Origin of the sequence: Flavobacterium sp. FlaQc-30 (assembly GCF_044005885.1) — a bacterium.
Classification (GTDB): Bacteria; Bacteroidota; Bacteroidia; order Flavobacteriales; family Flavobacteriaceae; genus Flavobacterium.
The window spans coordinates 230,686-346,028 of the sequence record NZ_JBIPCO010000005.1; the positions used below are offsets into that span (position 1 = coordinate 230,686).

The 115,343-nt window shown below is 32.4% G+C and carries 109 protein-coding genes (1 of these 109 running past the window's edge); 59 read left to right on the forward strand and 50 right to left on the reverse strand.

Annotated features, from left to right (window positions below):
- On the reverse strand, window positions 1-95 hold the start of the coding sequence (locus ACHRV0_RS13225) for a DUF3817 domain-containing protein (RefSeq protein ID WP_089055674.1). 193 nt of this gene lie to the left of the window's left edge; only the first 95 of its 288 coding nucleotides appear in the window; the start codon lies at window positions 93-95; its stop codon lies off the left edge, out of view.
- A 103-nt stretch (window positions 96-198) separates the two neighbouring features.
- Here ACHRV0_RS13225 and ACHRV0_RS13230 point away from each other — a divergent pair, with 103 nt between their 5' ends.
- From ACHRV0_RS13230 to ACHRV0_RS13245, 4 genes are all read left to right on the forward strand, one after another.
- Window positions 199-732, forward strand: coding sequence for a DUF6155 family protein (locus ACHRV0_RS13230; protein ID WP_129022471.1), 534 nt, complete (start codon window positions 199-201; stop codon window positions 730-732).
- 109 nt (window positions 733-841) lie between these two features.
- A complete protein-coding gene (locus ACHRV0_RS13235) occupies window positions 842-2,380 on the forward strand; it encodes a DEAD/DEAH box helicase (protein ID WP_089055676.1) in 1,539 nt (512 codons plus the stop codon).
- A 205-nt stretch (window positions 2,381-2,585) separates the two neighbouring features.
- The gene (locus tag ACHRV0_RS13240; RefSeq protein WP_129022470.1) at window positions 2,586-3,920 is read left to right on the forward strand and encodes a DEAD/DEAH box helicase; all 1,335 of its coding nucleotides are present in this window, start codon (window positions 2,586-2,588) and stop codon (window positions 3,918-3,920) included.
- 84 nt (window positions 3,921-4,004) lie between these two features.
- Window positions 4,005-5,264, forward strand: coding sequence for an NAD(P)/FAD-dependent oxidoreductase (locus ACHRV0_RS13245; RefSeq protein ID WP_370432061.1), 1,260 nt, complete (start codon window positions 4,005-4,007; stop codon window positions 5,262-5,264).
- A gap of 99 nt (window positions 5,265-5,363) precedes the next feature.
- On the opposite strand, the gene ACHRV0_RS13250 is transcribed toward ACHRV0_RS13245, so the two are convergent.
- Complete coding sequence (locus ACHRV0_RS13250) at window positions 5,364-6,593, reverse strand: multidrug effflux MFS transporter (RefSeq protein ID WP_395441157.1); 1,230 nt, start codon at window positions 6,591-6,593, stop codon at window positions 5,364-5,366.
- Window positions 6,594-6,710: 117 nt separating this feature from the next.
- Here ACHRV0_RS13250 and ACHRV0_RS13255 point away from each other — a divergent pair, with 117 nt between their 5' ends.
- The 3 genes from ACHRV0_RS13255 (at window position 6,711) to ACHRV0_RS13265 (ending at window position 10,028) form a co-directional block, all read left to right on the forward strand.
- A complete protein-coding gene (locus tag ACHRV0_RS13255; protein ID WP_089055679.1) occupies window positions 6,711-7,133 on the forward strand; it encodes a hypothetical protein in 423 nt (140 codons plus the stop codon).
- A gap of 382 nt (window positions 7,134-7,515) precedes the next feature.
- Complete coding sequence (locus tag ACHRV0_RS13260; protein ID WP_089057816.1) at window positions 7,516-9,429, forward strand: DUF294 nucleotidyltransferase-like domain-containing protein; 1,914 nt, start codon at window positions 7,516-7,518, stop codon at window positions 9,427-9,429.
- Between the two features lie 2 nt (window positions 9,430-9,431).
- Complete coding sequence (locus ACHRV0_RS13265; RefSeq protein WP_089055690.1) at window positions 9,432-10,028, forward strand: 3'-5' exonuclease; 597 nt, start codon at window positions 9,432-9,434, stop codon at window positions 10,026-10,028.
- Between the two features lie 70 nt (window positions 10,029-10,098).
- Here the strand turns inward: ACHRV0_RS13265 and ACHRV0_RS13270 are convergent, their stop codons facing one another.
- Window positions 10,099-11,268, reverse strand: a complete 1,170-nt coding sequence (locus ACHRV0_RS13270; protein WP_395441158.1) for a proline dehydrogenase family protein — start codon at window positions 11,266-11,268, stop codon at window positions 10,099-10,101.
- Between the two features lie 270 nt (window positions 11,269-11,538).
- Here ACHRV0_RS13270 and aroB point away from each other — a divergent pair, with 270 nt between their 5' ends.
- The 5 genes from aroB (at window position 11,539) to recQ (ending at window position 18,060) form a co-directional block, all read left to right on the forward strand.
- The gene (gene aroB / locus ACHRV0_RS13275; RefSeq protein ID WP_129025955.1) at window positions 11,539-12,606 is read left to right on the forward strand and encodes a 3-dehydroquinate synthase; all 1,068 of its coding nucleotides are present in this window, start codon (window positions 11,539-11,541) and stop codon (window positions 12,604-12,606) included.
- 298 nt (window positions 12,607-12,904) lie between these two features.
- Complete coding sequence (locus ACHRV0_RS13280) at window positions 12,905-14,308, forward strand: arginine decarboxylase (RefSeq protein WP_395441159.1); 1,404 nt, start codon at window positions 12,905-12,907, stop codon at window positions 14,306-14,308.
- A 112-nt stretch (window positions 14,309-14,420) separates the two neighbouring features.
- Window positions 14,421-15,389 carry a deoxyhypusine synthase family protein gene (locus ACHRV0_RS13285; RefSeq protein ID WP_089055694.1) on the forward strand — a complete coding sequence of 323 codons (969 nt, stop codon included), beginning with the start codon at window positions 14,421-14,423 and terminating at the stop codon, window positions 15,387-15,389.
- 9 nt (window positions 15,390-15,398) lie between these two features.
- Complete coding sequence (locus ACHRV0_RS13290; protein ID WP_089055695.1) at window positions 15,399-15,806, forward strand: DNA primase; 408 nt, start codon at window positions 15,399-15,401, stop codon at window positions 15,804-15,806.
- Window positions 15,807-15,942: 136 nt separating this feature from the next.
- Window positions 15,943-18,060: a DNA helicase RecQ gene (gene recQ, locus ACHRV0_RS13295; RefSeq protein ID WP_395441160.1), complete on the forward strand. Its 2,118-nt coding sequence runs from the start codon at window positions 15,943-15,945 to the stop codon at window positions 18,058-18,060.
- A 95-nt stretch (window positions 18,061-18,155) separates the two neighbouring features.
- Here recQ and ACHRV0_RS13300 read toward each other — a convergent pair whose 3' ends face one another.
- The 4 genes from ACHRV0_RS13300 to ACHRV0_RS13315 form a co-directional block, all read right to left on the reverse strand.
- Window positions 18,156-18,671: a DinB family protein gene (locus ACHRV0_RS13300; protein WP_395441161.1), complete on the reverse strand. Its 516-nt coding sequence runs from the start codon at window positions 18,669-18,671 to the stop codon at window positions 18,156-18,158.
- A 30-nt stretch (window positions 18,672-18,701) separates the two neighbouring features.
- Complete coding sequence (locus tag ACHRV0_RS13305; protein ID WP_395441162.1) at window positions 18,702-21,287, reverse strand: phosphoenolpyruvate carboxylase; 2,586 nt, start codon at window positions 21,285-21,287, stop codon at window positions 18,702-18,704.
- A 93-nt stretch (window positions 21,288-21,380) separates the two neighbouring features.
- Window positions 21,381-21,860 carry an Lrp/AsnC family transcriptional regulator gene (locus ACHRV0_RS13310; RefSeq protein WP_007805990.1) on the reverse strand — a complete coding sequence of 160 codons (480 nt, stop codon included), beginning with the start codon at window positions 21,858-21,860 and terminating at the stop codon, window positions 21,381-21,383.
- A gap of 77 nt (window positions 21,861-21,937) precedes the next feature.
- Window positions 21,938-23,092: a M14 metallopeptidase family protein gene (locus ACHRV0_RS13315; RefSeq protein WP_395441163.1), complete on the reverse strand. Its 1,155-nt coding sequence runs from the start codon at window positions 23,090-23,092 to the stop codon at window positions 21,938-21,940.
- Window positions 23,093-23,404: 312 nt separating this feature from the next.
- Between ACHRV0_RS13315 and ACHRV0_RS13320 the strand changes: the two genes are divergently transcribed.
- The gene (locus tag ACHRV0_RS13320; RefSeq protein WP_395441164.1) at window positions 23,405-23,878 is read left to right on the forward strand and encodes a helix-turn-helix domain-containing protein; all 474 of its coding nucleotides are present in this window, start codon (window positions 23,405-23,407) and stop codon (window positions 23,876-23,878) included.
- Window positions 23,879-23,962: 84 nt separating this feature from the next.
- Here the strand turns inward: ACHRV0_RS13320 and ACHRV0_RS13325 are convergent, their stop codons facing one another.
- Window positions 23,963-24,514 carry a 1-acyl-sn-glycerol-3-phosphate acyltransferase gene (locus tag ACHRV0_RS13325; protein ID WP_089055701.1) on the reverse strand — a complete coding sequence of 184 codons (552 nt, stop codon included), beginning with the start codon at window positions 24,512-24,514 and terminating at the stop codon, window positions 23,963-23,965.
- A 66-nt stretch (window positions 24,515-24,580) separates the two neighbouring features.
- Here ACHRV0_RS13325 and ACHRV0_RS13330 point away from each other — a divergent pair, with 66 nt between their 5' ends.
- The 6 genes from ACHRV0_RS13330 to ACHRV0_RS13355 all read left to right on the forward strand — a co-directional run bounded on the left by ACHRV0_RS13330 (window position 24,581) and on the right by ACHRV0_RS13355 (window position 29,348).
- A complete protein-coding gene (locus ACHRV0_RS13330) occupies window positions 24,581-25,246 on the forward strand; it encodes a spermidine synthase (RefSeq protein WP_395441165.1) in 666 nt (221 codons plus the stop codon).
- Window positions 25,247-25,258: 12 nt separating this feature from the next.
- The gene (locus tag ACHRV0_RS13335) at window positions 25,259-25,936 is read left to right on the forward strand and encodes a peptidoglycan DD-metalloendopeptidase family protein (protein ID WP_395441166.1); all 678 of its coding nucleotides are present in this window, start codon (window positions 25,259-25,261) and stop codon (window positions 25,934-25,936) included.
- A 6-nt stretch (window positions 25,937-25,942) separates the two neighbouring features.
- Window positions 25,943-26,419, forward strand: a complete 477-nt coding sequence (locus ACHRV0_RS13340) for a hypothetical protein (RefSeq protein ID WP_129025479.1) — start codon at window positions 25,943-25,945, stop codon at window positions 26,417-26,419.
- A 21-nt stretch (window positions 26,420-26,440) separates the two neighbouring features.
- Window positions 26,441-26,953, forward strand: coding sequence for a hypothetical protein (locus tag ACHRV0_RS13345; protein WP_395441167.1), 513 nt, complete (start codon window positions 26,441-26,443; stop codon window positions 26,951-26,953).
- Window positions 26,954-27,005: 52 nt separating this feature from the next.
- A complete protein-coding gene (locus tag ACHRV0_RS13350; RefSeq protein ID WP_089055705.1) occupies window positions 27,006-27,476 on the forward strand; it encodes a nuclear transport factor 2 family protein in 471 nt (156 codons plus the stop codon).
- Between the two features lie 129 nt (window positions 27,477-27,605).
- A complete protein-coding gene (locus tag ACHRV0_RS13355; protein ID WP_395441168.1) occupies window positions 27,606-29,348 on the forward strand; it encodes an APC family permease in 1,743 nt (580 codons plus the stop codon).
- A 111-nt stretch (window positions 29,349-29,459) separates the two neighbouring features.
- On the opposite strand, the gene ACHRV0_RS13360 is transcribed toward ACHRV0_RS13355, so the two are convergent.
- A complete protein-coding gene (locus ACHRV0_RS13360; protein WP_129056121.1) occupies window positions 29,460-30,947 on the reverse strand; it encodes an aminotransferase class V-fold PLP-dependent enzyme in 1,488 nt (495 codons plus the stop codon).
- Between the two features lie 182 nt (window positions 30,948-31,129).
- Here ACHRV0_RS13360 and msrA point away from each other — a divergent pair, with 182 nt between their 5' ends.
- Entirely contained in the window at window positions 31,130-31,663 is a 534-nt protein-coding gene (gene msrA, locus ACHRV0_RS13365) for a peptide-methionine (S)-S-oxide reductase MsrA (protein WP_395441169.1), read from the forward strand.
- Between the two features lie 127 nt (window positions 31,664-31,790).
- Window positions 31,791-33,359, forward strand: a complete 1,569-nt coding sequence (locus ACHRV0_RS13370) for a YdiU family protein (protein WP_395441170.1) — start codon at window positions 31,791-31,793, stop codon at window positions 33,357-33,359.
- 99 nt (window positions 33,360-33,458) lie between these two features.
- On the opposite strand, the gene ACHRV0_RS13375 is transcribed toward ACHRV0_RS13370, so the two are convergent.
- Window positions 33,459-34,427 (reverse strand): YpdA family putative bacillithiol disulfide reductase, encoded by a 969-nt coding sequence (locus tag ACHRV0_RS13375; protein WP_395441171.1) that lies wholly within the window; start codon window positions 34,425-34,427, stop codon window positions 33,459-33,461.
- Between the two features lie 3 nt (window positions 34,428-34,430).
- Window positions 34,431-34,907 carry a CYTH domain-containing protein gene (locus ACHRV0_RS13380; RefSeq protein WP_395441172.1) on the reverse strand — a complete coding sequence of 159 codons (477 nt, stop codon included), beginning with the start codon at window positions 34,905-34,907 and terminating at the stop codon, window positions 34,431-34,433.
- 194 nt (window positions 34,908-35,101) lie between these two features.
- Here ACHRV0_RS13380 and ACHRV0_RS13385 point away from each other — a divergent pair, with 194 nt between their 5' ends.
- Together ACHRV0_RS13385 and ACHRV0_RS13390 are read left to right on the forward strand one after the other, a co-directional pair.
- Window positions 35,102-36,013, forward strand: coding sequence for an OmpA family protein (locus ACHRV0_RS13385; RefSeq protein ID WP_395441173.1), 912 nt, complete (start codon window positions 35,102-35,104; stop codon window positions 36,011-36,013).
- Between the two features lie 19 nt (window positions 36,014-36,032).
- Window positions 36,033-36,584, forward strand: coding sequence for a hypothetical protein (locus ACHRV0_RS13390; RefSeq protein ID WP_395441174.1), 552 nt, complete (start codon window positions 36,033-36,035; stop codon window positions 36,582-36,584).
- A 77-nt stretch (window positions 36,585-36,661) separates the two neighbouring features.
- Here the strand turns inward: ACHRV0_RS13390 and ACHRV0_RS13395 are convergent, their stop codons facing one another.
- The 7 genes from ACHRV0_RS13395 to ACHRV0_RS13425 all read right to left on the reverse strand — a co-directional run bounded on the left by ACHRV0_RS13395 (window position 36,662) and on the right by ACHRV0_RS13425 (window position 43,840).
- Window positions 36,662-37,699 (reverse strand): o-succinylbenzoate synthase, encoded by a 1,038-nt coding sequence (locus tag ACHRV0_RS13395; RefSeq protein ID WP_395441175.1) that lies wholly within the window; start codon window positions 37,697-37,699, stop codon window positions 36,662-36,664.
- Between the two features lie 93 nt (window positions 37,700-37,792).
- The gene (locus tag ACHRV0_RS13400) at window positions 37,793-38,995 is read right to left on the reverse strand and encodes a tetratricopeptide repeat protein (RefSeq protein WP_395441176.1); all 1,203 of its coding nucleotides are present in this window, start codon (window positions 38,993-38,995) and stop codon (window positions 37,793-37,795) included.
- Between the two features lie 40 nt (window positions 38,996-39,035).
- Window positions 39,036-39,545, reverse strand: coding sequence for a DUF2199 domain-containing protein (locus tag ACHRV0_RS13405; protein ID WP_395441177.1), 510 nt, complete (start codon window positions 39,543-39,545; stop codon window positions 39,036-39,038).
- A gap of 16 nt (window positions 39,546-39,561) precedes the next feature.
- Window positions 39,562-40,239 (reverse strand): metal-dependent hydrolase, encoded by a 678-nt coding sequence (locus ACHRV0_RS13410; RefSeq protein WP_129056144.1) that lies wholly within the window; start codon window positions 40,237-40,239, stop codon window positions 39,562-39,564.
- A 30-nt stretch (window positions 40,240-40,269) separates the two neighbouring features.
- Complete coding sequence (menA, locus tag ACHRV0_RS13415) at window positions 40,270-41,232, reverse strand: 1,4-dihydroxy-2-naphthoate octaprenyltransferase (RefSeq protein WP_395441178.1); 963 nt, start codon at window positions 41,230-41,232, stop codon at window positions 40,270-40,272.
- 171 nt (window positions 41,233-41,403) lie between these two features.
- Window positions 41,404-42,237: a 1,4-dihydroxy-2-naphthoyl-CoA synthase gene (locus ACHRV0_RS13420; RefSeq protein WP_017498510.1), complete on the reverse strand. Its 834-nt coding sequence runs from the start codon at window positions 42,235-42,237 to the stop codon at window positions 41,404-41,406.
- 745 nt (window positions 42,238-42,982) lie between these two features.
- Window positions 42,983-43,840 carry a S1 RNA-binding domain-containing protein gene (locus tag ACHRV0_RS13425; RefSeq protein ID WP_089055719.1) on the reverse strand — a complete coding sequence of 286 codons (858 nt, stop codon included), beginning with the start codon at window positions 43,838-43,840 and terminating at the stop codon, window positions 42,983-42,985.
- 142 nt (window positions 43,841-43,982) lie between these two features.
- Here ACHRV0_RS13425 and ACHRV0_RS13430 point away from each other — a divergent pair, with 142 nt between their 5' ends.
- Window positions 43,983-45,332 (forward strand): M20/M25/M40 family metallo-hydrolase, encoded by a 1,350-nt coding sequence (locus ACHRV0_RS13430; protein ID WP_129026202.1) that lies wholly within the window; start codon window positions 43,983-43,985, stop codon window positions 45,330-45,332.
- Between the two features lie 47 nt (window positions 45,333-45,379).
- Here ACHRV0_RS13430 and ACHRV0_RS13435 read toward each other — a convergent pair whose 3' ends face one another.
- Together ACHRV0_RS13435 and menD are read right to left on the reverse strand one after the other, a co-directional pair.
- Window positions 45,380-45,721, reverse strand: coding sequence for a DUF2853 family protein (locus ACHRV0_RS13435; protein WP_129026204.1), 342 nt, complete (start codon window positions 45,719-45,721; stop codon window positions 45,380-45,382).
- 87 nt (window positions 45,722-45,808) lie between these two features.
- Window positions 45,809-47,470: a 2-succinyl-5-enolpyruvyl-6-hydroxy-3-cyclohexene-1-carboxylic-acid synthase gene (gene menD, locus ACHRV0_RS13440; RefSeq protein ID WP_395441276.1), complete on the reverse strand. Its 1,662-nt coding sequence runs from the start codon at window positions 47,468-47,470 to the stop codon at window positions 45,809-45,811.
- Window positions 47,471-47,644: 174 nt separating this feature from the next.
- Between menD and ACHRV0_RS13445 the strand changes: the two genes are divergently transcribed.
- The 3 genes from ACHRV0_RS13445 to pip all read left to right on the forward strand — a co-directional run bounded on the left by ACHRV0_RS13445 (window position 47,645) and on the right by pip (window position 50,332).
- Complete coding sequence (locus ACHRV0_RS13445) at window positions 47,645-48,820, forward strand: thioredoxin family protein (RefSeq protein WP_395441179.1); 1,176 nt, start codon at window positions 47,645-47,647, stop codon at window positions 48,818-48,820.
- A gap of 95 nt (window positions 48,821-48,915) precedes the next feature.
- Window positions 48,916-49,413 carry a GNAT family N-acetyltransferase gene (locus ACHRV0_RS13450; RefSeq protein WP_395441180.1) on the forward strand — a complete coding sequence of 166 codons (498 nt, stop codon included), beginning with the start codon at window positions 48,916-48,918 and terminating at the stop codon, window positions 49,411-49,413.
- 7 nt (window positions 49,414-49,420) lie between these two features.
- Window positions 49,421-50,332, forward strand: coding sequence for a prolyl aminopeptidase (pip, locus tag ACHRV0_RS13455; protein ID WP_395441181.1), 912 nt, complete (start codon window positions 49,421-49,423; stop codon window positions 50,330-50,332).
- Window positions 50,333-50,446: 114 nt separating this feature from the next.
- On the opposite strand, the gene ACHRV0_RS13460 is transcribed toward pip, so the two are convergent.
- Window positions 50,447-51,025 (reverse strand): glutathione peroxidase, encoded by a 579-nt coding sequence (locus tag ACHRV0_RS13460; RefSeq protein WP_395441182.1) that lies wholly within the window; start codon window positions 51,023-51,025, stop codon window positions 50,447-50,449.
- Between the two features lie 352 nt (window positions 51,026-51,377).
- Window positions 51,378-51,512, reverse strand: coding sequence for a hypothetical protein (locus ACHRV0_RS13465; protein WP_395441183.1), 135 nt, complete (start codon window positions 51,510-51,512; stop codon window positions 51,378-51,380).
- A gap of 350 nt (window positions 51,513-51,862) precedes the next feature.
- On the opposite strand from ACHRV0_RS13465, the gene ACHRV0_RS13470 reads away from it, so the two are divergent.
- From ACHRV0_RS13470 to ACHRV0_RS13495, 6 genes are all read left to right on the forward strand, one after another.
- On the forward strand, window positions 51,863-52,393 hold the full coding sequence (locus ACHRV0_RS13470; protein WP_395441184.1) for an RNA polymerase sigma factor: 531 nt from the start codon (window positions 51,863-51,865) through the stop codon (window positions 52,391-52,393).
- Window positions 52,393-53,181 carry an anti-sigma factor domain-containing protein gene (locus tag ACHRV0_RS13475; RefSeq protein ID WP_395412321.1) on the forward strand — a complete coding sequence of 263 codons (789 nt, stop codon included), beginning with the start codon at window positions 52,393-52,395 and terminating at the stop codon, window positions 53,179-53,181. The genes ACHRV0_RS13470 and ACHRV0_RS13475 overlap by 1 nt, the downstream gene beginning before the upstream one ends.
- Before the next feature lie 91 nt (window positions 53,182-53,272).
- Window positions 53,273-53,653 (forward strand): DoxX family protein, encoded by a 381-nt coding sequence (locus ACHRV0_RS13480; protein ID WP_395441185.1) that lies wholly within the window; start codon window positions 53,273-53,275, stop codon window positions 53,651-53,653.
- Window positions 53,654-53,913: 260 nt separating this feature from the next.
- Window positions 53,914-54,246, forward strand: a complete 333-nt coding sequence (locus ACHRV0_RS13485; RefSeq protein ID WP_395441186.1) for an ArsR/SmtB family transcription factor — start codon at window positions 53,914-53,916, stop codon at window positions 54,244-54,246.
- A 20-nt stretch (window positions 54,247-54,266) separates the two neighbouring features.
- Window positions 54,267-54,740, forward strand: coding sequence for a DUF6428 family protein (locus ACHRV0_RS13490; protein ID WP_129026314.1), 474 nt, complete (start codon window positions 54,267-54,269; stop codon window positions 54,738-54,740).
- A 12-nt stretch (window positions 54,741-54,752) separates the two neighbouring features.
- Window positions 54,753-55,373, forward strand: a complete 621-nt coding sequence (locus tag ACHRV0_RS13495; protein ID WP_395441187.1) for a low molecular weight phosphatase family protein — start codon at window positions 54,753-54,755, stop codon at window positions 55,371-55,373.
- Between the two features lie 64 nt (window positions 55,374-55,437).
- Here the strand turns inward: ACHRV0_RS13495 and ccsA are convergent, their stop codons facing one another.
- The gene (gene ccsA, locus ACHRV0_RS13500) at window positions 55,438-58,656 is read right to left on the reverse strand and encodes a cytochrome c biogenesis protein CcsA (RefSeq protein ID WP_395441188.1); all 3,219 of its coding nucleotides are present in this window, start codon (window positions 58,654-58,656) and stop codon (window positions 55,438-55,440) included.
- A 307-nt stretch (window positions 58,657-58,963) separates the two neighbouring features.
- Between ccsA and ACHRV0_RS13505 the strand changes: the two genes are divergently transcribed.
- From ACHRV0_RS13505 to ACHRV0_RS13565, 13 genes are all read left to right on the forward strand, one after another.
- On the forward strand, window positions 58,964-59,725 hold the full coding sequence (locus tag ACHRV0_RS13505) for a Rossmann-like and DUF2520 domain-containing protein (protein ID WP_395441189.1): 762 nt from the start codon (window positions 58,964-58,966) through the stop codon (window positions 59,723-59,725).
- A complete protein-coding gene (locus tag ACHRV0_RS13510) occupies window positions 59,709-60,236 on the forward strand; it encodes a KdsC family phosphatase (RefSeq protein ID WP_395441190.1) in 528 nt (175 codons plus the stop codon). Before ACHRV0_RS13505 ends, ACHRV0_RS13510 begins: the two co-directional genes overlap by 17 nt.
- 137 nt (window positions 60,237-60,373) lie before the next feature.
- A complete protein-coding gene (locus ACHRV0_RS13515) occupies window positions 60,374-61,300 on the forward strand; it encodes a geranylgeranylglycerol-phosphate geranylgeranyltransferase (protein ID WP_129024364.1) in 927 nt (308 codons plus the stop codon).
- A complete protein-coding gene (locus tag ACHRV0_RS13520) occupies window positions 61,293-61,877 on the forward strand; it encodes a Maf-like protein (protein ID WP_129024363.1) in 585 nt (194 codons plus the stop codon). The genes ACHRV0_RS13515 and ACHRV0_RS13520 overlap by 8 nt, the downstream gene beginning before the upstream one ends.
- 10 nt (window positions 61,878-61,887) lie before the next feature.
- Complete coding sequence (locus ACHRV0_RS13525; protein WP_129024362.1) at window positions 61,888-62,418, forward strand: mechanosensitive ion channel domain-containing protein; 531 nt, start codon at window positions 61,888-61,890, stop codon at window positions 62,416-62,418.
- Between the two features lie 110 nt (window positions 62,419-62,528).
- A complete protein-coding gene (locus tag ACHRV0_RS13530; protein ID WP_395441191.1) occupies window positions 62,529-63,629 on the forward strand; it encodes an AI-2E family transporter in 1,101 nt (366 codons plus the stop codon).
- Between the two features lie 87 nt (window positions 63,630-63,716).
- Window positions 63,717-65,549 carry a hypothetical protein gene (locus tag ACHRV0_RS13535; RefSeq protein WP_395441192.1) on the forward strand — a complete coding sequence of 611 codons (1,833 nt, stop codon included), beginning with the start codon at window positions 63,717-63,719 and terminating at the stop codon, window positions 65,547-65,549.
- Between the two features lie 189 nt (window positions 65,550-65,738).
- Window positions 65,739-66,266: a hypothetical protein gene (locus tag ACHRV0_RS13540; RefSeq protein WP_089055737.1), complete on the forward strand. Its 528-nt coding sequence runs from the start codon at window positions 65,739-65,741 to the stop codon at window positions 66,264-66,266.
- A gap of 162 nt (window positions 66,267-66,428) precedes the next feature.
- Complete coding sequence (locus ACHRV0_RS13545; RefSeq protein WP_395441193.1) at window positions 66,429-68,960, forward strand: PIG-L family deacetylase; 2,532 nt, start codon at window positions 66,429-66,431, stop codon at window positions 68,958-68,960.
- A 122-nt stretch (window positions 68,961-69,082) separates the two neighbouring features.
- Entirely contained in the window at window positions 69,083-70,810 is a 1,728-nt protein-coding gene (locus ACHRV0_RS13550) for a sodium:solute symporter (RefSeq protein ID WP_395441194.1), read from the forward strand.
- Between the two features lie 156 nt (window positions 70,811-70,966).
- Window positions 70,967-71,419, forward strand: a complete 453-nt coding sequence (locus ACHRV0_RS13555; protein WP_395441195.1) for a hypothetical protein — start codon at window positions 70,967-70,969, stop codon at window positions 71,417-71,419.
- A gap of 108 nt (window positions 71,420-71,527) precedes the next feature.
- Window positions 71,528-72,157 (forward strand): MCP four helix bundle domain-containing protein, encoded by a 630-nt coding sequence (locus ACHRV0_RS13560; RefSeq protein ID WP_089055741.1) that lies wholly within the window; start codon window positions 71,528-71,530, stop codon window positions 72,155-72,157.
- Window positions 72,158-72,362: 205 nt separating this feature from the next.
- Window positions 72,363-72,881, forward strand: coding sequence for a hypothetical protein (locus ACHRV0_RS13565; RefSeq protein WP_395441196.1), 519 nt, complete (start codon window positions 72,363-72,365; stop codon window positions 72,879-72,881).
- 100 nt (window positions 72,882-72,981) lie between these two features.
- On the opposite strand, the gene ACHRV0_RS13570 is transcribed toward ACHRV0_RS13565, so the two are convergent.
- Window positions 72,982-73,629 carry a DUF5661 family protein gene (locus ACHRV0_RS13570; protein WP_395441197.1) on the reverse strand — a complete coding sequence of 216 codons (648 nt, stop codon included), beginning with the start codon at window positions 73,627-73,629 and terminating at the stop codon, window positions 72,982-72,984.
- 84 nt (window positions 73,630-73,713) lie between these two features.
- Complete coding sequence (locus ACHRV0_RS13575; protein WP_089055742.1) at window positions 73,714-73,875, reverse strand: DUF1328 family protein; 162 nt, start codon at window positions 73,873-73,875, stop codon at window positions 73,714-73,716.
- Window positions 73,876-74,170: 295 nt separating this feature from the next.
- Between ACHRV0_RS13575 and ACHRV0_RS13580 the strand changes: the two genes are divergently transcribed.
- From ACHRV0_RS13580 to ACHRV0_RS13605, 6 genes are all read left to right on the forward strand, one after another.
- Complete coding sequence (locus ACHRV0_RS13580) at window positions 74,171-75,295, forward strand: hypothetical protein (protein WP_395441198.1); 1,125 nt, start codon at window positions 74,171-74,173, stop codon at window positions 75,293-75,295.
- 22 nt (window positions 75,296-75,317) lie between these two features.
- Entirely contained in the window at window positions 75,318-75,812 is a 495-nt protein-coding gene (locus ACHRV0_RS13585; RefSeq protein WP_395441199.1) for a DUF4280 domain-containing protein, read from the forward strand.
- On the forward strand, window positions 75,805-78,441 hold the full coding sequence (locus tag ACHRV0_RS13590) for a phospholipase effector Tle1 domain-containing protein (RefSeq protein ID WP_395441200.1): 2,637 nt from the start codon (window positions 75,805-75,807) through the stop codon (window positions 78,439-78,441). Before ACHRV0_RS13585 ends, ACHRV0_RS13590 begins: the two co-directional genes overlap by 8 nt.
- A 10-nt stretch (window positions 78,442-78,451) precedes the next feature.
- On the forward strand, window positions 78,452-79,492 hold the full coding sequence (locus ACHRV0_RS13595; RefSeq protein WP_395441201.1) for a DUF2931 family protein: 1,041 nt from the start codon (window positions 78,452-78,454) through the stop codon (window positions 79,490-79,492).
- A gap of 76 nt (window positions 79,493-79,568) precedes the next feature.
- Window positions 79,569-80,504: a DUF2931 family protein gene (locus ACHRV0_RS13600; protein ID WP_395441202.1), complete on the forward strand. Its 936-nt coding sequence runs from the start codon at window positions 79,569-79,571 to the stop codon at window positions 80,502-80,504.
- Window positions 80,505-80,580: 76 nt separating this feature from the next.
- Window positions 80,581-81,516, forward strand: coding sequence for a DUF2931 family protein (locus ACHRV0_RS13605; RefSeq protein WP_395441203.1), 936 nt, complete (start codon window positions 80,581-80,583; stop codon window positions 81,514-81,516).
- 58 nt (window positions 81,517-81,574) lie between these two features.
- Here ACHRV0_RS13605 and ACHRV0_RS13610 read toward each other — a convergent pair whose 3' ends face one another.
- The 5 genes from ACHRV0_RS13610 to ACHRV0_RS13630 all read right to left on the reverse strand — a co-directional run bounded on the left by ACHRV0_RS13610 (window position 81,575) and on the right by ACHRV0_RS13630 (window position 85,996).
- Entirely contained in the window at window positions 81,575-82,939 is a 1,365-nt protein-coding gene (locus tag ACHRV0_RS13610; protein ID WP_395441204.1) for an amidohydrolase, read from the reverse strand.
- 104 nt (window positions 82,940-83,043) lie between these two features.
- On the reverse strand, window positions 83,044-83,916 hold the full coding sequence (locus tag ACHRV0_RS13615) for an AraC family transcriptional regulator (protein WP_395441205.1): 873 nt from the start codon (window positions 83,914-83,916) through the stop codon (window positions 83,044-83,046).
- A gap of 167 nt (window positions 83,917-84,083) precedes the next feature.
- A complete protein-coding gene (locus ACHRV0_RS13620) occupies window positions 84,084-84,497 on the reverse strand; it encodes a cupin domain-containing protein (RefSeq protein ID WP_395441206.1) in 414 nt (137 codons plus the stop codon).
- 23 nt (window positions 84,498-84,520) lie between these two features.
- Complete coding sequence (locus ACHRV0_RS13625) at window positions 84,521-84,937, reverse strand: cupin domain-containing protein (protein WP_395441207.1); 417 nt, start codon at window positions 84,935-84,937, stop codon at window positions 84,521-84,523.
- Window positions 84,938-85,126: 189 nt separating this feature from the next.
- Entirely contained in the window at window positions 85,127-85,996 is an 870-nt protein-coding gene (locus ACHRV0_RS13630) for a helix-turn-helix domain-containing protein (protein ID WP_395441208.1), read from the reverse strand.
- 266 nt (window positions 85,997-86,262) lie between these two features.
- On the opposite strand from ACHRV0_RS13630, the gene ACHRV0_RS13635 reads away from it, so the two are divergent.
- From ACHRV0_RS13635 to ACHRV0_RS13645, 3 genes are read left to right on the forward strand one after another with little or no spacing between them, the layout of a single operon-like run.
- Window positions 86,263-86,646 carry a hypothetical protein gene (locus ACHRV0_RS13635; protein WP_089057752.1) on the forward strand — a complete coding sequence of 128 codons (384 nt, stop codon included), beginning with the start codon at window positions 86,263-86,265 and terminating at the stop codon, window positions 86,644-86,646.
- 20 nt (window positions 86,647-86,666) lie between these two features.
- Window positions 86,667-87,533 carry a chromate resistance protein ChrB domain-containing protein gene (locus ACHRV0_RS13640; RefSeq protein ID WP_395441209.1) on the forward strand — a complete coding sequence of 289 codons (867 nt, stop codon included), beginning with the start codon at window positions 86,667-86,669 and terminating at the stop codon, window positions 87,531-87,533.
- A 59-nt stretch (window positions 87,534-87,592) separates the two neighbouring features.
- Window positions 87,593-88,093 carry a hypothetical protein gene (locus tag ACHRV0_RS13645; protein WP_395441210.1) on the forward strand — a complete coding sequence of 167 codons (501 nt, stop codon included), beginning with the start codon at window positions 87,593-87,595 and terminating at the stop codon, window positions 88,091-88,093.
- Window positions 88,094-88,131: 38 nt separating this feature from the next.
- On the opposite strand, the gene ACHRV0_RS13650 is transcribed toward ACHRV0_RS13645, so the two are convergent.
- The gene (locus ACHRV0_RS13650) at window positions 88,132-88,602 is read right to left on the reverse strand and encodes a hypothetical protein (RefSeq protein ID WP_395441211.1); all 471 of its coding nucleotides are present in this window, start codon (window positions 88,600-88,602) and stop codon (window positions 88,132-88,134) included.
- An 11-nt stretch (window positions 88,603-88,613) separates the two neighbouring features.
- Window positions 88,614-89,105 carry a TlpA family protein disulfide reductase gene (locus tag ACHRV0_RS13655; protein WP_395441212.1) on the reverse strand — a complete coding sequence of 164 codons (492 nt, stop codon included), beginning with the start codon at window positions 89,103-89,105 and terminating at the stop codon, window positions 88,614-88,616.
- A 167-nt stretch (window positions 89,106-89,272) separates the two neighbouring features.
- Between ACHRV0_RS13655 and ACHRV0_RS13660 the strand changes: the two genes are divergently transcribed.
- A complete protein-coding gene (locus ACHRV0_RS13660) occupies window positions 89,273-89,575 on the forward strand; it encodes a helix-turn-helix transcriptional regulator (protein WP_012025367.1) in 303 nt (100 codons plus the stop codon).
- Window positions 89,576-89,581: 6 nt separating this feature from the next.
- Window positions 89,582-90,688 (forward strand): NADH:flavin oxidoreductase, encoded by a 1,107-nt coding sequence (locus ACHRV0_RS13665; RefSeq protein ID WP_395441213.1) that lies wholly within the window; start codon window positions 89,582-89,584, stop codon window positions 90,686-90,688.
- A gap of 204 nt (window positions 90,689-90,892) precedes the next feature.
- On the opposite strand, the gene ACHRV0_RS13670 is transcribed toward ACHRV0_RS13665, so the two are convergent.
- From ACHRV0_RS13670 to ACHRV0_RS13695, 6 genes are all read right to left on the reverse strand, one after another.
- Window positions 90,893-92,041 (reverse strand): acyltransferase family protein, encoded by a 1,149-nt coding sequence (locus tag ACHRV0_RS13670; protein WP_395441214.1) that lies wholly within the window; start codon window positions 92,039-92,041, stop codon window positions 90,893-90,895.
- A 195-nt stretch (window positions 92,042-92,236) separates the two neighbouring features.
- The gene (locus ACHRV0_RS13675) at window positions 92,237-92,884 is read right to left on the reverse strand and encodes a DUF1349 domain-containing protein (RefSeq protein WP_395441215.1); all 648 of its coding nucleotides are present in this window, start codon (window positions 92,882-92,884) and stop codon (window positions 92,237-92,239) included.
- A 158-nt stretch (window positions 92,885-93,042) separates the two neighbouring features.
- On the reverse strand, window positions 93,043-95,259 hold the full coding sequence (locus ACHRV0_RS13680) for a glycoside hydrolase family 3 C-terminal domain-containing protein (protein WP_395441216.1): 2,217 nt from the start codon (window positions 95,257-95,259) through the stop codon (window positions 93,043-93,045).
- A gap of 206 nt (window positions 95,260-95,465) precedes the next feature.
- Complete coding sequence (locus ACHRV0_RS13685) at window positions 95,466-97,109, reverse strand: DUF6377 domain-containing protein (protein ID WP_395441217.1); 1,644 nt, start codon at window positions 97,107-97,109, stop codon at window positions 95,466-95,468.
- Window positions 97,110-97,215: 106 nt separating this feature from the next.
- On the reverse strand, window positions 97,216-99,477 hold the full coding sequence (locus ACHRV0_RS13690) for an acyl-CoA dehydrogenase (protein WP_395441218.1): 2,262 nt from the start codon (window positions 99,475-99,477) through the stop codon (window positions 97,216-97,218).
- Between the two features lie 286 nt (window positions 99,478-99,763).
- Entirely contained in the window at window positions 99,764-100,681 is a 918-nt protein-coding gene (locus tag ACHRV0_RS13695) for an EamA family transporter (protein ID WP_129024341.1), read from the reverse strand.
- Window positions 100,682-100,781: 100 nt separating this feature from the next.
- Between ACHRV0_RS13695 and ACHRV0_RS13700 the strand changes: the two genes are divergently transcribed.
- On the forward strand, window positions 100,782-102,200 hold the full coding sequence (locus ACHRV0_RS13700) for a PLP-dependent aminotransferase family protein (RefSeq protein WP_129024340.1): 1,419 nt from the start codon (window positions 100,782-100,784) through the stop codon (window positions 102,198-102,200).
- Window positions 102,201-102,271: 71 nt separating this feature from the next.
- On the opposite strand, the gene ACHRV0_RS13705 is transcribed toward ACHRV0_RS13700, so the two are convergent.
- The 7 genes from ACHRV0_RS13705 to aspA form a co-directional block, all read right to left on the reverse strand.
- On the reverse strand, window positions 102,272-103,219 hold the full coding sequence (locus tag ACHRV0_RS13705) for a bestrophin family protein (protein WP_129024339.1): 948 nt from the start codon (window positions 103,217-103,219) through the stop codon (window positions 102,272-102,274).
- A gap of 183 nt (window positions 103,220-103,402) precedes the next feature.
- A complete protein-coding gene (locus ACHRV0_RS13710; protein WP_129024338.1) occupies window positions 103,403-104,125 on the reverse strand; it encodes a hypothetical protein in 723 nt (240 codons plus the stop codon).
- A 77-nt stretch (window positions 104,126-104,202) separates the two neighbouring features.
- Window positions 104,203-105,606, reverse strand: coding sequence for a HAMP domain-containing sensor histidine kinase (locus tag ACHRV0_RS13715; protein ID WP_129024337.1), 1,404 nt, complete (start codon window positions 105,604-105,606; stop codon window positions 104,203-104,205).
- A 1-nt stretch (window position 105,607) separates the two neighbouring features.
- Entirely contained in the window at window positions 105,608-106,282 is a 675-nt protein-coding gene (locus ACHRV0_RS13720; RefSeq protein ID WP_395441219.1) for a response regulator transcription factor, read from the reverse strand.
- 164 nt (window positions 106,283-106,446) lie between these two features.
- Window positions 106,447-107,067 (reverse strand): outer membrane beta-barrel protein, encoded by a 621-nt coding sequence (locus ACHRV0_RS13725; protein WP_395441220.1) that lies wholly within the window; start codon window positions 107,065-107,067, stop codon window positions 106,447-106,449.
- 129 nt (window positions 107,068-107,196) lie between these two features.
- The gene (locus tag ACHRV0_RS13730) at window positions 107,197-108,471 is read right to left on the reverse strand and encodes a BamA/TamA family outer membrane protein (protein WP_395441221.1); all 1,275 of its coding nucleotides are present in this window, start codon (window positions 108,469-108,471) and stop codon (window positions 107,197-107,199) included.
- A 154-nt stretch (window positions 108,472-108,625) separates the two neighbouring features.
- The gene (gene aspA, locus ACHRV0_RS13735) at window positions 108,626-110,035 is read right to left on the reverse strand and encodes an aspartate ammonia-lyase (RefSeq protein ID WP_395441222.1); all 1,410 of its coding nucleotides are present in this window, start codon (window positions 110,033-110,035) and stop codon (window positions 108,626-108,628) included.
- 158 nt (window positions 110,036-110,193) lie between these two features.
- On the opposite strand from aspA, the gene ACHRV0_RS13740 reads away from it, so the two are divergent.
- Window positions 110,194-110,772, forward strand: a complete 579-nt coding sequence (locus tag ACHRV0_RS13740) for a pentapeptide repeat-containing protein (RefSeq protein WP_395441277.1) — start codon at window positions 110,194-110,196, stop codon at window positions 110,770-110,772.
- Here the strand turns inward: ACHRV0_RS13740 and ACHRV0_RS13745 are convergent.
- The 5 genes from ACHRV0_RS13745 to ACHRV0_RS13765 all read right to left on the reverse strand — a co-directional run bounded on the left by ACHRV0_RS13745 (window position 110,769) and on the right by ACHRV0_RS13765 (window position 115,292).
- Window positions 110,769-112,184 carry an MFS transporter gene (locus ACHRV0_RS13745; RefSeq protein WP_395441223.1) on the reverse strand — a complete coding sequence of 472 codons (1,416 nt, stop codon included), beginning with the start codon at window positions 112,182-112,184 and terminating at the stop codon, window positions 110,769-110,771. The two genes, ACHRV0_RS13740 and ACHRV0_RS13745, sit on opposite strands and share 4 nt — an antisense overlap.
- 38 nt (window positions 112,185-112,222) lie before the next feature.
- Window positions 112,223-112,789, reverse strand: a complete 567-nt coding sequence (locus ACHRV0_RS13750; protein ID WP_395441224.1) for a TetR/AcrR family transcriptional regulator — start codon at window positions 112,787-112,789, stop codon at window positions 112,223-112,225.
- Between the two features lie 99 nt (window positions 112,790-112,888).
- Complete coding sequence (locus ACHRV0_RS13755) at window positions 112,889-113,386, reverse strand: GNAT family N-acetyltransferase (RefSeq protein WP_395441225.1); 498 nt, start codon at window positions 113,384-113,386, stop codon at window positions 112,889-112,891.
- 21 nt (window positions 113,387-113,407) lie between these two features.
- Window positions 113,408-114,448, reverse strand: coding sequence for a GMP reductase (locus ACHRV0_RS13760; protein ID WP_395441226.1), 1,041 nt, complete (start codon window positions 114,446-114,448; stop codon window positions 113,408-113,410).
- A 250-nt stretch (window positions 114,449-114,698) separates the two neighbouring features.
- On the reverse strand, window positions 114,699-115,292 hold the full coding sequence (locus ACHRV0_RS13765; RefSeq protein ID WP_089055797.1) for a tRNA-(ms[2]io[6]A)-hydroxylase: 594 nt from the start codon (window positions 115,290-115,292) through the stop codon (window positions 114,699-114,701).
- Between the last annotated feature and the right edge of the window lie 51 nt (window positions 115,293-115,343).

Here is a 115,343-nt window from a genome sequence, read left to right on the forward strand (position 1 = left end):
TCTGGGTTGTTAGTTTTAATAAAAAGCATATTAGCAAACAATACTAAATAAGAGATTCCCTCTAAAATCGCAGTAACTTTAAAAATCTTGAGCATATATCTGTTTTTTGAAATTATAGCAGCAAAATTAAGGATTCTGGTTGGTTTTTGAGTTATGTATCAATAAAGTAATTTACTTTTACAATCTTAAACTTTGATAATGAGCAAGCGTGATTTAAAAAAATATTTAACCGAATTGAGTAAAGAACAACTTGAGGAGCAGCTTATGGAGTTGTATGAAAAATTCAGTCCAGTAAAAGTGTATTATGATTTTGTTTTTAACCCAAAGGAAGACAAACTTTTACAAGAATCTAAGGTTAAGATTTCACAGGAATATTTTCCTGTAAAAAAAGCAGGTACAAAACGATATCCAAAAGCAAAAATGCGTCGTTCTGTAGCTCAGAAGATTATCAAACATTTTATTATGCTGGGAGTAGATCCATTTATTACAGCTGATGTAATGTTATATAATATAGAAATTGCTCAAACTTATTCTTCTCAAAACTTTGTAAAACAGGAATTGTTTTACAAAAGCATGTTAAATTCATTTGAACAAGCTGTTAACTTTATAGTTTCAAATGGAATTTTAGCAGATTTTAAAACAAGAATTGAGGGAATAAATGAAATGGTTTTAGAACAAAAATGGAGAAATAAGTACGATTTTGAAGCTATTTTAGACAAATTAAGCCTCTAAAATGCATTCCCATAAAAAATCTTATTTATAAAAAAACATTTATTTTAGGTTAAAATAAGATGAATAACTGTTTTTTCGGTGTATTTTTGCAAAAATCCAAAAACAAACAATGTCTCAAAACACTTTAGAAATAGAAAGAGAAGAGAAAAAAGAACTTTATGCATACCAAAAAGGCGATATCGATGCCATTTTTGAACGTTTAGATAATGCTCCTTCAAAACATCATTTACTATATCAATTGCCTACAGGCGGTGGAAAAACTGTGATTTTTTCTGAAATCGTTCGCCGCTATTTATCTAATAATGATAAAAAAGTAGTGGTACTAACACACCGTATTGAACTTTGTAAACAAACCTCAAAAATGTTGAAAGGGTTTGGCGTAAGTAATAAAATCATTAACAGTAAAGTAAAAGAACTGCCTGACCAAAACGATTTTTCATGTTTTGTGGCAATGGTCGAAACTTTAAAAAACCGTATCAATGATGAAAAACTGCATCTTGATAATATTGGTTTGGTTATTATTGACGAGGCACATTACAATTCATTTAGAAAATTATTAAACTCATTTAAAAATGCTTTTATTCTTGGAGTAACTGCAACACCTTTGAGTTCGAATATAAAATTACCAATGCATCAAAGTTATGATGAACTTATTGTAGGTGATACAATTGGCTCATTGATTGATCAAGGATTCTTGGCTAGAGCAACTACATATAGTTATGATGTTGGTTTAACTTCGCTTAAAGTTGGTATAAATGGTGATTATACTGTAAAATCATCTGATGATTTATATACTAATACTTTAATGCAGGAGAAATTACTCCATGCCTATACTGAACGCTCTTTAGGTAAAAAAACGTTGATTTTTAATAACGGTATTCATACTTCTTTATATGTATATGAAACTTTTAGAGAAGCAGGGTATGATATTAGACACTTAGACAATACAAGCAGTTCTGAAGAACGTAAAGATATTTTGCAGTGGTTCAAGAAAACTCCTGATGCGATTTTAACTTCGGTTGGAATTTTGACAACTGGATTTGATGAGCCTACAGTTGAAACCATTATTCTAAATAGAGCAACAAAATCATTAACTTTATATTATCAGATGATTGGTCGTGGTTCTCGTAAATTACCTGGTAAAGATGAATTTACGGTTATTGATTTAGGTAATAATGCAGCTCGTTTTGGATTATGGAGCGAACCAGTAAACTGGCAGCACATTTTTAAATCTCCAGAATTTTATCTTGAAAATCTAAGAGACGATACTGAGATCGAAATGTTTTTTAAATACACTATGCCTCCTGAGTTAAGAGCAAAATTCAGCAAAACTGCCGAAGTTACTTTTGATGTAGATGAAGAGCATAAACTGGCGATAAAACAAAATTTGCGTTCTAAAATTGTATTAGACAAATCGTTGGATCAACACGCTGCAATGTGTGTAGATAATACAGAAACACTGCAAGAAGCAAAATCATTATCTAAAGAATTAGATGACGATATTGAGTGCCGTATTAAACGTTATGCAAAATGTTTAAGCCAATGTAGTAAAAACTACCGCGAATGGCTTTTGGACGATTACAAGCAGAGATTAACCTTATTAGTAGGTAAAAAATATCGTGAAAAAATCATGAACGAACCAGATTGATAATTTGAGGTTCGATTTGTTTCAGGTTTCATGTTTCAAGTTATTGAAATCTAAACAAAATAATGATCTTAAAAGGAGAAATCACATTTCAGAGTAATTCATTCTATTGTGATTTCTCCTTTTCGAATTAATAAAACTTATTTTTAAGTTTTGAAAGTAACCTGAAACTTGAAACAAATAAAAACAAAACAAACAAAGATAAATCATGTCTAAACAATTCTCAACATTAGGTCTGTCAGCACCAATTTTAAAAGCTTTAGGCGAATTAAACATTGTTGAACCTACAGAAATCCAACAAAAAACAATTCCGCTTTTATTGACTGAAACCCATGATGTTGTAGGTTTAGCCAAAACAGGAACAGGAAAAACGGCTGCTTTCGGATTGCCTTTATTGCAATTAATTGACACTGAATTACCAGTTGTTCAAGCTGTTATTTTGGTGCCAACAAGAGAGCTTGGTCATCAAATTTTTAGAAATTTAGAAGATTTCTCAAAACATATTCCAAATATTTCAATTGCTGCAACTTGCGGCGGAATTCCAATAAAACCTCAAATTGAGCGTCTTACTGCGCCAACACATATTGTTGTGGCAACACCAGGACGTTTAATTGATTTGATTCAAAGAAAAGCAGTTGATTTAAAACAAACTCAATATTTGGTTTTAGATGAAGCCGATGAAATGGTTTCAATTCTAAAAGAAAGTTTAGATGAAATCATTGCCGAACTTCCTAAAAAGCATCGCACTTTATTGTTTTCAGCAACTTTGCCGGGAACAATTAAGCAATTGATTCAGAATTACTTAAACAAGAATGTAGTTCAGGTAAGTGCTAGTATGGAAGTAATTGGAAACCAAGGTATTGATCATGAGTATATTGTAGTGGATCCAATTGAAAAATTAGATGTTTTAATGCATTTTCTTAATTCAAAAGATGGTGAACGTGGTATTATCTTCTGTAAAACTAAAGCTGCCGTAAATAAATTAGCTAAAAATCTGGCTATAAATCGTTTTTCTTCTGGAGCAATTCACGGAAGTTTAACACAGGGAATTCGTGATAGAATTATGGAGCAGTTTCGTGAAGGACATATTAATATATTAGTAGCGACTGATTTAGCTGCGAGAGGAATTGACGTAAAGGAAATTTCTTATGTGGTAAATTACCATTTGCCAGATGCTTACGAAACGTATGTTCATAGAAGCGGAAGAACAGCAAGAGCAGGAGCAAAGGGACTTTCTTTAACTGTTTTACAGGAAGAAGAAGTTGCAGAAATTGCAGATTTCGAAAGAGAACTGGGATTAAAGTTTTCTGAGTTCAAAAAACCTTCGGCATTAAGTATTGAAGAAAATAATACGCTTTTGTGGGCAAAACAAATCTTCAAAACAAAACCAAATCATGATATTTCAAATGATTTAAAAACAAAAGTTAAAACAGTTTTCCATCATCTTACAAAGGAAGAATTGATAGAAAAATTATTAGCCAATTATGTCCTTCAGAACAAAATCGATGTAGTTGAAAAACCTGTTAAAAAATTCAAAAAGTAACAAGCATGACATTTATCATTGCATATTAAAGTTGTATATTTATAAGGTATTATTCTATAATCCTACTTAATAACAACATATAATATGAAGATAGTCATCATAGGAGGTGGTTTTGCAGGAATCAATCTAGCAAAGGAACTTGTAAACCACCCTCAAATACAGGTTACTCTTGTAGATAAAAACAATTATAACTTTTTTCCACCACTTATATATCAAGTTGCTACAGCTTTTTTAGAACCATCAAGCATTAGTTATCCTTTTAGAAAATTTTTTGCAGGAAAAAAAAACCTGCAGTTCCGTTTAGGTGAATTGCTTTCAGTAGTTCCTGCTGAAAATAAAATTATCCTTAATAACGGCGAATTGACCTACGATCATTTGGTTTTTGCAACTGGAGCTGAAACCAGTTATTTTGGAATGGAGAATGTAATGAAAAACGCTATTCCTATGAAAACCTTAAATGATGCCATCGAAATGCGTAATACACTGCTTAAAAACCTTGAAAAAGCAGCAATCACAAAAGATATTCGTAAACGTCGTAAATTATTAACTATTGTTGTTGCAGGTGGCGGGCCAACAGGAGTAGAGGTTTCAGGGATGTTTGCTGAAATGCGAAAAAACATTCTGCTAAAAGAATATCCTGAACTAGAAACATCTGCCAGCAATGTTTATTTAGTCGATGGGGGAGACGCTCTCCTTTCGCCAATGAGTAAAGCTTCGCAAAAAGATACTTTGGAGGCGCTTACAAATTTAGGAGTTGTTGTAAAATTGCACACAAGAGTAACGGATTATGTTGATGATACGGTCTTTTTTGAAAATGGAGAAAAGATTCAAACTAAAAACTTAATTTGGGCAGCTGGAGTTTCTGCTAAACTTTTTGACGGAATTCCACAAGAAAGCTACGGACGCGGCAGACGTATGGCGACAAATGAGTACAATAAAGTAAACGGTTTTGAAAATATTTATGCAATTGGTGACACCGCAATTTTAGCTGGAGATAAAAACTTTCCTGACGGACATCCGCAAGTTGCACAAGTTGCGATACAACAAGGGTTAAATCTAGCTAAAAATTTTAAAGCAATAGCACAGAATAAACCTTTAAAAGCATTTGCTTATGTAGACAAAGGATCGATGGCTATTATTGGAAAAAATAAAGCGGTAGTAGATTTACCAAGTCCTAAATGGCATTTTAAAGGATTTTTTGCCTGGGTAATTTGGTTATTTATTCACTTAATTTCCTTAATTACATACAGAAACAGATTGAATACTTTCTGGAATTGGATGGTTGCTTATTTCGCAAGAGATCAATCACTTAGAATGATTATTAGGCCTGATAAGAGATCTTAGAAATAATAAGATTCCAAAATTGGAACCAACATAAAAAAACAGAATCTTTTTAGATTCTGTTTTTTTTATAAGTAAACGAATTTTTTGGAATTTAAAAATCTAATGCCCAATTACTACATCATCATTTCCTGATAATTCTACTTTATGTTTAATAAAGCGTTTTCCAATATTTAGAACAATAAAAGCTGTTATTGTTGTTGTAGTCATAATAGCAACCATTGGCGCAATAGAATCTTTTACAAAAACACCAATCGCAAATGATGCAAAAGCACCAATTCCTAATTGAATTGCGCCCATTAATGCAGAAGCACTTCCAGTATTTTTTGCAAACGGAGCCAAAGTTAATCCAGCTGTATTTGGATTTGAAATTCCTAAACAAGCCAAGAATAAAAACAACATTCCAATAGTTTCATATAATCCCAAAAGATTATTTAAAGATAAAATTAGAAAAACAATGCTTACCACAGATTGCGAAATCAAAGCGCCGTAGATCATTTGCTCACTAGAAAATCGTTTCAATAGAATAGAATTTAATTGACTAGAACCAATAAAACTAACAGACATAAAGGCAAAAATCCAACCATAAGTTTTAGCATCAACATGATAAATATCCATAAAAATGATAGGAGAGGCCGCTACGTACGAAAATAATCCAGAAAAAGCGATTGCACCAGTAAAAGCATAAGTATAAAACTGAGGCTCTTTTAATACTTTCAGAAAATTGGTAATAATAGGTTTTGGTTTTAAAGATATTGACGGATCTGGTTTATAGGTGTTTGGCAGACCAATTTGCGAAGCTGCTAGAATAAAAATCCCCATAAACATTAAAATCAAAAATACGGTATGCCAGCCAAAATCCTCAGTAACATATCCGCCGACTGTTGGTGCTAACATTGGCGAAAGCCCAACGACAAGCATTAATAGCGAAAAAACTTTAGGAATATCTTTAACAGGAAATAAATCTCTAACCATTGCAACTGATGCAACTGTAGCAGCACAACTTCCAATGGCTTGAACAAAACGTAAAAATATAAATGAATCAATATCAGTAACATATATGCAGCCTAATGAAGCTAAAATATAGACTAATAAACCAATAAATAATGGTTTTTTTCGTCCAAATCTATCCAATAACGGCCCGTAAAGCAACTGCCCAGCTGAAATTCCGACAAAATAACTAGATAAACTCATAGAAACTTTTGCGACTGTTGTGTTCAAATCTTTTGCAATATCAGAGAAACCAGGTAAATACATATCGATTGAAAACGGACCAAGTGCGGTCAAAGAACCTAAAATAAGTATGAGTTTAATATATTTTTTTGTAGTCATTTTTTGAAATAAAAGGCGTTTAATTTTTTGCAAAGGTAAAGATTTCATATATTGTAATAGAATTAAACACATTTATATCTAAAACAAAGCATTATTAATCTTAAAAATTAAGTAATTATGAAGAAGTATATTTTGTTGTTATCGCTAGCTTTTACAGCTGTTTCATTTGCACAAACAATTACATCTAAAAAAGAAGATGTCAGTATTGAACAGTACGAATTATTAAAAAAAGTAAATCAGTATTATCCTGATATCACATTAAACAAGACAATTACAAATTTTTACGCTGACGGAAATATAATTGATTCTCAGCAAGAATTTGACGTAAGTTCGTCAAAATTTTCCAGCTATAAAATTGGCATTGAACCTGGAAATAAAAAATTATCATTTGAATATGTTTCTGATGAAACTGGAAAAGTTTACGGTGATGTTTCAATTTTTAAAGGAAATGCTTTAAGAACAACTTTTTCAGAAAAAAATAATGAAATAAACGTTTCTTTAAATGGTAAGTCGGTTTATCTGAAGAAATTAAAGCAATAGACAAATATTAGTAAAAAGCATCACAATTGTGGTGCTTTTTAGATTATCAGCCGTTCTTACGGCTGATTTATTACTTGTATACAATTTGAACTATAATTTATATTATGTAAAATAGAAAATTCAAGACGCGAGAATCTCATAAATACACTTCTGTATTGAAATTTTGTAAATATTCAAATCTCAGCGATCTTCTAGTGTATATTCCTTAAAGCCCATTATATAAAAAAGAATATTTTTGAAATGACAAAATGCATTTTAAAGCCTTGAATTTGCTAAATCTTAACATTTCTTTAAAATAATCACTTTCTAATCAAGATGCGTTCAAAGTGAAACTAAATTTTATTATTTTTACATTAGATACTTTAAAAAAAATATCAACTCTATGAATACAATTGCTGAGCATATTGCAGATTTTTTAAAAGAATACCCGCCGTTTGATAATTTGACTTTTCAAGAATTATCAGAAATAGCTACTAATATTCGTGTTATCAATTTAGAAAAACATGCTGTATTGTTTCAAAATAATGATTTATTGCACGACAGTTTTTATGTTGTTGCTTCTGGTGTCATTAATTTGACAACAATTGCCGATGCTGAGGAAACGATTATAAATAAATGTCATGAAGGCGATATTTTTGGTTTACGCCCGTTTTTTGCCAAAAACAACTACATGATGACTGCAAAAGCACGTGAAGAAAGTATAATTTATGCTATTCCAATCGCTGTTTTTAGACCATTTGTGGCTAATAATCCTGACGTTTTAAATTTTTTGTTGGAAAGTTTTGCAATAAATTCAAGGCACACTAAAGATAATGTACGTTCTAATGGAAAATTAGATGCTGACAACAGTTATATAGATCAGCAGTCAGAGATGCAATACATACAATCTCTAGCCTATAATAATTCGCCGTTAACAACTGAGGCACACCATATTGTAAAGGATGTTGCGATTTTAATGACGGAATCGATGGTAGATAATATTGTGGTTACGGAAAAGACAAAACCAATTGGTATCGTCACAAATGCCGATTTGTCTTCAAAAATAGCAACTGGTCGTTATCCAATATCTGAAACCATAGACAAAATTATGTCCTCACCTGTTGTTACCGTAATCGAGAACGTTTCTTTGGCCGAAGCGCAGTTGCTAATGCTGAAACACAATGTATCACATTTATGCGTAACAAAAGATGGTACAAGTAAATCTGCGGTAAAAGGAATTATTTCTGAGCACGATCTAATTGTCGCTCAAGCAAGTAACCCTGGTGTTTTAATTAAAGAAATTAAGCGTTCGCAGTTACCAAAAGATTTAAAACAGATACGTGATCGATTATCAGATTTAATTCAGAATTCAATTCAAAAAAACATACCAATTTCTCATATCAGCAATATTGCGAGTGAGATTAATTTGGCAATCATAAAACGTGCTGTCGAATTATCAATTTTAGACTTAGGCTCCCCTCCTGCACGATTTGCTTGGTTAAGTATAGGAAGTCAAGGTCGTAAAGAACAGCTTTTATTAACAGATCAAGACAGTATTTTGATCTTTGAAGATGTGGCTCCAGAAAAATACAGAGAAGTAAAAGATTATTTTTTAAGACTAGCAAAAAGAACTACTTCTATTCTTGAAAAAGTTGGTTACGAATATTGTCCAAACGGACATATGGGAAGTAATATGCTTTGGTGCAAATCATTGACAGACTGGACAAAACAATACAACAGCTGGATGAATACTCCAGGTGAAAATAGTAATGACTTAAGTTCTATTTTCTTTGATTATGAGATCGTTTTTGGCGAACCAAAGATCGAAGAAGTTATCGAAAATGTGATTTTTAAAAACGCTGTAAACAATACTTTGTTCTTCGACTTTTTAGGAAACGATGCCTTAAAGAGAAATTCTCCTTTAAGCTTTTTCAAAAAATTCATTGTAGAAGAAGACGGTCCGCATAAAACTAAATTTGATATTAAAACCCGTGCTTTAATGCCGTTGATTGATGGCGCGCGCTTGTTAATTTTGAATGCGAATATAAAAGGAATCAAAAATACCTATTTAAGATTCAAACAATTAGCAATTACCGATTCTAAAAATGCCGAAATATATTTAAGTTGTGCTGAAGCTTTTCTAACACTTTCAAAGTTTAGAACGGTCGAAGGTTTAAAGAATGATGATTCTGGACAATACATTAATCTAAGAGAAATGTCTAAAACAGACAAAGAAAAGTTAAAAAATGCTTTAACCCCAATGAAAGACCTTGAGGAACTTATTAAGAGTAAATTTCAACTTACACAATTCTCGTAAATATGCTAGACTGGCTTAAAAATATTAATAAAGAATATCCGGATTTTTGGAAGGATTATTTGACTAAATTAGAAACGAAACCGTCCAAGTTTGTGGTGTTGTCGACTGAAACATCTGGTTTAAATCCAAACAAAGACGTCATTCTGTCTTTGGGAGCATTTTCTGTTGTGGAAGACAGTATTTTAATTAAAGAAAATTTTGAAGCCGTTTTACTTCAATACAAGTTTTTGCAGGATAACGGACTCTCAAATGAGTTTATCATTGAAAGTAAAATGATGAAAATGCCTGAACCTGATGCGGTTGAAGCTTTTGTCAACTTTATTGGAAATGCAATTCTAGTAGGACATCATATCAATTTTGATATAGAAATGCTTAATGCAGCGCTTGAACGATTAAATTGCGGCAGATTGAAAAATGAAGCTTTAGATGTTGATGTTATGTATCGTAAATTAACAGATATTAACGACAAGCAGTTTTCGTTAAATGATCTATGTGAAATTTATAAAATCCCAAAAAGCGATCGAAACTCGTCAGCTGAAGATGCTTATAAAATCGGACTTTTATTTCTGAAATTGAAGTCTCGATTAGGAATTAAATAGTTTTAAAAAAAACAGTATAAAAAAGCCTCTTAAGTTTAAGAGGCTTTTTATTTTGCATTTATAAGGAAGATTATTTCCCTTTTCTACGTTTGCGTTCTGCTTTTATCATTGATAATTCACGGCTTGTTTGTCCTGCAACCGAAGTGTTTTCTTCAGCACGACGAATCAAATACGGCATAACATCTTTTACAGGTCCAAAAGGAAGATATTTAGCAACATTATAACCGTTTTCGGCTAAGTTGTAACTAATATTATCGCTCATTCCGTACAATTGTCCAAACCAAATTTTGTTGTCATTTTTTGCAATACCTCTTTGAGCCATCATTTCCATAAGCTTATAAGAACTTAATTCGTTATGAGTACCTGCAAAAATTGACATCGTTTCTAAATGATCTAACATATAATGTACAGCACTGTCGTAATTTACGTCTGTAGCTTCTTTAGAAACACAAATTGGCGAAACATAACCTTTTTCTTCTGCACGCTTGTTTTCTTTTTCCATGTAAGCACCGCGAACCAATTTCATTCCAATAAAAAAGCTTTCTTGTTTGGCAATTTCATGTAGTTTTTTTAAATAGTCCAAACGATCCCAACGGTACATTTGCAATGTGTTAAATACAATTGCTTTCTCTTTATTGTATTTGCGCATCATTTCGGTTACTAGATCATCAGCGGCATCTTGCATCCAGCTTTCTTCACCATCAATTAATAATGCAACATCTTTTTTATGTGCTTCGCTGCAAACTTGGTCAAAACGAGCTACTACTCTATCCCATTCAGTTTGCTCTGCAGGAGACAATGTTTGTTTTTCTCCTAGTTTTTCATATAATTCAAAACGTCCTAAACCAGTTGGTTTAAAAACGGCAAAAGGAATAGCTAAACGCTCTTTTGCAAATTCAATAGTTTTTAAGGTCATTTGTAAAGCAGCATCAAACTGCTCTTCCTCTTCTTTTCCTTCAACAGAGTAATCCAGTACAGATGAAACTCCTTTTGTAAACATTTTATCTACTACTGTAATACAATCGTCTTCGTTTACACCACCGCAAAAATGGTCAAAAACGGTAGCACGAATCAATCCTTCAACAGGAAGATGTGCTTTGATTGCAAAATTAGTAACAGCAGTTCCAATTCTTACTAAAGGCTCACTGTCAATCATTTTAAAAAGAAAATAAGCCCTATCAAGTTCCGTATCACTTTTTAGTGAAAATGCAACTTGTGTGTTATCGAATATTTTTTCCATTAAGTTTAGTTTTTATGCAAATATAAAGAGTGTTTTGAATATTATTTACTAAACAGGGGCAAATTTTTCGGTATCGTTAATAACATTCTTAGAAATATCAAATTATTTAGGTAAAAATTTACTTTTAGGGAAATATGTATTTATAAAAGTGTTCATTTTCTGCTTTTAGAACTGTCGTAAAGCTTGATTTTAAAACAAAATAGCATCAAAAATTGAATAATTATTGCTTAAAAATGCCTTATTTTGCGCTTTCAATTAACCTAAGAACTTATGAAGTCTATTCAAGCCAATAATTATCTGGTACATTTTAACCAAAATGCATACGAAGCCTTAAATAAACATTTAAAAGAGAATAAATATTCTAATCTTTTTATAATTGTTGATGACAAAACAAATGAATTTTGTCTGCCTAAGCTTTTGCCGGTAATTGAAACTGATCTTAATATCGAAATTATTGAGTTTGAGGCTGGAGAAGCTAACAAAAATATAGAAACTTGTATTCAAATCTGGAATGTACTTACAGAATTAGGTGCCGACAGAAAATCACTTGTAATTAATCTTGGCGGTGGTGTTGTTACAGATTTAGGTGGTTTTGTGGCTTCTACTTTTAAAAGAGGTGTAGATTTCATTAATATTCCAACTACGCTATTATCTATGGTTGATGCTTCAGTTGGAGGAAAAACAGGAGTAGATTTAGGAAATCTTAAAAACCAAATAGGTGTTATTAATGTACCTCAAATGGTTTTAATTGATACAGATTATCTTCAAACTTTACCGCAAAGTGAAATGCGTTCTGGTCTTGCCGAAATGTTAAAACACGGTTTAATATACGATGCAGCATATTGGAAACAATTTTTAGACTTAAAAGAGATTGATTACGACGCTTTAGATCAACTGATTTATCGTTCTGTAGAGATTAAAAACGAAATAGTAATTCAGGATCCAACAGAGAAAAACATACGTAAAGCATTGAATTTTGGTCATACTTTAGGTCATGCGATAGAAAGTTACTTTTTAGAAAGTGAAAACAAAACTACTTTATTGCACGGTGAAGCAATTGCGATTGGTATGATACTAGAAAGCTATATTTCGCTGCATAAAAACTTAATTTCTGAAGCTGAATACAACGAGATTAAAACTGCAATTAAGAGTATTTATGATGATGTAAAAGTGGAAGAAAATGACATAGATCCGATCCTTGAATTGCTTGTTCACGACAAAAAAAATGAATACGGTTTAATTCAATTTGCCTTGATTGAAGGAATCGGAAAAATAAAAATTAATCAATCCGTTGAAAATAAATTGATTCTAGAGGCGTTTCAAGATTATAAATCTTAAACTTTTTTTAATAAAAAGCATTGCTTTAGGTATATATTATTTTTTACATTTGCCACGATGAAAACAAACAATAAACAAAGACAATTCAGCTCTTACAGAAACCGTCTCAACAGTTCTTTACTAAGAATGTTGAACCGTTTTTATAATAGTAAAAGTCCGTTTTGTTTTGATGTTTTCCAATGTTCAAAAGCCGAACACGAAAAACTGCAAATTATATTTGCCAATATTAGAGTTTGAATTTTAGATTTAGCACAGTAACCTAAATTTAAAAATTACAACTTAAAATATTGAAAAATAAATGAATACAAAATATTCTGATCTAATAAATCAAACATACTACTTTCCACAAACGGAGTTTAAATTAAACAAAGACAATCTTCAATTTCACAACATCGATTTGATGAAATTGGTTGAACAATATGGTACGCCATTAAAGTTTACTTATCTGCCTCAGATTTCTGAAAACATCAATAAAGCAAAAGCTTGGTTCAGAAAATCAATGGAAAAAAATAAATACGAAGCAAAATATTACTATTGTTATTGTACAAAAAGCTCTCATTTTGAATATATTATGAATGAAGCTTTCAAAAACAATATTCATATCGAAACATCGTCTGCTTTTGATGTTAACATTGTTGAGAACTTATTAGAGAACGGAAAAATAAACAAAAGTACTTATGTAATTTGTAATGGTTTTAAAAGAGACGAGTATATTAGTAATATCGCTAGATTAATCAACAACGGACATAAAAACACTATTCCGATTATTGATAACTACGAAGAACTTGATTTGCTTCAAGGCGAAATCAAAGGGAAATTCAAAATTGGAATTCGTATCGCTGCCGAGGAAGAGCCTAAATTTGAGTTTTATACTTCTAGATTAGGAATTGGTTATAAAAATATCGTTTCATTCTACAAAAAACAGATTCAGGAAAATGATAAATTAGAGCTTAAAATGCTTCACTTTTTCATTAATACCGGAATTAATGATACGTCATATTACTGGAATGAGCTTGTAAAATGTATTAAAGTATACATTGCACTTAAAAAGGAATGCCCTACTCTAGATGGTTTGAACATTGGAGGTGGTTTCCCTATTAAAAACTCACTTGCATTCGAGTATGATTATCAATATATGATTGATGAAATTATCAATCAAATTAAAATTGCTTGTGATGAAGCCGAAGTTGATGTACCAAACATTTTCACTGAATTTGGTTCATTTACAGTAGGCGAAAGCGGCGGAGCTATCTATCAAATCTTGTATCAAAAACAACAAAATGATAGAGAAAAATGGAATATGATCGACTCATCATTCATTACAACTTTGCCAGATACTTGGGCTATAAACAAACGTTTTATTATGCTGGCAATTAACCGCTGGAATGATACTTACGAACGGGTTTTATTAGGTGGTTTGACTTGTGATAGTGACGATTATTACAATTCAGAGCAGAATATGAACGCGATTTATCTGCCTAAATACAACAAAGAAAAACCGCTTTATATTGGTTTCTTTAATACTGGTGCGTATCAAGAAACTATTGGAGGTTACGGAGGGTTACACCACTGTTTAATTCCACAGCCTAAACATATTTTAATTGATCGTGATGAAAATGGTATACTGGCTACAGAAGTTTTCTCTGAACAGCAGACTTCAGACGATGTATTGAAGATTTTAGGGTACAAGAAAAAATTGTAAAAAAAAAGAATGCAAATTAAAAGTTCATACTTAAAAAATTATTAATTTGCATAACAACGTAAGAAGGTTAAAAGCTTTTAATTCAAAAAAAAAAAATAAAAAACAAAAACAAATGAAAGGACCAATCAGTCAGTTTATTGAAAAACATTATTTACACTTTAATTCTGCTTCACTAGTAGATGCAGCCAAAGAGTACGAGCAACAATTAGCAAATGGATCTAAGATGTTGGTAAGTATGGCTGGAGCAATGAGTACTGCAGAAATTGGTAAAATTTTTGCTGAAATAATTAGACAAGATAAAGTACAAATTATTTCATGTACTGGAGCCAATCTAGAAGAGGATATTATGAATTTAGTAGCTCATTCGCATTACGAAAGAGTTCCTAATTACCGTGATTTGACACCAGAAGACGAATGGGCTTTGCTTGAAAAAGGCTTGAATCGTGTTACAGATACTTGTATTCCTGAGCATGAAGCTTTTAGACGTTTGCAAAAGCATATTTACAAAATCTGGAAAGACGCTGATGATAATGGAGAACGTTATTTTCCACATGAATTCATGTACAAAATGTTATTATCAGGCGTTCTTGAAGAATACTACGAAATTGATTTAAAAGACAGCTGGATGTATGCAGCTGCTGAGAAAAATCTTCCAATTATCGTTCCAGGATGGGAAGATAGTACAATGGGAAATATTTTCGCATCATATGTTATTAAAGGAGAATTAAAAGCCTCAACAATGAAATCAGGTATTGAGTACATGACTTTCCTAGCGGACTGGTACTCAAAAAACAGCCAAAACGGTATCGGATTTTTCCAAATTGGTGGTGGTATTGCAGGAGATTTCCCTATCTGCGTTGTACCAATGCTTTACCAAGATATGGAAATGCATGACGTTCCATTCTGGAGTTACTTCTGTCAAATATCAGATTCTACAACAAGTTATGGTTCATATTCTGGAGCAGTTCCAAATGAAAAAATTACTTGGGGTAAATTAGATATTAAAACTCCAAAATTTATTATTGAGTCGGATGCTACAATTGTTGCTCCATTAATTTTTGCATATTTATTAGATTTATAGGATATTTTTATGAAGAGAGTTATAGTAGACTACGCTAAACTTACCAATGAAATTTTAAACCTTTTAGTAGAAAAATTTCCCGATGGTTATGATGATTCGGATGTTATCCGTTTTAGAAACGCTAAAAACGAATTAGTAGAAGCTGTTGAAGTTCGTACTGAAGACACTATTTATTTAGTAAAAATTAGTACTAAGCTTGCAGATAGAATCGAAAATTACGACGAAGATGACGATATCGATCTTGATGTAGATACAATCGAGCCGGTAAAAGGAATTGATCTTGATAATGACGACGACGATGATGACGAAGATGATGATAATCAAGACAAACCTGATTCAGATGGCGGTGATGACGAGGATGATGAAGATAAAGATGATATAGCTGACGACGACGAAGACGAAGATGATGAAGATTAGTCATTTTCTTTTTAAATAAAATAAGGGAACTCTTTTAGGGTTCCTTTTTTTTTTACTACTCATAATAATCTTAAATATAAGAAAATTACTATATTTATTGTTTTGAACTATTCGCAAAACATAAATTATCTACCATATGACTTCAGAATTACTACACGCCAAATTAAAAGAGAATTTTGGTTTCGAAAAATTCAGACCAAACCAAGAAACTATTATTAAGACAATACTTTCTGGTCAGGACACATTGGCAATTATGCCGACTGGCGGCGGAAAATCGATTTGTTTTCAATTACCGGCTTTAGTTTTACCAGGAATTACAATCGTAGTTTCACCGTTGATTGCCTTAATGAAAGATCAAGTTGACAGTTTGAAAACCAACGGAATTTCGGCATGTTATATAAACAGCAGTCAATCAAGTGAAGAACAGCAGTTTTATATTGACAATCTAAGATCCAATACTTTTAAGCTGGTATATATTGCACCCGAAAGTTTATCTTACTTAGATTCAGTTTTCAATGAATTGACAATTAGTTTAATAGCGATTGATGAAGCGCACTGTATTTCTTCCTGGGGTCATGACTTTCGTCCTGCATATACAAATTTGGGTTATTTAAAAAGCCGCTTCCCCTCTACTCCAGTTTTAGCATTAACGGCAACGGCAGATAAAGCAACACGTACTGATATTACAAAACAGCTTAATCTTAAAAATCCAAAAACATTTGTTGCCTCTTTTGATAGAAAAAATTTAAGTTTAGAAGTACGTCCAGCCTTAGATCGTGTAAAACAAATTATTGATTTTGTCGAAAGAAAACCAAATGAATCTGGAATAATTTATTGTTTAAGTCGAAAAACTACTGAAGAGCTTGCCGAAAAACTTCAGAAAAATGGAATTACCGCAAAAGCATATCATGCTGGTTTAGATAATAAGCTTCGTGCTAAAACACAAGATGAATTTATAAATGACGATTGTTCGGTGGTTTGTGCCACAATTGCTTTCGGGATGGGAATCGATAAATCGAATGTTCGCTGGGTAATTCATTATAATCTTCCAAAAAATATTGAAGGTTATTATCAGGAAATTGGTCGCGCCGGTCGTGACGGACTTCCTGCCGAAACGGTTCTCTTTGAAAGTTATGCAGATGTAATACAACTTCAGAAATTTGCATCCGAAGGATTAAATTCTGATGTGCAGCTCGCAAAGTTAGAACGAATGAAACAATATGCAGATGCTGTAAGCTGCAGACGAAAAATTCTTCTTTCTTATTTTGGAGAATTAGTAACCGAAAATTGCGGCAATTGTGATATATGCAAAAATCCTCCAACCTTTTTTGACGGAACAGTTTTAGCTCAAAAAGCATTGTCAGCTATTACTCGTTTGCAAGAAAGCGAACCTTTGGCAGTAATTGTAGATTTTTTAAGAGGCTCGAGAAACGCGTATATCTACGAAAAAAATTTTCAAACGCTAAAAACGTACGGAATTGGCGCTGACATTTCTTGGTACGATTGGAATCAATATTTAATTCAGTTAATAAATCTTGGCTATTGCGAAATTGCATTTCACCAGCATAATAAGATTTTATTGACTCCCTTTGCAAAGAAAGTTTTATTTGAAGGTGAAAAGGTAAAACTAACAACCGTTGTCAAAAAAGTAATTGATAAAAATGAAATTAAAGAAGCAAAAGCAAAGCCAGTCAAAAATTCACTTTTTGAAACACTTAGAAAATTACGTTATGAAATAGCGCAAGAAGAAGAAGTTCCTGCTTACGTAATTTTTAGTGACGCCGCTTTAAGACAAATGGAAATTTTAAGACCAATGACTGATGATGATTTTCTTGCTGTTGATGGTGTTGGAAAAGTTAAGCTCGAAAAATATGGTTCAGATTTTATAAATGCAATAATTGAGTTTCATAAAAATAAATCTGTAAAAAAAGAAAAAAAAGAAAGCACCTACGCTAAAACTTTAGAGCTTTTTTTAAGCGGACTTTCGGTTGAAGAAATTGCTGAACGAAGAAGCGTAAGTAAAACAACAATAGTTTCGCATCTAGCAAAACTATATGTAGACGGTCAAGATTTCGATTTAAGCCAATTTGTTTCTGGCGACGAAATTGCAGCAATTGAAAAAGCTCAAATCGAATTAGAAAAACCAAGTACTTTAAAACCGTATTTTGATTATTTCGAAGAAAAAATGTCTTACGGTAAAATAAGATTTGGTTTGGCATTTATAGAAAGAAAACATAACAAGTCTATTTTATGATTTCTCCTTTCAGTCGAAATGACAAGATTGCGGTGAAAATTAAAAAATCCTGTGAAATACTTCACAGGATTTTTTAATTTCAAATCTTCAAGCTTTTATAAATACCTTTCTTCAAAAACTTTTTGATGATGTTTTTGATGCCCAATTATTACAAAACCTAAAGCACGAACAGAAATTTGATTGTTTGAAGCTGTTCCAATATTTTTAAGCTGTTCTTCAGATAAACTTTTGTAAAACAATAAAGTGGAATGTCTCAATGCAGACAATTCTGTCAATAAATCTTGAATACTTCTATTGTTTGAATTTGCGTTATTGGCATAATCATTTTCTTCAAAACTAGACAAAGGTGTTTTGTCATTTCTTGAAAACCTCAAAGCGCGATAAGCAAAAACACGTTCAGAATCTATAATGTGCTGAATAATATCTTTGATTGTCCATTTGCCTTCTGCATATCGGTAATCAAATTTATCGAGCGGAATATTTTGAACAAATCTTATAAATTCATGTAATGAAATCTCTAATTCTTCTATTAATTTTCCGTCACCAGCTTGTTTGATATACGTACCGAAATGTCCTGAATATTCATTTTCTGCTAATTGATTGCTGTACATTTTTATAAAAATTAAAGGTCTAAATTTAATTTATGCTGAGTTTCTGCTTGCGTTTGTATTTCCGAAAAGTGATCTGGTTACAATTTTTTCGTAAACTTTAATCAACTCTTCATTCTTAGCTGTATCTTTATTTAATTCATTAATTCTTAACAAAGCATATTGTTGTATTGTCAACAAAGGCAATACGATACGCTCTCTTATTTGAATTGATGCTATACCATCAGGATAATTTTCCATAAGGGTTTTATGACCAGCAATTTTCAATAACATACGTTTTGTTTCTGAAAATTCATCGTAAATAATCTGCCAAAACTCACCAAATTCTGGATCATTTCTCATATAAGCGGTCAATGGTAAAAATGATTTTGCCAACGACATCATACTATTTTCCAACAGCGTTTTAAAGAATAAAGAATTATGGTACAAATCGCTTACTTTATCCCATTGGTTAGTGTCTTCAAAATGTTTCAAAGCAGTACCAACTCCAAAGAATCCTGGTACGTTTTGTTTTAACTGACTCCAAGAACCTACAAATGGAATTGCTCTAAGATCAGCAAAATCTAATGATTCTGATTTACTTCTTTTTGAAGGACGGCTTCCAATATTTGTTTTAGAGTAATATTTCAAAGTACTCATCTTTTCTAAATACGGAATAAACTTTGGATGATTCTTAAAGTTTAAATATTTCTCATATCCTAAATCAGCTAATTGAGTTAAAATTTGAGTTTCTTCAGTAGTTAGCTCGTTCTTTTCTTTACTAAATACTTGATTTGTAACACCTGCACTTAATAAGTTTTCGATATTGTAACGACAAGAATCTAAAGTTCCAAAATTAGAACTAATGGTTTGACCTTGAACTGTAATTTGAATTTCGTTGTTTTCGATTTTTGGACCTAGAGAAGCATAAAATTTATGTGTTTTTCCACCACCACGAGCTGGAGGGCCGCCACGTCCATCAAAGAAAATAGCTTTAATTCCGTATTTTCTAGAAATTTCAGTAAGTGAGATTTTAGCTTGATAAATACTCCAGTTCGCCATTAAATATCCTCCGTCTTTTGTTCCGTCAGAGAAACCAAGCATTATAGTCTGCTTATTTCCTCTGGCTTGTAAATGCTTAGAATATTCTGGATTAGTGTACAACTGCTCCATAATAGAATGTGCATTTTGTAAATCATCAACTGACTCAAAAAGCGGAATAATATCAACTGTTGGATCTTCCCAATCATTCAAACGAATCATTGCAAAAGTTTCCATTACATTCAATGCACTTTCATTGTTACTGATAATATAACGATTGGCTCCTTCCTCTCCATTATTTTCTTGAATCGTTTTTATCGCCTGCACAGATTCTAAAGTCGATCTTGTAATTTCATTCTCGAAATCACTTGGATTTAAATCTCCTTTTACTTTAGATAAAATACTAATTTTTTCGTTTTCTGTTAATTCAAAATAATTTTGTGGAAATACATTAGAATCAGAGTTTAGGTAAAAATTGACAACGTCATTGAAGACAACATTATGAATTTTACTGTTCTGACGAATATCCAATGTCGCAAAATGGAATCCGAATAAATTGATTTTTACTAAAAGAGCTTCCAATTCATCTAGATATAATGATTGATGTTTCTCAATAATTATACTTCTAATTTTATTCAACTGGCTTAATAGTTCATCTAAAGTGATATAAATTTCACCTTTTGAATAGAAAACAGAACGATAAAGTTTATGTTCAAGTTCAGCTACTAAAGTATCTACACCTGAGAATGTTAACTTACGTTTTAAATTTCTCATTTCAACATAATAACACTTTAAAATAGAAGTACGCAAACGTTCTGCTACTTTAAGGGTTATTTCGGTAGTTACAAAAGGATTTCCATCTCTATCTCCGCCCGGCCAAAATCCTAATTTGATTAATTGATTTTGAATTGCATTTCCGTTAAGTATGTTTTTTTGAAGATAATGTACAATTTCTCCAGATGTAGCGTAAAATACATTTTCAAGATACCAGATCAAACTTACAGCTTCATCGTAAGGATTTGGCTTTTCGTTTTGAATAAAAGGAGTTTTACCAAGCTGCGCCAGCAATTGTTTTATCTGCAATAAATCATTCTGACGAATTGCTTCGGTCAAATCATTGATAATTCCTAGAACTGGTCCTGGGTAAAATTGAGTTGGATGCGCTGTTAAAACAGTTCTTACATTGAAATCTTCTAGAAACTGAATTAATTCGTCGTCTTTCTCCTTAGCGTCTGATTTTTCTTTGATATCTCTCAAAGAACCTCTTCCTTCCATATTGTTTACTTCTGGAAAAGCGGCATCTTCAATTGCATCAAATAATACAATTTGACGTTCTATATATTGAATAAATCGAAACATTAAGTCGATTTTTTCAGTCTCAGAAGCGTTATTTAGAAATTTGTTTGAAAAGAAATCAAAAATTTCTTTTGGTGTTTCTTGTTTTTTAAAACCTGTTTCGCAAGTTTCTGTAAATAATGGCAGTAAAACGCCTGTATTATCTATAGAATCAAAAGGTAATGTTATAAAAACACTGTTGTAAATGTGATATTTAGAAAGAACATCTCGATTAAAGCGTTCAATTTTTGGCAACGTGTACATAATTGTGTTGTAGTTGGTTGGTTAATTAGTCATAAAAAAACCCCAAGAATAAACTTGAGGTTATATTTTTAATATAGCATTCAAGAGGAATTCTTACATATTTTTGAAAATAGTATGCATCAAACGCTTCTTGTCGTTAATACTTTCTTCTAATGAAATCATTGTTTCAGTTCTGTAAACACCTTCGATGTCATCGATCATGAAAATAACTTCTTTTGCATGTTTTGTATCTTTTGCTCTAATTTTACAAAAGATATTAAATTTTCCTGTCGTTACAGATGCAACTGTTACGAACGGAATTTGGTTGATTCGCTCTAATACAAATTTAGTTTGAGATGTATTATTAAGAAATACCCCAACGTAAGCAATAAATGAATACCCTAATTTATCGTAATCTAAGGCTAATGAAGATCCCATGATTATTCCTGCATCCTCCATTTTTTTTACTCTAACATGTACTGTACCAGCAGATATCAATAATTTTTTTGCAATGTCAGTAAACGGAACTCTCGTATTGTCTATTAACATATCTAAAATCTGGTGATCTACTTCATCTAAACGAAATTTACTCATAATTCTTTAATTAATATTACTAATTGCTATTACAAAGTATAAAAATATATATAAAAAACAACAAATTCACATAAAAATTAACTTTTTATCAACCCGTTAACAAATTTAATATTTTTATTTAAATAAAAATCTGCTTTTTGATTCAATTTCGGAAAACCACTATAGTCATCAGAATAAACAGCACCATTTCCATCATATTCGTAATGTCCAAAATAATTTTCCAAATCGCCTGCTTCAACTATATAGGCATTAAAATGAATCTTATTTTCAATCAATTCTTCTTTGTATTGTGCGACAAAATTCGTAATAATTTCGATACCATCATAATTTATTTTGATGTTTTTATACATAAAATCATAAAAAACAGGTTTATTTTGTGAAATATTCAAATAATCATTAATTCTATTGTAAACTAAATCGTTTTCGCTAAGCAGTTTAAAACTCTGAATAAGTGAGAAAAATATGAACTTTCTAGTGATTTCGCGCTCATAATCTCCCGCAAAATGTCCCGCCTCAAATAAAATAGTCGGCACTCCTAAAAACTGAAACGTATCACCAATACAATTTATATTAAATGAATCATCAAATCGGCCTATTTGACCTGGAATATGTTTTTGTAATTCGTCATTAATACCGGCAATTAAGTTGATTGCTTTTAATCTATTATCATTTATTTCGCGCTCTTCATTATAAGAAGGTGCTAAAAAAGAGACTGTTGCAGGTTTTCCTGTATCGGCTGCACCAAAGATAGTGCGTTGATCGTGCAGGTTAAAGCAGTAATCTGGTTTGAAAGCTTCAAAAACTTCTCGCAAAACGTTACTTTCTGGCTGTGTTAGATTTTGTGAATCTCTATTTAGATCTACTTTATTGGCGTTTTCACGTGTATAAAGACGTGCTCCATCAGGATTTAGAATTGGAATACTATAGAACGTAAAAGTATCAAGCAATTTTGCAGCAAACTCAGATTTGTTGTTTAGAACATTTATGAAATCAAAAAGCGCTTTGGTCGTTGTGCTTTCGTTACCGTGCATTTGTGACCACAAGTAAATACGAGTTTTTCCTGTTCCTATTTCATAACTATATATAGGTTCTCCTAAAACAGATTTACCAATAATTTTAACCTGATTATTGGTGTTTAATTTTTCTAAAAGCGGCTTGATATGATCTAATGTCAGGTAACGTCCTGAAATAGATTCTTCTTTATTTTGGATGAATAATTCTTCTAAATTCATTGTCTTTTGATTAGTTTACAAAAGTAAACATCTTTACTTTTACAATTGTAAATTCGTAAAAAGTAATAAAATTTAGAATTGTAAACAGATATTTCAAAGCTTTACGGTCTTTTTAAGTTGAATATTGGATTGAAAATTACAAAAGTTAATTTAACTAATATAATTACTTGTTTTCAATACGTTATGATGTTTTATTTAAAGTATCTATGTTATTATAAAGTTGTTTATTTAAGTATTTACAGTTGTAAAATTGCTAAATCAAATCAATTTAATTACATTTGTAAACAAGTTAATTTTAAACTGTAATTTACAATGGTAAACATAGATGATTTTGTAAAAAGACTGGAGAGTATACTGGATTATTATGGTTTAAATGCTTCCTCATTTGCAGATAAAATTGGTGTGCAGCGATCAAGTATGTCTCACCTGCTCTCTGGAAGAAACAAACCAAGTTTAGATTTTGTCATGAAAATTTTGGATGTTTTTCCTGATGTAGATTTATACTGGATTTTAAATGGGAAAGGAAATTTTCCAAAATCAGACGATGGAGATGCAATTTTAAAAGCAGAGAATTTTGTAGAAAATAAAAATCAAAACTCCCCTGCTCCGTCGACTGAAAATTTTGCTGGTGAGGATTTATTTTCTCAAATTGAATATAAAGCGGAAAATCCTCAGACAAAAAAAATAGAGTTAAACAAAAACTCTAATTTAAATGTTGAGGAAGATGAAATCGAAAAAATAGTCTTTTTCTATAAAAATGGAACTTTTAAAGTGTATACACCTTAAATTTGAAATTTTCGCGTATTTGAAAAATTTCAAAATTATTTTTGATTTAAGCGATTCTCACGCAATTAAAAAAATATCGGAAATTTAGATTTGAATTCCATTTTCAGGGATTTTTCCTAAAACGCCTTTATAGTGTTGTTTTAAGATTTCGAGATCAGCTTCGTAATTTCCAGTTGGAAAAAAAGCTTTCCCAAGATCAACTATTTTCTTTCCCCAATCAAAAGCGACCGGAACAATAGGAACATTTGCTTTAAGAGCAATGTAATAAAAACCGCTTTTAATTTCGGTAACCCCTTTTCGGGTTCCTTCTGGAGCAACAGCCAAACGAAAGATTTCTTTACGGTCAAAAATCGCTGCAATAGAATCTACTTTATTTAATCCGCCTGTGCGATCAATAGGTTCACCGCCAACATTCTTAAAGTAGTATCCAAAAGGAAATCTAAACAATTCCTTCTTTCCTACCCAATTCATTTGTAAGCCAGAGATTCCTCGGGTAAAAAGCCCAATATAAAAATCGTGATTACTAGTATGAGGCATAACCATCAATATACATTTTTTTACTTCAGCGTTCTTCAACCCTGTTATTTTCCAGCCCATTAGCTTGCAAAAGATAAAATTGTATAATTGTTTCTTCATTAAAATTTAATTTTTGCTACAAAATAAAAGATTTAAAATGGTATTTTTGAGTAAAACCATTATAAAATGATTCAAAAACTGTTCAGCTATCTTATACCTATAAATATATTCAAAAAAAAGTCAGTAAGAAGTAAAATAATCGAAGTTACCTGGACAAACGGAGAATTGGTAATCGATTCTGAAAACACAAATTATTCTTATGGAAGCTTACAAAGAATATTACGATACGGGCTTAGAAATATAGGATATGATAAAGTTTTAAAAATGGATCATATTCTGGTTCTTGGAGTTGCCGGCGGAAGCGTAATTAAAACTCTTGTTGATGAAATAGAATACAAAGGAAAAATTACCGGCGTCGAGATCGATTCAGATATGATTCAGATTGCCAATGAATATTTTAATCTCAATCAAATTAAGCAGCTTGAAATTGTAATAGATGATGCTTTTGAGTTTGTTTTAAAAACAAAAGATAAATATGACTTGATTATAATCGATATTTTTGAGGATACTAATATGCCAAACTTTTTGTTTGAAAAGTTTTTCAGTGAGAGAGTTTGTTTTTTATTAAAAGATAAAGGCTTCATTTTGTTTAATACAATGATTCTTGATGAAGCACATAACGTTCGTAATAGAAAATACAAAGCCGAAATAAACGCTGAATCGTTTACGGTAAAAATGCTGCCTCGCATAGAAGTGCACAATGAAATAATAATAATTGAGAAATTGCCCTAAAATCCAATATTCATGAAGACCCTTATTTCTATTCTAAAAACCTTGCCGCCTGCCAAAATAATTGATGATGTTATTGACTCTTCAAAATATCTTCCGCTTGATTTATCGTCAACAAATACCGAATTGGTTGAAAGTAAGCCCGAAAGTGCGGCTGATTTTGAACGCTTTATTACTGATTATTTAAAAAGGAATAATGCCGAAGTGGCTTATGGCGGGTATATTGAAGGGCGCACTTTGTACAAACGCAGTTCGATTTTTAGAAATGATTCAATTCCAGAACGAAATATTCATATTGGACTGGATCTATGGACAAAAGAAGGTACTTCTGTTTTGGCGCCTCTTGATGGAAAAGTTCACAGTTTTAAAAATAATGTGGGTTTAGGCGATTATGGTCCAACTATTATTTTAGAGCATGAAATTGAAAATGAAACATTTTATACTTTATACGGACATTTATCGTTAGAAAGTATAGAAAACCTTACTGTTGGGGCGGTTTTTACAAAAGGCGAACAAATTGCATCTTTAGGAAATTCATCTATAAATGGAGATTATGCTCCTCATGTTCATTTTCAAATTATACGAAATTTGGGAGATTACTGGGGCGATTATCCGGGAGTATGCAATACAAATGATTTGAATTTTTATATTGAAAACTGTCCTGACCCTAACTTATTATTAAAAATTACTTAAATGATTATGAAGAAAGCAGGATTGATTATATGTTTGTTGTTATTAATTGGATGTAAAACGAAAACGATAAGTCGAGATACTGAAGATTTAAAGATAAAAAAAGTTTCAAGTGCCGAGATTAACTCGCAGCAGCAACGAAAAGCTTATGAATTAGGCAAAAGAGTATTAGAAACTTGTAATACATCAAAATTCAAGCCTTTTAATGAAACCGAAGTGACACAGTCTGTGAGAGAAAACACAACTGAAGAACGATTGACTAAAACGTGTACAAGGTTTAGACAATATTACGGGAGTTTTATTGATTTGAAATTAGACGGCGTTTATAAAACCAAGCAAGAAGTAATTTACCGTTATCACGCCTTGTATACTAAAAAGGTTGCAAACAAAGAACTTCGTGTATTTGTAAACAATGATAATTTAGTTTCAGCAATAAAGTCAATGGATTGGGACGAGAAGTTTGACGCAAAATTAACCGAACAATAAAGCAAAATTATGAATTTAAAAATGCCCCTGTTTTTATTACTGTTATTCTCAACTATTGTAAATGCTCAGCAAACTATGAGTATTAAAGGCGCTGCTCCTCTTTCTGCAACAAAAACGTATACGTTTATCTGCGAGAAATATGCTTTTACAGGAGAAGCTGATATTCAAATTGCAAAAACAGATAAAGGCGGCGTTTTAAAAATTACCATTTTACCATCAAATGATAAAGCAAAAATTTCTGGCGGTTTATATGTCGATCTGGCAAATGCCGATGTTATTGCTTGTGTAGATAAAAACGTTAAGGAAACTGCAGATGGTAAAATAGCTGCCTATTATTATTTTACTCCAGCCGAATTTGCAAAACTGAAGAAAAATGATATTTATGCTGTTCGTTTTATTATAACTGGCGGTTCTAATGCTTTTGGGAATGAAAACGGATATTTTACAGCGCATAACAAAATGAACTATTTCTCAACGGCTTACGATAAATCTAAGAAGAGTTACGATACAGCAAAAGAAATAAGTGCTTTGTAAATATTAAATTATTAGAATAAATCTTATATTTATAATCTAATTACAATTTAATATGACTCCTAACGAAGCTGTAATAACAAAGTTTTATACCGCATTTGCTAATTCAGATGCTCAAACAATGTCTGAATGCTATCATCCAAAAGTACATTTTATAGATCCCGCATTTGGTTTATTGAAAGATGAGCAGGTTTCTAAAATGTGGAAAATGCTGTTACTTAAAAGCAAAGGAAACATCAAAATTGAATTTTCAGATGTAAAAGCCGATGATTTTTCGGGTTCTGCAAAATGGGTTGCTACCTACAACTTTAGCAAAACAAATCGTAAGGTAGTCAATAAAATTAGGGCTGAATTTATATTTCAAGACGGCTTAATTATTAAACATATTGACGATTTTGATGTTTGGAAATGGTCAAAACAAGCTTTCGGACTTACTGGTTATTTACTTGGATGGACTGGCTTTTTTCAGAAAAAAATTCAGCAGCAAGCTTTGCTGTCACTTAATAAATTTGAGGAATCCAAATAATTTTCCTAACTTAATTTTTTCTTTTGTACCAAAACTGATGTAGTTCTCTGCATTTATACGCCTCTTGCAAAAGTCTAATACTTTGCCCTTCATTATTTTTTAAGTCAATTGTTTTCAATTCTATTAAAAATGAAAGAAATTATACACAAGAGATTAAATCAATTACAAGCTACAGCAATATGCGGAAATGATATTAGTTCTTCCTGCTTGTATGTATCAGCATTAACCATTTTATACGCAGGACAATACGCATGGATTTCATTGCTGATTGTGGCGGTAGTTTTGTATCTATTTAGAAAAATTTATGGCGAAGTTGTTGGCGCAATTCCGTTAAATGGCGGTGCTTACAATGTATTACTAAATACATCTACCAAAAAGCTCGCGTCGCTGGCAGCAACTCTTACTGTTCTTTCCTATATGGCAACCGCCGTAATTTCTGCTTCAGAAGGAATGCATTATTTACATGGAATTTTTGAGGGTGTTAATGTTACAATTGCTACCGTTGTCGTTTTAATTCTTTTTACCTTTCTGGCTATTTTAGGAATCGGAGAATCTGCTTTTGTGGCAGTAATTATATTCGTAACCCATTTAACCACTTTAAGTTTACTCGTTTTAGCGTCGCTTTTATATATTGCCATGAATGGTTTAGATGTTTTTCATCTGAATTGGCAGGCTCCTATTGCGTTTGGTAATTTAAAAACAGCTCTATTTTTAGGTTTTTCGGCAGCAATGCTCGGAATTTCAGGATTTGAGAGTTCTGCTAATTTTGTCGAAGAGCAGGAAGCTGGAGTATTTCCTAAAACACTCCGTAATATGTGGGCGATTGTCAGCTTTTTTAATCCCGTTATTGCAATTCTAATTATTGGAGTAATTCCGTTAACACAAGTTGGCGAAAACAAAGAATCGTTACTGGCTTTTTTAGGGCAAACAACCGGCGGTTCTTGGCTTGCGTGGTTAATTTCTATTGATGCCGTTTTAGTACTTTGTGGTGCTGTATTAACTTCATTTGTTGGTGTTTCGGGACTTTTAAACCGAATGACCTTAGATCGAATTCTGCCGAATTATTTTCTAAAACAGAATAAAAGAGGATCGCATTATCGCATTGTAATAAGTTTTTTAATTCTTTGCATATCCGTTCTTTTTGCTACAAACGGACATTTAGAATCTTTAGCGGGAGTTTATACATTTTCGTTTTTGGCGGTAATGGCGTTGTTTGGAATAGGAAATCTGCTTCTTAAATTTAAACGCAGTAAACTTCCAAGGCCTGTTCGAGCACGCGGTATAGCGGTTGTAACTGCGATAATTTTTGTTATTATTGCTTTTATAGGCAATATGGAGCTTAATATCAACGCATTTTATACTTTTCTAAAATACATGGTTCCGTCATTATTATTTATCGGAATAATGCTGAATCGAGTTATACTTATTAAACTTTTAATTGAAGCTTTGGAATATTTTTATCAGCCATTACGAAAAATGGTGATTTTAAGTAATCGATATTTACAAAAAATGAGTGTCCAAATCAACTCTCAAGAGTTTGTGTTTTTCACTAAAGGCGATGATATTGCGATTTTAAACAAAGTACTGCAATATGTTCAAGGCAATGAAACCACCAAAAAGCTTAAAATTGTTCATGTTAAAAGTGATTCAGTAAACAATGAGGCCTTAATAAAAGATCTCGAAGTTCTAGATCGAGCTTATGATGATATTGATATTGAATATCTTGAAATTCAAGGTGTTTTTGGTCCAGAAATTATAGATGAATTATCTCAAAAATGGAAAATCCCTAAGAATTTCATGTTTATTGGGTCACCTGGAAATAAGTTTTCTTACAGAGTTTCTGATCTTGGCGGCGTACGTTTGATTATGTAGTTCTGTAAACAATTTAAATAAGAAACCCGATAGATTTTTAAAGTCTATCGGGTTTTTAGTATTTCAAAGTTTTTCGCGTAAAGTTGAAAGAAACTTGCAGTAGATTAATTCTTAAGATTTAAACCAGCCTTCAACTAATTCATCTTCAAAAGAAGTTGCATTTTTATGAACAAACTCATTTGTATCTTTATTGTAAGAATAGTCTAAAGCCCATTCTTTGTGGTTTTTAGCTAACTCTTTAATGCTTTCACAAACAAAAGCAATTTCTTCATCAGTCGTAGTTGGATGAATTGACATTCTAATCCAACCCGGTTTTTTGATTAAATCTCCAATTGTAATTTCGTTAACCAGCTTATTTGAAGTTTCTTGATCAACATGCAGTAAAAAATGCCCGTAAGTTCCTGCACAGCTGCATCCTCCTCTGGTTTGAACTCCAAATCGGTCATTTAGTATTTTTACACCTAAATTAAAATGAAGGTTTTCAATAAAAAACGAAACAACTCCTAATCTATTTTTATGCTGTCCCGCTAGAATTTTAATATTATCAACAGGCTCTAATTGACTGAAAACATAATCAACAATTTCATGCTCACGCTGCAAAATGTTTTCAATTCCCATTTCTTCCTTTAACTCAATTGCCAAAGCTGTTTTAATAACCTGAAGAAATCCTGGAGTTCCGCCATCTTCACGATCCTCGATATTGTCAATATATTTATGCTCTCCCCAAGGATTTGTCCAGCTTACAGTTCCACCGCCCGGACAATCAGGAATCATATTGTTGTATAATTTTTTATTAAAAATAAGAACACCAGAAGTACCAGGTCCTCCTAAGAATTTATGCGGAGAAAAGAAAATGGCATCTAAATACGCTTCTTCATCTGCAGGATGCATATCAATTTCTACATAAGGTCCTGAACAGGCAAAATCGACAAAGCAAACGCCGTTGTATTGGTGCATTAATTTGGCAGCTTCATGAAAAGGTGTTTTTAAACCTGTAACATTCGAACACGAAGTAATAGAAGCAATTTTTATTGTTCTATCGCTGTATTTTTGTAACAACAGCTCTAAATTATCCAAACTAAAAAGTCCTTTTTCGCAAGACGGAATAATTTCGACATCAGCAATAGTTTCTAACCAAGAAGTTTGATTAGAATGATGCTCCATATGCGAAATAAAAACAATAGGTTTTTTCTCTGCAGGAACTGTAGTAAAGCTTTTTAGGTTTTCAGGAATTTTCAAACCTAAAATACGCTGAAACTTATTAATAACACCCGTCATACCAGTTCCGTCTGTAATCAAAACATCATCGTTATTAGCGTTTGTATGACGTTTGATAATATGTCTTGCATGATGATAAGCCTTAGTCATGGCAGTACCAGATACAGTGGTTTCAGTATGTGTGTTGGCTACAAAAGGGCCAAATTGATTTAAAAGTTTCTCTTCAATTGGTCTGTAAAGCCTTCCGCTGGCAGTCCAATCTGTATAAACAATATTTTTTTTGCCAAAAGGTGACATAAATTCCTGATCTATGCCAACAATATGTTGTCTAAAGTCCTGAAAGTAGGTTTCTAGACTGATGGTATTATTTTTGGTATTCATTAGTGTGCCTGTGTTTGAATGCAAATATATTGTTTTTTTATAGAATTGAGAATTTATCAATTATAAACTTCAAACAGTGAGTAAACTTTTAATATCTTTAGTTAAAAAGCTATTTTTTAGATAAATTATCATAATATTCTATCGGATTAATAGGGCATGTAAACTTTAAACTATTTACATTTATGGAAAATTTATCAACAGCCACTTTTGGTGGTGGATGTTTTTGGTGTGTAGAAGCTGTAATTCAGCGTTTAAAAGGAGTTGAAACAATAAAATCGGGATATTCAGGTGGTTTTATAAAAAATCCTGCATATCGCGAAGTTTGCACAGGACGCACTGGTCACGCAGAAGTGATTCAGGTAACCTTTAATCCTGACATAATTTCATATCATGATTTGATAACTGTGTTTATGACGAGTCATGATCCAACAACTTTAAATCGCCAAGGCGGTGACAGCGGTACACAATATCGCTCGATTGTTTTATACCACAACGACGAACAAAAAGAAATTGCTGAAAAAGTGTTTCAAGAAGTACAGTCTGTTTACGCAGATCCAATTGTAACGCAGTTAAAACCTTTCGAAGTCTTTTATGAAGCCGAAGATTATCATCAAAACTATTACAACAACAATCAAGAAGCCGGCTATTGCCAGTTCGTAATCGATCCAAAAGTTCAAAAACTTAAAAAAATGTATGCTGATAAATTAATTGGCTGATTTTTTTTCCAGCCAGAGATTACACAGATTAAAAGGATTTCTCTTTTATGTATGTAAAATATTAGAATCTACATAGATTTAAAATCCTTTTAATCTGTGTAATCTGAGGCAAAACATAAAAACTCAAATGAAAAATTTAAAAATAAATAATCGATTTACTGCGGAATTGCCTGCGGATCCTGAAACTACAAATGAAGTGCGTCAGGTTAAGAATACTGTATTCTCGTATGTAGATCCAACAAAACCATCGAATCCAAAATTAATTCATGCTTCTGAGGAAGTGGCAGAATTAGTAGGTATTTCAAAAGACGAAATTCATTCTGAGACTTTTTTGAATGTTTTCTCAGGAAAAGAAATCCTTTCAGGAACACGTCCGTTTGCAATGAGTTATGCTGGACATCAGTTTGGAAATTGGGCAGGACAATTAGGCGACGGCCGTGCTATTAATTTAACAGAAGTTGAAAACAATGGTAAGTTTTTTATGCTTCAATTAAAAGGAGCTGGAAAAACACCTTATTCTAGAACCGCAGATGGCTTGGCGGTTTTACGTTCTTCTATTAGAGAGTATTTATGTGCCGAAGCGATGCATTATTTAGGCGTACCCACTACTCGATCACTTTCTTTAATGCTTTCTGGTGATCAAGTGTTGAGAGATGTTTTGTATAATGGAAATCCGGCTTACGAAAAAGGCGCAATTGTTTGTCGAGTTGCTCCTTCTTTTATCCGTTTTGGAAGTTTTGAAATGCTGACAGCCAGAAATGAGCTTAAGAATTTGAAACAATTTGTAGAGTACAACATCAAATCTTATTTTCCTGAAATTACTGGCGAGCCAAAAGATCAATATTTGGCATTCTTTAAAAAAGTGGCCGACTCTACTCGCGAAATGATTCTGCATTGGCAGCGTGTGGGTTTTGTGCATGGCGTAATGAATACGGATAATATGTCGATTCATGGAATTACGATCGATTACGGCCCATATGGCTGGTTAGAAAACTACGATCCAAACTGGACACCAAATACTACCGACAGTCAATACAGAAGATACAGATTTGGAAATCAGCCTCAAATTGCACAGTGGAATTTATACCAATTGGCTAATGCAATTTATCCATTAATAAACGAAACAGAGCAATTAGAAAAAATCTTAGAATCATTTATGGATAATTTTGTTAAAGATTACAAAGTGATGTTTTTAAGTAAATTAGGATTGTTTACTTCAAGTGAAACTGATAATACTCTAATTGATGAATTAGAAGCTAATTTACAATTAACAGAAACGGATATGACTATCTTTTTTAGAAATTTAAGTACTGTTGAAAAATCAGATTCAGTTGAAAAAGCAATTGAGAAAATTGAATTTTCGTTTTATAAAATAGAAGAAGTTTCAGGAGAAATTCTAGAAGCTTGGAAAAAATGGTTTTCACAATACCTGGAAAGAGTAAAAGCTGAAAGTTTATCAGATCAGGAACGTTCGCAAAAAATGAACTCCATTAATCCCAAATATGTGCTTCGCAATTATATGGCACAATTAGCCATTGATGCGGCAGACAAAGAAGATTATTCGTTGGTAAATGAGTTTTATACGCTCTTGCAAAAACCTTACGACGAGCAGCCTGATTATCAAAAATGGTTTGCTAAACGACCAGATTGGGCAAGATCTAAAGTTGGTTGTTCAATGCTTTCTTGCAGTTCTTAAGTTTTATTTTTAGTCACAAATTTCACGAATTAGCACTAATTTTTTTTGAACTCACAAAATCTAATTCGTGCTAAATCGTGAAATTTGTGGCTAAAAAAACTATTTCGAAACAATATAATCCATAATCATATTAGCATGGATTCTTGAGTTTTCGATAAACCATTTGTGTGTCTGCATTCCGCCGCAGACAACACCAGCCAGGAATAAACCTTTTACATTTGTTTCCATTGTTTCGGCGTTGTAGACTGGAATTTTAAGTTCATCATTTGAAAGTTCAATTCCCATTTTCTCTAGAAAAGTTAAATCGGGTTTATACCCCGTTAAAGCCAAAACAAAATCATTTTCAATCGTAACTTTTCCGTTTGGAGTTTCAATTTCAACTTCGTTACCTTTTACTTTCGTAATGTTAGATTCAAAATAAGCCTTAATACTACCCTCGGTAATTCGGTTTTCAATATCGGGTTTTACCCAATATTTTACTCTATTGTTAATTTCGTTTTTACGAATAACCATTGTAACATCAGCGCCTTTTCGCCAGCATTCTAAAGCGGCATCGACAGAAGAGTTATTGGCACCAACGACTAAAACTTTGCGAAAAGCATATTCGTGTGCTTCTTTGTAATAATGACGTACTTTAGGCAATTCCTCTCCTATTACATTCATTTGAATTGGAATATCATAAAAGCCAGTTGCAATAATCACATTCTTTGCTTCGTACAAATTTTTATCTGTAGAAACTACAAAAGTCGAATTTTCGATTTTTTTGACTTCGGTAACTTTTTCAAATAAATTGATATTGAATTTAAAGTAGCGATGAATATTTCGATAATATTCTAAAGCTTCCTGTCTGCCGGGCTTTGGAGCAAGACAATTAAACGGAATGTCGCCAATTTCTAACCTTTCGGCAGTAGAGAAAAAGGTCATGTACAGCGGATAATTGAAAATACTGTTTACAATAGCGCCTTTTTCAATTATTAAATATTTTAAATTGTTCTTTTGAGCTTCAATTGCACAGGCAAGTCCTATTGGCCCGCCTCCCACAATAATTACATCATATTGATCCGTCATAAATTATTCTTTTTCCCAGCTTTTAAAAGGATGTTTACTTAAATAAGCATTGTAATATCTTTTGTCATCTGTTACTTCTTCCCCTAGCCATTCTGGTTTTTCAAAAGTTTCTGTTTCAGATTTCAGTTCCACTTCGGCCATTATTAAACCTTCATTTTCGCCGTAAAATTCATCAACTTCAAAAATATGATTTCCAAGTTTTACCTCGTAACGTGTTTTTTCTATTTTGCCTTTTTCGCATAATTTTAAAAGTTCTATCGCTTCGTCAATCGGAATTTCATTTTCCCATTCAAAACGCGACATACCGCCGTGCTGACCAATTCCTTTAATCGTCAAAAAGGCTTTTTCGCCTTTAATTCTAACTCTAACAGTTCTTTCGGGAATTGAGCTTAAGTAGCCTTGGGCAATTTTATTATGAGTAAAAGCTTGTTCTTTAAAATCATTTGATTTTACAAGAAACTTTCTTTCTATTTCGAGCATTTTGTTTCTAAATTAATTTTACTCAAAGTTACTTAATTAAATTAAGTTTGAGAATTTACATTTATAAAACCTCTTTTTATTTGTTCACGAATCAAATTCAAACAAAAGTGGAAAATGCAACCATGTTGATTGATTGTTAGTAGGTTACGTGTTTTTATTTTTCCTAAATTTGATAAAACCTTAACTTCATTACTATGTCTAAAAAAGCACTTTATCTATTGGGCATTGCAATAACAATTATTTTGGGGACTTTTTTATACCTGAAATTCTGTTGCAATTGTTGTACGAAAACAGCTGACGTTACTACTGAAACAGTAAGCGTTGTTGTGGCTCAGGACACTAATTTTGTTCCTTTTGTTCTAAGCGGTTCTGGAATTGATTATCGCACACACGGCAATCTTAAGTTCCTTAAAAACAATGCTGCAGTAATCATGCCTGTTCATGATTCAGTAGCTATAGGAATTGAAAATCTAAAAGGGTTTTTAATTAAAAATCCACAGCAAAAAATTACGATTACTGGTTACGCCACATCTGATGAAAAGAACACCACAACTTTTGAAAATCTTGGTTTAGCAAGGGCAAATGAAGTTAAGAACTATTTTGTCTCTAAAGGATTAGCAGCTTCTAATTTTGATACAAAAGGCAAAATTATCGATCAATGGAAAATTAGTTCTGATACACTTCTTGGTCCTGTTGAGTATAATTTTGAGAGCGCTGATACCCCAGCGGTATCGACAGATGAATGGGTTATTTTAAAGAATAAAATTAATGGTGACGCATTAGTTCTTCATTTCAGCACCAATAAGTCTAGTGAAGATTTAAGTGCCGACGAGAAGCAAAAAGTGGCAGATATTGCCAAATACATGGATCATGTTAAAGAAGCTGTTGTATTGGTTGTTGGGCACAGCGACAATGTAGGAAATCGTGATTCGAATGTGGTACTTGGGCAAAAACGAGCCGATTTCTCTAAGAACTATTTGGTAAAAAACGGTATTGAGACTACACGAATTGAAACGCAATCAAAAGGTCCTGATGAACCAATTGGAGAAAATACTACTGCAGAAGGTAAAGCAAATAACAGAAGAACTGTAATTACAATTAAATAACTAATTAAAATATACGATTATGAATATACCATGTATCTTAATACCGATTTTAGTGGGGTTAATCTGTGGAATTTTAGGTTACTTACTAGGGAAAATGAATTCTAAAGGTGATGATTCACTGTCTGCATCTTTACAAGCCGATTTAGATGCCTGCAAAGTAAATACTAAAAGCTTGAATGCAAAAATTGCAGCATTAGAAGCAGATTTAGCTGCAAAAGTAAAAAACTCTTCGTCTACGGCGCAGTCGTTTGTGTCTACACCTGCCGCAATTGTATTTGATACAGCTCTGGCAGCCACAGTTTTTGGCAAAAAAATAAAAGAAAATGATTTGAAAGTTGTTGAAGGAATAGGCCCTAAAATTGAAGCTTTATATCATGCAGCAGGAATATCAACTTGGCATCAATTATCAGAAACATCTACAGAAAAATCGCAGTCTATTCTAGATGCCGGCGGAGAAAATTATGCTATTCACAATCCAAGTACTTGGGCTAAACAAGCTTTATTAGCCTATCAAGGTAAATGGCAGGAATTGAAAGACTGGCAGGATAATTTACGTGGAGGAAAAGAGTAAAAAAAGTTGCAAAGATTCAAAGGTTCAGAGGTGCAAAGTAAAAACCTTTGAACCTTTGCAACTTTGAACCTTTGTACCTAAAAACTGGCTCCCAGCCAGTTTTTTTCTATATTATACCATAGCTGTCCTTGTTTTACTTCAAGCGGACAATCAAAATTGTTGGTGTAAAGTGCTCCGGTTCCTAATCCTTGAGGCATTTTAGAATTTAAAAGAAAAGTCCATTGAGCAATTGCATTTAAGCCAATATTACTTTCTAATGCCGAAGTAATCCACCAGCCAATATTATACTTTTCGGCTAAAGTGATCCATTCTTGTGTTCCTCTAAAACCGCCGACAAAACTTGGTTTTAAAATAATGTATTGCGGTTTGATTTTTTGCAGTAATTCTTCTTTTTCTTGTAATGAAAAAACACCTATCAATTCTTCGTCTAAAGCAATAGGAAAAGGTGTTGCATTACATAAATCTGCCATTGCGGTACTATTTCCTTTTTTTATAGGTTGTTCAATACTATGAAGCTGAAATGTATTAAGTTGGTTAAGTTTATCTAAAGCTTCATTTAAAGAAAAAGCACCATTTGCATCGACTCTAATTTCGATTTGTTCTGCCGAAAAATGACTTCGGATAAACTCAAGTAATTCTAATTCTTTTTGAAAATCTATAGCACCTATTTTAAGTTTGATACAATTAAAACCATCCGCTAATTTCTCTTCAATTTGTTGTTTCATAAATGAAGCTTCACCCATCCAAACTAAGCCATTTATAGGTATTGATTTAGAATGCGACGTAAAGTTTGAAGGAAAAAGTAAATATGGATTTTCGCTTTTTAATGATAAAAAAGCCATTTCTACTCCAAATTGTATCGAAGGAAACTCTAACAAAGCTTCCCAAAGTGCAGTTTCTCCTAAATGAATATTTTCACAAGTCCATTTAAGTTTTTCCTCATAATCATCGCGATCATCAGCGCTTAAACCTCGAAGAATTCCGCATTCTCCTATTCCTTTTCTATTATCATCTTCTAAAACAATAAACCAGGTTTCTTTTTCGGTCATAATGCCTCGAGATGTCCCAGAGGGGCGCTTAAACTCGAGCATGTATTTATGGTAAGTCGCTTTCATTTCTGTTTAATCATATAAGGTATAAAAGTTCATTAAAAAAGACTAGGCTTATTAGTAAACTTAAATATCTTATATTACTTATATGGTGAAATTTTAATTGTATAGTTTTAAAACTTTCTCGAAATCTTTTGATGGCAGACCCGCTTTTTGAAAAACAGTAAAATCTTGTTTTGTTTTTTCTTTCCAGCTTACACTATCAGTTACATTTTGAGTTTGGTATTTTTTGTAAATTGCTTTGGCTTCACTATAATCATCGCTTATCAAATAAACATGAGCGAGATTTAGTTTAACTAACAATTCAGTATCATCAAGCTTTTCACCTTCTTTTAAAAATTTCAGCGCTTTTCCATATTGCTTAGTTAAAATAAAACAATAACCAATAGAACTGTAATCTAAAGCAGTGGCTTTTCCGTCGTTAATGATCGAATTTAACTTAGGAATTGCTTCGTTATATTTTTGCTGTTTTATCAATAAAGAAGCCTGTTTTCTTAAATCGCTGTAAACATTTTTAGAAATATCTTCATCTTTATAACAAGCGTTTCCAAAATCTTTGTATGCTTTGGTTTTTTCAACTGCTAATAACTTCTGAAATTCTGTATAACGATATTGTTTGATGATTTTATTTAGAATACAAACGCAAAAATCATCAGAATTTGCCATTTTTTGTGCTAATGTAGATGTTTTACATAAGCTGATAATTTCGTTTTTATTGTCTTTATCCCAACCACGACTAAGAACGGTATTAACCCACGGAACTACTTCTAATACCACTTTTTGATTTAAAAACCAGTTTTTACTTTGAAATGCAAACCAAATTGTATTTGAATTTTGGCTTAAACAAGAAGATTTATCTACAGATAAACGTTTGGCGTCTTTGCTTAAAGGTTCAGTTTGTGCGTAGCAAGCTTTATCAGTCTTACCATCTGTAATATACTTTTTTGCATCGTCATTTGAAGTAAACAAGGCGTAGGTGCAAGTATCATCTCCAGAAATTTTTGACATCAAAAAAACGGCTCCTGCAGATCCCTGACCAATTCCATAGGGATCAGGAATTGCTTTTAGTACCGAAACTAAACTATTTGCCATTTGCTGGTTTTCGTCTAAAAGAGTGATTCTGTATACAATTTCAGTAGTACCTTGAGGTAGATCTTCTATTTTAAAAGTTACTCTGTCTCCGGCAGAAACAATAAGTTCTTTAGTTGTAGCTCGCTCTTTATCCCAATAGCCGTCTTTTTGTGCAAAAACGTTAGATGAAGCTATAATTAAAATAAATAGAGCTATTTTTTTAAAATTCATTTTAGAAAATTTAGTTAAAGATTTCATGCAAATTTCAAGCCTATTTTTTAAGTATTGCGTTTATTCTCTTTTCAGCTTCTGCTTTTGTGATTCCTTCGTAATAATCTTTTACAAAAGGATGGTCAAAATCTTGATGAGGAAATATTTCTGGTCTTTCGTTTCCAGTTTTTGTTACAACTGTTGTTGGAATACTGTTTGAAAATTCATATTGTGGAATATAATTCGAAAGCCAGCCAAAATACTGGTTTTCTTCCTTTTGATCATCAAAATTTTCTAAGTAGTTTTCAAAACTTTTTTCGCTTAATGAAACCCAGAAGCCGTATTCTAAATCTTCACAATGATCATTAACTTTTTGAACTAGAACACATCTAATGAATCGATCTACTTGATCGGAATGTTTTATAACGCAAAAATCTTCATCAATTACAGCAATATCTTCTTTTTCCTGAGAAGATAGGTTGCTATAGCTGTTTGGGGCGTTATAAGTTATTGCAGGCCAGCTTTCGTGCTCTTCGCCACAGCAATCACACGTAAATTTAATATCACTCATATTTTAATAAGTGCTGTTATAATTCAATTGAGGCGCCAATTTCTAAAAGCATTAGATCTTTTCCTTTATCAAAGAATTTACGAATTGATTCTTCGTGATTAATTTCGATATAGCCAAAAGTATCAAAATGATAGCCTAGAATTTTATCGCATTCTACAAAATCAGAAGCAATAATTGCATCTTCAACATCCATTGTAAAATTATTTCCGATTGGAAGAATAGCAAGATCAAGCTTAGTTCTTAGCGGAATCAATTTCATGTCGTAAGTAAGTGCAGTATCTCCAGCTATATAAATGTTTTTATGTTCTCCTTCGATTACAAATCCGCCAGGATTTCCTCCGTAAGTACCATCAGGGAAAGAACTTGAGTGAATTGCATTGACATATTTTACTTTTCCAAAATCAAAATTCCAGCTTCCGCCATGATTCATTGGATGTGAATTAAGACCATTTTTTGCATAATAACCTGCAATTTCAGCATTTGAAACAATGACTGCATTAGTTCGTTTTGCAATACTTTCAACATCAAGAACATGATCGCCGTGAGCGTGCGTTAATAAAATATAGTCTGCTTTTAAGCTGTTGATATCGATGTGTGAAGCTTGCGGATTTCCTGTAATAAATGGATCAACAATAATGTGCTTTCCTCCTACTTCAATTCCTAAAGAAGCATGTCCGTAAAAAGTGATTTTCATTTTATGAGTGTTTTATAGTTGAACTTAATTTTATCTTCCGCCTAAAAATAGGTTAACAATTATATCTGAAATCAATGAAATCATACATACTGTTAATAATATAGAAAGTAAAAATGTGCTTAGTGCTAGTTTTTTTAATTCGGGATCTAAAAGCTTAGGGTTTTGGTTTTTATAAACCGTAATTAAATGTTTAGTTAAAGGAACATAAGCTAATAAAAACAAATATTGATCAAAGTTATAATCGCTTAAAAAGGCAAAAACTACAACTAAAATCATTGCTGTAATAATCAATGAGAAATGATAGATTTTTGCTTTTGCTCCACCAATTTGAACTACGATTGTATTTTTTCCTGATTTTCGATCTGATTCTTCATCACGCATATTATTCAGGTTTAAAACACCTACACTTAGTAAACCGATAGAAATTGCCGGAAGAATTAAAAGCGGATCAACTTCTTTTGAATACAAAAAGTTAACACCCAATGTACTTACAAGTCCAAAAAAGATGAAAACAAATACATCACCAAATCCTTTATAACCGTAAGCAGAATTACCAACTGTATAACGAATTGCTGAAACAATTGCAGCAATTCCTAAAAGCAGAAAGAATATTGAATAACCAAAATTTGATTCTCCAAAAGCAAAATAAATTAAGATAATGGCAGATAATAAAGTTAACAGCGAAGTAATTATTATTGCCTTTTTCATCGCTTGAGGCGTAATAACTCCGCTCTGAATGGCACGCTGCGGCCCTACTCGATCAGCATTATCAGTACCTTTTACACCATCTCCGTAATCATTTGCAAAATTGGATAAAACCTGTAAGCCCAAAGTGGTTAAAAGAGCAAAGCCAAAGATTTTCCAGCTAAAAACGTCAGTTGGTGTATTGATAGTTTCTGTTGGGTTTGAAAGTGCATAAATACTCCCAACTATAATTCCAGAAACCGATAAAGGTAATGTGCGCAGTCTAGCCGCTTCAATCCAATGTTTCATTTATTTTAAATTTAGATTTTAGATGGCAGATTTTAGATTGTTGGATTCTTTTTAAACACAAAAAAACTAAAATATGTAACCTAATAATAATGTTATTTTTTAATCTAGAATTTAGACGGCAGTTTCAGATTTAAACAAATTTAAAATCTGCCATCTAAATTCTTAAATTATTTATGGCAGCCATTTATTTTCGCCAAAGTTTGGTTTTCTTTTTTCTAAGAAAGCGTTTCTTCCCTCTTTTGCTTCTTCAGTCATATAAGCTAAACGAGTTGCTTCTCCTGCAAAAACCTGTTGTCCTACCATTCCGTCATCCGTTAAGTTCATAGCGAATTTCAGCATTTTGATAGACGTTGGCGATTTTTGAAGAATTTCCTGAGCCCATTCATATGCCGTAGCTTCAAGTTCATCATGAGGAATTACAGCGTTTACCATTCCCATATCCATAGCTTCTTGAGCAGAATAATTTCTTCCTAAAAAGAAAATTTCTCTCGCTTTTTTCTGTCCGACCATTTTAGCCAGATAAGCAGATCCGTATCCGCCGTCGAAACTGGTAACATCAGCATCAGTTTGTTTAAAAATAGCGTGTTCTTTACTAGCCAAAGTCATGTCGCAAACCACATGTAAACTGTGTCCGCCGCCAACTGCCCAGCCTGGAACAACTGCAATAACCACTTTTGGCATAAAACGAATTAAACGCTGTACTTCTAGGATATTTAAACGGTGCTGACCATCTTCGCCTACATAACCTTGATGTCCGCGTGCATTTTGATCACCGCCGCTGCAAAATGAATAAACTCCGTCTTTTGTCGACGGTCCTTCAGCAGAAAGTAATACTACTCCAATCGAAGTATCTTCCTGTGCATCGTAAAAAGCTTGGTATAATTCTGAAGTTGTTTTAGGTCTGAATGCATTTCTAACATTTGGTCTGTTAAAAGCAATTCTAGCAACTCCGTTACATTTTTTATAAGTTATATCTTCAAATTCTCTGGCAGTAATCCAATCCATTTCTGTTTGTTTTATTTTAAAAATTTATAGTGTAAAAATAAGCCATTTTTTAGATTTTCACCCACTGATTTTGGTTTATATAGCGGTTAACAATTTGCAGTAATGTTAACAATTAGGCTTTTTGCTCAAAAAATAACATTTTTTAACATTAGTTATAAAAAATAATAAGTAATTTTACATCCTAGAAATCAACGAGATACGATTTATTTTGTTGATACAAGATTGATTTTCTTTCACTGATTTATTAACCTAAAAAATGATTTTTTTGAGAAAATTTAAAAAATTTGTCGCTCATTTTTTTATGGTTTTTATTAGTAAACCCTTGAATAATGAGCAAATGATTTATTCATTTGTCAAGACTTCGAAAAGAAGATAGTAACACCTAAGGTTAAACACTAGAATTGTTTAAGTAATTAGTATGAAATTGATTACGAAAAGAGGAAAAGATACTAACTAAAACTTTCTATAAATTATTTTCTAAAACCAATGGATTAGCCGTGAAATTAACGTTTCGCTTTTAAGATGGATGTATTGATTGTTTAAAGACATACCTTTTCAAGAAGTAGCTTCTAAAATTTTTAAAGCTGTTATTTTTTGATCAGATTCGAATTTATTTTATTTCTGTTTTTTTTTAATTACAATTTTTTTTAAAACGAGAATAAAAAGGGAAAGGCTGCTTGTAATGAGCAGCCTTTCCTGTTATAATAAGTTTGTTTAAACTCTAAAAATAGAAATTTAAAAAAATCTAATTTTCTTTTACCAAATAAATTCCATCTTCTTTAATCTCGATAAGTTTTTCTTTGTATAAAGCTCCAATTGCTTTCTTAAAAGTTTTTTTACTCATTTTTAAGACTGTTTTAATGTCTTCAGGGTGCGAATTATCATTTAAACGTAAAAAGCCTCTATTTGCTCTTAATTCATCTAAAATTTTCTCTGCATTTGGCTCAATACTTTGATATCCTTGAACTTGCAATGCAACATCAATTTTATTGTCAGGGCGGATATTTTTAATGTATCCGCGCATTCTGTCGCCGGTTCTTATTGAATCATCGTAAACTTCATCTTTATACAACAAACCTTTGTGCTGCTCATTGATAATAACATTTATTCCTAATTCAGTAATATGCGAAACAATCAAATCAACCTCTTCTCCTTTTTCAACTGTAAGCTGATCGTTGTTTAAAAATTGGTTTAATTTACTTGAAGCTACTAAACGATTCGTTTTTTCATCTTTATAAAGGTAAACCAGATAACGCTTTCCTTTTTCCATAGGACGGGCTTGTTCTTTAAACGGAACAAGAATGTCTTTTTCCATTCCCCAATCCATAAAAGCGCCCACATTATTAATGTAATTTACTCTTAAAAGTGCAAATTCATTTAATAAAATATAAGGTTCAAGCGTAGTTGCAACTGGACGTTGTTCGTGATCTAGATAAACAAAGACAACTAGTTCTTCGCCTATTTCGAATTCATTTGGTACGTATTTGTTGGGTAATAAAATGTCGTGAATTCCTTCTGGATCTTTTTCAGGATTTCCTAAAAAAAGTCCCACTTTGGTGTCACGTAATATAGTTAGTGTATTGTATTTTCCTATTTCAATCATATTCATAAAGTTCTAAGGTGCAAATGTACGAAGTTTGAAAATGGTAATCCGAAAAATATGCGGGATAAAAAAAGAAGCGGCCATTTTATTGTAGTTTGTTGCTTTTGGTTAAATTTGAAAACTTGTAATTAATCCCAAATCAATGAAAAAGAATCTTATTTATAGTGCTTTTGCCTTTCTTCTTTTCGCGCAGGCTTCAATCTCGCAAGTTTCCGAAGACTTGGAAATAAAAAAAATGATAGGCGAAATTAAGGCCGAAAATCTTGAAGCTACCGTTCATAAATTAGTTTCGTTTGGAACTAGACATACTTTGAGCGATGCAAAGAACAAAACAAAAGGAATTGGGGCTGCGCAGCAATGGGTGAAATCTGAGTTTGATAAATTTGCGTTGGAATCTAACGGAAGATTAACTTCTGAAATTGACTATTTTACTGTTAAAGCCGATGGTAAGCGAATTAACGTAGACAGCCAGATTGGGAATGTAATGGCAACTTTAAAAGGAACTGATCCTACAGACAATCGTGTGTTGATTATCAGCGGGCATCTTGATTCACGCGTTACAGATGTTATGAATATAAAAGCCAATGCTCCTGGAGCAAATGATGATGGTTCTGGCGTTGCGGCAGTTATTGAACTTGCGAAAGTAATGAGCAAAAGATCATTTCCTGCTACTATAATATTTGTTGCTGTAACTGGCGAAGAGCAAGGTTTGATTGGAGCTCGACATCTAGCCGAAAAAGCAAAAGCACAAAACTGGAATATAGTAGCAATGCTTAATAATGACATGATTGGCAACAGCTTATCAAGCGGGACTAATTTAAGAGATAATACTCAAATTCGTGTTTTCAGTGAAACAATTCCGTATTTAGAAACTGAGGAAGAAGCAAAAATGCGTAAAGCTGTAAGTCGAGATAATGATAGTCCTTCAAGACTTTTAGCTCGATATATTAAAACTGTTACAGAACAATATGTAGATCAGCTGAAAGTAAAATTAGTATACCGAAATGATCGTTTTTTGCGTGGCGGTGATCATACTCCTTTTAGTCAAAATGGCTTTACCGCTGTTCGTTTTTGCGAAATGAATGAAAATTTTGATCATCAGCATCAAGATTTAAGAACCGAAAACAATATTAAATATGGCGATTTGCCAGAATTTATGGATTTTGATTATTTAAGAAAAAATACCTGTTCAAATTTAGCGACTTTGGCTAATCTTGCTTCATCGCCAAAAGCACCAGAAAATGTTGGAATTGAGGTTAAAAAACTTTCTAATTCATCAACTTTAATTTGGTCAGCACCAGCTGGAAAAGAACAATATGGTTATCAAATTTTAATGCGAGAAACTTCTTCTTCACATTGGGAAAAAACTTTTTTTGTAAAAGATACTCGAGCTGAAATTCCTTATTCTAAAGACAATTACTTTTTTGCTGTGCAAACCGTTGATGCTTTAGGACATGCAAGTTTGCCCGTTTTTCCAATTCCAATTAAATAAAATTAAATGATATAAAGAAAAAGCGCCTTATGGCGCTTTTTTTTTGTCTATTTATAAACACTTTCTTTTTTAAAGTGAAGCGTTAATAAGTAATAAACAACAACTCTGTACTTGTGTTTGTTAGACTTACCATATTTTTCTAAGACGGTATTTATAGCCTCATCTAATGCCTTTGTATCTGGTAAACCCAACTTTTTGATTAAAAAGTTATTTTTTACAGTGTCTAATTCTGACTGCTGGCTTCCTGCTACAGTAGAAGCATCATCATTGTATATAGATGGACCGCAGCCTATTGTTACTTTAGTCAATAAATCCATGTTCGGAGTTACTCCGCATTTTTCTTTTAAGTCTGCGGCATACTTTGCAATTAATTCTTCTCTTTTACTCATAATTATAGTTTTAAAATTGGTAATAAGTCCAAATTTAAACTAAAAAACGGATATAAAGATTAATTTTAATAAAATTTAACTTACATACTAAGTCAGCTCCTTAAAATATTGTTTTAAAACAATATCGTTCTCTCTTGTTGGAGTAAAAATTTCTAATATTCCAGGCGTATTATTTGCGCTATAAAGCAATTCTAGATTCTGTTCTAATGAAGCTGCATCATCAGCTTTAAAATAATTGCATTTATACATCGCTGCCAAATGTTCTGCAGTTAAATGATGTGAAGTTTCAAAATAGGTATTAAAAACAGGTTTTTCTTCATGTCCTGGCAAAATTCTAAATATTCCGCCGCCGCCATTGTTAATCAGAATTATTTTAAAGTTATTAGGTATATATGAGTTCCATAAAGCGTTACTATCGTATAAAAAACTAATATCGCCTGTAATAAATACATTTTGTTTAGTATTACCAACAGCTGCACCAATTGCGGTTGAAGTGCTTCCGTCAATACCACTTGTGCCACGATTACAGAATACTTCTATACTTGAATCAATATCAATTAATTGTGCGTATCGAATTGCAGAACTGTTACTGATTTGCAATTGGCTGTTTTTAGGAAGTGATTCAATAACTTTTTCAAAGACTTTAAAATCTGAAAAGGCAATTTTATCTAAATATTCTTGTTTTCGAACTTTTCGTAAAGCATAGATTTCGGTAATCCTAGAAGAATAGTCGCTAATTGTAAATTCTGTTTTTGGCAGCAAAGATTTAAAGAATTCATTTGGCTTCATAACAAAGTGTTTTGTTAAAGCACTAAAAGTATCATAAGCTCGAAGTGTATCTATATGCCAATGATTTTGAGGTTTGTACTTGCGTAAAAAACCTTTAATTCGTTTAGATACAATCATTCCGCCAAAAGTTATTAAAATATCTGGTTGAAATGCTTGAAAATCAGAATCGTCGAATGGGGTAATTAAAGTATCAATACTGTTGATAAAACTAGGATGATGCAAGTTTGAAGTCGTTTCTGTAAGAACTACGACCGAAGGATCAGCGGCTAAGTTCTCAAGAATTTTATTATCAATTGTATTGGCATCATTTACTCCTACAAGAACTAATTTTCGCTTCGCTGAATTCCAAATCGAAATAAATTCTGCTTCATTTTGGATGATTTTTGCATCTTCTGCTTCTTCTATACTTGTAATTTTTGGCTGTACAGAAAGCGTTTCAACAGTTTCATATAAAGGTTCTTCAAACGGAGCATTAATATGAACTGGTCCTTTTTGAAGAATTGCAGTTTCTATGGCTTTATTTATTTTCAAATCATTTTCAACAGAAGCTTCTTCTGTTAAATTGGCATTAAAAACAGAATGATTTTTAAAAACATTTTCTTGACGAATAGTTTGTCCGTCGCCAATATCGATTTTGCTTTGCGGGCGATCTGCAGAGATTATGATTAACGGAATCTGACTGTAAAAAGCTTCTGCTACAGCTGGATAATAATTGAGCAATGCTGAACCTGACGTGCAAATAACCGCTGTAGGTTTTTTAGTTTGCTGCGCAATTCCTAATGCGAAAAATGCAGCACAGCGTTCATCGGCAATGCTGTAACATTTGAAGTTAGAATTTTGGGCAAATCCGATAGTTAATGGTGCGTTTCGTGAACCGGGAGAAATTATAATATTGTGAATTCCTTTTGCTGAACAAATTTCGATAATGCTTTGCGCAAGCTCTATTTTGGGGTAAATCATTCTAAATAGTGTATTACTTTTTAAAGAAAATCTATTGCTTAGAATTTCTTTTACAATTACAAAGTTACAAACTTCATGCATGATTTAACTTATATTAGCAAGATATTATGACCCATTTTTAGAAAAAGGGGATATATTTGTAAATCGAACATTTTTTATAAAAACAGATCGTTTATGCGTTTCTTATATTTACTTTTTATTCTCATTTCAGTTCAGTCTATACAGGCACAAAATCAGTTTACTGTTGATGAAACGCCATATAAAACAGCGTTAGAAAGTGCTAAGACACAAAATAAGCCACTGTTTGTAATGCTTTTTGCGGATTGGTGTCCGCATTGCAACAAAATGAAAAAAGAAGTTTTCAGCGATCCAAATGTGATGACTTTTTTAAATAAAAACTATATCTGTGTTTGGAAAAATGTAGATAAAGAAGAAGGAACTGCTTTGAAAAATAAATTTAGAACTACTTCACTTCCCGCTTTTCTATTTTTAGATTCAAATGAAAATCTTTTGTATGCTTTAAAAGGCGAAATGAAAACAGCCGATTTTTTAACAGAAGCGTCTAATGCTTTGAATCCAAAATTGCAATTACCTTATTTAGAAAAACAGTTTCTAGCCGATCCAAGCAATTCTAATGCGTATTTTGCTTATTTGAATAGTTTGAAAAAAGGAAGAGATAGAAATGAAATAGCAATTCCAACACACATTTATCTTAATACACAATCAGATGCTCAATTAGTAAGTGAGACCAATTGGCGAATAATTGCAAATGGTGTAACAGATATTAATTCGAGAGAATTCCAGTACGTTTTAAAACATCAAAATGAGTTTGCAGCTGTTGCTTCTCAAAAACGTATTGATCGTAAAGTTGAAAGTATTGTGAACGAATTACTTCGTCCTTTAGTTGATAATTTAGATACTGTAAACTACTATAAACAAAGAGAAGTTGCAAAATCGATTCGATTGCAAAAAACAGATTCTCTTGTGTTTAAATTTGATTTAACATTGGCTGAACGTACCGAAAAATGGCAGTTTTACAAAAAAGTGACGCTTGAAGATACTCAAAAATTAGTGTGGAGCGATGCCAGTTTTTTGAAAGATATAGGACAGACTTATTTGAAACATATTTCTGATGCCGAAAGTTTAAAAAAATCTATTCTTTGGGTAAAACATTCTATAGAACTAAATGATTCTTATGACGGTAATTTACTTCTCGCAAGACTTTACAATAAGATAAAAGACAAAAAAACAGCACTGAAATATGCCAAAGATGCAAAAGTAATTTGTACCGAAATGACTTGGAATACCAAAGATGTTGATACTTTACTGGCCGAATTAAATTCTAAATAAATAAAAAAATAAAAGCAAATTTGCTTCGTGAGTTTGCTTTTGCTTGAATCACAAATTAGTTTTTGTGATTTGAATTTTCAAAAAACTACCAAAACATGGCACTTATTCTTAGACCTGCAATAAAAAAGGATTTAGAAAAAATTCTTGAAATTGTAAATCATTCTATCCTGCATACAACAGCAAATTATAGTTACGATATTCAAACTATTGAAGTACAAACAAAATGGTTTGAAGATAAGAAAACTAAAAACCTTCCAATTGTCGTGGCTGAGTTAGACAATGAAGTAGTTGGTTTTGGAAGTTACGGACAGTTTAGGGAGAAAATTGGTTATCAATACACTGTCGAACATTCTGTATATGTAGTGGATAATGTGATTGGAAAAGGTGTAGGTTCAAAATTGCTTACAGAACTTATTCGATTGGCCAAAGAACAAGGTTTTCATGTAATGATTGGTGCAATCGACGCAGAGAATGAAGGAAGTATTGCTTTTCATGAAAAATTTGGTTTTGTGGCAACCGGTACAATTCGCGAAGTTGGATATAAATTTGATCACTGGCTTGATTTGGTTTTTATGCAATTAATCTTGAAATAATTTTAAAATGAATTCAAACCCTCCAATACAAAAAGGATATCTTCAAGTTAATAATTTACATGAAATCTATTATGAGGTTTGCGGTACAGGAGAGCCCTATTTGTTTGTTCATGGAGGTCCAGGTGCTGGTTTTTCAGAAAGTGATAAACGCTTTTTTGATTTTAAAAAACATAAAGTTGTTTTCTTTGATCAAAGAGGAGCTTCAAAGAGTAAACCATTTGCGAGTATAGAAGATAATACGACTCAAGATTTGGTTAATGATATAAATGCACTTTTATCTCATCTTAATATTGAAAAAATAAACGTTTTTGGTGGTTCATGGGGAACAGCGTTAAGTCTTGTATTTGCAATTCAGAATCCTGAAAAAGTAAAAAGTCTTTTGCTAAGAGGTGTTTTTCTAGCAGATCAAAAAACAATTTACCACTTTTTAGGAGGAGCTCTTAATAAACAGTATCCTGCAGAATGGCAAAGGTTTAAAAAAAATGTTCCTGCTGATACTTCACTAAGTATTTCAGAATATTATTTAGATCAGATGCTGAATGGAACTCTCGAAAATAGAGATTTTTACTGTTATGAATGGGCTTATTATGAAATTTCTATTTTTATAAAAGGAATTAAAGCAAATGAAATCGATGCCATTATTCAACAATTTCCATATCAGTCTTTAAGCATTATGGAGGCTCATTATTTGAGTAATAATTGTTTCTTAGAAAATGATTACATAGTTGATAATCTAAGAATTATTGAAGATATTCCAATTACTATAATACATGGAGAATATGATGCAATCTGTCCCGTTGAGTTTGCACAGGAAATTCACAGTAACTTAAAAAAATCTGTTTTATATATTGAAAATGCAGGTCATTCAGATTCTGAACCTGCCATTGAAAAAAGAATCATAAGTGTATTAAATCAATAATTTTAAGAAAGGTAAAGAAGACTCTGCTCCTATGCACCTTTGCTTCTTTGTACCTTAAAAAAAAGCTCCAAATTCGAATAATTCAAATTTGGAGCTTTTTTTTCAGAGTGTTTTTTAACTCTTAATCCATTTAATGATTTCAGGATCAGTTGGAAGTGTTTTTGGTTTAATAACCTTTACCAATTCTCCTTTTTCATTGATCAAATATTTTTGAAAATTCCATTCTACTTCAGAATCTTGCAAACCATTTTTAGATTTTTGAGTCAGGAATTTGTAAATTTCACACATATCATCTCCTTTTACCGAAACTTTATTCATCATTGGAAAAGTTACGCCATAATTTTGCTGGCAAAACGTTTCGATTTCTTTGTTTGTTCCTGGTTCTTGTGACGCAAAATTGTTTGCTGGAAAACCTACAATTACAAATCCTTTATCTTTATATTCTTTGTAGATTGCTTCTAGATCTTTGTACTGCGGCGTTAACCCACATTTTGAAGCCGTGTTTACAATCATGACTTTTTTGCCTTTTAAAGACGCAAAATCAAAGGTATCACCTGATAAATCTTCTACTTTAAATTGGTAAATGTTTTCTTTTGCCATGACATCTTTTTTAGGTTTATGGCTCGTTTGAGCCTGAATTTGCGGAGCTATCATAAATAAAGCGCTGCAAACTAAAATTGCTATATTTTTCATTGTTTAATTTTTTATAAAATTAGTCAAAATCTGTTTTGCAGTATATTTTTGGAGTCTTTATTTTTTATTAAACATACGTTAAATAAAAAATTGAAGCCTAGCGTTAATCAGACGCTAGGCTTCCCCCCATACAAACAAATCAAACCATGAATTTATTTTTAAATGCTTTTATATCTTTCTAAAATTATAGTTGATGCCTCGGTTATAGTAAAAATTATTTTTTCAATCTTAATCACTAAATTTTCTTTCTATGGCGTTTATATGTAGATTGTTTTATTTACTGTTTTTGTGATTACTTTTTTGCTTTAATAATTTTTGATTGGAAGTCCGAAGACATCAACTATCTTATTTTTTATTGTATTTCTTTACTTTCTTTGTTCCAATTTTTTTCAATTTCTTTTCTAAAATCACTTTCACCGTAATTCTGTAAAGCCAAAACTGTTGTTAAACCCACAATTAATATTTTAAATCTATTTACACTTATCATAGAACTTTAGTTTTGTAAGATTTACATTCTGTTTATTTCAGTCTGAATATTATTTTTTTTTGAGTATGAATACTTAAAAATTACTCTTAAGTACTTTAGCATCAATTCAAAATAAAGAAAACTGCTATTTCACTTGAAATTTTTTACATGTTATAATAGCATTTACGTAATTGGTTCACTTTTGGTTTTAAAAAAGTAAAAAAAAATTACATTTTTTTTGAAACTCCTTATTTTTCTAGGTTTAAGACTGTTAAAAAAAATGAAATTTTGACAAAAAAATAAATTATCTTTATCTCAGGTTACAGATAATATTTACTAATTTTTTGTTTAAACTTTAAAAATCCAAATCTATGAGTCAAGAAGAATTATTAGTTTTAATTTACAAGAAAGACGAAAGAGCTTTTACACATTTGTACGATATGTACGCCAAAAGTTTGTTCTCGGTCATACATGTTTTAATAAAAAACCGTGAAGAAGCAGAAGATGTCTTGCAGGAAGTCTTTATAAAAATCTGGAAAAACATCGATTCTTACAGTGAAAGCAAAGGTCGATTTTATACGTGGATTCTTAATATTGCCAGAAATGCATCTGTAGATCAGCTTCGTTCAAAGAATTTTAACAACACACAAAAAAACCTTTCATCCGATAATTTCGTAAATCTGTTAGACGACAGTAATAAACTCCTTGACAAAATTGACACAATTGGAATTCAGGAATTTGTCAAAAAACTGAAACCAAAGTGTATTGCAATCATCGATTTATTATTTTTTAAAGGATATACCCAACAAGAAGCTTCTGAAGAATTGGCATTGCCGCTGGGAACTATCAAAACTCAAAACAGAAACTGTATTAACGACTTACGTAATTATCTAAAAATCTAATGGAAGCACAAGAATATATAGACTCAGGAATTCTAGAACTTTATGTTTATGGTTTATTAACCGAAACGGAGAATTTAGAAATAGCCGAAATGGCAAAAAAAAGCCCAGAAGTTGAAAAGGAAATTATCTCGATAGAAAAAGCAATTGTTGCTTTGTCTTCAAGCTTCTCTCCTTTCCACTCTGTTGCTAATTTCGAAAAAATAAAAGCACGTTTAGAGCTTAAACACGGTAAAGTAGTCGAAATGAAACCTGCTTCAAACTGGACACAATATGTGGGCTGGGCTGCTGCTGCATTGTTATTGTTAGGTTTTGGTTATCAGACTTTAGAGCTTACAAAAACAAAAGAAGCGATTACTACTGTTGGAACAGAGAAAAGTAAAATCGAGAAAGAGTATGCTTTCTTAGGTGAGCAAAATAAAGAGATCACCAAGAGTTTAACCATCGTGAGAGATATTAAAAACACTGGTGTAACACTTGGAGGTCAAGCTGTTTCGCCAACATCTTTTGCAAAAGTATATTGGAATAAAGATACTAAAACGACTTATATTGATGCCGCTGGATTACCAGAACCGCCTAAAGGAATGGTGTATCAAGTTTGGGCATTAAAACTAAGTCCTGTACTTACGCCAACGAGTATTGGTTTATTGAGTGATTTTGAAGGAAATTCACAAAAAATATTTGCTGTTGATCGTACAAATGAAGCCGAAGCTTTTGGAATTACTCTTGAGCCTGCCGGCGGAAGCTTAACTCCAACAATGACACAATTGTATACTTTAGGAAAAGTTTAAAATTTAACTTATCATAAAACTCAAAACGCATATTACTATAATATGCGTTTTTTTATTATTTTTAAATGAAGTAAAACCAAAATTAAATTTTATGAAAGGACTAATGCTTCTTAGAATTGCTGTTGCTGTTATACTTTTAACCCATTCTGTTTTTGGGATATTTAACAACGGAATTAATGACTTTGGAAATTTGTATTTAAATCAAATTGGCTTCGCTCCTTTGGGTGTTTTTCTAGCTTGGTCAATTAAACTATCACATATTGCTGCGGCTGTATTACTACTGATTAATAAATATGTAAAACCTGCTGGTTTTGTCACCATATTTATTTTGGTAATGGGAATTATTCTGGTTCATTTTCAAGAGGGCTGGTTTGTTGTTGGCGGTGGAAGAAATGGTGTCGAGTATAATTTCTTGTTGATATGCGTTCTTTTAGCAATTATGTTTCCAAATGGTTTGCAAAGGAAAATTTAGTACTTTTTTTTTAAAATTTATCTAAGAGCTTTTTTTATGATGATGGTAATTTTTTTTTAAATGTTAAAAAAACGACTTCACCACAATTGTCTTGTTGGTTTATTTTTTATTTTTTGAACATTCTTACCTGTTTTATTTTTTTGTTCGTAAAATCGTCTTAAAATAAGTGAAGTATTATTTTTTAGTTAAAATGTACTATAAACTCGAAATATTTAGTTTTATATCGTAATATTGCAATATAGATATATATAAATATAATTATGGGGACTACAAAATCAGATCACTTTACAGAAAACCAAAATGAATTAGCTGTTTTAACAAAAGCTTTAGGTCATCCGGCACGAATTGCTATTTTAGAATATCTTCTAAAAGTTAATGCTTGCATTTGTGGTGATATTGTAAATGAATTGCCTCTTTCGCAGCCAACAGTATCACAGCATTTAAAAGAACTTAAAAATGCAGGCTTAATTAAAGGAAGTATTGAAGGCAATACAATTTGTTACTGTATAAACGAAGTTGGATTTGAAAAAGTAAAAGCATTTCTTGATGTTATTACAGCACACTTAGACAAAAGAAAAAACGAATGTTGTTAATCTAAAAAACACAAATTATTATGAAACTTTCAGAAATTAAAACAATCTTAAAAACTGTTGACACAGTAAATTTTCAATTACCTAACGGAAATTTTGTTCCTGAGCATTTTCATGTTACCGAAGTTGGTTTAATCACTAAAAACTTTATAGACTGCGGCGGAGTTGTACGTAATGAAACTGTAGTAAATTTTCAGCTGTGGGATGCGAACGATTTTGAACATAGATTAAAACCCGGAAAACTTATTCATATTATTGAACTTTCGGAAAAAGTTTTAAATATTCCAGATTTTGAAATTGAAGTAGAATATCAAGATACTACAATTGGAAAATATGATTTAGGTTTTAACGGGAAAGATTTTTTACTGCTGAATAAACAAACTGCTTGTTTAGCGCAAGATCAATGCGGAATTCCAGCAGAAAAAACGAAGTTAAGTTTTACTCAATTAAGTCCTGATAATTCAAATTCTTGTACTCCAGGAAATGGATGCTGCTAAAAAAGGATCGATATGAATATATTATTTCCAGAAATTGGAAAGCTGGTTTTGTCTTTTGACTTTCGATCTATTACCGATGAACGGAAGATTGTTTTGCAGCCGTTAATTGACTTTGTTGATTTTAAAAATAAAAATAATCTTGAGATTAGATTAAACTTTATTTGTACGCACAATTCAAGAAGAAGTCATCTATCGCAGGTTTGGGCACAAACGGCGGCTTACTATTATAATATTAAGAATGTAAGTTGTTATTCTGGTGGAACTGAAGCAACGGCTGTATTTCCTAAAATTGCTGAAATGCTTACAAATTCAGGGTTTAAGATTAAGAAATTATCTGAAGATACTAATCCTATTTATGCGATAAAGTTTGCGCAGAATGAAAATCCAATAATTGGTTTTTCTAAAAAATTCGATGATGATTTTAATCCAACTGATAGTTTTGCTGCTATAATGACTTGTTCGCAGGCAGACGGAGATTGTCCGTATGTAGCTGGAGCCGAAAAACGTTTTCCTATTACTTTTGAAGACCCTAAAATTTTTGACAATACATTACAGCAGGATGAAAAGTATATGGAAAGAAGTCTTCAAATTGCAACTGAAATGTTTTATGTTTTTTCTAAAGTAAAAACATAGATTCTACCGTTTATTTTATGTCAAAAAAAAAGGTTCAACTTATAGTTGAACCTTTTTTTGCTTATTATTTTTTCTTGGTTTTATAATACTTGCGGTATTTTGGATATGTTATTGCTCCAATTAGAGAAATTGTACCTAAGCAATAATAAACCCAACTTAGTGAATGTGCTTCACCACTTGCGTAGGAATGCAGGCCAACTAAATGGAAGTTTACTCCATAATATGTAAATAAAATAGAAACAAACGCAAACATACTCATCAAATTAAAGAACCATTTTCCGCGTAAAGCTGGAACAAATCGAGCATGAATTACAAACGCATAAAGCATGATAGAAATTAAAGCCCAAGTTTCTTTTGGATCCCATCCCCAGTAACGTCCCCAACTTTCGTTTGCCCATTGTCCACCTAGAAAGTTTCCAATCGTTAGCATGATAAGACCAATAGTTAAAGACATTTCGTTGATATAAGTTATCTCTTTAATGTTTAATTCCATTTTAGCTTTGTTTTTCTCAGTTGTAAAGAAAATCAATACTAATGCTACAAAACCTAGAATCATTCCTAATGCAGTTGGACCATAGCTACCTACAATAACTGCAACGTGAATCATTAACCAATACGAGTTAAGAACTGGTTGTAAGTTTGCAATTTCTGGATCAATCCAGTTCATATATGCCGCCATCAAAATCATAGCTGTAACAAATGCAGATGAAGCAACAGTAAGTTTCGATTTTCTATCAAAAGCCAAACCAAAGAACATTGTTGACCAAGCTACATATACAATAGATTCGTAAGCATTACTCCAAGGTGCGTGACCAGAAATATACCAACGTGCTATTAATCCTAATGTATGAAGAGCAAATAGCAAGCCCACCATGATATGGAATGCGTTTATTGTAATACGAAGCCATTTTTTTTCAAAGAAAATATTGACAATAATAAATATAAACATCAAGCTCGCCACTGTGATATACCAATAAGGCAATCCTTTGAAAACATCGTATTTATTGTATGCGATTTCGGCATCAATTTTTTGTTCGCTTGGACGAACTTTAGCGCCAAATTTCTTTTGAAAACCATTAAGACTTTCTACTAATTGATCGGCAGTATCCCAATTCTTAGAAATAGAAGCATTGTTTAATGCACTAAAATAAAGAGGTAAAATTTGCTTTACATAAGTAGAATCCATTCCTTTTAAACCTGCATTTTCACGTTCTAAATAAGAAACCCATTTATGATTTGGATCATTTGGGACAGGGAAAATTTTCAAAATGCTTCCGCTTAAAGCAGACTCCATTAAATTTACTTTTTTATCTGTTTCAATAAAATCTTTCTCAAACTGATTTGGATTTGCCGCTTTGTAAGCTGCATCTAAATATGGAGAAAGTTTATAGTTTCCGTTTGCATCAAAAAAGTTAACAAATGCAACCGCTTTGGCTTCTTTATCTACTCCAATAATTTTACGAATACTGTCATTTCCAGATTTGATATAGATTATAGGAACCTGAATCCAAACTTGTGCATATTGCGTCATAGACAATAATACCTGATCAGAGTTCATTCCGTTATACGTATCGTCGTGACTTACTTTTCTTAGTAATTCTGAAGAAAAGGTATTAACAGGTTTCATTCTACCTCCAGCATCTTGAATAATCAAACGCCCAAATTTTGCGGCATGTGCTGTCGGTGCTTTGTAAATAGACAATAAAGAGTCTAATTGTTTTTTACTTGGCGGAGCTGTTACGTGATTTGCATGATCATTTGGATCTGCTGTATGATTATGATCATGATTGTGATTGTCACCTGGTGTATGAACATGAGGTGCTTGAGCAAAACCACTCAAACTAATCATTAAAACTAAGATCGTGATAAATTTTTCTTTTTTCTTTTTTACAACTTCCAATTTGCGTTTTAAATCGGCAAAACGAGAATGTTTGGTAAACATAATTGCCATTAATCCCAGATATAACATAAAGTAGCCAAAATAAGTAATTGAAGTTCCCCAAAAATCATGGTTTACAGATAGTACAGTTCCTTTTTCGTCCGGATCAAATGAAGATTGGAAAAAACGATATCCTTTATGATCTAAAACGTGATTCATATAAATATCAGCATCAAAAGTTTCTGTAGAATCTAAAACGGTTACTTTACTTTCAAAAGCAGAATAACTTTTTTCTGTTCCCGGATATTTCGTAGCGATAAAATCATTCAATCTTACTTTAAAAGGTAAAACATAAGCTTTACTGCCGAAAAATAAGCTGTATTCTATTTTTCCAATTTTTACGGTTTGAGGCTCCCCTATACTTCCTTTAGAACCTAAAAGTCTAACCTCTTTTTCTTCACCGTCAGCTTTTACTTTTACAATTAAAGCGTCTGTATGAGATTTTGCTTTGAAGTCGTTGCTAGATTCATAATCAACAACACCTTTAACGGCTGGATCTGGAAACACAATTCTAATGTCACCAATACTATATAAAGAACGCATCATTAAAGGCTGTACATTATCTTTAGTTACAGCACCTTTTAATTTATCGGCCATTCTCATAAATTCTCCTTCAAATGGAGTTTGAATGGTATATTGCTCACCAGTTGTATTAATGTTGATGGCGCCGTCAGTTGGTTTGTTTAAAGCAAATAATACATTGTGAATGTTTTGTACTTCACCATCTTTCAAGAAATGCTCTTCACGTCCGCCTGCTCCAGCTTCAACTAACTTTAAATAAAGTGTTCCTTTGGGATCTGGTTTGATCATTTCTTTAGCTCCCATGATGTAGTTTACGTAACTTACCTCAAAAGGAGTTTCGTCAAATTTACCAGAAAGTGTAAAATTGTTATTGGTTACAGGAGATAGCAAAAGACTTTTATCAAAAACCCTGCGTTTCATTTCACCTTTATATTCACCATCAGCAAAAACGGTAATAAATGTTTTGTCTGAATAAATTTGATTCTCGGCTGCCCCTTCACGGATAGGCATCATTCCTTCATAACTGATATAACGTGTGATAAAAGCACCTAAAAGGATAAAAACGAAAGCAAGGTGAAGCAATAAAGTAGCCCATTTTTCTTTCTTTAATAATTGATAACGTTTTATATTTCCGAAGAAATTAAGCATGAAAACAACCATTATAGCTTCAAACCACCATGTATTGTAAATTAAAATTCTGGCAGTATCGGTATTATACTTACTTTCGATAAAAGTTCCAATACCCATTGCGATTGCAAATGCTAAAAAAAGAACGGCCATTAATCGTGTAGAAAACAAAAAAGAGAATATTTTTTTATCCATTTTTAAGGAATTACATTGTATAAAAGTGCCACAAAAGTACTTAAAAATGTTGATTAGCAGTAGGGCTATTTTGTTAATAAAAACCAAATAAAGAGCGTCAAATTTAATCATATTGATAAAAATGTACGCTTAGTTTTACAAAAATACAACTGTAGAATATTTGCTATTTTATCTACTGCAGATTAGGCGATTTAAAAGTTTAATTGCAAAAAAAATAATCGATCGAAAATCATTCTATTCAGCATAATCTGTGGCAAAACTTTATTATGTCAATTAAGTTTAAAAAAAATAATACTAATTTTGCGATATGATTCGAATAACGATAATTGGTTCTGGAAATGTCGCTCAACATTTAATAAAAGCATTCTCTGCAAGTAATCTTGTTGAAATTGTACAGGTGTTTTCCAGAAAAAAAGAAGCTTTGAATTCTATTATTGATTCAGAGAAAATCGTAACCGAATTTTCGGTTTTAAAAGAAACAGATTTATACATTATTTCAGTTTCTGATACTGCAATTTCTGAAGTTTCAAAGCAATTACCTTTTAAGAATCAATTAGTTGTTCATACTTCAGGCACTACTCCAATCGATATTTTAGATTCAAAAAACAGAAAAGGTGTTTTTTATCCGTTGCAGACATTTTCTAAAAGTAAAGAAGTCGATTTTTCTATAATCCCAATTTGTTTAGAAGCTGAAAATCAAGAAGATTACACGATCTTAGAAACTGCTGGAAAATGCATTTCAGATGCTGTTTTTGCAATTAGTTCAGAACAGCGAAAAGCATTGCATGTAGCGGCTGTTTTCGTTAATAATTTCACAAATCATTTATATCAAATAGGAAAAGAAATCTGTGACGAACATCATGTTCCGTTTGAAGTTTTGAAACCTTTAATTCAGGAAACTGCCGATAAAATTAAAACCTTAGACCCGATTGATGCACAAACTGGCCCTGCAATACGCCGAGATTCAGTAACAACAAATGCACATTTGGAATTTATAACAGATGAAAATCAAAAAAATATTTATAAAATACTAACACAATCTATAGAGAATAATGGCAAAAAGTTATAAAGAAATGATGAACGACATTACAACATTTATTTTTGATGTTGATGGCGTGCTAACAGACAGTTCCGTTTTTGTAACCACTGAAGGAGAAATTCTTCGCACAATGAATATTCGTGATGGTTATGCGATGAAAGCAGCTATAGAAAGCGGTTATAATGTTTGTATTATTTCTGGCGGAAGCAACGAAGGCGTTCGAGTGAGACTTCAAAATTTAGGAATTACCGATATTCATTTAGGAACTCCTGATAAAGTTAAAACATTTAAAGAGTATACAGAAGCAAATAATATCAAACCAGAACAGGTTTTATACATGGGAGATGATATTCCGGATTATCATGTAATGAAATTAGTAGGTTTACCTGCCTCTCCACAAGATGCAGTTCCTGAAATTAAAAATATCTGCCGTTACATTTCGCACGTAAAAGGTGGAAAAGGTGCCGCAAGAGACGTTATTGAGCAAGTTATGAAAGTGCAAGGTAAATGGATGGAGTATTTTAATGGGAAGCATGATTAGTGCTCAGTTTGCAGTCGAAGTATTCAGTCACAGTTTACGATCAATAATATCTCTGAACCTTTGCCTCTCTGCCTCTTTGAATCTTTAAAAAAAGCCTTAGAATCTTAGCATCTTAGCCACTCAGAACCTCCAAAAAAATGAAATACCTAAAACTCATTCGATATAAAAATCTACTAATGCTTGCTTTTATGCAGGTTTTATTTCGTTATGCTTTTTTAAAAGAACAGGATATTCCTTTGGCTTTATCTGACTGGCAATACGGACTTTTGGTTTTAAGTACCGTTTTATTGGCTGCTGCAGGTTATGTAATAAACAATATTTACGATGTTGCAACAGATACTATAAACAAACCAAATGATGTGGTTATTGGAAAAGGAATTTCAGAAACTGCAGCATACAATATTTATATTGGTCTTAATATTTCCGGTGTTGCAATAGGTTTTTTGTTGTCAAATATTATTTTGCGTCCTAGTTTTGCATCACTTTTTATTTTAATAGCTGCACTACTCTACTTTTATGCAACTACTTTAAAGCAGATTATGATTTTGGGTAATTTTGTTGTTGCTGCACTCCTTTCTGTAAGTGTTCTTATTATTGGAATCTTTGATCTTTTTCCTGTCGTAAATTCAGAAAATCAAGCACAAATGGCCAGTTTATTTTCGATTTTAATAGACTACGCCCTCTTTGCTTTTATGATTAATTTTATTCGCGAGATAGTTAAAGATATTGAAGATGTAAATGGCGATTATAATCAAGGAATGAATACTTTACCAATTGCAATTGGTATTAGCAGAGCAGCTAAAATTGCATTAGCCTGTGCCATAATTCCGTTTATATTATCGTTACTTTATATTAATACTTATTTTGTTCAAAACCATCTTTTTATTGTTACCATTTATGCATTTCTTTTTGTTTTAGCACCTTTACTTTATTTTATAGTAAAAGTATTCAGCGCCAAATCAAAAAAGGATTTTCAGCATTTAAGTACTGTTTTAAAATTTATTTTGTTCTTTGGAATTTTATCCATTCTCATCATTAATTTAAATATCAAATACAATGCTTAAAGAAAAGCTTAAAAAATATAGTTTAATTCTTGCTTCGGGATCGCCGCGCAGACAGCAGTTTTTTAAAGATTTAGATCTTGATTTTCAAATTCGTTTAAAAGAAATTGAAGAAATCTATCCGCCAGAGCTGAAAGCAGTTGAAATTACAGATTATCTGGCACAATTAAAGGCAGATGCTTTTGATGGAGAATTAAATGATAATGAGATCTTGGTAACAAGTGATACTATTGTTTGGCATAACAATAAAGCATTGGGAAAACCAAAGAATGCAGAAGATGCTTTTCAAATGATAAAATCCATGTCGAATGCAACACATGAAGTGTTTACATCGGTTTGTTTTAAAACAAATTCCTCTTCTACCCTTATTAATGATGTTACAAAAGTAACTTTCGCAGATTTATCAGACGAAGCTATTTTATATTACATAGAAAACTACAAACCTTATGATAAAGCGGGTGCTTATGGAATTCAGGAATGGTTTGGTTTTATGGCAGTTGCAAAAGTAGAAGGTTCTTATACAAATGTTATGGGACTGCCAACAGCCAAAGTTTATGAATATTTGAGTACTTTAGTGTAAAAAAATAGATATGTTTTCTTTCAAAGAGTATAGCCAGGAAATTATTGCTACCGTAATTGTTCTTTTATTATTAATAACAATGCGTGTTATTGTGGCAAAATTAATTCGTCGTTTTGCCAGCAGCAGCCAGCTATTGGAACACAGAACAAACTTGGCAATTAAATATACTCATATACTAATGAATATACTTGTTGTAATAAGTTTGATAGTAATTTGGGGTGTTGAAACAAAAGATATACTTTTTACGGTTTCGTCTATTGCAACAGTAATTGGCGTTGCTTTTTTTGCGCAATGGTCTATTCTGAGTAACATTACTTCGGGAATGATTTTGTTTTTTTCATTTCCATTCCGAATTGGAGATACTATAAAAATACATGATAAAGATTTTCCTATCGAAGCCGAAATCGAGGATATCAGCGCTTTTCATGTCAATCTAAAAACCAAAGAAGGAGAAAAAATTATTTTTCCTAACAATCTGCTTCTTCAAAAAGGTATTTCGATTATGCCGACACAATATGAAGAAAAGGAATTTTTTGACTAAAATTTGAATGGGAATTTTATAAGGCTTGACTAAAAAGCTGGAACGCAAAACGTTAAATAAATCGCAATATTTGTTTAGCTTTTTAACGTTTCACTATAAAATCTCTCCAAATGATTCCAACAATAAAACTGCCATTCTATGCAAAACTCTCTTGTATATTAGTAAGTCTAATTGCACTTGCTTATATTTTTTGCATTGCAAAAGATATTCTTACACCAGTATTCATGGCATTTTTATTTGCTGTTTTACTGCTTCCTATTTTTACAATATTAAATACTAAATTGAAGTTTCCGCGGCATTTTGCTGCTATAGTTTGCGTTTTAATTTTTCTCTTGTTTATAGTCGGAATTTTGGTTTTCATTTCCTATCAAGTTACGAATATGGCAAATGATTTTGATACGATTAAAAAGAATGCAAACTCCTTTCTAATTGAAATTCATAAGTTTATAAAAGAGAATTTTCATGTAAGTATTGGCGAGCAGAAAAAGTATTTAGATAACGTAACCAAAGATTCGGTTAAAAACGGAAATGCTACTTTAGGATCAGCTTTAATTTCTATAAGTGATCTATTAGTAGACTGTACTATTATTCCAATTTATACATTTCTATTTCTCTTATACAAAGATCATTTTATACTTTTTTTAGCCAAATTAATCAGCAAAGAAAATCACGCTGCGTTAAAAGATATTCTTACTCAGATAAAAGTTTCGATCAATAATTATATTGTAAGTCTAATTCTTGAAATGATTGTAGTCTCGGTACTTACCAGTTTAGGACTTTGGATTATTGGTGTGAAATATTTCATTCTTTTAGGATTAATAACAGGGATTTTAAACCTGATTCCTTACATCGGAATTGCAATTGCGGGTTTAATTACGATTCTTGCTTCTTTAACAGGTTCTGCCGAAGTATCATTAGTTGTTGGAATTTTGATCGTGAACTTAATTGTTCAATTGATTGATAACAATTTGCTGGTGCCATTAATCATTAATTCAAAAGTCGAAATAAATGCTTTTGTTTCTATTATCGGAATTATTATTGGCGGTACAGCGGCCGGAATTTCAGGAATGTTTTTAGCAATTCCGCTTCTTGCAATTTTAAAAATTATCTTCGATCGTATAGATTCACTAGAACCTTGGGGTTATGTTATGGGCAATCATATGCCTAAAAAATTCATCTGGCGAATTCGAAAAACCAAAACTGTCAATTAAAATAAGCTGTCAATTTTAAAAATGTTCGTATTATTTATCTTATATTCATATAAAAATCAGTAAAAAAGTAAGTTTAAAAATATCTGAATGTTTCTAAATAAAAAGATAGTCGTTTTTATTTTGTTATGCTTTAGTTTGCAAAGCATTTATGCTCAGTCAGATACTTTAAAAGAAAAGACTAAAACTAAAAAGGACACTACCGAAATATACAATCGAATTCGAAATTATTCTAAGAAGAACAAGTTCACCAAAACCTTACATAAGCTTATATTCAGAGCAAAGAAACCTAGAAAAAAAGACGAAGTTCTTGTTTCTACTGATACCACAAATTTTGATGGAAAAATTATCCGAAAAATCAACATTATTACATTAGATCCTTTTGGACATTCTGTGGTTGATTCTACTGTGATGCCAAAGAACTGGGGAGAACGTACAGGAAATCGACTTCATTTAAAAACAAAGAAAATTGCTATAAAAAACCTGTTGTTAATTAGAAAAAACACAGTTTACGACAGCTATAAAGTTCAGGAAACAGAACGTTTAATACGATCTCAAAGATATGTTACGGCGGTCAGAATTTCGAATAAGTTAGTTGGAATGGCGGCAGATTCTGTTGATGTTACTATCAGGGTTTTGGATTCGTGGAGTACCATACCTAGATTTTCAGTATCGAGTAATCAAATGTCGATAGGTTTTAAAGAAAAAGATTTTTTTGGTTCCGGTCAGCAATTAGAATATCGTTACACTAACCGATTTGATGATGGTAGAAATGGTAATGATGCCACGTACACGATTCCTAATATTAAGAACACTTATATTGGAGCCGCCTTGCATTACAATATGGATCTCGATAACAATTACAGCAAATCAATAGATATTGAGCGTGATTTCTATTCTCCTTTGACTAAATGGGCAGGCGGCGTTTATATTGGGCAGAATTTCAGGAAAGATACGCTGCAAGCTCCTGATTTAACTTATGCTTATCAGCCTTTTAAATATAATTTTCAAGATTTATGGGGAGGTCACGCCACGAAAGTTTTTGAAGATGAAAATAAAGCAATTACAAATCTAATTGTAGCAGCACGTTTTTTAAATGTGGATTTTACCGAAACACCTTCAGAAGTTTATGATCCCACAAATTTCTATTCTGATCAAAAACTACTTTTAGCGGGTATTGGATTGAATAGACGTAAATTTATAAAAGACAGTTATATTTTTAGAAACGGACAAACGGAAGATGTCCCAATTGGTCGTATTTACGGTATTACATTGGGATATCAATACAAAAATACCTTTTGGAGACCTTATGCCGGTGCACAATTTTCATTTGGAAACTACTACCGATTGGGTTTTTTAAGTATGAATTTTGAAGCGGGAACTTTTTTTCATCAATCAAAAACTTACGAAACCGCCTTTTTATTAGAGTCTAATTACTTTACTAAACTGTTCACTATAGGAAACTGGAAATTAAGACAGTTTGTGAATCCTAAGCTTGTTATAGGTGTAAACCGCGAGAATATCATTGGCGATGAACTGAATATAAACGAGCAGAATGGTTTAGCAGGATTTAATAGCGCTATTTATGGAACAAGCAAAGCTGTTTTATCGCTTCAAACTCAAACTTATTCGCCGCATTCTGTTTTAGGTTTCCGTTTAAATCCATTTTTTAACTATTCGATAGCAGTTTTAGGAAGTCCAGATAATGCAATGTTAAGAAGTAAACCTTATTCAAAAATTACTTTGGGATTATTAATAAGCAATGACTATTTGGTTTTCAGTTCTTTTCAACTCTCATTATCCTATTATCCAAGTATTCCAAATCAAGGAGATAATGTTTTTAAAACAAATACATTTGAAACTAGTGATTATGGACTTCAAAGTTTTGAACTTGCAAAACCAAGAATTGTCGATTATAAATAGATAGAGCTTTATTTTTTTTACTTTTTTTTGTGTTTTATTTTTAGTTTAAAAATCAATGCATTACAGATTTTACAACACTAATTCACTCGTTAAAAAGTATATTTTATCCGACGAACGGTATCACGTTTTTATTTTTGGCACGGTATATGAAAATCCTTAAACAAGATTAACATTTAAACTTTAGAAAAGATGAAAACAATGAAAATAGCAATCGCCGGATTATTCCTTTTGATTGCAAATGCCACACAAGCTCAGGTATCAATAAACGTTAACATAGGTAATCCGCCAGCTTGGGGACCAGCCGGATATGCAGATATGGAGTATTACTATTTGCCAGATATTGAGGCTTATTATGATGTTAGAGCTTCGCAGTTCATCTATTTTGGAGGCGGAAGATGGGTTAGAACAACTTATTTACCTAGACAGTACAGAAACTATGATTTATATGGAGGTTACAAAGTAGTTTTAACAGATTATCATGGAAGAACTCCTTACACTTACTTTGATCGACACAAAGTAAAATACTATAAAGGATATTGCGGTGCGCCACAAAGACCTTATAGACCAAGACCAGTTTATGGTTATAATGATCGTCGTAACGATAACAGAAATTACAAGCACTACGACAAACATTATGATAAACATAACAACAAACATCATGGAAAACATGATAGAGATGATGATGACGATCGCCACGAAGGTCGCGGAAGAAGATAAATAACTATAAAAGAGCGCATTAATTTTTATTAATACGCTCTTTTTGCATGTTTAAACAGTATCTAATTAGTTATCAATAACTAAACATTAACATTTCATTTAAATACTGTTCCATAATTTAATTACTATTTTTGAGTCTATTAAAAAACCAACTAACCAAGTATGATAAAAACTCCAGTTCAATTAATTCTATTTTTTTTAATAGGTTTCAACATCGCATTCGCTCAGCAGCCGCAAAAACCAAATTCTGTAGAGATTTACAATCAAATTAAAAAATTAAACTTTTTAGGATCAGTTCTGTATGTTGCAGCACATCCTGATGATGAAAATACACGTTTGATTTCTTATTTTGCAAACGAAGTAAATGCTAGAACTGGATATTTGTCGCTGACAAGAGGAGATGGAGGTCAGAATTTAATTGGTCCTCAATTGCGTGAGTTACTTGGCGTAATAAGAACTCAAGAACTTATTGAAGCCCGAAAAATAGACGGCGGCGAGCAGTTTTTTTCTAGAGCAAATGACTTTGGTTTTTCAAAAACTCCAGATGAAACTTTACAAATTTGGGATAAAGACAAAGTCTTGGCCGATGTTATATGGACTATTAGAAAATTTCAGCCGGATGTAATAATTAATCGATTTGATCATCGGTCGCCAGGAACAACGCACGGACATCATACATCATCTGCAATGTTGAGCGTTGAGAGTTATAATCTAACAAACGATTCAAAAGTATATCCCGAACAATTAAAATTTGTTTCGCCTTGGCAGGTAAAAAGACTTTATTTTAATCCTTCATGGTGGTTTTATGGAAGTCAAGAAAAATTTGATGCTGCTAACAAATCTAATTTTGCAAAATTAGAAACGGGTGTATATTATACTGGATTAGGAAAATCAAATCAGGAAATCGCCGCATTGAGCAGAAGCCGTCATCAATCGCAAGGTTTTGGAAGTACTGGTGTTCGTGGTGAAGAAACAGAGTATTTAGAAGTAATTAAAGGCGAAAACGGATTAGATAAAAACAATGTTTTTGATGGAATCGATACGACTTGGAATCGTGTTAAAAACGGAAAACCAATTGGTGATTTAATATCGACAATTATTGCCAAGTATGATTTTAGCAATCCATCAGCGAGTATACCAGATTTAGTAAAAGCCTACACTATGATTGAAGCTTTAAACGACGATCATTGGAAAAATTTAAAATCTGAAGCTGTAAAAAATATTATCGCATCTTGTGCAGGTTTATACTTAGAAGCTGTCGCGAGCGAGCAGGAAGCTACTCCGGGAAGTATTGTAAAACTTAGTTTAGAGGCAATAAACAGGTCTCCAGTAAACATGCAGCTTACAAGTGTTACTTCATTGCCAGACAATAAAATAACTATTCAAAATATTATTTTAAAAAACAACAGCACTCAAAAGTTTATTCTTCAAACAAAACTGCCAGAAAACATTGAATACACGCAGCCTTATTGGTTAAAAGAAAAAGCAACTGTTGGAATGTATACTGTTTCTAATCAAGAAAACATTGGGATTCCAGATATTATTAGAAATGTAAAAGTTGTTTTTACCATAAAAATTGAAGGTGTCGAAATTCCGTTTGAGCGTACCGTTATTTACAAATACAACGACAGCGTAAAAGGCGAAATGTATAACTTTCTTGATGTTGTGCCAGACGTTACCACTTCAATTTTAGAAAAAGTACTTGTTTTTAGAGATACTAACAGTAAAATGATTCCCGTAAAAGTTCGCGCAGGAAAAGATAATGTAAAAGGAAATTTACAGTTAGAATTACCAAAAAGCTGGACTGTAGTTCCTAAACAAATTCCGTTTACTTTAGATCAAAAAGGAAACGAACATATTTTTTATTTCGAAGTTACACCTCCTGTAAATCCAGAAGAAACTACAGCGCAAAGTATTGTTACTATTGATAATAAGCGTTTTGATAAAGCAGAAACAATTATTGATTTCAGCCATATTACAAAACAAATGGTTCTAAAATCAGCCGATTCAAAAGCAATACGAATTGATTTAAAAACTTCAGGAGATGCTATTGCTTATATAATGGGCGCCGGTGATGAAGTTCCTGAAAGTCTTTCGCAAATGGGATATAAAGTAACGATCTTAAAACCTGAAGAAATCACACCAGAAAAATTAGATTCATTTAATGTTGTTATTACTGGAGTCCGTGCTTATAATACTGTAAATGCTTTGGCGAACAAACAAACCATCTTATTCAATTTTGTAAAAAGCGGTAAAAACATGATTGTTCAATACAATACAAATGGACAATTGGTAACGGATAAAATTGCGCCATATCCGTTAAAGTTATCATACGACCGAGTAACAGAAGAAAATGCAAAAGTTACATTTTTAGCACCAACTCATCCTGTTTTAAATACGCCAAACAAAATTTCATCAAAAGATTTTGAAGGCTGGACACAAGAACAAGGCTTGTATTATCCAAATCAATATGATCCTGCCTTTACTCCTATTATCTCTTCACATGATAAAGGCGAATCAGCCAAAGACGGCGCGTTATTAGTAGCGCCGTACGGAAAAGGATATTATATTTACACTGGTTTAAGTTTCTTTAGAGAATTACCTGAAGGCGTTGCAGGAGCTTATAGATTATTATCTAACATGATTTCGCTGAAACAGCCAATAGAAGCTCCTAAACAAGATGTTAAGCAATAAAAAACGAAAATATGGAAGCTAAAAAAGTAAAAAAATGGAAAAAAAGCTACACCTATGTTTTGGTTGCTAATGCCATTTATATTTTAATATTTTTCTTAATCATGCAATTATATTCATAACCTATGCAGCTATTTGATTGGATCGTACTTATTGTAACACTTTTATTCATAGTTGGATATGGTTCTTGGAAAACCAAAGGAAGTAAAAATGTTGAAGATTTTATTCTAGGGAATAACGAAACTCCTTGGTATACTGTAGGACTTTCGGTAATGGCAACCCAAGCCAGTGCCATTACTTTTTTATCGACTCCCGGACAGGCCTATCATGATGGAATGGGTTTTGTGCAGTTTTATTTTGGACTGCCAATTGCAATGATAGTAATATGCGTTACTTTTATTCCGCTGTATCACAAAAATAAAGTTTTTACAGCTTACGAGTTTCTTGAAAAGCGTTTTGATGTAAAAACACGTTCACTTGCAGCCATTTTATTTCTTGTTCAAAGAGGATTAGGAACTGGACTTACCATTTATGCACCTGCAATTATCCTCTCGGCACTTTTGGGCTGGAATCTTACCGTAATGAACATTATTATTGGTGTTCTTGTTATTATTTATACTTTTTCGGGTGGAACAAAGGCCGTAAACGTTACTCAGAAGCAGCAAATGTTTGTGATTATGTCGGGTATGTTTATAACATTTTTCCTGATTTTGCATTATCTGCCAAATGATATGACATTTAATAACGCTTTGCATATCGCTGGTGCAAACGATAAAATGAATATTGTGGACTTCTCGTTTGATCCTGAGGAAAAATATACTATTTGGAGCGGTATTACAGGAGGTTTTTTCCTAGCCCTCGCCTATTTTGGTACAGATCAATCGCAGGTTGGAAGATATTTATCTGGGAAATCGGTTCGTGAAAGCCAAATGGGATTAATCATGAATGGTCTTTTAAAAGTACCAATGCAGTTTTTTATCTTATTGACGGGAGTTATGGTTTTTGTATTTTTTCAATTCAACCCAGTTCCTTTAAATTTTAATCCAAATAACAAGACAGTAATTGAAAAATCGGCTTTTAAAGAAGAATATCATGTTTTGGAGAAAAAGCTGAGTAAACTTTCTGAAGACAAAAAAGTAATTAATTTATTGTACATCGATCAGCTAAATCAAGATTTTGATAATCCAATTCTGCGCAAAGAATTAGTAACATTATCCAATAAAGAAAAAGATTTACGTGACCGCGCTAAAGAAATTATTTTGAGAGCAGACAGTCGCAGCGAAACAAACGATAAAGATTATGTGTTTTTTCATTTCATTTTAAACTATTTGCCAAAAGGATTAATTGGTTTATTGCTTGCCGTTATTTTATCTGCCGCGATGTCGTCAACAGCATCTGGTTTAACAGCATTAGCATCAACGACAGCAATAGATATTTACAAAAGAAATGTCAAAACAGAGAAATCTGAGAAGCATTATCTTAATGCGACTAAGTTTTTTACATTATTCTGGGGAATTGTAGCGATACTTTTTGCCTGCGTTGGAACTTTGTTTGAAAACTTAATACAGCTTGTAAATATGATTGGATCCATATTCTACGGAACCGTTCTAGGTATATTTTTGGTTGGATTCTATTTACGCCGCGTTCAAGCAAAACCCATGTTTTATAGCGCTATTATCAGCCAGATATGTATTTTTATCATTTATTATTTTATGATTTATACTCAGGAAAAACTGGGGTATTTATGGCTTAATTTTATTGGAGCAATTCTAACGATACTATTATCATTGATTATTCAGTTTATATTCTTTAGAGGAAAAAAAGATTCTGATGATCAGATTGTTTTAGAATAATATCTTTTTTTTGACTTAAGTATTTTATTATACTAAACGAAAATCTTTGTCAAAGTTTTAAACTTTGACAAAGATTTTTTTTGTACACATTCTAAAAGGTTTTCAAGCATTTCAATAAAATCTTTTATCTTTGATAAAATCTTCAAATCACTAAAAATGAAACCATTAATTGTTCTAATTGTTGTTTTTTTAGTTTCAATTTTTACTTTAAAATTCCTAACAAATCAATATGATATACTTATGGCGGCAAGAATCGCAATGTGTGTAATGTTGTGTTTTATAGCAATAGCACATTTTGTTTTTACCAAAGGAATGGTAATGATGCTTCCTGAAAAAATCCCATTTAGAACAGAGCTGGTTTACGCAACTGGGATAATTGAAATTGTATTAGGAATATGTCTTTTGATTTCTTCAACAAAAGTTTATGCAGGATGGATATTAGTAGTGTTCTTTATCTTTTTACTTCCCGCTAATATTTATGCGGCTGTAAAACATATAGATTATCAAAAAGGAACTTATGAAGGAAGCGGAATTTCGTATTTGTGGTTTAGAATCCCGCTGCAGATCGTTTTTATTATTTGGACATTTTGGTGTGCAGTTTTAAACTAAATGCATTTTCAATTTTTAGCTGTAATCAAGAATCAAGAAATAAACTAATTGCAATATTGCTAAAATACCGTATTAAATTTTGTAAATTAGTCGATTAAAAGCTTTTTCATGAAAGACCTTAAGAAGTACAGTAATAAAACCAAAGCAGCCTTTGTTTTGCTGATTGTAATGCTGCTAATTTTACTTGGAAATTTTAATACACTGCAAAATTCTAAAAATGTAAACAAACATATCAATGCAATTTACAATGATCGATTGGTTGTAGCACATTATATTTTTCAATATTCAAAGGAACTTCATTTTATAAAGGCAGAAGCAGAAAAACTGGACTTAAGCGACAATATTAAGAAAGATGAAATAATACATACGCTGAATATTATTCATAATATCGACGATTTGTATGCCAAAACGGTTCTCACAAATAAAGAAAAACAGCATTTTGATACATTTTTAAAATCCTGTAAAGAGATCAATAAACAAGTCGAGAATAAAGATTGGAATAAAATTGCCGTTTCGAGCGCTGAAGCTTTAAAAACACTAGAATCATTGTCGCAAATTCAGATTCAGGAAGGAAAATCACAATTAGCAAATGCCAATGCAATGTATAGTAAAAACAACAGTCTTGGTCAGCTTCAAATTGCATTGCTTATAATTTTAGGCGGAGTGACTTGTTATCTTCTTATAGTTAAAAAAATCAAGAGAACAATTAAAATTCCTGAACCGCCAAGTTTAAATTAAACATCACTTTTCCACTTTAGTAGTCCTAACGTCTTTTTTGTAAGATAAGTAGATGCAAATTTTACTTGCTTCAAATTATAATTTTGCATCATAAAATTACAATATAAACATCTGTTAATTATGGAATTACATTAAAGTATTCTGTAAGAAGTATTGTTGTTTTCAAGGTTACCTTGTAGTATAGAAACTATAAAAAAAGAATGTCATGAATACTACAGATAAAAATCAAGATGCTTTTAACGGAAATTCTAAAAATCAAAATCCCAACATTTCAGACAGAAACACTGTTATGAATGAAGAATTTTATGATTTGAACAATAATGAAGAAAACGATAACAGCAACAAAGCCAGTGTAGAGCGTGGTTACACTGTTAGAGACGGCTATAATCCTAATAAGCCCAACCCTGACCAAATAACGAATGATGAAAGAGATGATTTTGATGATTTAGACGATGATTTTCATAATCAAAATGATTTAGAAGAAGATAACGACGATCTTTATGAGGTCGAACTAGAGGATGAAGATCCGGAAGACGATATAGAGAATAGACAGAGTGATGATTCTATCGATAATCTTGAAGATGATTTTACCGAAACGGAAGATGATTTAGAAGATATCGATGATGATGATGATCTCGACGAAGAAAGCGAATACATTGAAGACGATGTTCAAGAAGATGATCGTGATGAAAATTATCCAGATAATGATCCGAGGAAATTTTAGATTATAAACTCAGAAAAGCCGTTAAGTTATTTGAACTTAACGGCTTTTTGATTCAATTTAGATCAAAAATTAGTACTGCAATTGAACAAAACTAACTTAATTAATCTCCAATTTTTTCGAGTACAGGAATATCATCCATTTTTTGCAGTCGCTCAACCAAACCAGTTCTGGCTTCGGTAAGCTCTTGTTCTGCTTTTCCTAATTCCTTATACCATTCCTCTTTACCTGTTTTTGCATTTTCTATTTTTCGCATAATTTCATAAATCTCTCCTTCAGCTTCCATTACTTTTAAGCGTTTGTAATAGGTTAAACTCTCTGTCATATGAGCAAGAGCAATCATCGCAGTCAAAAACGGATGATTATTGGTCACATTTACATCTTTAATTTTTCCGTGTTCAAGTTCAACTTTAAAAGCAAATGCAAATTCTTCCATATTAAAGGCTTCATGTTTACTTTTAGGATTCAAGTACGCTTTTATAGCTTCAACGTTATTCATTGTCGAGAGATCTACTTCGGTATGTTTAGTATCAAGTAAATCTTTGTAAACTACATTTGCAATTGCCCGCGCTTCGGCAATTGATGGATCATTTGCAGGATTTTCAAAATCACGTGTCGACCAATTCCAATTTTTAGGATGCACAGGTTTAATGTATTTTTCGCAAAAATCTGTTACATCATTTTTTAAGCTTACCATTTCATCATCTCTTTTAATATATACGTCTTGATAAGCACCGCTTTTAGTTCCCATAATTTGATATTTTTAAATGAAAAACGACACATTTACCTTGGTAAATGTGTCGTTTTTACTTGGTTAATTATTAATGATAACCCGTTAAACGCTTTTTCGCCCGCTGACCAGCGAAATAACAAATAGCACCAGAAATATAAAAAATAAAATTTTTGCTATACTAGCGGCTCCAGCGGCAATACCTCCAAAACCAAATATTCCTGCAATAATTGCCAGAATAATAAATATGACTGTCCATCGTAACATAATAAATAATTTTAGTTAATATCGATTTTGTTTGCTTCTCACCTATTCTACTCAAGTTATACATGAGTTAATCAAACTGATATACCAAAATTCATCAAAAAGAAAGATTTTTCTGTTATACAATTTTTCGAATTACTTTCATAATTAAGGTTTCACACGTAAATGGCTGGTAATAAATACATAAAAGTAAGATTTTTCAAGTATTAAAAGTTTTTGTTTACAAAATTTAACTACATTAGCACTAAAGAAGATAAATCTTACTTATTGACTATTTATAACCTATAAATCAGATAATATGAGTGATGAAAAAATACTATTTGATTCTAATTTTATTTTAGATCTTGGTGTATCAAGTCAAAATAGAACCTATGGTTTTACGTATGAAATTTTCGAAAACAATGTTTCAAAAACACAATTATTCTATGAACTAGAGGTTGCAATTGTTGATACTACTAGTGCTGATAGTTATTTTTTTGAAATTGATCGAAAAGCAATATATATCAACAATAAAGCAGATTACTTGCAAATAGAAAAAGTGGCAGACATCGCGGCTCAATCTATTTTCCCGATCAAACTTAAGATAAAAAGAGACGGACAAATAGATTATATCCTAAATATAGAGCAAATTAAGAATCGTTATTTAAGTGCGCGAAAAAGAATTTTGGAATACTATAAAGGAGATAAAATTGATGCGGTGATTGACAGAATTGATTCTTTGTTTCTAAATGATAAGCTGCTAGAAAATGGTATCATAAAAAATTGGTTTTTTCACCTGTATTTTAAACCTCTCTATGTTGATTACACAGATAAACTAGCCCAAAAATATGTTTGGCAATCGCCTGTATATGGAAATCAGATAATAGAATATGATGTTGTACAAACTATACAAGAAAAGTATTCAGATGATGATAAAGTAATTATTAATGCAAGTGGAACTGCTATTGACGAAAGAACTATAGACGAAATTATAGAAAGACTTACTTATCCTAAACTAAAATTTTTAGAAGCTGAATCGACTCCTGTTGAATCTAAAATGAATGTTGATTATAAACTATACAAAGAAGATCGAAGCATATTTTCAATAGTAGGCACTTTTGAAACTAAAATCAACGAAACTAAACAGCAAAAAATTCAACTTGAAATTTATCATTTAACTAATAGTTCTTCTTACAGGCCTTTGGATGATGCAATACAAAAACAAAACTTTAAAATATTTCAATCCTGGCAAACTGCAGAAGATGAAGATATCATAGATATTTCTAAACCAAAATGGCGGGTTTCAAATCCTAATCCAGAACCTCCCAAAATAATTGGAACACCAGAAAGAACTATCGAGCTATTTGTAGGTGTAGGACCAGAAATAAAGGCAAATCCTAGTTTTTGGGATTGGATAACATCAATTTTTAAAAAGAAAAAATAAGTCAATCTTAAAAATAAAAACTATGAGCGAAAAACATTATGTAGTTCAAGGAGCAGTTTGTCAATGTAAATATAGCGTGGCACCGCAGACTGATATTTTGCAGGTAAAAACACATTCTAAACATTATGCCAATGACAACAGCGAAAAAGATAAACTCATTGCAACTGATAAAGAAATTGGGCAAACAATGAAGAAAAATACTTTTAGTAAGTGCAAAAAACAACCTAGAGGCAATGATTTTGAGATTTGTTTAGTAGATGTAACTGAATGGTCTGGTATTCATGAAAAAGTTACCTACTCTAACAACGGCAAAGCCTTGCTTGAAGACAGCAAAGCAACCTGCAGTAAAGGCACACCTGATTGTATTTCGATTATAAATCACGGACAAACAGCAGAATTGACCGAGAAAAATATTAAAAACAGTTCGCCTCAAATACTGGCTGAAATTCTGCCTGGAGTAAATTTTAGTGATTTAGAAGAGGAGGCATTGCTAATTAATAATTCACAAAATGAGTAAGACATTACATATAATACCTAAAGAACCGCTTGCACAAGGTCAAAAATGGAATGCTAAAACAGGGCATTTGGTACTTGCTAATGCAGGAACATTTACCGTTGAAATTATTAAAACAGATAAGCTGCACAAAGATGCACCAAAAAAACTGCCTCCGTTTGAGAGACGAACTCAAGAAGAAGTTTGGAAAATAACAGATTATGACAGCCGATATTGGGTCGTTCAGGCGCATAACCAAAGAGATAAGGACGAGGAAAAATATAATAAGGATAAAGAAGCCTTTAACAAAAAACTACAGGAGGAACTAAATAATTTAAGCTGGTGCTGGGAAATTGTTGGCAAAGGCATGGCAGGAAGAAGAATTTCTCACAATACATCTTTTTCAAAAGGACTTCCAAATGATTTTTATAAGCAAATAAAGTTTCCTAAAATATTAGAGGGCGGCGCACCGGCATGGCTGGAAGTTTTTACAGACAAAGATCCCGCAACAGGACAATTACCTCACGGAATGTTTGTGAGCGCATTAGGAACGCCTAAAGTTATTGCTGCAGAATGGCGTGATTATACAGGAAAACCAATTAGCCAAGAAATTGCATTTGGTTCTACTGTTTACCTGCATATTTATACCGAGGCATTGTTTGGGCAAAATATAGAAATACAATTAAGAGATACAAAATTTGCAAATGCCGATTTAACACCAACACCTAGTGATGAAGACGGTGACCCTATACAGAAACTCGATGCAAAACCTTTAACACGATTTACGCGTGAAGTAAAAACACATCAATATAATGCTGTAACTAAACCGCCTGCAGGTTCTGTTACAGATGCTTTGGTAACAGAAAAAGAAAAAGGACAATTTTCTGTTTCAAATGTACAAAAATGTGTTTTTCCTGTTTTTGTAGAGCATGCTTGGCAATTTCAAGGTGCAGGAAAATTTGACAACGGCAGTAAGTTATCTATTAATCCTATTGTGTATCATGCAAAAATAAAAAAGCAGAAAATAGATCTGGACGATTGTATGCTTAAAGTTTCCAAAGACGGAATCTTGATGCAAGGCGAACTAAAAGGCAATAACCCTTTAGTATTACATAAAGAAGATAAAACCGGCGCACCCGAAGACCAAAAGAAAATCGATTTTACTTTTGGAGTTTTTATTGATGGAACTAACAATAACAGATACGATACTATTGCGCGTACTGATTGGGAACAAAAACGTATAAGCAGAAAAGCGACAGATGAAAAACCGTACACAAACGAAGAACATTTAAGCGTATATGCAAAGAGCAAAGAGGATGTAGGTAAAAAAGAAAACTATAAGTATGGTGAAGGCAGTTATGAAAATGATCTGTCTAATGTGGCTATTTTGTTTGATAATTATATAGAGAATAAAAGAAGTAAAGTCTTCAAGATTTACACAGAAGGTATGAACACCAATACTTTGGGAGATGAAAATCTAAACGTTAGCGAATATAAAACAGATGATTATTTTATGGGAGGTGCCTTTGGTGCCGGCAATGCAGGTATAATAGACAGGGTACGCAGGACTATTGAACAACTTGTAAATAAGATCTCATTAGTTATGAAACAAGAAGGTATTGAAAAAATAAATTCGATTACAATTGATGTATTTGGTTTTAGCCGTGGTGCTGCATCAGCACGACACTTTGTACATGAAATTACATTGCCTTCTTATTATACTGATGTAAACCGAGATCGTTATGGTCGAAATATAGACCTAAAATATGCAAATACCCGAATGCCCTCAAACGGTCATTTTGGTTTTTTACTTACCGAAAAAGGCATTGAATTTAACCAGCTTATTATACGTTTTGCTGGATTGTATGATACCGTTGCCCATCATGGATTAGTACAGTTTAATGACATAAAAGATTTAGGACTTAACGCTATCAGCAAAGCCAAATATATTGTACATATGGTTGCTGCCGAAGAACATCGCAAAAATTTTAGCTTATCTCCTATTATAAAAAGTAAAAACCATATCGAATTGTATATGCCAGGTGTGCATTGCGATGTAGGCGGAAGTTATACAGAGGGCAGACCAGAAGGAATTGCACCTAATACACCGCCAGATCCTGCGGGCGAACACGTTTTGACGACAGATTATTGCAATAATACGCTGGCAAGTTCCAAATTAATTGCATTTAGAAAAACATTAATAGAAGAAGGTTGGTTTACCCCTGACCAAATAAAAATATGCGATGCTTTTGGTAAACCTTATAGATATGATCCTGGTAGAAGTTCTCGGTATGATACGCAGCAGCTTATTTCGCAGCGCGCTTATGTAAGTAATCAATACAGTTTTATTCCTTTACAAATGATGAAGCGGTTTGCGGAGAATCAAAATGTAAAATTTAATAATACAACGATGAGCAAGTATGTATTTACAGATAATATTTTTGTAGATAATGTAAAGTTTCTTTCAGATATTAAAGGCTATTTAGATGAATATGCTGTAAAAGCATTTGCGAACCCACTCGATATAATTCAACATCAAATACCTGAAGCAGATATTAAAAGACTTCGTAATCAGTACCTCCATTATAATGCAACAACTGGAATGGTAAATGCACCAGAACCAGAACGAAAAAGGTTCATTATAAAGCGTTAATATAAAAACTATGAAAAATAAATTAAGAGGATTAATAGTGCTGTTTAGTATGATTTTATTGTCCTGTAACAAAGAAAAAGAGATGAGTAATAAAATAAACTTTAGTTGGTCCGCAACTGTAGCCTCTGTTGAGGACTATCCTATAGAAATACATAAAGGCTACTTTGCTACGCAAGATAAATTTATAACTGCTTTGCATAGTTCTGGAATAGAAGATGATGGATGGGGATATGATGGAAGTGATATTGGAGCTGGTGGAAATATTATTCCAACAATGCTATCTCTTACTTGGGTAAGCTATGCAGAGAAAAAATTCTGGAAGATCGATGCAGCTATAGACCAAACTACGCAAAACAAGATGCTGTCTTTATTTCGTGAAGGCTTTTATAACTGGAACAATGTAAAAAAAGAACTCGAACATGAAACCTACGATCACATCACAATTGCGGTTGCTCCTGGTGGGATTGTTATGCTTTTTCTGACAGGTGCAGCGCATAGAAAAGAAATAGTACGGTATCAAGCCAAAGAAACGGAGGTGAATTTAAATACATTTCTCCCTGTACCTGGTGCATTCAAAGATTTAGAAAGTTTTTATGATATTTTTTATAAAGGTACGGTTCCTAAATATCTTCAAGAAAAAATTGCTCAATCGGGGATTCCTTATGGGATTTGGGATACATATCGCGAAAAATACAACTGGCGTTTTACAACAAGTTTTCTAAAAGAAGACAAACTTAGCCACATATATGTTGCTTATATAAACGGAGAGGAAGACAATATCTATCATGATCGAATAGATAAACATTTATTTAATAATCTGCCGCTTCCATCTAATATTTCCTTTTATTTTAATGTCTATAATGGCGAAGCAAAATTTGATTCTGATGAAATTGTAGCTGTTTTCAAGAAAATGAAAAAGAACCATCCTGATAAAAATATTGAACTGGAAATAAGACCTGCTTTTATGTACAAAACGACAACATTTACAGTGAGGTGCGAAGGAGATGAAATTCCACTGGAGAAAACGGTGGTAAGAATGTGGAAGAATTAAGGATATGAGGAAGTATTTACTCATAATTATAAGTAGTGTTCTTTTTGTTTGTTGCAATAATTCAAATAAAAAAAACATGGAAAACAAAGATAGCTTTAGCTGGGGATCAACCATAACAGCTCCTCATAAGTACCCTATTGAAATTCATAGAGGATATTTAGCTAATGACAAGGAAATGATTACAGCCTATATTAATACAGGAATAAGCACTGGTGACTGGGGATTTGGTAACAATGCTTATGCCGGTGGAAAAACAATTCCAACAAATTTATCACTTACTTGGATAAGTTATGCCGATAAAAAATTCTATAAAATAGAAGCAGAATTGCCACATGATAGAATATTAGCCTTGTTTAAGGAAGGTTATAACGATAAAGATATGTCTCACATTACTTATAATGATATTACAGTGGGACTTGCCCCCGGAGGATTTGTTGTAGTATGGCTTACAGGAAAAAATCGCAGTATTGAAATTGCACATTATCAAGCGGTAGAAACATTTGTAAGTGTTAATGAATTTTGTAGAAATCCTGATGAATTCACTCAACAAGAATTTTATGAAGATCGTTTTGATGATTATTTACCACAAGAAACTAAAGACTACATCAAAAAAAATGGAGTTCCTGTAAAGCTATGGAAAGAGTTTAGAACAAAATACAACTACCGTTTTAATATTCATTTTTACAAAACAGATAAAGAGAGTTCTGAGAGGGAAACAGAATATGTAAATGGTGAAAAAGAAATAGTAAGAGTTGAAGACCTAACTATTTATCAAAATAAACCTTTACCCTCTTATTGCAGGTTTTGGTTTAGCCAATACAATGCCGAAGCAGAATTTGATGGTGAAGAAATATTAAATGCCTTTAAAAAACTTACTATCGCTCATCCTGACAAAAAGATTGAAATAGAAGCTAAAGTGGCTTTTATGTACAAAACGACAACGTTTACAGTAAGGTGTGAAAGAGATGAAATTCCGCTTGAGAAAACGGTGGTAAGAATGTGGAAGAATTAAGGATATGAGGAAGTATTTACTCATAATTATAAGTAGTATTCTTTTTGTTTGTTGCAATAATTCAAATAAAAAAGATATGGAAAACAAAGATAACTTTAGCTGGGGATCAACCATAACAGCTCCTCATAAGTACCCTATTGAAATTCATAGAGGATATTTAGCTAATGATAAGGAAATGATTACTGCATATATTAATACGGGAGCAAGTACTGGTGACTGGGGATTTGGTAATAATGCTTATGCCGGTGGAAAAACAATTCCAACAAATTTATCACTTACTTGGATAAGTTATGCCGATAAAAAATTCTATAAAATAGAAGCAGAATTGCCACACGATAGAATATTAGCCTTGTTTAAGGAAGGTTATAATGATAAAGATATGTCTCACATTACTTATAATGATATTACAGTGGGGCTTGCCCCCGGAGGATTTGTTGTAGTATGGCTTACAGGAAAAAATCGCAGTATCGAAATAGCACATTATCAAGCTGTAGAAACATTTGTAAGTGTTAATGAATTTTATAGAAATCCTCATGAACGAAATCAACAAGAGTTTTTTGATGTCTTTTATAACAATGAAGTTCCTAAAGAAACTAAAGATTACATCAAAAAAAATGGAGTTCCTGTAAAGCTGTGGAAAGAGTTTAGAACAAAATACAACTACCGTTTTACTATTCATTTTTACAAAACAGATAAAGAGAGTTCTGAGAGGGAAACAGAATATGTAAATGGCGAAAAAGAAATAGTAAGAATTGAAGATCTTACTATTTATCAAAATAAACCTTTACCCTCCTACTGCAGGTTTTGGTTTAGCCAATACAATGCCGAAGCAGAATTTGATGGTGAAGAAATATTAAATGCCTTTAAAAAACTTACTGTTGCTCATCCTGACAAAAAGATTGAAATAGAAGCTAAAGTGGCATTTATGTACAAAACGACAGCATTTACAGTGAGGTGCGAAGGAGATGAAATTCCCCTTGAGAAAACGGTGGTAAGAATGTGGAAGAATTAAAAACATACTAAGTTTCTAAGCCTTTAATATAACTTAGAAACTTAGTATATTCAAGACTTTAGCCTTTCAAAAACTCAGTCCCGCCATAAATCATTTTACCTTTATAAAATACACCTTCCCTTTTTGGTAAACGAGCTACAGCTTCGGCAGAGCAGCTTGCTTTTACTAGAATAAAGTTAGCGTCATTATTTTCTGCAGGCCAAACGCGGGTTCCAGAATCGTTTAAAGGCAATATTTCATCAGTTGTTGCAATGTGAAGTGCACGACTTAAGCCAAACTCATCTGTCCAGCCATATAATTGAGCGCATAATTTTGCTTTTTCAAGCATATCACAAGTTCCAAAAGGCTGCCAATGGTCAACAATACTATCCGTTCCAGTCATTAATTTTACACCATATTTTTTCAAAGTCGGAATTGGCATAATCGTTCTCCCAATCGGAATTGTCGACACTACTCCTATTCCAAGATTACCCATTTGTTCTGCAATTCTTTCCAAATCTTTTGGATCCATTCTTGCAAGCGCAAAACCATGACTGATATATGTTTTTCCTTGTAACTGCTTGTTTTCCTCAGTTTTCTTTATAATATATTCAATCGCTGCTTGACCAGATGGCGGTGATTCATGCAAATGGATGTCTATTCCTTTATTCGTATCTATTGCAATTTGAAACATAGCATCAAGCGATTTTTCCATATTACCATCAACATTTGTAGGATCAAGACCGCCAATAAAATCAACACCCATTGCAGCAGCTTCTCTTAATAAAGGTTCTGATTTCGAGTACAAAATTCCGTGCTGTGGAAAAGCAACAATTTCCCAGCCAAAACTATCTTTGTTATTATCCAAAGCCGCTAGTAAATGCTCCAAACTTTTTAATCCGCTTACAGGATCAATATTACATTGACAACGTGCAAAAAAACTTCCTTGACTTTGCATTAGTTTAATCGCTTCTTCGGCTTTACGCTGAGAGTCTGGCAGTAATTGCGGAATTATCTTTTGCTCGAGCGTTATCATGTCTTTTACTGTATACCCTTTTCTTGGTGCAGCATTCCACGTTCCGCCGTAGTACGTTTTATCAATATGAATGTGCATATCTCGTAATCCAGGAAGCATAAGCATGCCTTTAGCATCAACATTTTTAAGTTTTAAAGCAGGCTTATCTAAAGTGATACTTTTAATCTTTCCATTAGCAATATGCAAATTATACAAACCCGTTTTGGTCGAAATAACTTCGTTTTTTTCGTTGTAATTAAAACTTTCTTCTAGACGTACATTAGTCAATAGGTAGTCTCCTGAAACCTTTTCTTTACTTTCTTCAGGCAGCGATGCCGCATTTCCAGCAATTCCAGAGAATAAAGCAGCTCCAGTTGCAGCAGCTCCTAATCCTAAGAATTTTTTCCTGCTGATTATATTATCTTCCATAAGTTATGATTTGTTTTTTAGTACGATTTTAGAATATACTCTAAAATTGATAGAATATATGAATATGCAAAAATCGTTTAGAAATTAAAACAGCAACTGTAATATTACGGATAAGGATGGTAAAAATTATAACTTTCTTTAAAATCGCCCGGTGTTTTCCCTGTGTATTTTTTAAAAACCTTACTGAAATAGCCATTGTCATTAAAGCCAAGCTGATACGCGATTTCTTTGATAGATAAATCTGTACTGGTAAGCAAACGTTTTGCTTCTAGTATTGTTCGCTCTTTTATAATATCGCCAGCTGGAGATTTTAAGTATCTCTGAGAAAGTATATTGAGATAATTGGGAGTAATATTTAACTTATCGGCATAAAAGTTAACCGAGAATTCTTCGTTAAAATGATTATCTATAAGGGAGTTGAATTTTTTAATCATTTTTTCTGGCTTGGTCGACGAATCGTGCTGCGGAAATTGAATTAAATAATCCTTTTGTAATACCTTAAGTAATAAATGCAGTCGAAGTAATACAATTTCTTTCGAGCTTAAATCATTATCAGGTAAAATTAGTTCAATTTCATTCAAATGATTTTTTAAACCTTCAAACTGTTCTTGGGTTACAGAAAGACAGGAAGGTACATTTTGTTCAAAAAAAGGAAACGCTGACAAATTAGAAAATGCGTTAACAATTTCTGGCGAAATCATAAGCTGAAAACCAATTGTATCAACATTTAACAGCCAATTGTGAACTTGCCCCTGCCTCACAAAATACACTTGATAATCATTGACTGTATATTGCGTAAAATCGACATTGTGCATTCCTGATCCTTTTTCAACAAAAAATACAAGATGAAAATCGTGTTTATGCGGTTGTTCAAATGCATTTCGGCCTTTTACACTATGACGAAACAAAGTAATACCTAAAGTTTCTTCTCCAAGTATATTGCCAACAGATAAAACGGGAATTGGATGTTTTGCCAAAGGATAATGCGGTTAATAATAGATTATCAAAAATATAGAATTTCGGGATATAAAAACTATTTTGAGCCCCAGTTTCTTTGTTAAATAAAAAAGAGTTCGCATCAATAAGATGGAACTCTTTTCATTATTTACAATACTATAAAATTATAGTATTAATGCTATGTATTTTAAATATTATAATTTGAAGTTCCATAATATTCTTCATCATTTACACTTTCCAGCCAAACTCCTGTGCCTTTATCAATTTCTGTAATGATAGCGATATAAGAAAATTTACTAAAAGGCGTCGCGCCGTACCAATGTTCTACTCCTGGTAAAATTGTAACTACTTCATCTTTATGAAGCGTTCTTATTTCACCTCCCTTTTCTTGGTAAAAACCTACTCCATTTGTTGCGATAAGCAAATGCAAACTTGCGTTGCTGTGCCATTTACTTCTTGCACAAGGTTCAAAAGTTACCTCTTTAATAATAGTGTTTTTAGGATGAATTTCGCTTGTTTGTTTCTTATAAGATACTTCGCCCGTCATATACGTATTCGGCACTTTTCCTTCTTCAATTACAGCGGTATAATTTGTTGACATAAGTTATTTTTTGAGATTAATTTTTATTTAAAACTATTGTACTCTTCATCTGTTACAGGTTCGAGCCAGTCTACAATTCCTGTTTCAGTATTTGTACTTATAGCGATATGAGTAAATTCGCTGTTTGGTGATGCGCCGTGCCAATGTTTTACTTCTGGCTGAATATTTACGACATCTCCTACTTGAAGCAACTGAATAGGCTTTCCTGCTTCCTGATAATATCCAGTTCCGTGCGTTACAATTAAAATTTGCCCGCCTGGATGAGTATGCCAATTATTTCGTGCACCAGCCTCAAACACTACATTTCCAACAGCTGTATTTAAAACTGGATCGTTTGGAACCAACATTTTTACCCATGCATTTCCTGTAAAATAATCAGCAGATGCTAAGTCTCCTTTTGGAAAAATACCTGTGCTAAATTCATTTTCTGATGCTTTCATAATTTTCTTATTTGGAATTATCAGAATCAGAAAACTAAATCGAGAAAGCTAGAGTGTGCTTTATGAAGTATTATTTAGTCTATTAAAAACTGATAAAAGATTAATACTATAATTTCAAGGCAAAAGTAGTTCAAGCCGGCTTTTACAAAATAACAATATTCAAACAGAAAATTAAGAAATTGAAACAATTTATGCTCTCAATGATTTTGGAACTGTTCCTGTAAGTCTTTTAAAATAATTATTGAAATAACTTGGATATTCGAATCCAAGCGAATAACCAATATCCGAAATGCTCCAGTCTGTATGCTGTAATAACGCTTTTGCTTCGCCAATAATACGCTCTGTAATATGTGCTGTAGTTGGTTTTCCTGTAACTTCTTTTACAGAACGATTTAAATGATTTACGTGCACAGCAAGACTTTGTGCGTAATCCTGAGGTGTTTTTAAAATCAATGGTTCATTTTTAGTCTCTATAGGAAATTGTCTTTCCAGCAGTTCTAAAAACAAAGAGGTAATTCTTGAAGATGCATTTTTATGTTTGAAGAAGTTTTCTGAAGGCTGCATTTTCATCGATTCGTGAATTATCAAATTGACGTAGCTGCGCATTAAATCATCTTTAAAAACATAATCCGTTTCATATTCTTTGATCATTTTTTGAAACAAAGAATCAATAAACATCTTCTGCTCAGTATTTAAAGAAAATATTGGCGTTCCTCCTATTTTAAACAAAGGAGATTCGTGAAGTGTTTCTGAACGGTCTTTTGATTTCAGAAATTCTTCTGTAAAAACGCAGGCATAACCTTCGTAACCTTCGGAGATTGTTTCCCACGAATACGGAATAATTGGATTACCGAAAAACAAAATAGTACCGTCAGTTTCTATTCCGCGATCAGCATATTGTATGATACTTTTACTGGTATTGATACAGATTTTATAAAAATCCCTGCGGCTGTAAACCGGAATCTTACTTTGATCTCCATTTATTTGATACACTTTAAAACCTTTTAGCTTTAAGTCTGAAGTAAAATCGCAACTCTGAGTTTCTGTTTGATTGTTCATTTTGCAAAGTTATGAAAATCAAATATATTTTTCAGTTGTTTTTCTTTAAGCAAATCTTACTTAAAAATTTCCAAAACCTTTTCATTCAAAGTAAAATGCACTAATAAATAGAGTAAGGTTCGTTTCATTACAGTTGATGTAATAACTTCATTACTATGGCATGAAAATGGTTATTAAAAATTTAGAATCATTCTATTGGCTATACTTTTAAAAATGATTTTGATTTGATGTAATTTTATATAAAAATTAAAAAAAACAAAGATTATATGAGTGTTATTAAAGATGAAAAAAAGCTTCTTAATGCCATTAAGCGTATCGATGAAAAAATCGATAAGAATAATGACCAAAAGATACTTGCCTTTTTTGAATCTCTTGGATTAACTGAAAGAGAGGACGTTCCCAAAAATTTTCTAGATTGGGATACGATTCTTATTGTGGTACCCGACCGTCACATTTCGCATGAATTAAAGTACTATAAATTCTCTATTTCAAGACTTTTCTTTGTTACAAATCCATATGCAGATCAAATTCATATTTATGATTTTGACGAATGGAAAAGTGTTACCCGAAACAAAACACAATTCCAGATTAGAGAAATGATGAAAACAAGTTTTGGCGGAGTTAAAAAATCCGGAGCAGATAACGACTAGTTTTAATTCTCTGAACAGTAATGAAATGGATCACTCGTGAAAGACCAAAAATTGACAGGATCGCCAGTCCGTGGCTGATCAAAAAATTTGTAGACAGTGATGCCGAATTTATTTACGTGCCTTTTAATAAAGTTTTAGAAAAAGCGAAAGAACTAGAAGCAATTCCGTTTGACATTCCCGAAGTAGAATTTACCCATTATAATGAAGAATGCACTTTTGATTACATTATAAAAAAGTATCAAATTGTTGATCCTGCGGTTTTAATTATGGCTAAAATTGTTCGCGGCGCCGATACTGACCGCCACGATCTAGCTAAAGAAGCTGCTGGACTTTGGGCAATTTCTGCTGGACTTTCTTATAATATTAGTAACGATGCCGAATTATTAGAAACAGGACTAAAGCTTTATGATGCGCTCTACAGCTGGGCAAAACATTTGTATAAACAGAATCATCTTCAAAACAGTCCGTTTGAAAATCTGCTTCATGAAGTATATAAAAAGTTTTTAATCGAGAAAAAAACAAATCAAAAAACACCTTTATGGGTTAAAGATTTAAAAAACATAATTCAAGATCAAATTGATGCACAATTCACTTTTGATCTAAAGAAAATTTCAAATGATTTAGAGCTTAATCCTTCTTATTTGTCTAGAGAATTTTCTAAGTATTTTGAAGATTTAAACTTTGGAGAATATGTCCGAAAACTTAGAATTGAGAAAGCCATAAACCTTATTGAAAGTTCAACTTATACTTTAACTGAAATAGCATACATGACCGGATTTTCAGATCAAAGTCACTTTACTAGAATATTTAAACTTCAAACAGGCAAGAATCCTTCATCGTATCGTAAAAACGCACTTAAAAGTAATTCAAATACAAAAGGTAAATAATGTGCTATTTATAAAATTGCATTGTCTATAGTTTTGTTTTTTTAATTAACAAAACTATTATGATTTCATTCAAACACCTTTTTTCTGCTATTTTATTTTTTTTAACTTTCAATGCGTTCTCACAAACAGTTTATCCAAAAATTACGGGTTATTTTGGAATTCTTCATCCTATTGTGACTTTTAGCGATGAACAAACTAGTGTAAACTTTAGAGATTATTATGCCGTTGGTTTTCCAACAGGAATCAATATTTGGAAAAATCAAAAAATAGGATTTTCATTTGAAGTTGTTCCGAATATAAAAGTACAAGGAAACAGCGATAAAGTAACCAATTTATTGTTTCATCCCGGCGTTTTGGTTGCCTTAGGACATGGTTATACTTTTGCAGGAAGAGCCGCTTTTGAAAGCAGCGGCAGATATGGTATAACTCCTGTAATAAATAAAACGATTATAAAAAGTGACAATTGCAGTTATTTTGCGGCTGTTCCACTGCCCGTTCGTTTTGGCAATAATCATCCCGCCTCTTTTACGATTGGTTTTCAATTTGGAATTGCTTTTTAAAATCTCTTAAAAAATGAAATATTATCTGTTTTTTAAAATCATTTAATTTCAAAAATTCTAATAAACTTTTGCTCTAATTTTTTTCTCTTTCTTTCTTCCTTCCATCTTGAATAGAATATAACAATAAGAAGAAACAGACTCACAATTGTAGTTGCCCGCCTAAGGCCTCTGCCAATGAAGAGAAAAAATATATTAATAAATATTAGAAAAACTACTGGAGAGTATTGTGTCCAAAGCAGTTGAAATTTACTGTTTTCTTCAATAATATAATTTACATTGACCTTATTACCAATGTTTTTATAATTTCCTCTCACAATAAAAATTGTCGGAGATGCTGCGGAATTTATTGTTAACCGAAAACTGGTGTCATCAAAAAGTCCGTAAAAAGGTTTTACTCCACCAAATATGGGAAACAGTCTAAAACGGCTTAAATTCACTTTTAAAGAGCCAATTTCGATACTATTCTTCAATCTTGTACGAAAGTCTGCTAAAGAAAGGTTTGATTCCATTTTATGAAGTGTCATGGCGCTAACAAACTTTTAATTTTATTTTCCAGAGCCTGTCCGTGAATGTTTTTTGCTAATATAATTCCGTTTTTATCAATTAAAAAATTCAAAGGAACAGATTGCAGCATATAATCGCTAACAACTGGAGACTGCCAGTATTTTAAATCGCTGACATTTATCCAAGGTAATTTTCCTTTTGCAATTGCAGCTGCCCACAATGCCTTTTTAGTATCCATAGAAACGCCGTAAATGGATAGTTTTTCAGGATAAGTATTGTGTAATTTAAGTAATGATGGTTGTTCTTTGATACAAGGTCCGCACCAAGAAGCCCAAAAATCTATTAATACCAAAGAACCTCTTAAAGAAGAAAGCGCCACAAGATTGCCTTTTAAATCTGGAAGATCAATTTCTGGAGCAATATCGCCAACATCAGTACCTACGACCTGTGCTTTTGAACCCGTTATTATGCAAAATAGAAAAATTGAAGCGAGTAAAGTTTTTTTCATCATTGATTAAGTTTAGTAGTTTGGGACTTTTAAAACTAAAAGCAAATATAAATTTTCTAATTATTTTTTTAGTTCTTTTTATTACACTTTCCTCTCCTCTGTCATAAAGTTTTGCTAAAAATATTTCGCTTAATTGGTATATCGGGAAAAGTCGATATATTTGCACCATGGAAAATATAGAAATATTTAAGGCACTCTCTAACAAGTCTAGACTGCAAATGCTGGAATGGCTGAAGGAACCCGAAATAAACTTTCCGGGACAGCTTGAGCATGGTGGATTTGAACACGGAGTTTGTGTGGGACAAATTCAAGCCAAAGCCGGCTTAACACAATCTACAGTATCTGAATACTTGTCTATTTTACAACGCGCCGGATTTATCGAAGCCAAACGTGTTGGGCAATGGACTTATTATAAACGCAACGAAGGTGCCTTTGAAGCACTTAGTAAATTAATTCAATCTAATTTGTAAATTACTATGAGTACAAACAACCTGTTTTCGCCATTTAACTTAAAAACGTTAAATCTGAAAAACCGAATCGTAATGGCGCCAATGACGCGCTCTTTTTCTCCAAATGGAGTTCCAACTGACGAAGTAGCTTCTTACTACCAAAAAAGAGCTGAAGGTGAAGTTGGTTTAATATTATCTGAAGGAACTGTAATCGACAGACCTTCATCATCTAATGATGCAAATGTACCTCACTTTTACGGTGAGCAGGCTTTAAACGGATGGAAAAAAGTGATTGATGAAGTTCATGCTGCCGGCGGACAAATGGGACCGCAGATTTGGCATATGGGCGTTATGGATAATCACCATTCTGGATGGGTTCCTCCTGTTCCTTTTGAAGGACCATCTGGATTAAATCGTCCAGATTTTAAAAATGGAATTGCCATGTCTGAAAAAGATATTGAAGATACAATTCTAGCTTTTGGTAAAGCGGCTGCTGATGCCAAAAAATTAGGTTTTGACACTATCGAAATTCACGGTGCACACGGTTATTTAATTGATCAATTCTTTAGAGCCGAAACGAATTTACGTGAAGATATTTATGGTGGTAAAACATTACCAGAACGTAATCGTTTTGCGATTGAAGTTGTAAAAGAAATCAGAAAACAAGTTGGAAATGATTTCGCTGTGATCATGCGTTTTTCTCAATTTAAACCTTCTGATTATAACTATAAATTGGCTAAAAATCCACAGGAATTAGAAGCTTGGCTTACTCCTCTTGTTGATGCTGGTGTGGATATTTTGCACTGCTCTCAACGCAGATTCTGGGAGCCTGAGTTTGACGGTTCTGATTTGAATTTTGCAGGATGGGCTAAAAAAGTAACTGGAACTCCAACTATTACAGTAGGTTCTGTTGGACTTTCTAGTGATTTCTTTGGTGCATTTGCCGGCGAAAGTTCTGAGCCAACTTCTTTAGAGGAATTAAACAGACGTTTCGACAGAGGTGATTTTGATTTAGTCGCCGTTGGAAGACCACTTTTATCTGATCCAAACTGGGTTGCTAAAATTAAAGAAGGAAAATTAGACCAATTAAAAGGTTTCAGTAAAGAAGCTTTAGGAGCATTAGTTTTAGAATAAGCTTTTTGTTTAGGTGCAAAGTTACAAAGGTTCAAAGTGGCAGAGTTTTTTACTTTGTCCTTTGAACTTTTTTTTTTAAGGTCAAAGGTTCAAAGAGACAGAGTTTTTTTACTTTGCCCCTTTGAACCTTTGTTGCTCTGAACCTTTTTTATAATTTCTTTACTTTGAACCTTTGCCCCTCTGAGCCTATGTTCCTTACAAAAACTAATTATTAGCTACAGCAACTTTTAGCTTTTGATATTTATTTGTAAGCCAATTACGAACTGGCTCATCATAGAATTTTAAACATAATATTGCAATTACAATACTTGCGAATAATACTCCAATTCCTAATGGGTATCCTTCTTTCAAAGTAACTTTGTTATCAGCAACCCAAGCCATATACCAGTAAATTAATGGATAATGTATGATGTAAATTGGATATGAAATATCTCCTAAGGCTTTACATACTTTAAGCGATACAGGATTTGTTATCTGCCCTCCTGCTCCAATTGCAACAATTATTGGAAATAAAATAATGATACAAAATGATTCGTATAAACCGTTCATCCACAAGCTGTTTTCATCTCCAAGTCTTGGTATACTGAAAATAATGATGATTAAAAGACTGCAAACCCAGAAAGCTCCTTTGATATGAATTAGTTTTCCTAATCGTGATAATAAAACTCCTGCAAAGAATGGATATAACAAACGAGTAAAACCAATATTCATTTGCTCAAGATTTAATGACCAGCCACCAATAACATCACCTTTTGGCCCAAAAACGGTTAAATTGATAAGCATTCCTGCAAATATCAAAACAAAGATTGATAAAACGGTATTTGAAAATTTACGAAAGAATAAGGCGTATAAAATATTACCGATATATTCGAAGAATAACGACCATGCCGGCCCATCGAGCGGATGCATTTCTCCCCATCCTCTAATTTCTAATGACGGCGGAATTGGCAATAAAGTAAAACCAATAACCATGGTTAAAATTACTTTCCAAACTTCCATTCCCGCAATTTGTGGAAACATTACATCTGAAGCCTGAAAATAATAGAAAATAGCTCCTAATATCATTCCCATAATGACCATGGGCTGTAAACGAATTAATCTACGTTTGTAAAACTCCCATTGTGTCAGCTTGCCCCAACGATCATCATAAGCATATGCTACAACAAAACCTGATAAAAGAAAAAAGAAATCTACAGCCAAATAACCGTGATTCATAAGTTGTTTAAATCGGCTTCCCTCATTAAAAGCCTCAAAGATGTGAAAAATAACGACCAGAACTGCGGCTACTCCTCGTAAACCGTCTAAAATTTCATAATGTTTTTTTGGTTTAATGTCAATAGGAATTGAACTCATAAAATACTTTTTTTGTGGTTAAAAGATTAATTTATGTTATTTGGCATTGGCTAAAATAGTATTTTTTTTTTGCAATGAAAGTCAGGTTTTAACTTAGTTGCAAAAAAAATGCATTTTTTTTGCAGTAATTATTCAGATGCAATAAAAACAGAAAAAATTATCTAATTATCAAATCATCTCAATTACCTAATTTAATTACTGATGATTTTTAAGCCATTCTGCCCTGCGTTGATCTGGTAAATGTTTTACAGAGAAGTTTTCAAATTTTGCCTCAAAACCTTTTCCATCTGGAGAAGCTGCCATTAAGCCTACCATTACGGGCTTATTATCCTGCAAAGGCGCATTTCTAGTCATTATATAATTTTTATCGTCATATGAGAAAAATACTTCGACAGCATCTAATCGTCTAACAGCTTTTATCCAGATAAAAGGCGGTGCTTTTTCTAGCGTTGTAACGCTCCAATCGCTTTTGTCGTGTGTAACTACCGTGCTGATATTAAACTTACCGTCTACAAACTCAACTCCGGTTTTAATATAGTTTTTTTCATCAATACGAATCATAAGACCCATTTGGTCGAAACGAGCAATATAATTTCCTGTCAATTTTACTTTTACTTCAAACTCTCCTCCGTAATTAGCATAATAAAAAGGGGCGTCATCAACCGTAAATCCGTAATGAGAAATACGCCAGTAATCACTGTTTGCAGTAACATTCATAATTAAAGCATTGTTTTTAATTTCCCATTTTTCAGGTTCATTAAACCATTGCATTTTATTTAGGCTTTGTGCCGATAGATTTTGGGCTAAAAATAAAGTCATTGCCCCAAGTAAAACTTTTTTCATAATAACAATTTAGATAATAAAGTATTTTTTTACGCTGTAAGATAATAAGTTCAATCCTTAGTTAACTAGATACCTTAAAGATAAGTTTAGTTAAAAAGTAAAGCTGCAACTTTTTACACTTGCAGCTTTACTAACCAACCAATTTAGAAATAATGAAATTATTTAAGTGAGAATCCCACTTTAGATTTTATATCTGTTGAAGATGCTCCAACAATAGCTTCGAAATCTCCAGGTTCAGCAACCCAGTCATGTTTTTTATCATCAAAGAAACTTAAAGCTGTTTTATCAACCGTAAAAGTTACGGTTTTTTCTTCTCCAGCTTTTAGTGAAATTTTCTCAAAACCTTTTAATTCTTTTATCGGACGTGGTAATGAAGATTTCAAATCGCTTATGTAAAGCTGTACAACTTCTGCTCCTTCTCTATTTCCTGTATTTTTTACTTTTACCGAAAATGTAATTTGATCTCCTGCTGTCATTTGTTTTTTGTCAGCAGTTACTTTTCCGTATGCAAAAGTGGTATAACTCAAACCGTGACCAAATGAGAATAATGGTTTTGCTTTTTGCTTATCAGCCCATCTGTAACCAACAAAAATACTTTCGTTGTATTTTACAGTATCTCCACCCGGAAATTCTCCTAAAGCGTGAGCACCATTATCTGATAATTTTACTGGGAAAGTAAAAGAAAGTTTTCCAGATGGATTTGCATCACCAACTAGAATCGAAGCCAAAGCAGTTCCTGCTTCTGTTCCTAAAAACCATCCTTGCACAATTCCTGGAACTTCTTTAATCCAAGGCATTGCAACCGCATTTCCAGATATATTTACAAAAACGATGTTTTTATTTACTTTCGCTAAATCAGTAATTAGTTTATCTTGGTTGTACGGAAGTCCAAGTTCTGTACGGTCAAATCCTTCAGCATCTTGTTTGTCGCTTTTGTTTAGACCACCAATGAAAAGAACGATATCAGCATCTTTAGCTGCTTTTAATGCTTCTGCAGTCAATTCTGCAGGAGAACGTTTGTCTTCTAAACTTACTTTAGCAATAACTCCATTATAATCGCTTGTTGGGTCTCCTACATAACCACGAGCGTATACGATTTCAGCTTGACTGCCAATTCTTTTCTTTAAACCTTCAAGAGGTGTAATTTCATATTTTGCTTTAAGCGAAGAACTTCCACCTCCAACAGTCATCATTTTGATTGCATTCTCTCCAATTACAGCAATTTTCTTAGTTTTAGAAAGATTAATTGGTAGAATGTTGTTTGTATTTTGAAGTAAAACAATTGCTTCTTCAGCAATTTTACGACCAGCTTCAGCGTGTTCTGGTGTTCCAAAAGATCCAAAAGGGCGATTTCTATCCATTGTAGTCAAGAAAGATAAACGTAAAACACGACGTACTTTTTCGTCTAATTCTTTAGTTCCAACTTCGCCTTTTTTTATCATTTCTGAGTAAGGTTTTGCTAAGAAATAATTATCATAAGCATTACTTGTTCCCCAAGAAAGTCCGTTTGTCCAAGAACCAAATTCCATATCCAAACCATTATGAATCGATTGTTTGGTATCGCTTACGCCTCCCCAATCTGAAACTACAGCTCCTTTAAAGCCCCATTCACCACGAAGAATATCATTCAATAAAAACTCATTGTGACAGCATTGTTGTCCTTTATATTTGTTGTAAGCACCCATAATTGACCATACATCACCTTCTTGAACTGCAGCTTTAAAAGCAGGTAGGTATATTTCGTAAAGAGCACGATCGTCTACGATTACGTCAACAGAATTACGTTTTGTTTCTTGATTGTTTAAAGCAAAATGTTTTACACAAGCTGCAACTCCGTTTGATTGTACACCTTTGATGTAAGGAACGACCATTTTTGAAGCTAAAAACGGGTCTTCGCCCATGTATTCAAAGTTACGGCCGTTTAATGGGCTTCTGAAAATATTTACTCCTGGCCCTAATAGTACATTTTTATTGCGATAACGCGCCTCTTCTCCTAGTGATTTACCGTATAAATGAGCTAATTCTTTATTCCATGTTGCCGAAAGTGCTGTTAAAGCAGGAAATGCAATACAAGAATCGTTTGTCCAGCCCGCTTGGTCCCATTCATCCCATTTTACTTCAGGACGAATTCCGTGAGGACCGTCTGTCATCCAGTTTTCTGGAATTCCTAATCTCGGTACTCCTGGAGAGCTGAATTTTGACTGGGCATGAATCATGGCAATTTTCTCGTCGATTGTCATTCGAGAAAGCGCATCTTCTACACGCTCATTAATTGGCTTTTTATCATCTAGATAAACTGGAACTTTATTTTGCGCATTCAATCCGAATGAACTCAATAAAACTAAAACAACGATTGTTTTAACGTTTTTAAACATAACTATTAATTATTTAAGCATTCAATTTATTTAAAGATACAAGTAATCATTTTGCACCTTTTAATAATATTGTAAAACTAAAACGTTATAGTTCGTGTTAGATTTTTAAACGAAAAAAAGTAGTGAATTGAAAATTTAAAATATTGATTTTCAAATAATTAAACAAAAAAAAGAAGTAAAAAAAGTAGTGCTTTTAAAACCAAAAACTACATTTTTTGCGTGATTAAACCAATTTTTATGACCATTTCTTCAAAATCATTTCTCGAAACGGCTGCTTTATTCCGAGCTCTTGTTCGATAATTATAAATTGTACTTAAAGAATAACGAAGAAATGCTGCAATCTTAACGCTGTCTGTAATCCCAAGGCGGATTAATGCGAAAATACGAAGCTCTGTATTTAACAATTCTCCTTGCTTTAAAATGATCTGCTCTTCCTTAATTAAAAGTGCATTAAAGTCTTTTACAAAGGTTGGATATAAATTCAGAAAAATAATGTCAAAGTTTTTATACAGTTCTTCAAGTTCATTATCTACTAGTGTTGTTGATTTTAGGATCTTATAAATTTCATCAAACTGTTTTGCTGTTGCTTTCTTGTTCAGAATGATTCGGTAATTTTCTAATTTATTTATGTAAGTAGAACAAAGACTGAAAAAATGTGCAATATACTCCTCTTTTACATGGTTTGATTCTGATAATTGTGCGTTACGTTCCTGTAACTGCTTGTTTGTCTCGGAAATATCTTGATTTAATTCTGCTAATTTCTGACTTGTTTCATAAAGTTCTCCACGAATTTTAGAAACTCTTTTCATTTGTTTGTACACATAAATGACAGCCACAATCAAAAAAGCCGATAATAAACTGATGCATAATAAATACAACTGCAATTCGGTTTTACGTTTTGCTTCTTTCTCTAAATAAACGGTATTGATAATCGAATAAACTTCAGACATTAGCAAGGTGCGAAACTGTACATTACAATAAAGTGCGTCTTCAATGGCTGATTGTGTAAGTTTGTAAGCCATATCGACATCTTCTATTTCATAAAAAACTAAAGCCAGTTCCTGAATAGATGCATTGTCTTTGTTTACATTTTTAATATCAGCGGTGGCTGAAAGTGCGTAGTATTTTTTCTGTAATTCAACTTGATGAGTCTGTTCGTAAATTTTTCCCAGTAAATAGGTAATCATTGCGTATTGAGGTTCTTCTTCTTTTGAAGTTTTCAATAGTGATAACAATTCATTTTGAGCACTTACCAGTTTTTTATGATAAATATCTTGCTGGATTTTGTTGATTTTGTAGGTTATAGATTTTGGGTCTAAAACTGTCAATAACGAATCTCTGTATTTTTGTATCTGCTCAATATAGTGTATACTGTAACTATTGGCAGCATAATGCTCAAAAAACTCTCGATAAGCAATGAAATAATTGGAAAGTAAATTTTTTGATAATTTACTCTTGTCGATACTTTTTAAAATGGCTTCAGATTCGCGGTATTTTCCTGATGAGGAATAAAGCGTAACTAATTGTAATTGCGCCAAATGCAGTAAATCTTTGTTTTGAAGCTGATCGGCAATTTTTAAGTTCTTTTTTACATAAAAAATAGCCGAATCAGAATTGAATTTTTGATATTCTGTGTATAATGTCTTGTTATAATTGTACTCCTGCTCCTTAGTTAAACTATCCGATTTAATTTTTTTGAAGTTTAAAATTCGCTCTTCTTTTAGTTTAACGTAATGTTCTTTATTTTCTAAAGCACGATTTAGTTTCGCTAAAATATCATCAATGCTGTCTGCAGCAAATACAGGAACGTTTACGAGAACGAAGAATAAAAACAGTACGTATTTTTTCAAGTTGATTTAAGGTAAAAAGAATTACAAATATAATAAAGTAATCACATTGGTCTAGTTCCTAATTTTTTATTTGTTGTGAAAGCTCCGCTGGAGCAGTTTTTTAATGCTATAACTTAGAAATTGGCGCAGACAAACAACTTTCTGGAATATCAAAAGCATTAACAAGAGCAAATGCATCTGGTCGGATATCCCAGCATAATTGATTTACCATTTTTCTGATGGCTTTTGTTTTTACCGCTTCCATATATCCATCTTCAAGAAACCAAGCTTTGTTTTTTTCTAATTGAGAAAGTGCATACAACTGACTTAATTTTGTCAATATTTCTTTTGTTTTTAAGTCTTCTACAGCTTTAACAGCAATTTGAAACTGTTCTAGAACTACTCTTTCTAGATAAGCTTGAGATACATCTATCATTTGATGTTGTACTACATTAAAAGCATCATAAGTATCTAATCCATCATCAATTAACCTTTTGATACGTTTTGCTGCCGATGCTAAAATTGTTTTTTCTCTGTGAATGAAAGCCTGCAAATGAAACTCTCCATCTAGTAAATGCTCGTCTTCTGTTCTGCGAGTAGCAATAGGATTCTTTTCGGTAATTGCAGTTTTTGCATTTTCATACACATAATTTATAATTCCGAGTGATCCCATTTCACCAAAAGATTTTCTAAATTCAGATAAACGATTTTTAGCCGTTAACTGCATTAAAACGGTATTATCACCTTCAAAAGTGGTGTAAATTTCGGTGTCATTTTTTAAAGCATCGATTCTATTTTCAGACAAATATCCTTTTCCGCCGCAAGCTTCACGGCATTCCTGCAGTATATCTCTTGTGCTCCAAGTCGAATATGATTTCAATCCCGCTGCCAATGCTTCTATTTCCTGCATTTCAGCTTCTGTTCTATTCAAGAATCTATGAGTGAGATATTGCAGAGCAAAATGTACAGCATACGTTTTTGCCAAATGCGGCAGTAAACGACGCTGATGAATTCTATAATTTAAAATTGGAACTTCTGATCCTCCTTCAGGTCCAAATTGTCGGCGTTGATCGCTGTATCGAATTGCAATTGTTAATCCCGATTTTGCTGCTGATAATGCAGAACGTGGAATCCCAATTCTTCCGCCGACTAGAGTTCCTAACATCGTAAAAAAGCGTCTGTTATCACTCGGAATCGGACTTTCAAATTCTCCTTTATCGTTTACCGATGCAAAACGATCGAGCATATTTTCTTTCGGAATTACAACATTATCAAAGCTTATTGTTCCGTTATCAACTCCATTTAAGCCCATTTTATGACCGCAATCGCCTATCGTTACACCGTTTAGAATATTTCCATTTGAATCTCTTAGTCCAACTATAAAAGCATTTACACCGTAATCATGGCCGTCAATAATTAATTTTGCAAAAACAGTTGCCATTTGACCATGAACTGCAGCGTTGCCAATATATTCTTTTTGGGCATTTTTGTTTGGCGTGTGAATTGTAAAAGTTTGATTGTTATGATTGTAAGTTGCCGTAGTTTCCAGTCCTTTTACATTAGATCCATGATGTGTTTCGGTCATGGCAAAACAACCAGGAAGTTTTAAAGAACCAATATCTTTTAGATATTTTACGTAATGTTTCTCTGTTCCAAGAGATTGTACACTCATTCCCCAAAGTCCAAATTGAACTCCAAATTTTATTACCAAACTTAAATCATGGTAACTTAATGTCTCCATTACAGCAAAATAATCTGCAATATTTTCTCCTCCTCCATATTGCTTTGGATAAGCCATATTTCCTAAGTTTTCCTCCGCTAGAATTTTACACCATTTATATACTGTTTGGCGGTAAATAGTAATATCTGTCGAAGTTTCGTAGGCAAACTCGGGTTTCGAAATTATCGATTTTACTCTGTTAATTATTGGTGCTTCTTTACCGTTTAGAATTGACGTTAATTGTTCAATATCAAAACTATTTGTTGTTTGAGAACTAGCAGTTAATGAATCTGATTTTGTTTTAAAGTTCTGAATTACTTCTTCTCCCAGAATTCCAAGATCATTTTCCAGTTTTGTAAAATCTGATTCTAAAGCCGAAATGTCTAAGTCTTTTTCTGAGAGTGCTACAGCAATGTCAAAAATAGATTTTATAGACGATTTATCTTTTAGATTAGCTTCAATTTCTAATTTCCATTGTGTAAGTTCATTGCGCGAAGGCGGATTTGAAACATCAACTTTTGAAAGAAGATATTCTTGTTCTTCTAACGAAAGAGCTTTTAGAGATTTTATAAATTCTTTTAGTGTAATGAATTCTTTTTGGGTCAAAAGATCATCAGACCATACTAGATAAAACAATGGAATAAAGGCTTGAAGTTTGGCGTTTTTCATATAAATAGGATTCGGTTTTGTAATAGCTTTTTTTGCCACAGATTAATAAGGATTACTTCTTTGTGTTGAATAATAGCCACGAATTACACATATTTTCACAAATTCAAATTGATTTTAAAAAATTAGTATGAATAAAAAATCAATTTAATCTGTAAAATCTGTGGCCTATACTTCAAATATTACTGCATAAAAAAACAGGAATGAAAAATACTCATTCCTGTTTAAACATCCTGTTAAGATTCTGGTAATTTATATTTTAAACCAATAAAAAATATAAAAAACGGCTTTATTTTGAACCTTTGGATACTGGGATTAATTTTTGCTTTATGGCAAAAATATGATGTGAATTAAAAACCAATACTGCAAGAAATACAATTCCGTATGCGATAATTTGGGTAGATCCAATTGGCTCTTTATAAAAAAATGCAGCCAAAAGAAATGCAATCATAGGATTAATATTCAAAAGCATCCCAACTGTTGAGGAATTAATACCTGAAAGTGCATATAAATTAAGGAATAATGGAAAGATCGTAAACAAAATAGCAATAGTTTCGATACAGAAATAAAACTTAAATTCTGTAGGAACCTGTCCGCTGTAAGCAGGATAAAAAGGCAGTAAAAATAAAGCCGCCAATGTAATATGGAAGGTTAAAACTATAAATTTATCAAAACCTTTATTTATACGCTGACTTACTAAATAAGAAGCGTAAGTAAAACCAATTATAATACTGAAAACCATATCCATAATATTAGTATACGATAAAAGCAGACAGCCCGAAATACTTAGGCCAACAGCCATCCATTGTGTTTTACTTAGTTTTTCATGCAAAATAAAATAAGCCAACAAAGTGGTTAAAATTGGGCATACTAAATAAGCTAATGACGTTGCTTTTACACTAACATGATTCATTACATAAATAAATGTAAACCAGTTTGCCATTAAAAAAACGCTTCCGCCAATATTTAATAAAATACTTCTTCGTTTTTCATAAACCGGCATAGCTTTGAAAACAGCTATGGTTTCTTTTATTTTTTTTCTTCTAAAAGTAAAAGAAATCAAAAGCATTAGAATACTGCAGCTGAAAACGCGATAAAATAATATATCCAAAGATGGATACTCATGTATTGGCTTTAAAACCAAACTAAAAAATCCCCAGATTACAAAACATGTAATGGCTGCGATGTAGTATTTTGTTGTTTTCATCTGGATATTATTTATACTTTTTTTGATAAAACAAATTTCTAAAAAATTATACAGCAATACAGATACAGTTTTTGTAAATTGCAGCATAACAGTTTTTTTTATGAAAGATTCGAATTACTTGTATTTGCAGTTTGCTGACCGAATTGAAAAACAGATAAAATCTGGTGTTTTAAACGTGGGTGATAAACTGCCTTCTATACGTGAAGTATGCGCAGAAACAGGCTATAGCATGAGTACTGTGAGCAAAGCTTATTATGAAATTGAGAGCAGATCACTTATAGAATCAAGACCTCAATCTGGTTATTATGTAAGTAATATTTCGGCTAGAACAATTCCTGAGCCATCACCAAGCAGCCCTATTTTAAAATGTGAAAACATTGATCGAGAAGATTTGATTGATCAGGTTTATGGCAATATGACTGACAAAAATATTACAATGCTGTCTTTAGGTTTTCCATCGAATGAGCTGCTTCCTATTGCTAAATTAAATAAAGGAATGGTTCAAGCCATGCGACAGCTTCCAAACAGCGGAACGAGCTATGAACAAGTTCAAGGAAATTTAAATTTAAGAAAAGAAATTGCACGCTGGTCTTACACTTGGGGCGGATCTTTGACTGAACATGATATAATTACAATGCCAGGCTGTACTAGTGCAATCTCACATTGTTTAATGACTTTGACAAAACCGGGAGATACTATTATTACTGAAAGTCCAGCGTATTTTGGAATTTTACAATTGGCAAAATCATTGGGCTTGTATATTATGGAACTGCCAACCAACATGACAACAGGCATAGAATTAGAAGCTTTAAAAAAGGCTCTTTCTTCAAAGAAGGTAAAACTTTGTTTGTTAATGAGCAATTTTAGTAATCCATCTGGAAGTATGATGCCGGCTGAGCATAAAATAGAAGTGGTTCGATTGATGGAATTTTACAATATTCCGCTGATTGAAGATGATATTCATGGCGATTTGTACTTTGGTTCCAGCCGTCCTACAAACTGTAAAACGTATGACGAAAGCGGTATTGTATTGTGCTGCAGTTCTGTTTCAAAAACGCTTGCGCCGGGTTATCGTGTAGGCTGGGTTTCGCCTGGAAAGTTTAAAAAACAAATTTTAAGAAATAAAATTTATCACAGCCTCTCCTCGCCTACAATTACACACGAAGTTGTGGGAGATTTTCTAAAAAATGGGCGTTACGAAAATCATCTTCGTAAAATCCGTCAAATTTTGAATCGTAATTGTAATAATTATATCAACACCGTTTTAGAATCTTTTCCAGCAGGAACAAAAGTAAGTCAGCCGCAAGGCGGTTTTTTTCTGTGGATTGAGCTTGATAAAAGTATCGATACGGCTGCATTTTATCATTTAGCGATGAAACACAATATTAGTATTGCTCCTGGACGTATTTTCTCATTTCAAGATCAATTTTCAAATTGTATGCGCTTGAGTTTTGGTCTTCCTTGGTCAAATGAACTTAGAGAATCAATACAAACTCTGGGAAAACTTGCTGCCAAATAATATAAAAAAAAGCTGGACAGTTAAAAAAATATACTGTCCAGCCAACAATTAAGAGACCAAAATTAAAATTGTTATAAAACGAAATAAGCGTCTTTCTCGACTTTTACTGGTTCGTCTTTTAAATCAAATTCTTTTATAATATCAAATTCACTTTGATACTCATTAAGCATTTGTTTGATATTTCTTTCTATCGTATTAGCAATAGTTGTTACTGGTGTGTCTGAAGGTCTGTTTTCAAATGGATCCTGCAAGTGAATAGCCATTCTTTCTATTAAAAAGAAAGCTCCAGAAATTGCAGTGATTAGCGGAATTGCAAACCAGCTTAATACGCTTGTTAAACCAAATGGCAGTAAAAAAATAAACAAACACAGCGTCAATCTAATGTATAGACTGTAAGTAGTTGGGAAAATAGTATTTTTAATTCTCTCACATTTACCCATCTCATCACATAATCTTGATAATGTATTATCAATTTCTACCTGCTGATACATATTGATTCGCTTTTCGTTCTTAGCATTCCTAAGATCTCGCGCATGCAGCATTAAAATGGCATTGGGTATATTCTGATGGTTTTTGATATAACGAAGTTCTTCTTCGCTTACCAAACCTTCAAGTGGTTTTATAGCATCTTTGTTTCGCAGCGCTTGACCTAAACTATAACACCATGCAATCTGTCTTTTGGCAAAATTCTCTTTGAATTCGCTCGCTTTAACAGAAAAATCTGGATCTTTATAAAACGTCAATACTTGACGAATTAAGGTTCTTGAATCGTTTACAATTGCTCCCCAAACAATTCTTGCTTCCCACCATCTATCATAAGCCTGATTAGATTTAAAGGCTAATAATAAGGAAATAATTGTTCCAATCATTGTTGGAATCGCAATTGGAATATCTACAGGAAGATTTATAAAATAGTGATGAAAAATTTCAAATAGTATGGTATAAGTCAATACCAAGGCCATTTCTACTTTAATTTTCCCGAGAACGTACTTCATTGGTATTCTTTTCTTTAATAACATATCGTCGGTTTTAATTAAATTAATATTTGAGCTGTTTTTTTAGTGATTAGTACTAAGTACCTAGTAATTAGTCTTAAGATTTATAAATTATATCTATAAGTTTTACATTTGTAAAATCGAGTCCTTTGTGTCGACTAAAAGTAGAACCAGTTACTAATTACTAAGGACTAAGCGCTAAAAACTTTAAACCAACTCTTCGTATAATGAAAGAACAGGAAGTCCTAGTCGCTCATTAATACTTTCTTTTTTAGTTTTCTTAAATTTGATTTTCTCTCCTTTACGAGTTTCTACAAGCAAATCGATGTCATATTTTGAAATTGCTTCGTTTAGATATGGAGCCATATCTTCATAGTTATCATCGATTTTCGAAGTTTGACTTACAATTTCATAGGAGAAATTATCATTCAAAAATTGCTGTACATCTTTGATGTGCATATTTGCCTTACCGTTTTCGATATAAAGTGCTTTGTTGAAATCGTTTTTAGGCTGTTCAATTCCTAAGTGCAGAATTGGGCATTTTTGGTTTCCTGCCAACTGAGTTAAATACTGATGAATACGTTTGGTCTCTTTTTTATAAGAATGAGTTAAGATGACCAATTTAACAGAAAAGTTGTCTATAATACCTCTAAAAATTGGTGATGAAAGACCGTACTGATTGTGAATTTTTATTTTGCAGTTTTGCGTATGACCAATCATATATCTGCAAGTTTCTAAAACTTCTTCTTGACTTCTTGTAAGTCCAGTTCTCATTTCACGTAAAAAATGAGAAGAAGAAAAAGTATCTGGAGTGTCAGAAACCATCATTAGAATGATTTCGCACTCCGATTCTTTTGCTTGATTAATAGCGGCACTTACTGCGCTGATTGTATCGTCTTTTAATGTAGTAGGTATAAGGAAATTTTTCATAAGTATATTCTTTTAGTTTATACATACAAAATAACTCCTTGGAAATTAGATCGTTCTTAAGATCTAATTAAATTTTTCTAAGATTCAACATTAGAATTTTTAATGTTATTCTTTTTGATTTTTGATTTATTAAAGACTATAGTAACGATAGTTCCCTTGTTTTGCTCAGATTGCACTTGAATTTCTCCATCATGCATACGGATAATTTTTGAAGCTAAAGGAAGACCTAAACCGTATCCAATATACTTAGCTGCAATTTTTCCTCTAAAGAAAGGCTCGTATAAATGAGGGATATCCTCAGGAGGAATCCCGATTCCGATATCATTAATAGAAATTTTAATAAAATCGTGGTTGACTGTAAGTACCACAAAAACCTCATTATTATCTGAATATTTTACTCCGTTGGTAATAATATTATTAATAGCAAGCTCTAAAAGAGGTTTATTACAAGGCAGCAGCAGTAAACTTGAATCTTTTGGCGCAAAGTTTAACTTGATGCTTACACGGTTATCAGGGAAAATTTTATCTAAATCTGATTTAACGTCTAATAGCAACTCGTCTATTCTGGCAATATCTAAGACTTGTTTTTTACCGTCATAACCGGTTTGCGTAAGTTTAAGCAAACTTTCGGTTAAATTTCCTAATCTTGATGCTTGGCTGTAAATATTCTCTAGAGATTGAACGTATTCTTTTACCTCACGTTCTTTAAGAAGCATAATTTCTGCTTCGGCGATTATTGTCGTAATAGGTGTTTTTAATTCGTGAGAAGCATTATTTATAAAATTGGCTTGTATTTCGAAAGAAGTTTCTAAACGATCCAGCATATCATTAAAGGTTTCTGTAAGATCTGAAATCTCATCAGAATTTTTGACTTCAGGAAGACGGTTGTGCAAGTTTGATGCACTTATTCGGTTTACCTCTCTAATAATTCTTGCTACAGGATTTATAACTCGTTTAGCTAAAAAACGACCTAAAAAGAAAGCCAAAAACATAAAAGCAATACCTCCTACAATTAATATTTTTACAATATAAATAGAAGTAGTTTTTCCTTGGCGATCTCGCGCACCAACAATTACTATATATTTTTGATTTCCTTCTTTAAAAATCTGTCCTAAATAATATTTGCTGTTTATTTCATAATAGTTTCTTCCAGTCTCTAATATGGTCGAATAAAATTCATTAGGAAGATTCAAGTCTGTATTGTAATCAAAGCTGTTAGCGCTGTTTACTTTAAGTACATACTCTTCTTCCTCGATAAGTTCTTCGAGTCCATTTTTTTTCAGATTACTATAATATTTTATCTTTTCAGGATCATTTTGAAAATGAATAGAAGACACAATTTTTGCTCTGTCATCTAATCGTTTCAAAAAATGATAACGATTGTTTTCTCTAAATAAAACAAAAACAAGTACACTTAAAAGTAAGGTACTAAAAGTTGAAAGCGCTACATAGGTTAAAGTAATTTTTTTTCTTATATCCATTTTATGGTTTTATAATGTAACCTAGTCCTTTCATCGTATGAATGAGTTTGGTTTTGAAAGGTTTGTCTATTTTTTTTCGTAAATATGTAATATACACATCTACAACATTAGTGTTCATATCAAAATTAATATCCCAAACGTTATCTAAAATTTGATCACGAGAAACAATCATACCAGCATTTTTGCCTAAATAGTACAATAATTTAAACTCTTTTGCGGTCAAAATTATAGATTCTCCGTCTCTTTTAACTGTTTTTGCACGTCCGTTTATCTCTAAATCTCCTACCGAAATAACATCAATTTTATCTGTTTCTTGATGTGCTCTACGATGTAAAGCGTTGACTCTTGCGTCAAGTTCTCCAAATTTAAATGGCTTAACCAAATAATCGTCCGCTCCCGCATTAAGACCGGTTACAATATTTTCTGATGTTCCTAAAGCTGTTAAAAGCAAAACAGGCACAAAGTTTTTACTTGCGCGAAGTCTTCTGCATATTTCAATTCCATTAATATCAGGCAGCATTACATCTAGAATTACAACATCAAAATTATAGTTGTGAATCATTTCTAGTGCAGTTTTACCATCAAGCGCCACACTTACTTCGTTGTTATTTTCTGCAAATCCTTTGCGTAAAATCGATAAAAGATTTGGTTCGTCTTCGACTATAAGTAGTTTCATATTAATTTGTATCAACAACAAAAATAGGGATTGCCATTAAAAATACTATTCATAACTGTTATAAATTATGATTTTATTATGAACAATTACTAAGATTTTAATGCAAAAAAAAAGCAACTCCTAATAAGTTGCTTTTTTATATACTAAAATTGGGTTGTTTAATACTAGTTTTTGAAATTAAAGCTCAATACAGCTCCTAAACCAAACTGGAAAGTAGAAACATAATCATCAACTGCAACTGGTCCATACCAATATGTCCAATAATAACTCTCACCAACCGCTGCTGACATAGATTGTAAATAGGCATTAATATTTACAGATACTGATGAAGCGGTTTTAATCTTTACTCCTCCTTTTATATCCCATGCAAAATAAGTACCGCTTCCGCCCTGAGGTGTTTCAATGATACCAACTCCCGCTCCAGCGCCTAAATAAGGCAAAAGATTTAACCCTGTATCAAAATAATGAGTAAAATCGGCAAGAATAAAATTGAAAGCTCCTTTATCATTTCCAGCATTGATTTGATTTCCAGCTGGACCATAAAATGGTATTTTAGTATCAGCTCTTAAATACTTTAACTCCACTGAATTGTTTGTTGAAAAGAAATACTCAAATCCCGCTCCGTATTGAAAACCATCTTCAACTGTTGCTGAATAACCATCGTAGTCGATGCTGTCAGAAAAATTGTAACCACCATACAAATTAAGAGAAAATGACCTCGCATCTTGCGCATTCATTCCTATTGCAAATAGGAAAAAAACTAAAAATAAACTGTACTTTTTCATAAATTTTGTTTTTGAAAGTTAATAGGGAAATCAAATTTAAGTTTTTTCTTCTAAATTTTAATCTTTTTTTAACAAAAAAAATCACACTCGATAATACTTAAGCAATTAGAAAACATATATTTACATTATTTAAAACGTTTCACCTGCATTCAAATAGAATCCTTTAGAACTATTTCCCCATGCATAATCCACAATTAAATTTGTTCGTGTTTTTTTATCAATTAGAATTCTTAATCCAATACCAGCTGCAGGCTGAATTGCGTGAAAGAGAGATGTATTTGCATCATTATTACTAGCCGTTACAAAATTGGTAAAAACGGTACCACTTATCATTTGATTGCAAGTAATGGGAAATCGAAGTTCTGTAGAGAGATAAATCAATCCATCTCCTCTAAATAAACCTTGAGTATAACCTTCTCCACTCCTGCTGCGCTGATCCCAGCCTATTGCAGGCAAATTTAAATATGGTACTTTGCCTCGTGTAACAAATTGTCCGTAAGCCCAAATTCCTAGAATATAACGGTCGTTTTTACGTGATAAAGGAATAAACTGTCTGAATTCTGTATACAAAACATTACTGTATTGCTGATTATCAAATAAAACAGGATTAAAACGATAATTAACATTGGCAAACCAGCCACGGTTCGAATTCACTTGATTATCTCGTGAATCGTAAACCATATTAAAACTTACTCCTGTTAGAAAATATTCTAAATTATTAAATCCGTGCTGTTGGCTGTAATTGTAATGGTAAGTCAAATTTCCGTTAGCCACATCCAACTCTTTGTCGTTTATATTAGTATACCAATCTATATTTACACCTCCGCCCACATAAAAATTCTTCCTTACTTCAAAAGAAGCCGTTTGATGAAATTTAAAATAATTATAATCCATCGATTGTGCAATTGAATCAATGCTAAAACTTGGGTCTCGATCACGTCTAGGCGGAATAATATCTGTGCCTAGACCGTAATTGGGCTGTGAGAAAATGTAAAGACGATAATCACCGCTTAAAAAAATTCTGTTATTCTTTAGCAGAATATTATTCTTTACATTGATCATCCACTGCTTTTTCAAAGTGTAAATAATGCCAAGATTTGCTACAGAATATTTATCTGCTTCTTGTTTGCCTTTGAACGTGTATTGCGCAACACCGCCAAAAAAAAATCCGGTCGCTGGTTGTGAGCCAATTGCCGGAATTACAAGAAAAAAATTGCTTTTGGTAGGTTTAACAATATATATGGAATCTTTCTTTTTAAAGACTTCAAAAATAGTTTTAGGTGCACATATTTCTGAATTGTTTGTCTCAGATTCCGATTGAGCATTTAAATATAAAGGAGTAAAAAGAAGCAGGACTGCTAGTTTCAAGATGTGTTTAAAATAAGTATTTTCTAAGAATTTCACACTTTAAAAGTTTTAATTTCTACTAAAATCATATTCAAACCTTCTGTAAATATAGCTTATTTTCAATACATTACTAAAATTTTATACGTTTAATTGTATAAAAAAACCGTCAATTTGTATTGACGGTTCTTACTAACGAATTATATAGAATCAATTATTTTGTAATAAACTTTGGATGAATTAAATTTTCTAATGAATAAATTTCATCCCATTTTTCTTGTGTGATCAGCTTTCTTTCTAAAACCGCAATTTGATGTACACTTTTGTTCGTTTTCAAAGCTTCACCAGCGATACTTGCACTTTCTTCGTAACCAATAATTGGATTTAATTGAGTTACAATTCCAATGCTGTTCATTACCATATTATAACAATGATCAACATTTGCAGTAATTCCATTAATACATTTATCAATTAAAGTCTGAATAGCATTTGACAGATAATCAAGCGATGTAAACATTGCAAAAGCAATTACAGGCTCCATAACATTCAATTGCAATTGTCCAGCTTCTGCTGCCATTGTAACCGTTAAATCCTGACCAATTACATAAAAACAGGTTTGGTTTACCACTTCTGGAATTACCGGATTTACTTTTCCTGGCATTATAGACGAACCTGGCTGACGTGCAGGCAGATTAATTTCGTTTAAACCTGTTCTCGGCCCTGAGCTTAATAATCTTAAATCGTTGCAAATTTTAGAAATCTTAACTGCAGAACGTTTTAAAGTTCCCATAATTTGTACGTATGCTCCTGTATCAACTGTTGCTTCGATTAAATCTGGAGACAGCGTTAATGCAATTCCAACTTCTTCAGCTAGATATTTCACGCAAATTTCAGGATAACCTTCAGGTGCATTTACTTTCGTTCCAATTGCAGTTGCTCCCATATTGATTTCTAATAATAATTCCTGAGCATTTCTTAAACGCTGAATATCTTCACCAATTGTAGTTGCATATGCTTTAAATTCCTGTCCTAAAGTCATTGGCACGGCGTCTTGCAGCTGCGTTCTTCCCATTTTTAGAACTTCTTTAAACTCCTCACCTTTCTTTGCAAAAGCGATTTCTAATCCAGAAAGCGTTTTAATGAAACTTTCCATTTTTAGATACAATGCAATTCTAAATGCCGATGGATAAGCATCGTTTGTAGACTGTGAACAATTTACATGGTTATTTGGATGCAAAAAGTTGTATTCGCCCTTTTTATGTCCCAAATATTCAAGTCCAATGTTTGCAATAACTTCATTTGCATTCATATTTACAGATGTTCCTGCACCGCCTTGAATTAAATCACTCACAAACTCATCATTAAATTTACCAGCAATTACCTGATCACTTCCATAACAAATCGCCTCGGCAGTTTTAGGATCTAATGCACCGCAGTCTTTGTTTGCCAAAGCAGCGGCCTTTTTTACATATCCTAAAGCTTTGATGAACAAAGGCTCTTTAGAAATAGGAATTCCAGTAATATTAAAATTCTCTACCGCTCTAAAAGTCTGGATTCCGTAGTATAAATGATTAGGTATTTCTAGCTCTCCCAGAAAATCATGTTCCTTTCTTGTTGATTCCATATAATAAAATTGCTATGTTTTTAACTTAAAAATAAATGTAAAGCTACATCAAATTATGCATTAAAAATGTGAATGAAATCAAAATGATTTGCGATTTGCATAGAATATTTTATTCTAAATTATTACCTTTTCACTCTCAAACAATTATCAAAACAGAGTTGAAAAAAGAAAGCGAATATTTTCTTGATAAAGAGTTTAATACCATTATTTACGCCAAAGACGATCTGAATTTTAAAGATTTTGAATGCTGCGTTTTTAATAATTGTAACTTTTCTGCCTGTACTTTTCTTGCTGTTACTTTTATTGACTGCGTTTTTAACGATTGCATTTTTAATGAAGCCAAAATTAATTATGTCGCTTTTAGAACTGCATCTTTTAATCGATGTGAGATCAAAGAAGTAAACTTTGCCATGTGCGACAAACTAATTTTTGAAGTCAGCTTTACGGATTGTATTTTGGATTTTTCAAAATTCTATACTTTAAAAATAAAGGGAACTCCATTTATTAATTGCAGTTTAATTGCAGTCGATTTTATGGCTGCTGATTTAACCAATGTTATTTTTGACAATTGCGATTTATACCGTTCTGAGTTTGATAGAGCCATCGCTAATAAAGCCGATTTTAAAACGAGTTACAATTATACAATTGATCCATCTAAAACCAAACTTAAAAAAGCCGTTTTTGCTTTAAAAGAATTAAAAGGCTTATTGTTTAAACATGATGTAATTGTGAGTTAGCCACTAATATCATTTTGTTTTTTTGGAAGTATTGATTTTGGAAGAAAGAATAAAATCAACAGCACACTTGTCAAGCAGAATAAATGAATAAGCGTACCATAGAAAAAAGCATTATAAAAATGTTGAAAATCTGTGGTTCCTTTTGTTAAATGGTAGAATACACTTCCCGTAATAGCAATTCCTAAAGCCCCAAACAACTGTTGCAATGTAGAATAAACACCAGAAGCGTTTCCGATAAAATTTTGTGGTAAATTTTTCAGAGCAATATTGGCAAATGAGGGCAATACCAGAGCAACACCAGCGCCATGTAAAAACATTATTATATATCCTCTAAAATCAATTGCTTGGTAATAAAAAAGAACTAGTTGCAGAATAAGCACAAACATAAGTAACAGTACACCAAATATCAATATTTGTTTTCCATAACGCAGCACTAATTTGGCAGAAAAAAAAGAGGCAAGAATAAAACCGCTCCCTTGAAATACAATAAAATATCCCGCATGTATTGGAGATAGTCGAATTCCTTCCTGAAGAAAAATCGCAAGTACAAAAAAATAGGCATCCAGCATTAACATAAAAAGTGCTGACGCTGAAATTGCCATATTAAAGTTTCTGTGGCTGAAAAGTTGCATATCTAATAATGGTTCTTTTCCTTTAGATTTTCTTCTTATCTGTCTGAATATAAAAGTAAAAACAAATAAAATAGACAAAAGTAAACCGATCTTAACAGAACCGTTTTGTTCTACTCCAGTACTTAAAGAAAAAACTAATATAGCAAGTCCTCCACATAATATAACAGCACTCAAATAGTCTATTTGCATAGAAGAACTATCTCTAGATTGCGTAAGAAAGCGAGTCGCCAGCAATAGACCTGCTACACAAATAGGAATATTTATGAGAAATATATAGCGCCAAGAATGGTCGATTAAAAAGGGTTTAAGTTCTACCAAAAAACCACCTAAAAACTGCCCCAGCATAGTGCCGATACCTATTGCAATTCCGTACCAGCCCATCGCATGAGTACGTTCCTTATGATCAGTAAAAAGTACTTGTATGTAAGATAAAACTTGTGGTGACATTAAAGCAGCGCTTATTCCTTGAAAAAATCTTAATAAAATTAGATCGTCAATTGTTGCCGCAAAACCACATCCCGCAGAACAAATCATAAATAGAAACATTCCTAAAATAAAAATTTTCTTTCTCCCGTAATAGTCCCCTATTTTACCGCCAATTATTAAAAAAGAAGCAAACCCAACCATATACATTGAAACCACCAGCTGCATTTTTCCATTATTGGAGCCAAGTCCTCGTTGAATTGAAGGAATAGCGATGTTTACAATAAATATGTCTAATATAGTTAGTAAATGCCCGAGCAACAGTATGAGCAATGAAATGTGTTTTGTATTTTTCATTATATATAGAGTGATCTATCTATTTTAGATTAAAAAAATTAGAAAAGTTGTTTAATAGTATTTTTTAAAGTTTTGAGATCATTAGTATTTCCGTTTATACTTGCTGATACTACTGCTCCTTCTATTGTTAAAAAGATGATATTCTGCAAGTTGTTTTTTTCTAATGAAAGTTTTTTTACTGTACTTATTTCATCAATCAAGGTATTGATATAATCTTTTTGACGCTTTTTATGTGCAGCAATAAATAGCTCAACTCTTTTGTCTTCTCTACCAATTTCGGCATTTATTTTAATAAAATGACATCCAGAGCAATTAGAATTCTCTTGAAGTTTAATACGGTAATCTACTAATTTAAGCAATTTTTGTATAGGATCTTTCTCTTCTTTCAAACAAGTGTCAAGATCAGTAAAATATTCTATTTCTTGCTGTTCAAGGTAATGATACAACAAATCGCTTTTAGATTGATAATGCTTGTAAAGAGAGCCAATAGCAATACCTGCTTCAGAGATAATCTGATTAATTCCTGTGCTGTTATAGCCTTGATGATAAAACAGACGAGAAGCTGTTTCAAGTATTCTTTCTTTTACGCTGGCTTTCTGTTCCATTCTTTTTTTGGTCAAAGATACAATAAAATAGATAGATCTATCTATACGTTTTACTCGGAAATAAAATTTATTCAAGTTTGAATTTAGTTAACTAAGAAACTATAATGGTTTTCTCATCACAAAATCTTCCATTAAATAACCATTTCCAATTTCGATATCCACTTCTTCTTTTATGTCGAAACCAACTTTTTTATAGAAATTTAATGCTGTGTTGAAACGGTTTACATTTAATAAAAGCGCAGTCGAATTATTCTCTAAAGCTAATTCTTCAATTAAATCGAAAACTATTTTTCCATAACCTTTTCCTTGAGTTTCAGGTAAAAGATATACTTTATGAATTTTAGTTACAGCTTCATTTTTGTAATTATGCTCAATTCCAATGAATCCTATTGTTGATTCTGAATCTAAAATTAAATAAAATAACTGCTCTTTATTCTCAATTTGTTTACTTAAAGCTTCATCTGAATAAAAAAGCCCTAACATGTAGTCTAACTGAGTTTTAGATAAAATACTTCCATATGTAATTGGCCAAGTGATGTTTGTGATTTCTTGAATTATTTTAACATCCTTTACCCCTGCTTCTGAAATTGTAATCATATTTATATTCTGAAATTTCTTTTAATTTGTAAAAACTTGATTTTCTTGTTCACTCACTCTTATAAATGTTGTTCGCTTAGAAAGTTCTTTTAATCTTGGAGCGCCAACATAAGTACAAGTACTTCGTAATCCTCCTAAAATATCCAAAACAGTCTGAATTACATTTCCTTTAAAAGGAACCTGAACTGTTTTTCCTTCGCTTGCTCTATATTCTGCAACTCCTCCAACATGTTTGTCCATTGCAGTTGCTGAACTCATTCCGTAAAATTGTTTAAATTTTTCACCGTTTATTTCGATTAGTTCTCCTCCGCTTTCAGTATGTCCAGCTAACATTCCGCCTAACATTACAAAATCTGAACCTGCTCCAAAAGCTTTTGCAACATCGCCCGGAGTTGTACAGCCTCCGTCACTTATAATATGTCCTCCTAAACCGTGTGCTGCATCAGCACATTCGATAATTGCAGAAAGCTGTGGATAACCAACGCCTGTTTTCACTCTTGTTGTACAAACAGAACCAGGTCCAATACCAACTTTTACAATATCGGCGCCTGCCAAAAGCAATTCTTCTACCATCTCGCCTGTAACAACATTTCCGGCAATAATAACTTTATCTGGATATTGTTTTCGTGTTTGCTTTAAAAACTGAACAAAATGTTCAGAATATCCATTGGCAACATCTATACAAATAAATTTTAAGAGCGGGTTTGCTGTAACTATTGTTCCAATTTTTTCAAAATCTTCTTTTCCTGTTCCTGTGCTTATGGCAATATAGTTGTAGAAATCTGGTGTAACATTCTTTAGAAAATCATTCCATTGTTCCAAGGTATAATGTTTATGAATTGCGGTAAAAAGTTTTTCTTTTGCCAAGACCTTAGCCATTTCAAAAGTGCCGACTGTATCCATATTTGCTGCCATAATCGGAATTCCAGTCCAATCTGCCGTACTGTGTAAAAACTTGAAATTTCGTTCGAGAGAGACTTCTGATCTGCTTTTTAGTGTAGATCTTTTGGGGCGAATCATTACATCTTTAAATCCTAATTTCAGATCAGTTTCTATTCTCATAGTTCAAGATTTTGGTTACTCTCAAATATAATGAATTTTAGATTGAAGGCTTTAGATTTTAGATTATAAAATCCTAAAATTTTGAACGCTGATTAACCTGATTCGCTATCGCGAAAACGCAGATAGAAACTGATTTTTTCTTTCTATACTTTTAATAGGCTTCGACTTCACTCAGCCTGACAAACGTAAAAGCTAAAAAAAAGCACTGCAACTGAATATTAAAATCTGAACACTGAATACTTAAAAAAATCTACCCGTGAATAGTTTCACCTTTTCCGTAATTGGTAATGATTGATTCTTCAAATTCTAACCATTCTCTCCATCGTTTTTCAACATCTATTCCAACTCCATATTTTCTAGCATAAGTAATAAAGGTTGTGTAATGACCTGCCTCGCTTTCCATTAATTCTCTGTAAAAAACAGCTAGTTCTTCATCTTTAATATTTTCAGAAAGCACTTTGAAACGTTCACAGCTTCTAGCTTCGATCATTGCCGAAAATAATAATCGCTCTACTAAACCTGAAACACGGCTTCCGTCGCCGCTTTTCTTCATATATAAATAAAGTTCATTTACATAATCGTCTTTGCGTTCGCGTCCAAGTTTTAATCCTCTTTTAATGATTATGTTATGAACTTGCTCAAAATGATCGATTTCTTCTTTGGCTAAAGCCAATAAATCCTGAACTAAATCTTGATGCTCAGAGTTGTTGGTAATAATTGTTATGGCATTTGTTGCAGCTTTTTGCTCGCACCATGCATGATCTGTTAAAATTTCTTCTATATTTTTCTCAACAATATTTACCCATCTTGGGTCAGTTGGCAATTGTAATCTAAGTACGCCCATTTTTTTAAAGTCTTAAAGTTTGAAAGTCGAAAGTCATAAGGTCAGTGGAGA

Bases quoted from the DNA above. Each gene is read 5' to 3' on its own strand.
- ACHRV0_RS13230 (WP_129022471.1), top strand. From the start codon at position 199: ATGAGCAAGCGTGATTTAAAAAAATATTTAACCGAATTGAGTAAAGAA.
- ACHRV0_RS13235 (WP_089055676.1), top strand. From the start codon at position 842: ATGTCTCAAAACACTTTAGAAATAGAAAGAGAAGAGAAAAAAGAACTT.
- ACHRV0_RS13240 (WP_129022470.1), top strand. From the start codon at position 2,586: ATGTCTAAACAATTCTCAACATTAGGTCTGTCAGCACCAATTTTAAAA.
- ACHRV0_RS13245 (WP_370432061.1), top strand. From the start codon at position 4,005: ATGAAGATAGTCATCATAGGAGGTGGTTTTGCAGGAATCAATCTAGCA.
- ACHRV0_RS13250 (WP_395441157.1), bottom strand. From the start codon at position 6,593: ATGACTACAAAAAAATATATTAAACTCATACTTATTTTAGGTTCTTTG.
- ACHRV0_RS13255 (WP_089055679.1), top strand. From the start codon at position 6,711: ATGAAGAAGTATATTTTGTTGTTATCGCTAGCTTTTACAGCTGTTTCA.
- ACHRV0_RS13260 (WP_089057816.1), top strand. From the start codon at position 7,516: ATGAATACAATTGCTGAGCATATTGCAGATTTTTTAAAAGAATACCCG.
- ACHRV0_RS13265 (WP_089055690.1), top strand. From the start codon at position 9,432: ATGCTAGACTGGCTTAAAAATATTAATAAAGAATATCCGGATTTTTGG.
- ACHRV0_RS13270 (WP_395441158.1), bottom strand. From the start codon at position 11,268: ATGGAAAAAATATTCGATAACACACAAGTTGCATTTTCACTAAAAAGT.
- aroB (WP_129025955.1), top strand. From the start codon at position 11,539: ATGAAGTCTATTCAAGCCAATAATTATCTGGTACATTTTAACCAAAAT.
- ACHRV0_RS13280 (WP_395441159.1), top strand. From the start codon at position 12,905: ATGAATACAAAATATTCTGATCTAATAAATCAAACATACTACTTTCCA.
- ACHRV0_RS13285 (WP_089055694.1), top strand. From the start codon at position 14,421: ATGAAAGGACCAATCAGTCAGTTTATTGAAAAACATTATTTACACTTT.
- ACHRV0_RS13290 (WP_089055695.1), top strand. From the start codon at position 15,399: ATGAAGAGAGTTATAGTAGACTACGCTAAACTTACCAATGAAATTTTA.
- recQ (WP_395441160.1), top strand. From the start codon at position 15,943: ATGACTTCAGAATTACTACACGCCAAATTAAAAGAGAATTTTGGTTTC.
- ACHRV0_RS13300 (WP_395441161.1), bottom strand. From the start codon at position 18,671: ATGTACAGCAATCAATTAGCAGAAAATGAATATTCAGGACATTTCGGT.
- ACHRV0_RS13305 (WP_395441162.1), bottom strand. From the start codon at position 21,287: ATGTACACGTTGCCAAAAATTGAACGCTTTAATCGAGATGTTCTTTCT.
- ACHRV0_RS13310 (WP_007805990.1), bottom strand. From the start codon at position 21,860: ATGAGTAAATTTCGTTTAGATGAAGTAGATCACCAGATTTTAGATATG.
- ACHRV0_RS13315 (WP_395441163.1), bottom strand. From the start codon at position 23,092: ATGAATTTAGAAGAATTATTCATCCAAAATAAAGAAGAATCTATTTCA.
- ACHRV0_RS13320 (WP_395441164.1), top strand. From the start codon at position 23,405: ATGGTAAACATAGATGATTTTGTAAAAAGACTGGAGAGTATACTGGAT.
- ACHRV0_RS13325 (WP_089055701.1), bottom strand. From the start codon at position 24,514: ATGAAGAAACAATTATACAATTTTATCTTTTGCAAGCTAATGGGCTGG.
- ACHRV0_RS13330 (WP_395441165.1), top strand. From the start codon at position 24,581: ATGATTCAAAAACTGTTCAGCTATCTTATACCTATAAATATATTCAAA.
- ACHRV0_RS13335 (WP_395441166.1), top strand. From the start codon at position 25,259: ATGAAGACCCTTATTTCTATTCTAAAAACCTTGCCGCCTGCCAAAATA.
- ACHRV0_RS13340 (WP_129025479.1), top strand. From the start codon at position 25,943: ATGAAGAAAGCAGGATTGATTATATGTTTGTTGTTATTAATTGGATGT.
- ACHRV0_RS13345 (WP_395441167.1), top strand. From the start codon at position 26,441: ATGCCCCTGTTTTTATTACTGTTATTCTCAACTATTGTAAATGCTCAG.
- ACHRV0_RS13350 (WP_089055705.1), top strand. From the start codon at position 27,006: ATGACTCCTAACGAAGCTGTAATAACAAAGTTTTATACCGCATTTGCT.
- ACHRV0_RS13355 (WP_395441168.1), top strand. From the start codon at position 27,606: ATGAAAGAAATTATACACAAGAGATTAAATCAATTACAAGCTACAGCA.
- ACHRV0_RS13360 (WP_129056121.1), bottom strand. From the start codon at position 30,947: ATGAATACCAAAAATAATACCATCAGTCTAGAAACCTACTTTCAGGAC.
- msrA (WP_395441169.1), top strand. From the start codon at position 31,130: ATGGAAAATTTATCAACAGCCACTTTTGGTGGTGGATGTTTTTGGTGT.
- ACHRV0_RS13370 (WP_395441170.1), top strand. From the start codon at position 31,791: ATGAAAAATTTAAAAATAAATAATCGATTTACTGCGGAATTGCCTGCG.
- ACHRV0_RS13375 (WP_395441171.1), bottom strand. From the start codon at position 34,427: ATGACGGATCAATATGATGTAATTATTGTGGGAGGCGGGCCAATAGGA.
- ACHRV0_RS13380 (WP_395441172.1), bottom strand. From the start codon at position 34,907: ATGCTCGAAATAGAAAGAAAGTTTCTTGTAAAATCAAATGATTTTAAA.
- ACHRV0_RS13385 (WP_395441173.1), top strand. From the start codon at position 35,102: ATGTCTAAAAAAGCACTTTATCTATTGGGCATTGCAATAACAATTATT.
- ACHRV0_RS13390 (WP_395441174.1), top strand. From the start codon at position 36,033: ATGAATATACCATGTATCTTAATACCGATTTTAGTGGGGTTAATCTGT.
- ACHRV0_RS13395 (WP_395441175.1), bottom strand. From the start codon at position 37,699: ATGAAAGCGACTTACCATAAATACATGCTCGAGTTTAAGCGCCCCTCT.
- ACHRV0_RS13400 (WP_395441176.1), bottom strand. From the start codon at position 38,995: ATGAATTTTAAAAAAATAGCTCTATTTATTTTAATTATAGCTTCATCT.
- ACHRV0_RS13405 (WP_395441177.1), bottom strand. From the start codon at position 39,545: ATGAGTGATATTAAATTTACGTGTGATTGCTGTGGCGAAGAGCACGAA.
- ACHRV0_RS13410 (WP_129056144.1), bottom strand. From the start codon at position 40,239: ATGAAAATCACTTTTTACGGACATGCTTCTTTAGGAATTGAAGTAGGA.
- menA (WP_395441178.1), bottom strand. From the start codon at position 41,232: ATGAAACATTGGATTGAAGCGGCTAGACTGCGCACATTACCTTTATCG.
- ACHRV0_RS13420 (WP_017498510.1), bottom strand. From the start codon at position 42,237: ATGGATTGGATTACTGCCAGAGAATTTGAAGATATAACTTATAAAAAA.
- ACHRV0_RS13425 (WP_089055719.1), bottom strand. From the start codon at position 43,840: ATGATTGAAATAGGAAAATACAATACACTAACTATATTACGTGACACC.
- ACHRV0_RS13430 (WP_129026202.1), top strand. From the start codon at position 43,983: ATGAAAAAGAATCTTATTTATAGTGCTTTTGCCTTTCTTCTTTTCGCG.
- ACHRV0_RS13435 (WP_129026204.1), bottom strand. From the start codon at position 45,721: ATGAGTAAAAGAGAAGAATTAATTGCAAAGTATGCCGCAGACTTAAAA.
- menD (WP_395441276.1), bottom strand. From the start codon at position 47,470: ATGATTTACCCCAAAATAGAGCTTGCGCAAAGCATTATCGAAATTTGT.
- ACHRV0_RS13445 (WP_395441179.1), top strand. From the start codon at position 47,645: ATGCGTTTCTTATATTTACTTTTTATTCTCATTTCAGTTCAGTCTATA.
- ACHRV0_RS13450 (WP_395441180.1), top strand. From the start codon at position 48,916: ATGGCACTTATTCTTAGACCTGCAATAAAAAAGGATTTAGAAAAAATT.
- pip (WP_395441181.1), top strand. From the start codon at position 49,421: ATGAATTCAAACCCTCCAATACAAAAAGGATATCTTCAAGTTAATAAT.
- ACHRV0_RS13460 (WP_395441182.1), bottom strand. From the start codon at position 51,025: ATGAAAAATATAGCAATTTTAGTTTGCAGCGCTTTATTTATGATAGCT.
- ACHRV0_RS13465 (WP_395441183.1), bottom strand. From the start codon at position 51,512: ATGATAAGTGTAAATAGATTTAAAATATTAATTGTGGGTTTAACAACA.
- ACHRV0_RS13470 (WP_395441184.1), top strand. From the start codon at position 51,863: ATGAGTCAAGAAGAATTATTAGTTTTAATTTACAAGAAAGACGAAAGA.
- ACHRV0_RS13475 (WP_395412321.1), top strand. From the start codon at position 52,393: ATGGAAGCACAAGAATATATAGACTCAGGAATTCTAGAACTTTATGTT.
- ACHRV0_RS13480 (WP_395441185.1), top strand. From the start codon at position 53,273: ATGAAAGGACTAATGCTTCTTAGAATTGCTGTTGCTGTTATACTTTTA.
- ACHRV0_RS13485 (WP_395441186.1), top strand. From the start codon at position 53,914: ATGGGGACTACAAAATCAGATCACTTTACAGAAAACCAAAATGAATTA.
- ACHRV0_RS13490 (WP_129026314.1), top strand. From the start codon at position 54,267: ATGAAACTTTCAGAAATTAAAACAATCTTAAAAACTGTTGACACAGTA.
- ACHRV0_RS13495 (WP_395441187.1), top strand. From the start codon at position 54,753: ATGAATATATTATTTCCAGAAATTGGAAAGCTGGTTTTGTCTTTTGAC.
- ccsA (WP_395441188.1), bottom strand. From the start codon at position 58,656: ATGGATAAAAAAATATTCTCTTTTTTGTTTTCTACACGATTAATGGCC.
- ACHRV0_RS13505 (WP_395441189.1), top strand. From the start codon at position 58,964: ATGATTCGAATAACGATAATTGGTTCTGGAAATGTCGCTCAACATTTA.
- ACHRV0_RS13510 (WP_395441190.1), top strand. From the start codon at position 59,709: ATGGCAAAAAGTTATAAAGAAATGATGAACGACATTACAACATTTATT.
- ACHRV0_RS13515 (WP_129024364.1), top strand. From the start codon at position 60,374: ATGAAATACCTAAAACTCATTCGATATAAAAATCTACTAATGCTTGCT.
- ACHRV0_RS13520 (WP_129024363.1), top strand. From the start codon at position 61,293: ATGCTTAAAGAAAAGCTTAAAAAATATAGTTTAATTCTTGCTTCGGGA.
- ACHRV0_RS13525 (WP_129024362.1), top strand. From the start codon at position 61,888: ATGTTTTCTTTCAAAGAGTATAGCCAGGAAATTATTGCTACCGTAATT.
- ACHRV0_RS13530 (WP_395441191.1), top strand. From the start codon at position 62,529: ATGATTCCAACAATAAAACTGCCATTCTATGCAAAACTCTCTTGTATA.
- ACHRV0_RS13535 (WP_395441192.1), top strand. From the start codon at position 63,717: ATGTTTCTAAATAAAAAGATAGTCGTTTTTATTTTGTTATGCTTTAGT.
- ACHRV0_RS13540 (WP_089055737.1), top strand. From the start codon at position 65,739: ATGAAAACAATGAAAATAGCAATCGCCGGATTATTCCTTTTGATTGCA.
- ACHRV0_RS13545 (WP_395441193.1), top strand. From the start codon at position 66,429: ATGATAAAAACTCCAGTTCAATTAATTCTATTTTTTTTAATAGGTTTC.
- ACHRV0_RS13550 (WP_395441194.1), top strand. From the start codon at position 69,083: ATGCAGCTATTTGATTGGATCGTACTTATTGTAACACTTTTATTCATA.
- ACHRV0_RS13555 (WP_395441195.1), top strand. From the start codon at position 70,967: ATGAAACCATTAATTGTTCTAATTGTTGTTTTTTTAGTTTCAATTTTT.
- ACHRV0_RS13560 (WP_089055741.1), top strand. From the start codon at position 71,528: ATGAAAGACCTTAAGAAGTACAGTAATAAAACCAAAGCAGCCTTTGTT.
- ACHRV0_RS13565 (WP_395441196.1), top strand. From the start codon at position 72,363: ATGAATACTACAGATAAAAATCAAGATGCTTTTAACGGAAATTCTAAA.
- ACHRV0_RS13570 (WP_395441197.1), bottom strand. From the start codon at position 73,629: ATGGGAACTAAAAGCGGTGCTTATCAAGACGTATATATTAAAAGAGAT.
- ACHRV0_RS13575 (WP_089055742.1), bottom strand. From the start codon at position 73,875: ATGTTACGATGGACAGTCATATTTATTATTCTGGCAATTATTGCAGGA.
- ACHRV0_RS13580 (WP_395441198.1), top strand. From the start codon at position 74,171: ATGAGTGATGAAAAAATACTATTTGATTCTAATTTTATTTTAGATCTT.
- ACHRV0_RS13585 (WP_395441199.1), top strand. From the start codon at position 75,318: ATGAGCGAAAAACATTATGTAGTTCAAGGAGCAGTTTGTCAATGTAAA.
- ACHRV0_RS13590 (WP_395441200.1), top strand. From the start codon at position 75,805: ATGAGTAAGACATTACATATAATACCTAAAGAACCGCTTGCACAAGGT.
- ACHRV0_RS13595 (WP_395441201.1), top strand. From the start codon at position 78,452: ATGAAAAATAAATTAAGAGGATTAATAGTGCTGTTTAGTATGATTTTA.
- ACHRV0_RS13600 (WP_395441202.1), top strand. From the start codon at position 79,569: ATGGAAAACAAAGATAGCTTTAGCTGGGGATCAACCATAACAGCTCCT.
- ACHRV0_RS13605 (WP_395441203.1), top strand. From the start codon at position 80,581: ATGGAAAACAAAGATAACTTTAGCTGGGGATCAACCATAACAGCTCCT.
- ACHRV0_RS13610 (WP_395441204.1), bottom strand. From the start codon at position 82,939: ATGGAAGATAATATAATCAGCAGGAAAAAATTCTTAGGATTAGGAGCT.
- ACHRV0_RS13620 (WP_395441206.1), bottom strand. From the start codon at position 84,497: ATGTCAACAAATTATACCGCTGTAATTGAAGAAGGAAAAGTGCCGAAT.
- ACHRV0_RS13625 (WP_395441207.1), bottom strand. From the start codon at position 84,937: ATGAAAGCATCAGAAAATGAATTTAGCACAGGTATTTTTCCAAAAGGA.
- ACHRV0_RS13630 (WP_395441208.1), bottom strand. From the start codon at position 85,996: ATGAACAATCAAACAGAAACTCAGAGTTGCGATTTTACTTCAGACTTA.
- ACHRV0_RS13635 (WP_089057752.1), top strand. From the start codon at position 86,263: ATGAGTGTTATTAAAGATGAAAAAAAGCTTCTTAATGCCATTAAGCGT.
- ACHRV0_RS13640 (WP_395441209.1), top strand. From the start codon at position 86,667: ATGAAATGGATCACTCGTGAAAGACCAAAAATTGACAGGATCGCCAGT.
- ACHRV0_RS13645 (WP_395441210.1), top strand. From the start codon at position 87,593: ATGATTTCATTCAAACACCTTTTTTCTGCTATTTTATTTTTTTTAACT.
- ACHRV0_RS13650 (WP_395441211.1), bottom strand. From the start codon at position 88,602: ATGGAATCAAACCTTTCTTTAGCAGACTTTCGTACAAGATTGAAGAAT.
- ACHRV0_RS13655 (WP_395441212.1), bottom strand. From the start codon at position 89,105: ATGAAAAAAACTTTACTCGCTTCAATTTTTCTATTTTGCATAATAACG.
- ACHRV0_RS13660 (WP_012025367.1), top strand. From the start codon at position 89,273: ATGGAAAATATAGAAATATTTAAGGCACTCTCTAACAAGTCTAGACTG.
- ACHRV0_RS13665 (WP_395441213.1), top strand. From the start codon at position 89,582: ATGAGTACAAACAACCTGTTTTCGCCATTTAACTTAAAAACGTTAAAT.
- ACHRV0_RS13670 (WP_395441214.1), bottom strand. From the start codon at position 92,041: ATGAGTTCAATTCCTATTGACATTAAACCAAAAAAACATTATGAAATT.
- ACHRV0_RS13675 (WP_395441215.1), bottom strand. From the start codon at position 92,884: ATGAAAAAAGTTTTACTTGGGGCAATGACTTTATTTTTAGCCCAAAAT.
- ACHRV0_RS13680 (WP_395441216.1), bottom strand. From the start codon at position 95,259: ATGTTTAAAAACGTTAAAACAATCGTTGTTTTAGTTTTATTGAGTTCA.
- ACHRV0_RS13690 (WP_395441218.1), bottom strand. From the start codon at position 99,477: ATGAAAAACGCCAAACTTCAAGCCTTTATTCCATTGTTTTATCTAGTA.
- ACHRV0_RS13695 (WP_129024341.1), bottom strand. From the start codon at position 100,681: ATGAAAACAACAAAATACTACATCGCAGCCATTACATGTTTTGTAATC.
- ACHRV0_RS13700 (WP_129024340.1), top strand. From the start codon at position 100,782: ATGAAAGATTCGAATTACTTGTATTTGCAGTTTGCTGACCGAATTGAA.
- ACHRV0_RS13705 (WP_129024339.1), bottom strand. From the start codon at position 103,219: ATGTTATTAAAGAAAAGAATACCAATGAAGTACGTTCTCGGGAAAATT.
- ACHRV0_RS13710 (WP_129024338.1), bottom strand. From the start codon at position 104,125: ATGAAAAATTTCCTTATACCTACTACATTAAAAGACGATACAATCAGC.
- ACHRV0_RS13715 (WP_129024337.1), bottom strand. From the start codon at position 105,606: ATGGATATAAGAAAAAAAATTACTTTAACCTATGTAGCGCTTTCAACT.
- ACHRV0_RS13720 (WP_395441219.1), bottom strand. From the start codon at position 106,282: ATGAAACTACTTATAGTCGAAGACGAACCAAATCTTTTATCGATTTTA.
- ACHRV0_RS13725 (WP_395441220.1), bottom strand. From the start codon at position 107,067: ATGAAAAAGTACAGTTTATTTTTAGTTTTTTTCCTATTTGCAATAGGA.
- aspA (WP_395441222.1), bottom strand. From the start codon at position 110,035: ATGGAATCAACAAGAAAGGAACATGATTTTCTGGGAGAGCTAGAAATA.
- ACHRV0_RS13745 (WP_395441223.1), bottom strand. From the start codon at position 112,184: ATGAAAAATACAAAACACATTTCATTGCTCATACTGTTGCTCGGGCAT.
- ACHRV0_RS13750 (WP_395441224.1), bottom strand. From the start codon at position 112,789: ATGGAACAGAAAGCCAGCGTAAAAGAAAGAATACTTGAAACAGCTTCT.
- ACHRV0_RS13755 (WP_395441225.1), bottom strand. From the start codon at position 113,386: ATGATTACAATTTCAGAAGCAGGGGTAAAGGATGTTAAAATAATTCAA.
- ACHRV0_RS13760 (WP_395441226.1), bottom strand. From the start codon at position 114,448: ATGAGAATAGAAACTGATCTGAAATTAGGATTTAAAGATGTAATGATT.
- ACHRV0_RS13765 (WP_089055797.1), bottom strand. From the start codon at position 115,292: ATGGGCGTACTTAGATTACAATTGCCAACTGACCCAAGATGGGTAAAT.